Origin of the sequence: Stygiolobus sp. CP850M (genome assembly GCF_037389425.1) — an archaeon.
GTDB lineage: Archaea > Thermoproteota > Thermoprotei_A > Sulfolobales > Sulfolobaceae > Stygiolobus.
The window spans coordinates 1-81,639 of record NZ_JBBHKR010000052.1 but is presented as its reverse complement, the minus strand read 5'-3'; the positions used below and the strand labels follow the sequence as shown (position 1 = coordinate 81,639).

Genomic DNA, 81,639 nt, shown 5'->3' with positions numbered 1-81,639 from the left:
TATAAAGAGGGCTATAAACTCCATATGAAATATGAAGGGCGAAAGGATAATGAAATTAAGCCCTACATCTTTTAGGTTTATCACTCCTAGCTAAAAATATCGTGAAATTATTCATAGGTCAGGCGTTTATTGTTGCTGGGATTACAATGCTCTCCCTTCTTTACCCTATCTCTCTATATAACGAGACACATTCAACAGCTTTACTCGGTCTTAGTATTACACTGAATAACTTAGCTGTTGCAACAGGTTCCTATGTATGGGGACTTCTTTTAGACAAGAGTAAGGAGAGATACTTTTACACTATATTACTTCCACTAAGTGGTTTGTTGATTTCATTTATAATATTTAGGACACCATTCGGCCTCCTAGGCTACTCTTTAGTAGGGTTTATCTCGGCACTTGATTCTCCTTTATACTCAATTATTCTCTTAGAGCAACTAACGCCTGAAATGATTGTTGTAGGCAATTCTAGACTTTCCCAACTATCATTAGCTGGAAATATAGCAGGTAGTATTCTTGGTGCGGTTTTACCTCATTTCGAAATTCCCTTAGTCTTATTTGCACTTGGTACCGCGATAAATGCGGTAGTCATCCCGCGTTATAAGGGTGAAATAAGGGAGGATAAAAACGAGAGAATAAGAGAGTTTAAGATACTGCTAAAGCCCTTAATATCATTCTCCATGTTCAATCTTTCTGCTGAGATTTTCTACGTTATGTTCATTCCTCTCCTTACGATCTATAAAGTACCTTCTTGGACTTACTTTCTCTCATATACTGCATTGTACATTGTGGACGAGTACGTTTATTACAGATCACCTCAGATGGTAAAGGATAACGAGTTGTATTATGCTTTCTCAGTGATATCATTAAGGTCATCGATAGTTCTAGTGCTGGGATTCTTAGTGTTTTTCTCTATAAACTTATCCTACGGGATAATGCCAGTGTTTCTAGTATTTGGTTCTAGCTACCCTCTTTACAGTACAGCTTTCTTCTCACTTATGTTCAAGAACTTAAGTAAAAACAGAGGTGCTATAATAGGATTGTTTAACGCAGGGGAAAACTTAGCTAGTGCTGCTGGTAGTATACTTTCAGCCATCGTAAACCCTCATTCTATTTCACAAGCATATTTCATATCTTTCTTCGGTTTTGTAATATCTTTCTTTATGTTTTATGATTACGTCAGTAGTGTGAAAGTAGCTTCTTCCGCCTGAGTAAAGCCTCTTCGAAGATCCTTTTTTCCTTATCGTTTTGTGGCGTATGGGGTTTCAGCTTTACCGGTTTTCCAGAGTTGTCTATCCTGACGTAGTTAAAGTAGGCGGTAGTTACGTGTTCTTTACTCATGTTTTCGGGGTCCACCCTAATCACGTTTATAGTAGTCTCGAGGGAGGTGTTTCCCACGTAACTAATCCCAGCCCTCATTTCCAGAATGTCTCCCAATCTGACTGGAGTGTAAAAACTCATACTATTAGCAGAAACAGTGACTACTGTATCACCCTTTCCATACCCCTCATAACCTATGTAGTTTAGACCTAAGGCTCCGCCCAAGTCGTCCATTACTTTAAGCATCTTTCCGGCGGATATTATCTTACCGTTATAAGTCATATCCGGGGTCACGTAGATTGTTGATACAAGTCTATAAGTCAGTCCCTCTGTTGGGTCGCTCACGTTATACCTTGAAGACGTGTCAACTTTTCTGTTTTTCCTTCTCTCCAATGCAATTTCGTACTTTTTCTTCTCTTCCTCATTATCAGGTTGTATTTTCTTATCAACAACTGTTGGTCTGAGTAGGTCGTCCACTTTAACGTAAACTCCAGTAGCTTCCACTAACGTTTCGTCCCCCTTTACCGCTCTCATACTTACTTCCATTGATGTATTCCCTACATAATCCGTTTCAGCTTCAACTGTTATTATGTCGCCTAAGAGGATAGGTTTCTTAAAGATGACATCGTCGAGAGAAGCCAGTACGGCTAATCCTTTAGCTACTTTCATCGCCGATAACATCCCTATGTCGACGAGAAAGTTCAGCATATCACCCCCGTGTAATCTGCCCATGTAATTTGTGTTTTCGTAATGAATGACTTTAATAGCCGTTACTTTGGTGTCAGAGATTTTTAAAAACTGCATCTGTTATCTCATCTACTACTTTCAAATACTTCTTATCAATTTTACTGTAATCTAACACATAGTCTCTTAGCTGATCTAGTATGTTCCTCCAATTATTCTTTATATTTTTAGCAACATCATCAGGTAAGCTCTCCAGTTCAACTCTCTTTTCAGATGCTGAGAAGAAGGGTAGATACTCGTCTTCGGATAAGCTTATTATAGCAAGCCCTTTTCTATCTAAGATATACTCGTGAGTCCCTTTTCTGGCCAAAGAAATCCCGATATCGTCCGTTGGTGGTATTAATTTCATCAGAGTTTTAAGGAATTCTATAACAGATTCTTTGTCTCCTTTAGTTTTCATTTTCTTTATGACTAATTCCAGCTCTCCCATCTCACGTCGCCTTTGACAAGTCGTAATGCCCAAGTGGTGGTGGAACTGGGACTTTTATCTTCACCTTTCCCTCCCTAAGCCAAGGGGAGATTAAATAGGCTACCCCGTTTTTCTCCCAGCTAAGAGTCTTAGCTTCACTTCTTGATAATCCCATTGCCTCAGCTACTTCAGCTTTTATCCTGAATATAACTTTTGTGTTTGCCAATTGGACAATAATATCAGATAAATCCGCAGGATTATGTGTTGAAAATATAAACCCTATCTTTCTCCTCCTCCCTAGTCTCATCATCATTGCTATTTTTCCTGCTACCCTCCTGACGTAGTTTGAGTCTTCTTCTCCTCCCTTTACGGAAGGGAAGAACTTATGAGCCTCATCAATGATGAGTATTATTCTATCCTTCAAGAGTCCGCTCTTCATTTGTTTTTCTCTAACATCAAATATCTTGTCGAGCATGTAGTAAGTAAGAATTTTCTGTGAGAAATCGTCTATTTCGCTATTATACAAATCAAATACTAGAATTTTCTTACTATTGTTTAGGAGGATGTTCGATAAGGGCACCCTCTCAGCACCTACATCGAAAAGGCCAGTCTCCTTAAGTAAGTAAAGCCCCCTCAAGATGTTTTCCTTCGTGCTCTTATGAATGCTTATATGTTCAAGATCCTCTTTTTCGAAACCTTCAATGAGGTCTGAGAGCGATTCGTACTTTCTTCCTTCCCTCTTCATCAAGATCTTAAGGAACTGCGTTGCTTGCTCTGAGAAGTATGGATTAAGCCTAGGTAGTATACGCCTAGCTTCCTTAAACCTGAAGTAAAAAGGATAGATCTCGGTCTCAGCTTTCCACTCGCTATTTGATATTACTATTCTCCCCTTATCTACAGAAACGTAGAACGTATATCCTTTTCTCTCTAAGTATCTCACTATGGGTTCCACATATAACTTATAGTAGGCCGTGGTGATAGATAAGAGGTCTTTTTTACCGTTAGTGTATTTTTTCAACCACCTTTTTGTTATAGGGTAAATTATCCCGAGGTCTATACCAGTCATTCGTGAGTAGAGTGACTCGAACATGCTCACGCTCTGTTTCACAGTCTTATTTGTTCTATCTGGAGGAAGAAAAATGTGGTAATAATCACCGGTAGCATCGAATATTAACGCTCTAGTATCATCGGCAGCCTTGTAAATCCCGGCTATTAAGTCCTTAACAAATGAGGTTTTCCCAGCTCCGGTAGTTCCCAAAAGTAGCATGTGATAATTTAGATCGTCTAAGCTTATTGCTACTTTGACTTGACTAGACGGGTTATCTAAGTAGCCGAGTTTCAATAGACCTCTGTTAGTGTCCAGAGATCTTTCTATTATTTCTGGTTGAGGGATTATGACGGGGGATTGAGGTTCTATTACTATGTCTGCAGCCTCAGGTTCTGTAGATTCTAATACGTTTACCTTGGTTAACATTTCGCACTTTACAACTACGTTTGAGATCAGTGAGCCAGGCTCTTCTTCACCAGTATCATTCGACGAGATTATTGGAGATTCTGAAAAAAGCAGGGACGAAACATCGCTCCTCTCATAACCAACGACCCTAAGTAATACGAAATACAAGGACTTAATGTCAACAGCACCTAATAACACCCCCATTTTGCCGAGGAATGGGTATTTATAATAAGTCGGGGCGTCTATTATTACATTAGTAATGTAATTCTCTTCATCAACTTTATTCGGGATACTTCTCGCTACTCTTCCGACTATGACTCCTAGGGTTATAGCTAGGGCTTTAGCCTTTTCTATCTTGTCTTTGATAGTGTTGGAAATGTCCTCAGACAACGTTTAGCACCTCGAACTTTCCTCTGAAGCTCTCTTGTAGTCCTATGCGTTCAAGTGAGAATGCTATGTAACGTAATATTCCCGAAGAAAGTTCTTTTGCTGTTTTGTCGGCTAATGCTAAGACGATGGGTATACCGTCTAGTGTAAATTTTAGTGACGAGATTCCCTCTACCGCATCTCTAGTGAATGACTCAATTCTCAAAAAAGAGAACTTAGGAACGTATTTGTGTATCGGGTAAATTAAATAATTTACGTATATTTTAACTCCTTCAGTTACCTCCTTAATTAGAGGACCTACACTTAATGTAGGATAGGGAGGAGTGTAGTTAAACCTTACAAGTTGAAATAAGAAAGCCTCATCTGAGATGAACCCTCTAGGATCAACCTTATATTTCACTGATATTTCCTTGGATTTGGAGGACAAGGATTTAACCAACAAGTCGGATTTATCGAGCCTCTTCACTACTCCTATGTAGTTTTGATCTAAGACTTTAACACGTTCTTTTATAATATTATTTCTAACTTTTTCCGGTAGGAACGTATAAGAGGGAAAAAGAGGTCCATCTACGATAATTAATCCTTCGTTTTTCAACTTCTTCAAAGCTTCGGTTTCAAGGATCGCTCTCAACTCTGTTTCTACTCTCTCTGGCTCAGTTGTTGACTGAAAGGGTGTTCCGTCAAGGGAGACGGTAGTTACGTATTTTGATGAATATAAATATGCGTTTATACCCTTGGAGAAAGAAGAAGACGCAAGGGCTATAAAAGGCTTGTTTAAATCGAGGTTACTTATTCCGAAGAGTCCAGGGTAAGCGCCGTATAAGGGTTTGGATAATGAAGAAACCCCGAGTGTTACTATGCTGATTATTCCTCCGGCGGAAGTTAAACTCCTGCTACTGCTGTCAACAGCAAAGACTTCTCCGTTTAATTTCCTAGGTGTTATCTCTGTCAGGATATCATTAGAAGCTAAAGTAGCTGGGCCCTCAACTAAGGAGGGGTTTACGCTATATACATTAAAGTACTCCCTAATGTATTTTTGTATTACCTCGTCAAGTATTACAGTAAGTTCATAAGTATTACTCATGCTTTGATTAACTTAATTGACGAAATATTTAAATATGGCGTATTACCCATGGGTATTACCTCTTCTCAATCTTTCATTATCTTCCTTATTGCTACGATGACTGGATCCCATACTCTTGATATTGCCGGTAGGTAACCCATTTCTATGAAGAACGTATCTTCGATGGTAAACCCTTTCATGATTGCAGCTGCCATCATGTCGATCCTCCCTAGTACTTCTTCTTCACCCACGATTTGAGCCCCTAGAATCCTCTTAGTTTCCTCGTCGGCTATGACTTTCACATGAATGTCTTTTGCACCGGGATAATACCTAGCTCTTGTCTTTCCGGTTATTGTAGCAGAAACTGGGTGAAACCCGTACTTTTTAGCTTCTTCTTCCTGAAGTCCTACCCTACCTATGTAATACTCCTTGTACTTCGTAATTTGTGTGTTAACGACACCGGGAAATTTCATCGGCTCCCCCCCAATATTACTACCAGCTACGTAACCCATCTTGTTCGCAACCGGAGCAAAAGGAACCCAGTGAGGCTTTCCCGTTACTATGTTAACGCTTTCTGTGTTATCACCTGCTGAGTAAACTTCTCTATAATTCGTTCTCATGTACTCGTCTACTTTTATTGCCCCTGTTGTTCCAAGTTGGATTTTGTCTTTTACCAGATCTACGTTAGGTTCTACTCCTATTGCTATGATAGTACCGTCCACCTCGTATTTTCCCTTATCTGTAATAATCAATCTTCCGCCTTGTTTGATCTCAGTAACTCCCTCTCCAAGTCTCAACTCAACGTCCCTTGAAATTCTTTCCGTGATAAGTTTTCCTAACTCTTGGTCTAGACTCTTATTTAACAAATACTCGCCACGATGTATGAGGAGTATTTTTTTACCCCTCTGTGTTAAAGCCTCTGCAGCTTCGACACCCAATATTCCTCCCCCTATTATTGCGATAGTGTTAAGAGACCACAGCTTTTGCCTTAAGCTCACAGCTTCGGCCGGGTGGTGAATATAGAACACTCTGTCGTTCCCTTCACTCGGCAGCCTTTTCGGTTTAGACCCAGTGCTTATAACTAAATAATCGTATTCACTTTTCATTTTACCGTCTTTCCCTTCGGCATACACGACTCTGGAACTCAGGTCTATCTCTGTCACTCTTGTATTGATTCTCACGTTGATTTTCCTGTTTTCAATAAAGAACTGGGGGGTGTACGTCATAAACAAGTTTTCGTCATCAAATAATCCTTCAACGAAATAAGGAATTCCGCAAGGGGCATGGCTTACCATTTTCGTAGCTTCGAAGACCTCTATCTCTATTTGTGGCTTTAATCTTCTAGCCCTACTTGAAGCACTCATCCCAGCTGCTCCGCCACCTATTACGACTAATTTCTCCATATTATCTATTAGATGAAGAAAGACCTTTTTATACTGTATCTTGTAATATCATTTATGGAGAAAGCTCTACTCTTCGATAATTTGATTAAGAAGTTAGATGAATTAAGTGCAACATCCTTGTCGTTTAACGAGAACGAGGTAGTTAAATTCCTAAAGGCTGAAACGAAGAAACAAAGGGACTTGCTAAAGAAGTTTGAGGATTCTATATCTTCGCAGAAATGGGACGAAGCCCTTGCTAGTTTTATACTTTTAACCCAAAGGATCAACATAATATTTATTTACATATTTCAGCCGGCTAACATCTCGTTATTAACAACGGAGAGTAAAGTATCCCCCTACATAGAAGAGTATATTTCATTAGCTTCCTTAGTAATATCCTCAGGAGTTTTAGAACTGAGACCAAATCTTAAGAAGATAGGAGTCGAAAGTATAAATGCCTCTATAACAGCAAACCCACCATCAATAAGTCTTAGTATGGTGGTAAAAAGTGAATAACTTTTATGAAAGATGGGCTGACTTTTTCTCCGATGCACTAAACAGTCAAGTTCCTGAATTAGGAAACTCCGAAAAGTTAGCCTATTTCGGTATAGGAGGAAGCGGAATACCTGGAGAAGTACTGAAACTTCTTCCCTTACCTGTCCCTTACGAGGTATTTAGGGGATATAAGGTAAAAGTAGATGAGAAGACTACAGTCTTTGTTGTGAGTTATTCCGGAAATACTACGGAGACGCTCGTTGCATTGAAGGAGGCAGAAAGACAAGGAGTAAGAAAGTTAGTGATTATAACTAGCGGAGGAAAAATGTTAGAATATGCGAAAGCAAAAGGATATCCTTTTTTAATCCTTCCTGGAGGTCTTCAGACCAGGTACGTATTCCCTTACATTTTCACTTATCTTATTAAACTAATAAACAACACTTTAGGTGTGGGGTATAAAGAAAGGGAGCTTTTAGAGGGAGTTACGGAGAGTCAAGCCAAGGTAAAAGAGATTGCAACTGGCCTTGCTTCAAAAATTAAGGGTAAGATCCCAGTGTTTTACGCTTCTGATTTACTACCGATAGCTGAAAGGTTTAAGCAAGAGGTAAATGAGAACGCGAAATATCCAGCTTTCTTCTCTCAACTACCCGAAGCGAACCATAATGAAATAGAACTTTATTCTGAGAACTATCCATTTCAGTTTCAGCCAGTAGTTTTCCCTTCAGATATAATTGACGAGAAGACGGCTGAGCTAATCAATGCAATTATTATAAGACCACTTTATTCTTCACCTTTAAAAATTATCTCAAGTATGTTTCTATTAGCTGGTTTTACATCAGTGAAATTGGCAGAACTTATGGGATTAAAGCCAGAGGAGTTAAGGTTAATTCCTAAAATAAGGGAGATAACATATAAGGCATTTGAAAGGGAGTTATCATGATTAAGATTTTCAACACTATGGGAAAAAAACTAGAGGAACTTCAAACAGTAGAACCGAATACAGTTAAGATGTACGTATGTGGTCCCACAGTTTATGACTACGTTCATATAGGTCACGGTAGGACTTTTGTAGCTTTCGATGCGATGGTAAGATACTTAAAGCTAAGGGGGTATAACGTAATAAGAGTCCAAAACATAACTGACATTGACGATAAGATAATTAAGAGAGCTCAAGACACGGGTAAAGATTGGACTGAAATAGTAGACTTTTACCTAAAGGACTATATTGACGCTATGAGTCAGCTTAAAGTAGAAATAGATCAACATCCTAGGGTTTCAACTCATATTAAGGAGATAATCGAGTTCATCCAAGGGCTTATTGATAAGGGTCATGCATACGTAGCTCCCAGTGGTAGCGTGTATTTCGATGTTGATACTTTTCCCAGTTACGGTCTTTTATCGGGGACGAAAAAGGAGGAGTGGAATCAGGGAGAAGAATTCGTGAAAGAGAAGAGACACCCGTACGACTTCGCTTTGTGGAAAGCTTGGAAACCCGGTGAGCCTTATTGGGAGTCTCCATGGGGGAAGGGTAGACCGGGATGGCACATAGAGTGCTCTACAATGTCTACGAGGTATTTGGGAGAGCAGTTTGATATTCACGGTGGTGGGGTAGATCTAGTTTTCCCCCACCATGAAAACGAGAGGGCACAATCTGAAGCATTATTGGGCAAAACATGGGTAAAGTATTGGGTTCATGTATCCTACCTCACCATCAATAAGGAGAAGATGAGTAAGTCTTTAAAGAACATTATTCCCTTGAACGAGGCAATCAAGAAATGGGGAACTAATACTCTCAGGTATTGGTTTTTGACAGCCAAGTATAGGAATACAATAGATTTTAGTGAGGACTCACTTTCCCAAGCATCCACATCCCTGAGGAGGTTAAAAGACGCAATGAGTGTATTAAGGGGGATCATAAAGGATGGACCAAAGTATTACTCCAATGACGAGCAAGTTAAAACCCAGAGAAAAATCATCAGCCTTATACAAAAGTTCCACGAAGCTCTTAGCGAAGACTTTGATACTGCAACAGCACTATCTTATATCCATGAAATAGCTACCATAGTGTTTAACGAGTTACAAACCTCAGAAGATTTCATGGGGGCTATGTTGGCCTTAGACGCGTTTAGGCAGTTTAACTATGTTTATGGTGTTATGGATGAAGAGTTTAATCTAGCTTACGACAATTTGAACAAGGTTATTGACGCTGTGGTCGAGGTCAGGAATATACTCAGGGCAAAGAAGATGTATGATCTTAGCGACCAGATCAGAGATGTATTAGGTAAAGCTGGGATAAAATTATTGGATTCGAAAGATAAGACCACGTGGAGGTTCGAATAAAAAGAATTTAAAGTTGCTACGTCATTACCTTATTATCTAAATCATTCCTCTTACCTTCATAGCATTTACTACTCTTTCAACAGCTAAGGCCATTGCAGCCATTCTGAGGTCTTGGTCTCCGAGTTTGTCATACATGCCATAAACACTGTTAAACGCCTTTTCCATTCTAGATACTATGAGTCTTTTAGCCTCTTCTTCTTCCATAATTTCTCCCATCTTGTTGTTTGCCCATTCCACGTAACTACCTACTACTCCTCCTGCGTTAGCTAAAATATCGGGGACTACTGGTATTCCTCTGTTTTTCATAACTAGATCCGCATCAGCTGTCAGAGGTCCGTTAGCACCTTCAACTATCATTTTAGCCTTTATTTTATCAGCATTGAATTTATGAATTACGTTTTCCAGTGCAGCAGGTATTAGGATGTCACACTCTGAAGTAAGAAGCTCATCGTTTGTTACCTTTTTCCCAGTAGGATAGTTGATTACAGAGCCAGTCTTCTCCTTGGTTTCTATGATTTTATTAATATCAATTCCGTTAGGGTCTATTACCCCTCCCTTAGAGTCACTTACTCCTATAATTTTAGCTCCCATGTCTTGCAGGAATTTAGCAGTAAAACTACCGACATTTCCGAATCCTTGTATTATTACTCTTGCACCTTCTATACCACCTATAAACTTTGATGCAGCTTCTTTAGCCACGGTTGCTACACCTAATCCAGTACTGTAGTTTCTGGTCGCCAGTCCTCCTAACTCCACGGGCTTACCAGTAAAGGTAGCATAGTCAGCTTTTCCGGTTATTTTTATGTATTCATCTATGAACCACGCCATTGTTTGAGGATTTGTATTAACATCCGGGGCTGGAATATCTATGTCACTACCGATATATTTATATAATGTATCAATATATCTTCTAGATAACATTTCCAATTCTTCTAATGAAAGTTTACCTGGATCGACCCTTATTCCTCCTTTTCCTCCACCATAAGGTAATAAGAGAAGGGAGTTCTTCCATGTCATCATCATCGATAATGCGATAACTTCATCCTGAGTCACGTTAGGATGGTATCTGATTCCTCCTTTATATGGACCTAACGCACTATTGTGCTGGGATCTCCAACCTATAAAAGTCTTAACTTTGCCGTCCTTTCCCTTGATCTCTATCTTGACTTGAATAACCCTCTCTGGTTGAGATAATGTTTCTAAAACATCTTGTGGAAGTCCTAAAATTTCGCCTACTCTATATAGCTTTTTTACTTGTTGGTCATAAAGGTTAGAAGTAAGAGTGGTTTGAACAGCTTCTGTCATAACACTTCATGATTCTTTCTCTATTAGAAAATTTATTTTTTTGCAATAGAGGCATATAAGCTTATGATTATTAATGTAAAACATAAATGATAAATCATTTGGTTTTAAAAAAGATTAATACTTTATCTTTGTCTTAACACAACTATTAACGCTGAAATAACTACCGATATAATCACGGTGATTAGTATAGCGGTTGGCAGGTTTACAGGCTCATACGGTAATGTAGTATATAAGGGCTTGGTTAGAGTGGGATATTGAGAATCTAAACTTACGTATTGATTCGATACTAAACTGAACATTACTGTAATGTTCTTGAGACCTACGGAGTATACGCTTTGTTGTAATAACGTTCCGTCGCTAGAGAAGTAGACGTAAAGTATTACTGATCCTTGCGGAACTGAAGAATTTTGATAATATTTATACAGATAGGCTTTTACGTCTGTACCATTAACGGTTTTGATATAAGTAGTGTTTATAAGCGTTAAGTTCACTCCCTTCCATATTATTGTACTATTACCTACATTATTTACGAAAGTCAGTTGCTCCTTATAGTATGGTGCAAAAACGGCGACGAAGTTAATTGGCTGAGGTATGTTTCCTAAGTTGGCCGGAACTACCAAACTTCCTTGCTGAGGATATAGTAAGTAGTTTATCTGGACTAAGTAGTCACCAACTTGATAGGGATAATATACCTCTAAATAGTATTCAGGCGTTAAGCTGTCAGTTTCAAAGTTGTTAATGTATTGAATATAAAGGTAAGGTTTCCCGATTCCTTCTAGAGAAGGAGCATTAAACGTTATATTAACGGGATTAGAGTAGGACACTAGCCACATTGTGATTTGCGAACCGTTTTCACTTGAATAACTTGTATTCGCAATAAGACCGTTTTTCAAAATTACGTAATATTGTGAATAAGTCTGGTTGAAATATACTATATACGCTGACGCTGTCACATTCTTATTCATTATAGTAACGTTTTTGGGCCCCACATACTGGAGATCCCATCTCCCTTCAGTGGTGTTGAGTCCGTATGTGTTGTTAAATTCTAAGAAAGGTGGAATGAAAGGGTAATGAAGGGAGAACAATTCGCTAAATATATTAACGCTAAAGCTACCTGAACCACCAATCACATAGCTCATATTTTTAGTGAAATTGCCGCTCACACTTACAGATAAAGTAGTATTCTCTATTGACGTGACTTCGTAATTAACACTAAAAATTGTAGTAACATTGGTTTTGTTCAGAGTCTTTTGAGCTACTACATGATAAGTCAAGTCTTTATATATTGTTAATGAAGGAATTTGGACTGTTTGGTAAGGTTCAGCTGTAGTAGCATTGCTTATGATAGCTATGGGGGCAAGAAGAATTAACGCGAGTAGAAGTACTAAATAACCTTTCATCACATTACACGAGTATACAGTATATATTAACTTTTATCCAAGGTAGAATTTTTAATCTCTATGAATTTGCCTAAGATAGCTGTCGGATGCGTGATATTTGACTCAGATAGGAAAGTATTACTAGTAAAGAGGAAACACCCTCCTAATCAAGGCTCTTGGGCTGTTCCAGGAGGTAAGGTAAATTTTGGCGAGTTAATTGAGGGAGCGTTGAAAAGAGAGATGAGGGAAGAAATATCTGTAGAAGTGAGACCCAAAGAATTGATGGCTATCGTGGAAATTATTAAGGAGGGGTTCCATTATGTGATATTGGACTTCGTTTGCGAAATCACTAACGGTGAGGTAAAGGCTGGTTCTGATGCTGAGGATGCAAGGTTTTTCTCTATAAATGAAATGAAAAAAATTTCTATAAGTCCAACTACATTAGAAATGATAGAGAAGTATTTAAAGGGGGAGAAGACCCCGTTGTGGATTGTAGAGCGAGAAAAATGAGGATTTTTTATCTTCTACAATTCTCCGTTTATTGTTGTATAGATTACATAGGCGATAGTAACAAGGGCAATTCCTATATTAATGACCCTTTCGAGCTTTTCTGGAACGTAGTGTAATGAGACACCCACAACAAACATTGCGATCGTTGATACTAGTATAAACAATGCTACATAAACAATTCCTATCAGAAGTGTAGTCTCTGAAGCTAATACAGCCACAACTACCTTTGAAGGAGTTATTGCAAATGCTCCCTGCAGGACTCCCGAACCTTTGGGTGATATTTCAAATTCCTTTCCTATGAGCTCTCCGTATATTAGGACAATTGCAAAGATAATAGCTATTATATCACCGGCTAGTATTCCGTAAAACTGGAAATGATTAAAAAGTAAGATTAACGGTATGGCAATTATTGCGAAACCAACACCGTGAGAAGCACCAAAAGCTAGATAATCCTTAGTACTGTTCATCATCCTCATGGTAACTATGTGGTCAGGCTCTAATGAGTGAGTTACAGCGAGAGTTATGACCAAACCCATAATGAGAAAGCTTAGAGGCATTTTTCTTAGCCTAAGAACCCCATATAGTTCAAATTATTTAAGAATTGGTGAGACAAATTCCCCTTTCTAGTAAGAAACGAGATGTTATAAGTACGTTTCCTAAATGTTTATTATCTATATTAGATATAATAATTACAATGAGCTATCCTCCTCCTTCAGGCTATCCCCCTTACGGTTCGGGCGGTTATCCGCCTACTGGGTACCCATCTAGTTATCCTCAACCTTCTGGCTATCCATACGGTGGAAATCCTCAATCCAATGCTATGTTCAATATGATGATGTGCATGCAGCCCATAGGGTTAGGCGGTAAGCAACAGATGATACCTATACAGAGACCTATTGATTTACAACCGGTTGTTCAACAAGTTATAATGTACTTAATGGGGCAGGGTTTTCAAGTTTTTCCAATGGTAGGGCAGTATATGGCTGTCATTCAAGCACAACACTCTAGCTTCTTAGGGATGATCACTGACTCGAATAAAGCATATACAATTAGAATTTGCGAAGGTCCTAACATGATTATGGTAGAAACGGGTATGACTAACCTATTGCAAGATTTAATACCTTTAATAGGAAGTGCGGGAGTCGCAACAGTTTCGGACACGGATTTGCATAACTCTCTACTGACTTTAGTTGGTGGTGGGCTTACAGCTGTAGACGCCTACAATTTAATAAAGGACTTCATGCAAGAAGACCAGATTATGAATACTATTATGATGGCTATAATGATGGCTCAGTCTTCAGCACCCCCTCAGCCCCCTTATCAACAACCTCCTTATCAACAAAATCCTCAGCCTTATCCTCAGCAACCACCACAACCTCCTTATCAACAAAATCCTCCCAAACCAACTCAATCTCCTATATCTCAGCAATCCGTAAGCACGTCCGCGATGAACCAACCATCAAGCACCTCATCATCAGTGACTCAACCTTCTACGTCAGCCTCACAAGTCCAGCTACAAAAAGTAGTTACAAAGTGTTGGAAATGTGGTGCTGAAGTAGATTCTAACGCGAAGTTCTGTCCTAACTGTGGTGCATCGTTGACTCCAATAAAATGTCCTAAATGTGGTTACGTAAATTCACCTGGAGCTAAATTCTGTAGTAACTGTGGCTCTCCCTTACAGTAGTAACGACAGAATTTTCACATCTCCTTTTTAAGAGTAAGTAAATCCATCAGTGATACTGTCTCACCGATAACTATGACAGCAGGTGACTTTACTCCTTCCCTTTTTATAATTTCTGGTAGCTCATTTAATGTACCAGTAAAAACTCTTTGCTGTTTAGTTGTGCCCTTTTCAATTACAGCTACTTTCTCTTTACCGCTTCTGACCTTCATTAACACTTTAGTTAACTCGTCTATTACGTGAATACCCATAAGTATAATTATGGTCCCTTTTCTTGGTATATATTCCTCTGAAATTAATCCGCCGTCTTTTGTCGTCCCCGTAATTACCGTGAAACCTGAAGAACTTTCCACTAGTCTGCTGGTGACTGGGATCCTTGCATATGTAGGAACAGCTATCGCGCTTGTTACTCCAGGTACTATCTCACACTTTATTCCGTGCCTTAAGACATAGATACATTCCTCCTCTCCTCGTCCAAAGACAAATGGATCTCCGCCTTTCAACCTCACGACTTTTTTTCCCTCTTTAGCTTTTCGAACCAACAGCTCGTTTATATAATCTTGAAGTTTTGCGTCTCCTAACTCTTTCCCGACGTATATTAATTCCGCGTTCAGACCTTCTAATAACTCTTGTGGAACTAATCTATCGTATATTATTACATCAGCAATCTTTAAGATTTTCAATGCTTTGACCGTAATTAATTCAGGGTCTCCAGGTCCTGCACCGACTATGTAAACTATGCCGTTCATATTGCGTTTACTCTTTTAATGATATAAAAGCCGAATATTGCACCTTCAGGGAACTTTACGCCGTAAACCATTAGTAGGACGTAATTCACTACTTCCAGTTGAGGGATTCCGAATAATTGCGATGCTACATAAATTACAAAGAAATATAAAATGTCTCCTACAAAACCTAAGGAATAAAGTATAACCTTTTCTATAAATTTAAAAGACGAGATTACATATCCGATAAGGAAACCTCCTATTGCCATGCTCGTAAAAGAGAGAATGTAAAGAAGTTGAATCGTTTCCTCCAATACGAACAGCGTGGGTGTTAACCAAGGGATAATCATTAATATACCTATAATTATCCCCAATAGAGCGTATTTCCTCAAGAGAATAGCTGTAACCGGGGCTCTATCACCGTTCTCCTCTTCAATTATTTTATCTCTACTAACTGAGTTCAGGACATACCATCCTAATATACCTCCACCTATCACCGGACCTTGATAAGCTAATAATTTCTCAATAGGGTCTCCGATAATGTATATTAACAGCGAGACTATCAGTATCGATATTGAAAGATATTTTGAGAATCTCAAATAATCCATTTCATATCAAAATATATTTTGTCCTCCAACCTAAAATTCATTATTAGGATTTATGGTAGATATACTTTATATATCACTTTATCTCCTTCGTCTTGTTTTGAAAGGATTTTAACTCCCTTATCTTTCATGGCTTCAGCCCACATTTCCACCTGGTCTGCTTGAACGCCTTTAACAGCAATTATCTCTACTTCTTGATTACCACCCTCCGAAAGCCAAAACCTCATTATGGTAAGAGCAGGAGAACTAGAACCACACTTAGTATCGCTTTGCCTTAGGTCTAAAGTCTTTGCCATCTAGTATATCATCTCTGAACTAATATTTAGGATCTTTTTATCATCAATAAAACAAATTCTATTCCAGTTTTCCCTTTTCATCCTTTCAATTATTGCAAGAATGGCAGTAAGTGCGTTACAAAAAGCATCAGTACACTCAGTTAAGTAGACGTAGGTAAAGTCTATGAGTTTTTTGAGTCTTCTTTCTCTTTCACTTCCGCTATTCAAGAGTACTATTTGCCTACCTCTTGTAGAGAATATAGGAGAGTGAAGAAATAGTTCGAATCTCTCGTAGTTTGCATTTTCGCAGAAAATTTCATTTAATTTTAAAGCTGAGAAGTAAGCTATACCGTAGTTTTCTCCTTGACCGACAAAGAATGGTTTTTCCCGTAGTTCAAAACTCTTAGCCTTGATGTAATCTTTAGGTATTTCAATACCGAAAAGTGAGTAAACAGCTGATAAGGCAAGAAGGAAGGATAAGGTACCGGGTAATGTAATATTACTATTATAGGGTATAAGAATGGTCTCAGTAGAGTTTTCTGCGAGGGGCGAAGTAGGGTTAGCTGTGACGGCTATAACTTTTCTACCTTCTTTTCTCTTGATCTTAGCTAACTCAATGTTAGTCTTAGTCCTTCCAGATATCGAGACTATAACGTAAGGTCTATCCGAGTTTATGTGTAGGGCTTCGTATGGGTCCACGGCAATAACTTTCTTACTTGTCTTTCCCTCCAAAGCGAGAGCTACCGCATAGGAGTCTCCGGCTCCTACTATAATTCCAGAGGTAATTTTTTGTTCAACTTCTATAGGGTGGAATTTCTTTACCTCGTCTTCTATTAGCTCAATGTAATTCATCAGTCTTATATTTTACCCTCCAGTATTTAATACCATGAAAACCATAGTAAGGGCTGGGATCGCCTTAGGTGCTGGTAAACCACTCAGAAAAGTTTACGTTGGTTTGCAAGACTCTAAAATAGATGTAGTATCTCATGATGAACTCACTGGTTATGAGGATGCAGAACTCGACATAGGGGGATGGGATAGAATTGTATCACCGGGTTTTATAACAATTCACACTTACTTGTCTCTTTATCCATTCAGATTTAGGATCTTCACCGGCAGGGAAAACGCTAATCTGCTTCTCTCTACTTTCTCATCTAACGATTCTTATTATTTCGCCTTGTTAGGGGCTTATCATCTCCTAAAACAAGGTGTCACTACAGTAGGATTTAGCGGTAATCATCTAGATATAGTAGCTAGAGCAGTATCGGAGGTAGGTCTAAGACCGATTATAATAGTTTCCGTTGGTTGTAGTAATTCGCCTAGCGACTGGGAAAAAGAGTTCAGGACATTGTTCAATAGATGGTCTCATAAAGGAGCCAATAATGTAATTCTGAAAGTTTGTGATCAGTCCTTACTGAGGGACGCAGTTGAACTGGCTAAGGAAAACGAAATTGCCGTGCTTGTTGATAACAAGGTGTATCTCACAGAGGACATAGATTACGACCAAATAATAGGGTTGGGCGGCGGATCAAGGTTAGATCTAGACGTAATAAGAAAGAAGCGCTTTAAGTTGTCATTTACACCCTCTTATGAGGTATCTAAGTTTCCCTTAAGCGAGTATAAACCATCTGTATCACTAGACCTTGTACCCTCATTTGACATTCGCCACGAGTTGGCTTATACGTCTACCAGGCTTTTACTTACAGCTGAAGAGGCTTTCCATTCTATGACTGATTGGGGTTATTCTCAACTCAAAATGAACTCGGGAGTCCTGAACTCAGGTTATACTGCCGATTTAGTTATATTCCAATACTCTGAGCCTCCGGCATTTCCTTTGGACATAGTATCTCCTTATGAGACCCTGATGTACTCGAGTTATTCATTAGAGACCGTGATAGTGAACGGTGAACCCGTGTTAGACGGGGGTTTACCATTAAACGTGGGATTAAAGGACGTCGAAGAGGGCGTCAGGAGGTTAGAGGAAATTGATAGAAAAACTGGCGAAAGAACTAGGTCTCTGGAAAAAGGTTGAGATAGTAGGAGACATCGCCATAATCGGAATCCCTTTCGACAAAGACGTAGAAGAAGTAAGAAAGTTAGCGGAAGTAATTCTCGAAAAAATCCCTTACGTTAAGTCGGTGTGGGGGAAGTATAGGGATATAAGCGGGGACTTCAGGCTTTCAACGACAGTTCACTTAGCCGGTGAAAAAAAGAGTGAGACGATTTACAAAGAGTACGGGTGTAAGTTCTTCCTAGACATAAGCAAGGTTTTTTACTCATCTAAACTTTCCTACGAGCACATAAGGGTCGCTAGACTTGTAAGGAGAGGGGAAGTCATCATCAATATGTTCTCAGGGTATGGACCGTTTTCAATACTTTCTTACGTTATGGGTGGTGCCTCAACTGTCTATTCTATTGACATTAATCCTTTTGCTTATTATTATATGATGGCTAACGTGGATCTGAACAAGGCTTTCGGGGTTATTCCTATTTACGGAGACGCTTTTAAGAAAATGGACTATCTCCCGTATAATGTCGATAGAATATTGGCTCCTCTCCCAGAGAAGGCTGAAGAAGCTTACGAGGTAGCTATGCCTCATTTGAAGGCAGGTGGGATATTGCACTTATACACTGAAATAGAGGGCAACGACCCAGTTAGTCTGGCAAAGAGTGAATACCCAAACGTAGTCTTTGCTAGGATTGTAAGGAGTGTGAAACCAAAAGTTTATCATGTAGTTGTTGACATTAAAAAGTAATTAAGGACTCTATGGTAGACATCTATACAATAATGTTATTAGGATATGAAGTGTCCCAAAAGAAGCGCGTTAATCTGGGAGTCTACACGCTAAAATTTCATCGTAAGAAGGGAAAGACACCCGAAGATTATCTATATATAGTAACCTTGTTGAAAGAGGGAAAAGTGGTCGAGTCGGGTATTTTCGGTGATTACCAAAATGCCGTTATTTACGCCGGTCAGATCTTCATGCGTTTTCGTTGAATGCTTTTATATAAAGTAATAGTTAGGATAGTTTGAGCAAATTGATCAGGGATGAAGTACTGGAAATACTAAAATCCGGAAAAGTAGATTATGTAAGGGTAGTCTTCGTTGATATTTTAGGAAATGTAAGAGGAAGATCTTTAAGGAGGGCAGAGTTCGAAAAGGTATTAGAAGGAAAGGGGGTCGAGTATTCTGAGTCATTACTGTTTCTCGACTATAGGGATACACCGATAAAACACATATATGGTGATATGTTCGCGCAGCCCGACATCTCAACCTTTGCTATTATTCCCTACTTAGAAAGGACGGCTAGAGTAATGAGCTATTTGACTGAAAGTGACGGCTCTCCTCATAACCTTTGCACAAGGTCTCTCCTTAATCGTTCCATGGAGAAGTTGATGGACAGTGGAATAAAGCTGGAAGTAGCCTTTGAACCTACCTTTTACCTTATAAACTTCAAGGACGGAAAGCCTTTACCGGCAGATGAAGCAAGAGCGTTCTCTCTTGAAGGGCTTATGGAACAACAGAGTTTCTTAAGGGATTTAATTAAAAATCTTGAGAGTGTCAATACTCAGGTTCAATACATCAATAAACACTATGGACCGGGTCAATACGAAATTACCTTTTCGATGTCAAATACATTAACAGCTTCTGACTCTTTAGTTACCGCTAGAGAAATAATACGCGACACCGCAAGGTACTATAAGTTGTACTCCACCTTCATGCCAAAACCCTTTAGGAATTACCCGAGTAGCAGTATGGACGTTTACATTAAGCTCTTGGATTTAACTGGGAGGCCCATTGGTATCGACGTTAACGACCCGAAAGGATTGGGATTGAGCAAGACTTTCTACAACTTTTTGGCAGGTATACTTGATCATATAGGCTCAATAATGGCTATTGCAGCCCCCACTGTCAACTCGTATAAGAGATTTAAAGAGATAGTTACACCGACAATCGCAGGCATAGGAAACGAGAGGCATTACATAATAAGGATCCCGTCAACGTATAAGGATTATGGGGTAATCGAGTTCAGATTGGCAGATCCCCTAGCAAATCCATATTTACTTCTATCCGCGATCATTCACGCGGGCCTAGATGGGATAGAAAGAGGTTTGGATGTAGATGTTAATTACAGCGTAGCAACCTTACCGACGAGTTTAAGGGGGGCTATTAACAGCCTAGATCGTGACAACAAGTTAAAATATGCACTGGGTCAAGACCTCATTAACACGTTTATAGAGATTAAAAGGAAGGAGTTAGATGATTACGAGAACGAGATAACAGATTGGGAGATAGCAGCATATCTTAAGTCGGGATGGTAAATGAAGGCGGCTGTTTTTTTAGAAAAAGGTAGGCCCCTTCAAATAATGGACGTGCCTGAGCCGAAATTGAACCCTGGTGAAGTCCTTTTAAGAGTTAAGGCTTCTGGGCTCTGCCACGGCGATATTCACTTAATTTTCGGTGAATGGGAGAACGACATAGCCGTGAGGACTCCCCTTATTTTGGGGCATGAAATAGTAGGTGAGGTTGTGGAAGGAGGTAACAAGTTCAAGAAAGGGGATCAAGTTCTCGTATACAGCTCGATAGGCTGCGGTAGGTGTAAATACTGTAGAAGGGGGGATAGGCAGTTTTGTGAGTCCGTGAGAGTCATAGGTGTTCATACGGACGGAGGGTTTGCAGAATATGTAAAAGTTCCCTCTGAGGAGTACCTATTCAAAGTAAGCGGGAATTACATATCCGCAGCACCTTTAGCCGATGCTGGAATAACTGCCTATAATGCCACGAAAGGGATAGGGGAAGGAGATAGAGTATTGGTGATAGGGGTAGGATCCGTAGCTTTACTGGCTATCCAACTACTTAAGATGAAAAACGCTGAGGTCACCGTAATAGGGAGGAATTTGATAAGGTTGAGTAAGGCGGAGAGTTTAGGAGCCGACGAGGTACTAGCGATGAAAAAGAAAGACCCTCCATTCTCTCCAGTAGCCGGAAAGAAATTCGACTATGTACTGGATTTCGTAGGAAACGATCAAACGCTCGAAGATGCCCCTTGGTTATTAAGTAGAGAAGGGGAATTAAGAATAATCGGTGAATACGGTGGTCATTTACAAATCCCTGAACAACTAATAGTCTTAAGGGGGTTAAGGATAAGGGGAATATTATATGGTAATATGGATGATATGGTTGAGGTAATTAAGCTATTTGAAGCTGGAAAGCTCAAAACTTTATCGGTTCCCTATAAGCTTGAGGAAATTAATGAGGCAATAAACGATCTTTTAGAGGAGAGAGTAGTTGGAAGGGCTGTTATTTTGCCTTAAATAAGTATGGTGATTCACCTATTATTTCAACGCTTACGTTTAGAAACTTCTTTATTATTTCGGCATTAGTCCTTGCATGTTGAGTTAAGTATGATGATGTATACTCTCCACCGTATAGTGAAGCGTAAAGCATTAACATATCTCCCATATGACTGTCGGTTGCAGCACCAGTCTTCAACTCTTTAACTAGGAGCTCTGCAGCCTCCTCTCCTACAACCTCTGCTCTCTTTCCTCTTTCCCCTAAAGAGTCTGCACCAATAATACTATTCTCTCCTATCGCACTGAGGGTTATCCCACTCCCCTTACTAGTTTCATTCTCTCTTATGTCTAAGTCGATCGAGACCTCTACTCCCAGTTTGGCAAGAATTGATATTGCTGAAGTTTTCTGCCTTTCAGCTATATGAGATGGGAGTGAGGACACATGTGAAATTCCTATTATCCTTATCAGTTTTCCGAAGGTATTTATAGAAAAGGATGTAGGATCAGCCTTAAAGTTCTTTATTATAACCTCACCACCCCCCTCTGGGTAATGACCTCTTTTGACAACGTCAATGTCTCCTCTTATTCCTATTTTGGTAAGTAATGGCAGGAACACAAGCCTTATATAGTCGATGGTAGGAGACTTAGGTACATCTGTCCCTCCGATTAGCCTTATCTCTATTTTTCTATTAAGGATGATTGGCAAGACTGTTTGAAGCACTAGGGTAACGCTTCCAGCAGTGCCTATATTGAATGTGAAGTGTCCTGATTCAACAATATCCCTAGGCTCAAAAATGAGTTCAGTTGAACCCACGAAGTCTCCCTTGGTCTTAGCGCTGGTCAAAGCCTTAACAGCTTCTACAGCTGTCAAGTGTTGTCTCTGTAACCCAGGTTTCTGTCTTTTAGCTCTAATGTTGTAGATCCTAAAAGGTTTTTTTGTTAGAGCCGAAAGTGTCAATGATGTTCTGAGTATTTGACCCCCACCTTCACCGTAAGAGCCGTCTATCTCGATCATTGCTATGGTGATAAATATGAAAGTGAGAATAAAATCTGTCGTTAAAATCGTAAGCATAGAGGAGTTAATAGTTATACCTATGTCCCGTAACGGTGACTTCGTAGAGGCTTTGAACTTTTACGAAGACGTTCCTGGAGGTAGGGCAGGAAGGTTGGTAGTTATTCACGATAAGTACGGTGAAATAAGTAACGAGCCCGTAGTCATAGCGATAAGAGGCGAGAAAGCTTACTTAGAGGCTAAGAACATAGAAGAAGATTTTGATAAGATCAGGAGGGTAATCCCTCTAGAAAAGGTCGTAAAGGGTAATGTGGTGCCTTTTTACGTAAACATTCAAGTACTTAAAGAAGTAGATACTAACAGTAGGGGGGTTAGAGGGTTTGTGAACTACCTATCGAAGTATGGTAACGTAAATTTCAGTGTATTAAAGGGTATTGTTTCCTTAGAAGAACTGGTCTAACCCTCTGGTCTTAATCACGTCATCTAACCTAACTCCTATTCTACGTATTTTTCTATCGTCCTCCTCGAGGATTTGTTTGAGTAGTTCGAACGCTTTTTCATATGCGTTTTCCTTATTGATCCCATGTTTGAACTTCTTTCCTTTACTTACGATTTCTAAGTCCTCCATTATTGCCACAACTGTTATCTTCATAGGTACGCCTTGAACTTTGCTATAAGCCTCGTCTACAGCTCTTTTAAGGTGAGGTAGTATTACTTCGGGCTTTCTCGTATTATACGGTAATGTTAAAATCCTACCGTGAGGCTTTCTGGTCTTGTCCTCCACCGGTTCGTTGTATCTGTTCTGAGCCAATTTGACCAAATATGTTGCCTTAGACCTACCTATTTCCCTTTCTAACTTCATGAAGTCAAAGTTCAAGACATCCACTACCTTATTAACCCCCATTTCTTTCAGTTTTTCAGCCAACATCTTTCCTATCCCTGGTATTTCGTCAATGTCCAAGCTTTGGAGGAAAGACTGAACGTCCTTTGGCTTTAGCACGGCTAACCCGTTCGGTTTATTCTTATCAGCTATTATTTTAGCCAATACCTTATTAGGGGCAATTCCTATCGTCACTGTCAGTTTTTCCTTCTCAAATATCTCCTCTTTTATTTTCTTACCTAGGGCGTAAGCTTCATCAAAGTCCTTTACTTTATCTGTTATATCTAAGTATGCTTCGTCAATACTCGCTATTTCGAGCTTTGAGGTGTATTTCCTGAGTATTCCGTTCATAATCCTATTAGAAACTTCTTGGTAGACCTCCTTCCTCATGGGTAAAAATATAGCGGAAGGAGCTAACTCCATCGCCTTAATTATTGGTATCCCAGCCTTTACTCCCAGTTTTCTAGCTTCGTAATTAGCTGTGGCCACAGCACCACTGGTCTTAGTCCTCCCAGAGTAAACACAGACAATTACCGGCTTGCCCTTATACTGGGGGTTCAGTACCTCTTCTACTTGGGCGAAAAAGTAGTCAAAGTCCACGAAGAGCACAATCATTTACAATATACACTTGGAGTGTAAGATTTTAATGCATTTAGGATCTCGCTTAGAGTGGGAGAGGATGTTCCTCCTAATTTGGTTATTTTTAACGCTGAAGAAGTTACTGCGAGCCTTAACGACTCCTCTAGACTATAACCCTCCATATACGCATAATTAAATGTTGCATCAAATACGTCTCCTGCACCAGTAGTATCAATTACATGATCTACTTTATAAGCCTCTACCTCACACTCCTTATCTTGGGATATTACCCTAGCACCTTTTTCACCCATTTTTATTACGATTAAGTTCACTTTCCGCAAATTGTTTATGTTTACGGAGTTGCTCTCCTTCTCGTTTAGGTAGAGTATATCTACGTTCAGTTCAGAATTGAGTTTTCCACTGTTTGGCCCTGGGTCATAGCTGATTAACTTCGAGCTAGGGTCTCTGATCACGATTTCAGGAGGTACGGAGGCGAAGTGAATCACATCAAACATCCCGAAGTACTTTCTCACGTCTTCATTTGATAGAAGTAACGAAGAGCCTAACTTCCTAACAATTGAGACTTTTCCATCACTCCTCAGAAGAATTAAAGCCATACTTTGGGGTGCATTTACCTCTTCTACATAGTCCAAGCCCACACCGGTTTCCGCAAGTTTTTCGAGTATAGGTCTTATGACAAGTGAGTCCTTCCCCACTTTGGCTAAAATCTTAACGCTATGACCTAGTTTATTAACCGCTGTAGCGTAATTTACAGCCGCACCGCCGGGCTGTATTTCAAGAATGTCGGTGCTAAGAGGTTCGTCAGGCTGAGGAAATCGATCTAACTTTACTATTACATCTATGTTAATTCTACCAACTGAAAGATGTATGGGTTTCAACATATAACACCTCAGTTAGCCGCCACGTCTTCACTACTCTGACCCAAAAGTCTTCATCACCAGTAGTAAAGAGTATTCCTTAAATAAATCTACTAGCTATCTCGCTTAAAAGATAAACCGTTTGAGGACATACAAATTAGTATAGTTTGGCATATTAACTATAGCAAGATTTTAAATAGATATGGTATTTCATTATTTGTGTATCCTCCCAAGATAGGTTATGTAATCCCCGATAGTATAGAGGAAGCGATAGAGTTCTTAGAACAACATGAAGATGCAAGACCTTTAGCTGGCGGACATAGTTTAATACCCGCTTTAAAGCTCAGGATTATAAGACCTTCTTATATAGTGGAAATAAGGAGATTTCAACAACTTAACTACGTGAAAAGAGAAGGAAATATCTATAAAATAGGTGCATTAACGACCCATTACGACATGATAAAATCCAATGTACCGCTACTAAGTGATGCGGCAAAAACGATCGGAGACCCCCAAGTTAGGAATATGGGAACAATAGGTGGTGTTATATCACACCTAGACCCAGCGGCAGATTACCCTGCTTCTTTGATAGCAATGGACGCTAAGGTCTTGATAAGAAGCAAGAAAGGTCAGAGATTAGTTGATTTTAAGGACTTCGCAAAAGACATGTTTACACCAGATTTAAACCCTGGAGAACTTGTGACAGAAATACAAGTTCCAGCTTTTGATGGTTACAAGTTTTCATATCAAAAGCTAGAAAGAAGGGCTGGTGATTACGCAATAGTAGGTGTTGCGGTCCTTCTGAAGGTAAACGGAAGTAGAGTCGAAGATGCAAGAATAGGCTTAACTGCTGTAAACAATGTAGCAGTTAGAGCAAAGGGTGCAGAAGAAGAGTTAATAGGGAAGGAACTCACTGAAGAAGTAGTCGAGAAAGCATCGACAAGGGCTATGGAGAGCGCAAACCCAACTTCGGACATAAGGGGATCAGCTGAGTATAAGAAAAAGATGGTTAAGGTATTAGTTAAGAGGGGTATAAATCAAGCTTTAGGAGGTGTTCGTAAATGAAGATAATTGATAAAGACCAAAAGGCTAAGATAACTTTGAAGGTAAACGGAGAAGTTCACGAGGTGGAGGTAGAGCCCAGAAGACTATTGGTACACGTTTTAAGAGACTTAGGATATACAAGCGTTCATGTCGGATGTGATACTTCTAATTGCGGGGCATGTACTGTAATAATGAACGGAAGATCCGTTAAGTCATGCACAGTTCTGGCAGTAGAGGCTGAAGGTGCTGATATACTAACTGTCGAAGGTCTTAGCAAAGACGGGAAGCTACATCCGATACAAGAGGCTTTCTGGGACAATCACGGTTTACAGTGCGGTTACTGTACTCCGGGTATGATAATGGAGGCTTACTGGTTACTCAAAGAGAATCCCAACCCGTCAGAGGAGGATATTAGAGAAGGTATATCGGGTAACTTATGCAGGTGTACAGGTTACCAAAACATAGTAAAAGCTATTAAGGATGCTTCTTTGAGGTTAAATCAGAAGGAGTATCCACGTCAATGAGGACTTCTTCACCACTCTCAACGTAACAGATTTTTTTGACCTTATCCATTATAGCCCTAGCTCCTATATCTCCCTCCAGATTCATGATCAGGGGAAAAGTCCTTTTGTGTAATAGTACTGGGTTCCCTCTAACTCCTTTGTGTGTAGGTACTACCATATCACAGTCCATAGTGAATGACTGGATTATCTTATTTACGGTATCCCTAGTAATAAACGGCATATCCCCAAGGAGTATAATAACTCCATCATAGTCTTGAAAGAACCTTATCCCGAGTTTTAATGAAGTAGACATTCCCTTATTCCAATAAGGGTTGTACAATACTACTTGGTCTTCCAATATTCTCATCAACTCTTGGTAGTATTTCCCCACTACAATTACTTTCTCTATGCCTTCAACAGCACTTACTACCCTTCTAATAATAGGCACTCCGTAAACTTCCTTAATTAGTTTATTAGAACCGAACCTATTAGCCTCACCTGCAGCTAGAATTACAGCCCCGATTCTCATAAATACTTCTACTCAAAATACCTATTTATGAAGTATGAAGGAGAAGTTCCGGTTCAGGTAAGTGCTGAAGAGCTTTGGAATTTCGTGACAAAACCAGAAAGCATGGCTTCTTGCTTCCCTGGGATAAAGAGTTTAACCAAGGAAGGTGATGAGTATAGAGTAGTAGGAACAGCTGGAATAGGTTTCATAAAAGGAGAGTATAAGGCGTTAGTTCGTTTTGTTAACATAGACAATGCTAAGAAAACCCTTAGCTTAATCGCAAAAGGAAATGGGTTAAATAGTAATGTAGATATTAATGCAATCTTACAAGTTTTAGATAATCCAGTTAGGCTAAAGTATTCTGCTGACGTAAAAGTCGGAGGTGTTCTTGCCTCGATAGGAGCGAGATTAATGGATTCAGCTGTAGGTAAGATAGTTAACGACTTGTTTGAGTGCGTGAAAACTAAGGTGAAGTAATTGGAGATAAGCGGAGAGGTAGAAATAAAGAATGTGGATAAAGCAAAAGAGTTCCTCAGTTCTTATCAGAACTTAATTAATTGTATTCCAGGCGTGACTGAAATAAAAGGAAAAGAATTTACCGTCAGAGCAAAGATTGGTTTTTTGACAGTAGAAGCTAAGGCTCAGGTGAAGTCCTTTGAGTTTAGGGATAATGAGTCTGTGTCTGTTATCGAAGTTAAAGGAGTTGGAGTAACCTCTACGATTACCAGTCGAGTCAAGGTTGACAATGACAAACTAATATATAAAATAGAATATGAGGTGCAAGTTACTATTAAAGGCTTGGAGAAACTTGTAGAGAAGCAAGCACATAAAATTGCAGAGGACATAATAACATGTACTAAACAAAGAATAGACGAATAATCACTCTAGTAACTCGGTTATTATCCCGAGACCTCTAGTCCTACCTTCTCTAAAAACGAATATCTGCCCCTTCTCTATGTATTCCGGCCTATATAGGAACTCCATCACCACTTCTGTTGTGTCACCAGTCCTAAGATATCTCGAGGAAATTTCACGGAATTTCACTGCTTGTCTAATTGTGTATAGATGCAAGGTAGCTACATATCCCTCCTTAATTGTAGTCGGGTGATGGAGTACTACTATTCTAGCCCTAAACCTCTTATAGCTTTTGGGTTTTTCCACTGTTAGTACCATTCCTTTTCTCAGGTTCTCCTTATCCACTCCTTGAACTGCAAAAGTCGCTATACTTCCTGCGTTTACAGAGTCAACAAATACTCTGTTCAACTGAATCGACTTGATTTTAACTAGCTTAAACTCTCCCAGTTTAGTAGGACCTATATAACAACTATCATTTGTCTTTACGTTCCCCCTTATTACTGAACCCAGTACTACAGTTCCTACTCCGCTCACGTTATATATTTCGTCTATATAAACTAGAGGAGGCTGGTTATCATCACTTGTGACCTTGGGCTTTGGTGGTAGCATGTTCAGGAACCTACTCAGTATGTCGAGTCCCTTCCCGGTTACGTTTGACACTTTAAAGATCGGCACTACTCTCTTACTCCTCATGGCTAGGATAGCGTTTAATAAGTCCTCGTCGGATTCTACCTCCATAATGAGCCTGTTAATCCCTGGAATCTTAAGCACGTTCCTTATGTCATTTACTATATCTTGTACTCTCTTTTCGTCGTATTTGTCGATTTTTGTTATGACTATGAACACTGGGAACTTAAGTATTGATGCAATAGCTAAATGTTCTTTTCCCATGGCGGATAATCCGTCGTCAGTCCCCACTACGAGCATTACATAATCTACTTCGTATCCTAATAATCCCTTTAGAGTCGTTCTGAGGTACCTCTCGTGACCGCCTAGATCTATAAGTCTCACTATCTTCGTACTTTTTAACGTTATTTCCGCTTCGTCCAGAGGATCTCTCAAGTTCCAGTTAACAATTGTTCCCTTATCGTTAAATCCGAGAAGCCTTAAAGTAATTGAGGAAGTCCTCCCAGTCAAAACCTCGTGTACATGTCGGGCTACCATAGCCCTCAGTGTACCGTTACCATCATCAAGTTTTCCTAATACTAGTGCACCGGTCAAAGTACTCTTCCCGGCATTAACATGCCCCATTACTGCTACATTAACTTGGACGGGGATCTTATCCTTGAATAACCTTATGAGCACTTCTCCTATATATCGTCCTTTTTTTACTTCAACAATTCTCTTGTGTACTACTTTAGCATTAACTGCCGAAGCAATTTTGTCTAGAATTTCAATGCTACTTTCTAAGTCCTCTATACTTAACCCCAAAACGTCTCCATCATCGCTTACTCCGATTACGTAAAACGCTTCTCCTCCTCCTTCTTCAAGTCTGTATTTCATTTGTGTAGCGAGAGATTGTAATCTATTCTCGTCTTTACTATTTATTAAAAGTTTATACTCTATCTTACCGATCTCGTTCTCTTTAGGATACTTCATCCCACCACTTTTTACAAATAATAATTTGTATCCGAATAGATAAACTTTAATAAGATTAAAATGGAACCCCAATTACTCTATGAAGGAAAACATAAATGTCCTATATGCCATGCAGATCAAATGATCATTAGAGAGTATCTATATGAAGCACCCAATGTAGGTAAACTAGAACTGTCGTTTTGGGAATGTCAAAGTTGCGGTTACAGATTGAGAGATGTAAAACCACTAGAATTCTTGACACCAATTAAATTAGAGCTTAAAGTTGAAAAGGAAGAGGACTTAGGAACAATAGTTTACAGATCAGCTTTTGCGGACATTATAATCCCCGAGCTAGAAATTGAAGTTACCGCGGGTGAAGCATATCAAGGAGTCTTGACGACTATCGAGGGAATTTTAGAAATAATCCTTGATCAGTTGGGGGATAATTGTAAAGAAGAGAAATGTAAGAAGCTTGAGGATGCAAAAAATGGGAAAATACCGTTTACCTTAATAATTAATGATGAAAGTGGTCTGAGCTTCATTCAATCGGAAAAAGTAAAAATTACTCAACTTTAATTTCTTTGCCTTCCTCTTCCTTGCTTTTCGCTTTTTTCAGTATTATCTGCAATACTCCGTTGTTATAAGTAGCCTTGGCACTGTTCTCATCTACTTGAGTCGGTAGTTCTATCTCTTTGTAATATTTCCTATCCCCACCTTCAGCCCTTACTATTAATGTCTTCCCTCCGTCCGTTATCTTCACTTTTATGCTATTCTTATCCACACCAGGTACCTCTGCTATAACCCTAATCTCATCGCCTTTTTCTATTACGTCTACTAGAGGTTCTCTCTCTTCAGTTATCATTGGCTTTCCTTTATAGTTCTTAATGTTTCCGAACTCCTCTACAATTGGCTTCCCGTCAGGTCCTATTGTTACTCTGAATCCGTAAACATAAGGACCGAATGTTTTTACCTCACCCTCTCCTCCAAGTCTCATGAATTCCCTCTCGAACCTCTCGAATTCTTCTTCTATCTCTCTTATCATTTCATCAAATAGTTCAAATGGATCCTTATACCTTCTTGACATCTTTTTATCCCAAAAGAGAATTACGAATTAGAGCTAAAAAAATCAACGCGTGAAATTACCTTGATCATTCACGAGGCTGAACAAGCTCCAACAACACACCCATAACGCTCTTTGGGTGTATAAATGCTACTAGATGTCCTCTAGCGCCAGGTCTAGGGATCTTGTCGACAAGTTGTAAACCATTTGATTCTAGCTCTTTCAGACTCTTTTCTATGTTTTCCACCTTAACCGCTAAATGATGAAGCCCGGGCCCCTTTGTTTTCAGGAACTTGGCAACGGTGTTATTCATGTCCTCGTGGTTAATGGGCTCTAAAAGTTCTACAGCAGTTTCACCATTAGTTCCGGTGAGAAAAGCCACTTTTATACCTCTATCTAGTAAGTCCTCTCTATGAACAAGTTTCATCCCTAGCGTAGTGGTGTAGAATTTAATCGCTTTATCTATATCTTCCACTACGACACCGATATGGTCGATATTTTGTGTCTCCATAGCTAGAATTAATTCATTTTTGACTTATAAGTTTGTTTAAAAAGCAAAGATTATATAGTGTTTAAACAAGTATAATCATGATACCATATGGATACAGAGGAAAAAATCAAGGAAAGTTTACAGAAGTGGGAAGAAAGGGTACTGAATCCGTGGCTAGCCAAGAGACCTGAGAGGAAAAAGGCTTTTACAACACCTTCAGGCATAGAGGTAAGGAGGCTTTATACTCCCCTTGACCTCAAAGGTACGTATGACGAGAAGATAGGTTTTCCCGGAGAGTACCCGTTCACCAGAGGAATTTACCCCACAATGTATAGGGGGAGGCTGTGGACAATTAGGCAGTACGCAGGTTTCGGCTCGGCTGAAGACACAAACGCTAGGTTCAGAAAACTACTTCAAGCCGGCCAGACCGGTTTGAGTATGGCTTTTGATTTACCTACCCAGTTGGGTCTAGACCCAGACCACGTTTTAGCGTTTACTGAAGTAGGTGTAGTAGGAGTATCAATGTTCCACTGGAAGGAAATGGACTTAGTAATGTCAGGGATTCCAATGGACAAGGTAACGACATCAATGACGATTAATGCTACGGCAATTGAGGTGTTGTCTATGTACGTAGCAACTGCTGAGTCCAGAGGAATAAGCATGAATGTGTTAGACGGTACTGTACAAAACGATATTCTAAAAGAGTACATAGCTAGGAAGAACTTCATATATCCCCCCGAGCCTTCCTTACGCTATGCGATAGACCTAATCGAATACTCAGCAAAGAACATACCTAAGTGGTACCCTATAAGCATTAGTGGTTATCACATAAGAGAAGCAGGAGCTGACGCTGTTCTTGAGGTAGCATTTACGTTAGCTGATGGTATTGAATACGTGAGAAAGACAGCCGAAAGGGGTATTCCGGTAGATGATTTCGCTCCCAAGTTGTCATTTTTCTTTGCAGGTTATACAAACATATTCGAGGAAGTAGCAAAGTTTAGGGCTGCTAGGAGGATGTGGGCTAAGATAATGAAAGAGTGGTTCAATGCTAAGAAACCAGACTCTATGATGTTAAGGTTCCATACACAAACCGGAGGAGCCGAACTTACAGCACAACAACCAGAGATCAACATAATAAGGACTACCTTACAAGCCCTAGCAGCTGTTCTCGGGGGTACACAGAGCCTCCACGTTAACTCTTATGACGAGGCTTTAGCTTTGCCAAGCGAGAAGTCTGCTAAAATCGCAATTAGAGTTCAGCAGATAGTTGCGTATGAAAGCGGTGCAACTGATACTATTGATCCTTTAGCTGGGTCTTATTATATTGAATGGTTAACTGATGAGATTGAGGAAAGGGCGTGGAAGATAATTGATCAAATAGAGAAGATGGGGGGCATGATGAAGGCTATAGAGAGAGGATATCCACAAGCCGAGATCGCTAACAGTGCTTATAGAATACAGAAGATGATCGAGACTGGTGACATGGTGAAAGTAGGAGTAAACATGTTCTACGAGCCCGACTGGATAGGTACTACTGAAGTGTTTAGGGTAAACTCTCAAGTTAGGGACAGAATAATGGAGAGGCTGAAGAAGTATAGAAGTGAGAGAGACGAAATCAAGTGGAGGGACTCATTAAACGCTGTTAGGAAAGCAGCTGAGAAGGAAAGGGAGAACTTATTCCCACATATACTGAACGCAATAAAGGTTGGAGCTACAGTAGGAGAGATAAGCTCTACCTTGAGAGAAGTTTGGGGAGAGTACAGAGAACCCGCTATATTCTAACTGTTTTTCCTCAATTTTTTGAGTATTTCTAAGAACCTCTCTTTCTTATCAACCGGTGCTTCAATGTTTTCTCTAACTACCTCCCACTTGTCCCAAGGGAAGATGATCCATTTATCAACTACTTTGTAGTAATAGTCCGGATACTTTCTAGACCACGGCTTAACGAATATTGTTGCTGTCCTTACTAAAGAAGGGTTAAACATTGCTATGACGTTCCCGATAAAGTCTAATGTTTCCCCAGTATCCGACACGTCGTCTATGACGAGAACTTTTTTGTTCTCAAGACTATCTACGTATACCGCTCTCACTATAGGCTTATTTTCCTTAGTATTTACTCCCTTATAGAACTTGACGTCAATATATCTCATGCTCTTTATTCCCAGCACATCCGACATTAGTTTGGCTGGGATTACTCCGCCAGTAAGAATAGCCACAATTACGTCAGGGACAAAATCATCACTCAGCATTCTTTCTGTTATTGTTAAAATCCCTTCTTCTATTTCCTCCCACTTAGGGATATAATACTCAACCATTCATGATCACCAAAGGTATTTTCATCTCGTCCTCACTCAGTCCCCCGTGATGACCTATTAACTTTGTATAGTCATCTTGTTGTTGCTTAAATAAATAAACGTAAGCCTTATCATCATCAGGGACTGCTATGAAATCGGCGTAAGAGCCTTCCTTACCTAACAACTTTTCAAACTCATTCCTAGGGAATACCTTTAATGAAGGATACCTTGAGTAAAGGTAGGTCTTCAGATCGTACTTACTGTGGAGGAAAATAGCCCTTGAGTCGCCATAAGGGGGTAAATCTAAAATGTTAAGGAATTCAGTGTCGTTATTGAAAATTACATGATCTCTTGTTTGTACATGACCATGATCTGCGATAATAACGAATTCGTATTCTCTTCTCAACGCAGCTAGTTTACTCAACCTTCCGTAGATATCTTTGATCGCCTCCTTGACCACTTCAGTGTTAGGGCCGTGCTTATGAGCTAATGTGTCGACGTCCGGTATATAAAAGTACACAAAATCATAGTTCTCATTCAAAGCGTTATTCAGTTCGTAGAATGCGTCAAAATAAGTGCTATATGTCTTTGTCACTTTCACCTTACCGTGAGTCATGTTAGTAAATTCAGTATCGTCTAAACCCTTGGGTATTACCCCTGCTGTGTTCTTATCCGTCACCTCGGCTAAATAGCTCTTTGCCTCTGGGAATAGTGTAGAATACTTAACTTGTGAAGAAATCGAGTCCCTTGAGTCTATTAAGGGGTAAGTATACTTCAACGTGTTAATTACAGAACCGAGTTTCTTGGAATATGTTGTATAGCCTAAAATCCCGTGCTCTCCAGGTAGTTGGGCCGTAAATAGTGTCGTAATGACTGTTGCTGTGGTTGAAGGGAAAACAGTAGTTATGTAAGTGTCTACATTTATTCCCGCCTTCTCCATCATTTTATAACCCATACCATCAATCAACGCTAAGACTAATCTTTTACCGGTTATACCAATCTTATTGCCTTTGCATTGCCTATTTACCCCGAGAAATTCAGCTATCCCACAGGCTAGATTATAAATACTTCTCGAAGAGTAATCAGGGTATACGAACTCCATACCAGTAAAGTTTTATCCGAGTTAATGAAGTTATATGATCATGGCTACTACGATACCTCCTGATGAGTTAGCTGTTCAGAACATGATAACAATCTTTGCTTACCTCGCTATAGGTTTATCAGTTGCAGGTGCAGCCATTGCGGCTTTTTTTAGAATAAGGCGGGGTACTGCGTAAGATGTACGACGCAATAATAATAGGAGGAGGCCATAATGGGCTTGTGACTGCCGCGTATCTTGCAAAGGAAGGCCTGAGAGTTGCGGTATTCGAAAGAAGAGGGATAATCGGCGGGGCCGCTGCAACTGAAGAGTTATGGCCTGGAATTAGAGTATCAACAGGCTCCTATGTCTTAAGTTTGTTAAGGAGAAAAATAATTGAAGATCTACATCTAGAGAAATACGGTCTTAAGGTTTATCTTAAAGACCCAGGACTTTACGTACCTTTTGGAAACGGTAAGGGGATTTCTATATGGACGGACACAAGAAAGACAATAAAGGAAATTGAGAAGTATTCCAAGAACGATGCAAGGAGCTACGAGAAATTTGCCCAACTTCTGGATACTTTCTCCTCTGTTGCTGACTTTTTCATGCTAAACCGTCCTCCTAAATTTTCTGAGGTAGAAGAGCTCTTTTCGTTCTTTAAGGGTCTGAGCATAGACGAGGATAAAGCCTTAAGTCTGGCTAGGATGTTCTTCCAAGACGGGAAGTCGTTTTTGGACGAGTTCTTTGAGTCTGAAGAGGTAAAAGCGGCTTTAATTGAGGACGCAGTTGTTGGCACTTATGCCTCTCCCTCGACTCCCGGTACTGCTTATGTTTTTCTGCACCACAACATAGGTGAGGTGAACGGGATAAAAGGTGCATGGGGGTATGTAGAGGGAGGAATGGGGGCTGTAAGTAAGGCGATAGCTAGTGCGGCGAAGGATATGGGAGTAGAGGTCTTCACTTCATCAGAAGTAGACGAAATACTCACCAAAAAGGACTCTGACGGAAAGGAGAGGGTAGTTGGCGTAAAACTGAAAAACGGAAAAGTCGTGGAGAGTAGGATAGTAGTGTCAAATGTGGATCCTAAAACGACGTTTCTTAAGCTGGCAAGAAACTCGGAACTGGACGACTATTTTTTGAGAAGAGTAGATGCACTGAAAACCACGGGTGTGTCTTTCAAAATTAACGGTTACTTGGAAGAGTTGCCGGATTTCGGTAAAGGTAAGTCACTAACAGACGAACATAAGGCTTCAATCCTTATAATGCCCTCAATAGACTATATAGAGAATGCTTACTTAGACTCCAAGCTTTTCGGTTATTCTAAGAAGCCATGGCTTTCTATTAACATCCCATCTACGATAGACCCTACGTTAGCTCCGCAAGGGAAATTCGTGTTTAATATATTCGGTCAATACTTGCCCTACTCCCCTAAGCTTGATGACCTAAGAGATAAAATGACAGAGATCGTTCTCGAGACAGTAAGGGAGTATGCTCCTAATTTCAAGCCCGTGAAAATGGAGTTCCTAACCCCTTTGGATATCGAAAGGAGGTTCGGGATGTGGGGAGGTAATATATTTCACCTAGACATGACCCCTGATCAACTGTATGTTTTCAGGCCGTTGTTAGGTTATTCGGATTACAGAACTCCTATAAGGAACTTATACTTATGTGGTTCTGGAACTCATCCGGGTGGTGGTGTAACCGGTGCACCCGGGTACAACGCTGCTATGGAAATTCTTCGAGACTTGAAAAACCTAACTATGACTTAAATATTTGTAATTCCATAATGATGTTTGATTATGGTCTTTTCGCAAGATGTAGAAACTGTTATATCATTGGTAGGGGTACTTGCAGTCATGATGACTTTACTTTATATGTTATTTAAAAAGAATACTCAAAAGTTTATGCTTTCAGATAAGGCAGTACAATTACAGCAGAAAAGTACTAAGAAAAAGGATGACGCAGGAGAGAAAATAACGTGGGACATGATAGGCGGTTATGAAGATGTAAAAAAGGAGATCAAGGAATATATTGAACTTCCCCTAAAACACAAAGACTTGGCTAAAAAATACGGTTTGAGACCCCCTAAGGGTATTCTCTTGTTCGGTCCACCTGGGTGTGGTAAATCTTTAATGATGAGGGCTTTAGCTAATGAAGCTAAGATCAACTTCATTTACGTTAATATTAGCGATATAATGAGCAAGTGGTACGGTGAAAGTGAGGCGAGATTAAGGGAACTTTTCGCAAATGCGAGGAAAAATGCACCTTGTATTCTCTTCTTCGATGAGATCGATACTATTGGAGTAAAAAGGGAAAGCCACACTGGTGATTCTGTAACACCAAGACTACTTTCCTTAATGTTGTCTGAGATAGACGGGATTCATAGCGAGGATGGTGTAATAATTGTAGGTTCTACTAATGTACCTCAACTTCTTGATAAGGCTCTACTTAGGGCTGGGAGATTTGACAAACTTATCTATGTAGGAGTTCCGGATAAAAAATCTAGAAAAGAGATTTTGAAGATTCACTGTGTGGGTAAACCGCTAGCCGAAAATGTAGACTTAGACAAGATTGCTGAGATGACCGAGAGGTTTACCGGAGCTGATCTGGCAAACGTATGTCAAGAGGTAGCCAGAAAAGTTGCCATTGAGAGCCTTGAGACCGGACGGGAAAGGCAGATAACAATGGAGGATTTTGTTGAAGTAATAAAGAGGTATAAGCCTAGCGTAACGTTACAAATGCTCGATGACTATGAGAAATTCCGCATGGATTATGAAAGGAAGTTTAAAGGACCTGAAATAGTAGAAGACGAAAATTCCGAAAGGATCACTTTAGATGATATAGGCGGATATTTTAACGTAAAAAAGGAGCTCTACGACTTACTTGAAGTTCAGTTAAAGTATTCTAACTTGATGGAACAGATGAAAATCCCCCCTATAAGGGGAATATTACTATACGGACCGCCCGGAGTAGGTAAAACTATGATGGCTAAAGCCCTTGCTAGAACGTTAAAGGTGAAACTGATAATGTTGAGCGGTGCAGAAATATTATATAAAGGTTATGAAGGAGCAGTTAGTACTGTAAAAGAGGTCTTCAACAGAGCTAGGGAGAACAAACCGTCAATCATACTACTCGACGAGTTAGATGCTATAGCTCCTAGAAGGGAAGGACAGAAGGCTGAGTTGGCTAAGATAGTAAACCAGTTATTAACAGAAATGGATGGAATAAGAAGTCTTAAAGAGGTAGTAGTTATAGGAACGACAAATAGGATTGAGGATATTGATCCAGCCTTAAAGAGACCAGGTAGGTTTGATAGAATAATTTACATGCCTTTACCAAATAGAGAAGAAAGGGAGGACATCCTTAGGAAGTATATAGGAAAAGAGGAGTGCGAACAAGTTAACTGTGCTAAGATAGCTGAAATTACAGACGGATTCAGTGGTGCTGATCTCGCTGCTGTAGCTAGAGAAGCTAAACTTAAAGTTTTGAGGGAGATAATTAAAGGGAACGTCCAGAGAAAACTGACTTATGAAGACTTAGTAGAGGCAGTAGAAATGGTTAAACCTTCTTTAAAGCAGAGGAAAGATAAGAACTCAAATTCTGATCAAGAGATACAATGACTTCACTTAGCGTACTTACTTTATCCAAACTTGAATTTATACTTTCTAACTTTTTATCATAAGGATTTATTCCTAGTCTATTACAGAAGTTACTTGAAGCTGCAATATCTACGTTTCTTAGTTTTCCCCTAATATCGAAGAACATAGTAGCTTTTCCCATACAAACAAGAACCATGTCGAGGGATGCACTGCCTAAACTTCTGAGCTTATAGTCCCTGACTTGGCTTAAAAACTCTTTTACCGTTTCGAATTTATTCCTCGAAAAGTAAGCTAAGATAAGTATCTTTTCCGGTTTTCTAATATTTTGTACTACCTTGTCATTAATGTAAGAGTACTTTTCGTCGTAAGAAAAAGTGTCCATTGTGAATATATTCGTTATGACTCCAGTAACTGATTGTAACAAGTTATTTTCATCACTTCTGTAAACAGCTATTGACACTGAAGACCACGGAATACCAGAAACAAAATTAGTACTCCCGTCAATGGGATCAATTATGGCTTTGTATTCGTAACCTGAGTCTTCTACAGTTCCCGCTTCCTCTGAAATAAATTTGAATTTATAACCTGTTTTTCTCATAAGCTCAAATATGTATTCTTCGCTCTCTTTGTCAATCTTCCTAGTCACGTCATCTTCGTGTGTAGCTATAATTTTCGCAATATCTGATGAATCTTTTTTCTCTCTTAAGAACTTAGCTACCTCTATCCCTATTTTAGTTATTTCATCTCTCTTCATTTATTTTTTCCTCTTCAATTCATTAAGATACCTAAAAGCCGAGTGAGCAGATACAGCACCTTGAGCGGCTGAAGTTATGACTTGTCTGAAACCTAACCACATTCCCGTACAATCCCCAGCGGCAAATACTCCTTGTATATTAGTCCTCATCCACTCGTCCACTTTTATATATCCCATGGCGTCAGTTTCAAGTCCGTTAGCTCTTGCGAAATCCGTCGGTGGTTCAAACCCTATCTCCACAAATACTCCATTAACGTTTAGTTCCTTAGTTTCTCCAGTTTTCACGTTCTTAGTCACTATAGACTTCACTAATTTGTCTCCCTTAATTTCAGTGACAACGGTATTGAGGATTATCTCGACATTAGGCTTTGCTTTTATGTTCTCTAGATAGATCGGTTGTCCCTTGAACTCGTCCCTTCTATGAATAAGGTATACTTTAGTCGCATACCTTGATAGAATTTCAGCACCTTCTAAGGCCGAATCACCACCACCTATAACAGCTACAACCTTATTCTTAAATAAGGGCGCGTCACAGATCGAGCAGTAAGACACACCCCTTCCTGTAAACTCAGCTTCACCCGGTACATTAAGTTTTCTCCTCTTTACTCCTATAGCTAGTATAACGCTCTTTGCTTTAAATTCCCCTTTCCTCTTAGCCTTTACTACGAATTCATCCCCGTCCTTCCTAATACTTTCTACATGGTCTAAGACTACTGGGACGTTGTATTTCTCTATGTGCTTATTAAACACTTTTATCATGTCTTGGGCATTGATTCCGATTAGTCCGAGATAATCGTCTACTTCTCCTGCCTCAGTGAGTTGTCCACCAGGTGTCTCCCCGATAACGAGTGTCTTGAGCATGTATCTTGCGGCGTAAAGTGCAGCACTGTACGCAGCCGGACCGAGACCTACAATGATTAAATCAAAAGTTTCACCGGGTTTAACATCAGCCGATTTTGGTATAAGACTCATATTTACATTTCACTTCTCTTCGAATTTAAGGCTTTCTGAACTTTCATTTATAAGGTGCTTTTGGGACTTAAACTTTGTGAAAATACTTTTAGTAACTGGAAAATTAGCGTTTAAAGCCGTCGAGGAAGTGGCTAAAAAGATCAACGCTGATGTTTTAGTTTTGGATTATCCAGTTGCAGCTCTGATGACGACGGAGTATATAGCGGAGAGTCTAAAGAAGTTTTGGGACAAAGTGAACAGCTTTGATCTTATTATAATTCCGGGGTTGTCAAGTGGGGATGCAAAAACCATTGAAGAAAAAGTGGGGATAAGAGCCTACAAAGGTACTGAGGACATTCACGATCTCCCATTTGCGTTAGATCTATTAAAGAAGGGGTATGAATTGTCTACAGTATATCCTGCCGATAAATTTATCCAAATTGAGAGGGGTAAGAACCTGGAAGACACTTTGAGAAGTGTCGAGGAGTCTGGCTATTACAAATTCGAGGTGGATAACGTAAAGATTCCTGTTGTACCTCCCCCTTTTAGGATCTTTCTCGAGGTCGATGCGACCAAACCGCGGAGGGAACTCGAAGATGAGGTATTAGAGAAAATAGACTTTATAGATGTTTTAGTCCTAGGTTTTCCCAACGGTCATAATGATTTAGATGATGTTAGGAGTAAGGTAGCATCTCTAAGAGAGTTAATACCGGTCGCTATAGATTCTGCATCTCCAGAGGAGCTGATTGAAGGTGTCAAAGCCGGAGCAGGTTTCGTGTTCAACCTAAACGAGGAGAACATCGAAAAACTTGAGGTAATTAAAAAGGACGCCTCATTTGTGATCGCACCTTATTCAACGGAGAATAGGGCTGAAATCACGCTTAAGTTGTACGAGAGGGCTAAACAAAAAGGTTTTGAAAAAGTAGTACTAGACCCCGTATTATCTCCACCACTTTACGGAGTAGTTGAAAGTATAATTGAATTCAAGAAAGTGAGGGAAGCCATAAAGGATGAGCCAATGCTCATGGGAATACTAAACGTTACAGAGCTAATAGACGCGGACAGTGTTGGAGTAAATGCGTTAATGACTACAATAGCTGGAGAGTTAGGTGTGGGGAACTTACTAATTATGGATAAGGGTAAGACTAGGGGGTCTGCACTTGAAGTCAAGAAAGCATCACAAATGGTTAGCATAGCTATGAAAGAACATAAAGTTCCTAAGGACCTAGGAATCGATTTACTTATCCTTAAAGACAAAAAAAGAGGAAAAGTGGATACTAGTAGTACTGACCTTTACTCGCCCGAGATAGTTGAAGGTCACATAGAGCCTAAGGATATGGACGAAGGTTTCGTAAAGATTGTTAAGGATAACAAATATATCTACCTCAACTGGTACGGAAAGCAGAAGTTCACGTTAATAGGAGCTGACGGTTTGAGTATCGGTAGAAGACTTCTTGAGAAGACTAGGGTAAATGCGGAGCACGCACTATACATAGGCTATGAGTTAGCTAAAGCCGAGATAGCTCTTAACTTGGGTAAAGAATATATTCAAGATAAACCACTCTTCAAACCGTATGGATATAACAGCGTCAGTACCGAACGTAATAGAAAAAACGGCTAAAAATAAAAAATTAAGAGTTTACATCGCATTAATTCCTCCTATAGTTACTCATGACGATTTTTTGGACGAGTTAAAACGTAACGGATTCAATATCTCGGATGCTTGCAGATATGATAAAGCGCTTTGTTACGCAAAAGTGTTCGGCGGTGTAGTGATAAGTAATGACAAATCGTTCATCCATGTGCATCTGGAGGGTTTCGTTTATGAAGGAAATAAGGGAGAACAATTTTCCCCTTGTTCCTTCACTGAAAACCCTTATGCGTGTTATGCTTTTGACGACGGTAGTGTTTTATGCTTCACTAAGGAAAAAAGGGGAAAGTTCATAGATAATATAGGCTTAAGGCTAATAGTTAGATAGTCAGTCAAGGATATTCAATTATTGCGTAACTACCTTCTCCTTCATATATCTTTAATTTCACGTTATACTTGCCACCTAGCTTTCCGAAAATTTCCTTAGCTATTTCAAATCCTATATACTCAACCGTCGGATAATTAGCTTCTATAACTTTTATTTCAAGCTTAAAGGGGCCTGTTATTGAGACCTTTTCTAAGTCCTTTTTAGGGATCAACAGCTTATGATCCCACTCCTTAATAATTTCAAGTAACGTAGTCTTTAACAGACCGAAATCTATTACGAAACCTGTCTTAGGGTCTATTCCATCTCCCTCTACTTCTGCTGATATTTTGTACGTGTGACCATGTAACTGGTCGTTACCCTCTGAAGAAAGCGTGTAGTGGGCTGAATCGAATGATAAGCCTTCAACTCCTACCCTTACTTTCATTTAGAGCCCTCCTGATGTTTTTGTTGAGATGTTCCCATAAAGACTCGCTTAAATACCTTATTTCATGGCATAAGTTGACCAACTGCTCTTCTTTCTTAATCTCCTCGATAGTCTTGTATACACTCATTAGCTCCTCGAACCTACCCTTAAACACTACTCTGTCTTCGTAACTAAGAGTGTCGGAGCCAATAGTGTAATCCCCTCCAACCTCAACTATTCTGTAAAAAGAATAGGCAAGCTCGTAGGTGTTAACTCTAATTGGCATTCGAGACTCTAACTCCCTTATCAAAACGTCTACCCTGTCTTCAATTAGAGATTTAAGGGAGTCTATGACCTCTAACTGTTGTCTGAAAGCCTCCACGTTTAACAAATCCTTAAAACGGGAGGACTTTATACACTCTGTACCACATGGTATTTCTATCTCTAGGACTTTCAATTTCTCTATGGGCGGAGCTGTTAAATAATCGTCAACTATATTACTCATAATTAACAGTTTGAGAGGTAAGTAATAAAGTATGAAAGAGCTTTTTGACGTCGTAGAAGATTTCCTAGGCAGAGTAATACAACACTATGGTACCAAAGTCGACACTATAATACTCGGTGGTCCCGCTATAGAAGAAGAGGACGTGAATAAACCAGTCTTTGTTCTCATTGTCATTAAAGGCGTAAAGAAGATTTCTTTCTTAGCCAGACAAGAGATCGTGGAATATTTCATGAAGAAAGTTGAAGCCGAGAAGGTTTACTCCAATTACGTAATTTATACGGGGCACAGACCTTTGATTTACACATTGTTAGTAGACCCCTCAGAACTGGAGTATCATATTCCCTTAGTAGTCTACTTATCGACTAAAGGCGTGTTAGTCTACGGCAATATGGAAGTTCCTAAACTACCTTCATTCGGTAATGTTATAAGAATGGGCGAAATTAACAAGGGAGATGTGGTCGATCTATGAACAACAGCGCCCTTGCTTCGGAATATTTAACTAAGGCTATGAGGAATTTGAGCAACGCTAAGTCGGCCTACGAAGAAGGTGACCTGATTGACAGCTTATGTTATATTTATAACGTAGTCGAAGAAATAAGTGCAAGCATACTAGGACTTTACGGCTTTTATTATCCTTACGATCACAAGGCACAAATGTTAAACGTGATTGTAAACAAGGTTAGAGAGAAAGAAATCACGCTAATAAGAAAATTACAACTCCTAGAACAAAGACTCTATCCGATTATCCTTGTTGACGAGTCTTCGCTCAAAGAGGGTTCAGTAGTGGCTAGGAATGTTGAAGTGAAGAACTTGCTTCAGGAAGTTGAAGATTTATTCGAGCTAGCAAATACTGTATTTGATGAGTTCCATCATTGACTTAGACAAGGATACTTGTAGCTCGGACGTTATTGAAGCCTTAAATAATTATTTTCGTAACGTAATATACAAAATAAATAAGAATAGTGCTTATTTTGAAGAGATTATAAACAAATACAAAATTGAAATAATCAGAGACGAAGGTGATGTGATTTATTTTCGCGTGATATCTTCTTCTGGTTGAACTTTTATTCACAGATCAGAAAACAACTTGGGTTTAGAGAAGAAGAAGACTATTATTCGGCAGTGCTTCTTGATCAGCTATTAGCAAATAACTATGAGGACTATACTGAGGAATTACGTAACCTAATCCGCGGAAAGACTGTCGCAGTAGTGGGTGCTGGTCCGAATTTAGAACAAGTAGAATATTTGGACGAAGATGTAATAATATCGTCTGACGGTGCGACAAATTATTTAGTATCTAAGGGCATTAAGCCCGATGTAATAGTGACGGATCTCGACGGAATTTCAGTCTATCCAAAAAACTCAATATATGTGGTTTTAGCTCATGGTAATAACTCGGAATATCTGGTAAGCAAATTTCCATTTATTTCTGGCAGAAAACTCATCGGTACTTGTCAAGTGTTTCCTTTTGGTAGGCTAAAGTTATTCGGAGGATTTACTGATGGTGATAGGGCTGTAGTCTTAGCTTCTCTGTTTCAAGCTAAGGCTATAAGACTGTACGGAATGGACTTCGATTCAGGGGTTGTAGGTAAATATTCTAAGCCTTATTATGAAAATAATTTACCTGCATCGTGGATTAAGAAAAATAAGTTAAAAATTGCTAAGCACGTAATTGAAGAGGTTTTTAATAAAACTTTATAATTGTATAAGCAAAGAAAAATTTGGGATGTCTTTTCTTTGTTAACTCAAAAAAAGTCAGGATATTTGACACGACCCTGAGAGATGGAGAGCAAGCACCCGGAATAGACTTAACTATAGAGCAAAAGGTAAGAATAGCAAAACAACTAGCAGACCTAGGAGTAGACGTAATAGAGGCAGGATTTCCAGCGGCATCTGAAGGAGAGTTCGAGGCGACTAAGAAGATATTAGACGAAGTAGGGGATATGGTAGAGGTAATAGGGTTATCAAGGGCTGTAAAGCAAGATATAGATAGAACTATAGATACTGGTATAGCAAGTATTCACGTATTCATTGCAACATCAGATATACACTTAAAGTACAAGCTGAAAATGACGAGGGAGCAAGTTCTAGATAGGATATATGAGTCAGTAAGGTATGCGAAAGACCACGGTTTGATTGTGGAGTATTCACCTGAGGATGCGACAAGAACTGATGAAGAGTTCCTACTTAAGGCTGTTAAAACTGCTGTAGAAGCGGGAGCTGATAGAGTTAATATTCCAGATACCGTGGGTGTAATGCACCCCTTCAAGTTTTACGATTTGATAAGTAAGGTAGTAAAGGTCGCTGACGGGAAGATAATAAGCGTACATTGTCACAACGATTTCGGTTTAGCTACGGCTAATTCGATAGCAGGTGTTATGGCAGGAGCCAGGCAAGTACATGTGACTGTTAACGGTATAGGTGAGAGGGCTGGAAACGCTTCACTGGAAGAGGTGGTTATGGCGTTAAAGAAATTACTCGGTTATGAGGTCGGAGTAAAAACTTATAAATTGTATGAGACTTCGAAGTTGGTTTCGGAATTAACGGGGGTACCCGTACCTTACTTTAAGGCAATCGTAGGAGAGAATGCGTTCGGTCACGAGTCAGGTATTCACGTTCATGGTGTTATCGAAAACCCCTTAACTTACGAGCCAATATCACCTGAAGAAGTTGGAAACTTCAGGAGGATAGCATTAGGAAAGCACAGCGGAATTCACGGGTTAAAGAAATTGTTATCTGATCAAGGTATTGAGCTTACAGACGATGAGTTAAGAGAGGTTTTGAAGGAGATAAAAGCACTTGCTGAAACCGGACACAAGGTAACAGTAGACGATGCAAAAGCGATAGCTATTAAAGTTTCTACTAAAAAAATAAATGCATGATAAGATTTTTATTACACTCGGCATTTTTTCTAGATAATTTAATATTAATTGACCCCCATGACGGTGGAAGTATTGGATTACCGAGACCTGAGGTTAAAGCCTCACTAATTCTAATCACCCATAATCATTACGACCATAATGCATATGAAATAATACCTCATGAAACCGTGAAACTTAAGTATTACGGAGAATTTACGTACAAAAACTATACAATAAAGGGGATAAAGGCTTACCACGATAAAGAGAAAGGTAAAAGAAGGGGAGAGACTGCTATATATAAAATAACGTCACCCAACGGAAAAACCTACGTGCATTTAGGTGATCTAGGGCACTTATTAGATGAAAAGTCAGTTGATGAATTGAAAAATCCAGATTACTTAATGATTCCCGTTGGAGGTGTGATAACTATAAACCCGTCAGAGGCTATTCAACTTATCAAGGCGTTAAACCCTAAAGTAGTTTTTCCTATGCATTATTGGGTTAAAGGACACTACATGCCATTAGATCCTATAGAGCCTTTCTTGCAACTAGCGAACACTGAGGGGATAAAGATAATTCAAATAAATAAGCCTGAAGTAAACGAGGAAACTATAGAAAAGGGAAGCGTCGTGTACTTCAATATATACTAAATAGCAGTTCAACAACATTCATCCTTCATTTGAACACATTATGACAGAGTTTAGGACATACATAAGCAACGTGTAAACCCTGATCTACTCCTCTAGATATAGATTTCCATTACGACGTGGTATATTTAATTTATTAACAATAACTGGTGCGATTTTCTACTCAGTTTTCTGAAAAAATGATGTAACTTACGTTAATGGATAAAAGTGTAGAAATCATAAGATTAAAATCAGAAACAAAAAAGAAGCTTACAGAGATCTTCATTATACTAGAAAAATACCGATAAAAGGGTTTCATACGATGAAGCTATAAGTTATTTGATCGAAAGTTAGTTAAAAACAAAGAAATTACCGAAAAGTTATTTGGAATTACGAAAGGATATAATCTGGATAAGGAACTCTTGGAGGGTCACAAGAAGACAAACGATAACAAAGTAGTATTAGACCCTGAAGTTATTCTCTCATTACTTTTGGGAAAAATCATAGAATTTTATAATAAAAATAAAATTAGGAAACTTGAACATAAAAAGGCAAATTAATATTAAAGGATTGGTTAAAATCTGGTTATTTTAAGGTAGTAGAGAGTTTAAATCTGAAATTCTACACCACACAAATGTGAGCACTTTACTTTCTTTAGCTGATTGTTTTACTTAACAACTGTTAAGTTTCCTTAGACTAAAGCAGTACTCAGAAGAGAAGAGGAATTATCAAGGTGTAATATAAATAAAAAATGTAATATAAAGGAAGTTAAATTTATTGACCAAAAACATCCAAACAGATTCATTAATCCCTTTCCATCAATCTTAGCCTACTGCTAGTAAAATCTAACTTATAGTTGTCTCCTATGCATATAGTCTATTTAACAAAAATACAAAGAGATGGGCGTAAAAGGTTGGATTATAAAAAGACAATGCCTTAAGGGCTTCAAACCATTAAACCTATGGCTTGCCGTCCTTTTACAAGGATAAAAGAAACGATTATAGCTTTACTTTCTCTACTTTAGCAACCGGAACAGTCTCCTTTTCTAATTCTCCTTTTACTAACGTTTCGATTGCTTTTCTGATTGCCTCTGATCTATTTAAATTATATCTTATTGCATATCTGTCTAATAGTTCTAATAAGTCTTCTTCTACCTTAAATGTTACAACTCTCATCTTACTACCCAAATTAATACTCCTCTTGCTTCGGTTTAAATATTATCTGGAGCGGTATTTCCATATTCCACTTACGAGAGGAAGATTACTTGATGAAGATTAATATATTTGTTTTCATATACTTTTATTCAGAGGAGAATACACATTGCCCACTATACACTTATCTTTGCCAGAATCACTTTACGAGGAATTGAAGAGAAAGGCCGATGAGATGGGAGTGCAGATTACAGACTTAGTGAAATTTTACATAAGGAGTGGGCTAAAGAACTCCTTTGATGAGGAGGATAACGATGAAAAAGAAGACGATAAATACTCTAGACTAGAAGAAAATATGGTGTTCCTAGAAGCAAGAATAGCACAGCTGGAGAGTATGGTCAATGAGCTTATCAAGAAACTATATGAGAAGGAAGCTGAGGATGAGGAAGTGGAAATTATAAATAAGGATAGTAAATAATTATAATTGGGCCTACGCGAAATGCCCTTGTGTCCCAAGGGCTTATGAACGTAGGTGGGTCCCCCCAATCCTTAGAATAGGATCATTCTAACTCATTCTAAAAATGATGTTACAGGGACGTCCTGATAAAGATACTTAAAAAAGATGATGAATTGATTCCTCGAACTGATTACATTACAATTAGGGTTACGGTTCTCAGTATAGCCGAGTTCTTCCTTATCTGTGCAATTACCTTATTTAACTCGTCCAAGTTTTCTGCATTTATCTCAATTACTACATCGTATTCTCCATATACGGGGTTTGCTTCCTTAACCCCGTTGATCTTTTTAACTTCATTAGCTACGTCTGTTTCTTTCCCAACAGTTGTTACGATTAAAACGTAGGCTTTTACTCCCATGATCTAATCATTAGTGTATAAAAATAAAATATTTTTCATTTTAAGAGAAGTCTCTCAGAGTCAAATGCCCTGGATGATAAATATATTAAAAATACAGAGACTAGAAACGTTACTAATAAAGAGAATATGGATTCTTGTATTGATCCGAATACATATAGGAGTAACCCAAGACTAATTTGCACGTATGGTATAATGTATATAGTAGACAAGGGAAAACTTAGTTGGGCAGGATTTATAAACAGTGCAGTAAACGAGGCTATCATTCCAAAGCTTATTACTATAAAGTTAATCACTTGAATATTTCTAACTGATCCACCTAATATTACTAGAAATATTAAACTTAGCGCTCCGGTTAACAGCACTGATAAAAGGTACACGATAACTATCATTCCTAAGAAGGGTAATGTCAGGCTAATATTAAGACTGAGGGATACACTGGATAGTAATACGAATAAGAGGGTACCAATTATATCCCCGAGAGAAGAGAATAGCCCTAAGACTGAAGCCACTATTAACTTAGAGAAGAGAAACGACCTTACTGAAAGTGGTGTAGCCAGTAATGATTCGAGAGTTCTCCTTTCCCTTTCTCCGGTTATTCCCTCAAGCAAATAGAATACTATCGGAGTTGCACTGGGGAATATTATTAACGCTATTATTCTCGTAAGCTCTGCTAATTGTCCAGCGCTACTTGAAGTAGGGTGTCCAGTTACGGTTCTGTAACCAAGGAGTAGGTATATAGGTTCTCTTATATCTACAACCGACACGTTTATTTTTGCCTCATGTTCCAAGTAATAAATTCTAGAGTTGGATATATTAAGTAACAACTGATATAACGCACCCTGAGCTAGATCTGATGCTTGCTGATTAGATGAGATAACCACTTGATAAATTATGTAAGCCTGCCTACTTATGTTGCTAGCGTTCTGATAAAAGTCGTTAGGAAACTCTATGATTACGTCCGGATACATTGAGGAGGATATATTGGTCTCAACTATTCCTCCTCTGCTCTGAATATAATTGGTAACAATACTAACGTAGAAGTCATTTAACGGGTTATGGTTTATCACGGCTATAACCGGAGGTTGGGCAGAAACCGAGGCATAAAGGACTATCCCTACTATGGGGAGCAGAATAAATGGTAAAATTATTGTGGAAAGTAACAGCTTCTTATCCCTCTTTATTTCAGTGAACTCTTTAGCTAGGAACACTCTGATCACGGCTAACCACCTTTAGGAAAGCTTCCTCCAAGTTTCTGACTCCCAGTTTTTCTGTTATCTCAGTAGGGGTACCTATCTGTATTATCTTTCCGTCGTTTATCATTGCTACTTTGTTACACATGTACTCCACTTCGAGCATGTTGTGTGAAGAAAGGATTATAGTGCTTCCCAATTTTTTAGCCATATTGCTTATGACATTCCTTATCCTCACAGAAGATTCGACGTCTAATGCAGAGGTAGGCTCGTCGAGGATAGCTAGTTTAGGCTTAGTCATTAATGTTCTGGCTACAATTAACCTCCTTTTCATGCCTCTGCTGTATGTGGAAGTCTTCTCGTATATTTTTTTCCCTAAGTCTGCAATTTTTACGCCTATCTCTACATACTCTTCAACGAGTTTTTTGTCACCTCTAGCATAAATTTCCGCGAATAAGTTCAGGTTCTCTAAGCCAGTGAGCCTTTCATACGGAAAAGCGTCTTCGGGCATGTATGAGATGAGTCCTAACTCCTTAGCCTTTTCTGGTTTGTAAGAGAAGACACTTACTTCTCCCTCATATCTTTTGATAATCCCAGCTATTATCCTCAGGGTAGTAGTCTTTCCCGCGCCATTAGGTCCAATGAGGCCAAAAACGTCTTCCTTAAATACATCGAAGGTAATGCCCTTGAGAATTAGGGAATTGTTAAACTTTTTAAAAACGTTGGTAACACTTACGGCTATCTCGGAATTCATTATACCATAATATATACTTTGTTAAAATTTAAAATCGTTAGAAAAAAACTAGTTGTGATTACTGGGAGTATCAGAGACAGAACTGCCGAGTTCCTATTAAAGTTCGGAGAGAGAGGAGAATTTGTATTGAGGGCTGCATTGGAGTACAGCGAAGAGAACGAGAATAAAGAGTTAGGTGATTTCAGTTACAAAGGGGTCGTTGACAAACTCATAGACATGGGTTATAACTTTGACCCTAAAATGCTCTTACGAAGCTTAGAAAAGGATTTCGGTATAACGGAAACTACATACAAAAGTTCCAATCAGCACTGGTGGAAGTTCTTAGACAAGGAACAAGTCTCTTTTGCGCTTTCTGATTCCGGTCAACAAGACCCAAGGGTTAGACTTATCTTCCTAAAATTTTACTCTCTTGATCCGAAGGAGCTTCAACGTAAGCTAGAATTCTACTCTAGGAAAACTGTTCTTTCGGAGATGGACAAGAAAAACTTCAGGAAGTTAGTCTTTGATGAAATAGAACAACTAACGCAATTATATGATGATGCTATTCAGTATGAGGAGACTCAAGGAATTGCAAAGCAGATTAACAAGTTATTAACCTTAGCTTATAAAGTAGGGAAGAGGATTTATGGCAAAGGTTTCGATCAGGGATTTTCTGAAGAAGAAGGAGAGGAAAGAAAGGATAACCATGCTCACAGCTTACGACTACCCGACAGCGAAAGTGATATCTAATACAGATTTGGATGGAATCCTTGTAGGAGACTCATTAGGGATGGTAGTTCTTGGTCTAGAGAATACTTTGAATGTTACAATGTCGGATATGGTAAGACATGTATCAGCTGTTGCCAGAGCTAAGCCGAAACAGTTAATTGTTGCAGACATGCCTTTTCTCTCCTACGAGGTCTCGGTTAATGAAGGGGTAAGAAATGCGGGAAAATTAACTAGAAATGGTGCTGACGCAGTTAAGTTAGAAGGAGGAGAAGAAGTTGTTGACGTAATAAGGGCGATAATTAAGGCAGGAATCCCGGTCATGGGGCATATAGGTTTGACTCCCCAGCGTTTTCTGAGAATAGGAGGTTTCAGGACTATAGGAAAGAGAGAGAAGGAAGCCGAGCAACTCATAAGGGATGCTAAAGCATTAGAAGATGCAGGTGTGTTTTCAATTGTCGTTGAAAACACTTACGCCGAAGTTGCAAAAAAGATCACAGAAAGTGTGAGTGTTCCTACAATATGTATTGGTGCAGGTCCTTATTGCGATGGACAAATACTTGTTATTCACGATCTGTTGGGCTTTACTGACTTCTCACCCTATTTCGCAAAGGCATACGTAAATCTAAAAGAGATAATTGATAAGGCAGTTAACGAATACATAAACGATGTAAAGAGCGGTAAATTCCCAGCTAGAGAAAACTACAAGGAAATTTCAGATAACCGTTGAGCTATAAACCTCAAGGAGGTAGTGAGTACTGTTTTATTATCGTATTTTTTAACTATCTCCTCTAGTGTATCTCTGCTATAGCTCTTCATTGCCCTCGCGTATTTTATCAAGATTGGGAAAGCCCTTATCACGTTGTCTACAATAGTTATTGACGCCATTCTTGCAGTCCTAGACAGAGGATTTAGGTCGATCGCTATTACCTTTTTCCCCATCCTCGTTAAAGCCTCAGTTCTGTCACCGTCCTCCAGAGCTAGTAAGACTACGTCGGCAATTAATATCCCTCTCGGACTTACCCTTCTCCTTTCACTGAATAACTCAGGTATTGTGGCTGAGGCGTCTTCACCCACTCCCAGAACTTCTTCAGCCCCCGCTTCTCTTAGAACTTTTTCAATAGCCTTTTCTCTTTCAACAGTTCTGTAGAACAAGTTTACCTCAATCTTTGCGTTTACTTCTTTTGCTAGCTCCACGATCTCTTTAGGCACAAGAGCCGCCATATTTCCGTTAACTGATATCACGGGATGTTTAGCTAGTAAAAGTGTTGCTACAGAGGCTTTGATCGCGTCTATTGCAAATTGTTGAGTCTTTTCCCCTATTAGATAATCGAAGCATTCCCCCCTTCCGTGAGCTATCAGCCCTTGTGGGACCACATACCCTTCCTCTAATCCTTCTACGATTTTTTCCCTTATTATGAGGGATTCTTTTCTGGGGTGGTTTTCTGGGATCAGTGAACGGACACTCCACTCCTTGCTACCTTGTGCTTTATCCATCCTTCTTCACACTCTCCTAGTTTAAGTATTAAGCCTTTCTTTTTAAATGAGTCTTTATACGGAGAGATAAAACCTAATTCCTCTGTGAACTTCTTCGCCACTTCGAAGAATTTGTGGATAGTAGGATTAAGGAGGAACTGGTTTATGTAGTTTAATGCATGTTCGTTGGTCTTGAGGAGAAGGCTCGTTGAAAGTCGTGACTCTGGTAAACTACAGATTTGTACGTCATCCGTAACTGTAAATACTTCCACTTCCCCTATAGTAGGTGCGCCAGGTTTTTTTCTGTAAACTATCCCGCCTCCGTAATACTCCGAAATAACGTCGCCTAGACCGTTTTTTGACAGGACCTCGCTTTCGTGAGCTGTAAGTAATGCCTTCCTTAAATCCGTTAATCCCAATTCATAAGCTATTATTGCGTATCCTAAGCTTATTGCACCGCTCATTCCGTAACCATAACCCAAAGGTACTTCGCTGTATACATCTATAGATAACGTACCCAACTTCTTCAATGTAAGTAAGTTCTTGAAGTTATCTAGTTCCAATCTATCACCGTTACTTCTGATGACGGTTATCTTTTCACGGTCGCTCAATTTTCCGGTTACAACTAGTTTTGGTTCTAATGTTAAAGAAAGACCTATTGAACCACTTTTTGAGATGTCGTTATCATAAACTGGGTACCAGACTCCAGAAACATTTAGTGGTACTGATACCTCTAAGTGCAATTTGTACAAAAGTTTATAGGCCCAAGTATATATATTAATCTCTTAATCAATCTTACAGTGAGTAATAAATGACGATAATTACAGACGCGTCACTCTTTAGTAGAGCTTTGACTACAATAGACATTAAGAAAATAGAGAAGTATCTCGATAAAACTGAGCAAGTAGTTTACGTGGGCAAGGCTACATCCGTCTCAGGTGACTTAATAAGATATGCTAGAGCCAAATATGTCGCATCTCCTAACCTTTTAGGTAATGGAAATAAGATAGAGGAGAGCAAAGAACAGGGCGGTTCTTCAGTTTATAAATACTATAATGTGGCCCCTGGTTTAACATTCGAGGACTTATTAACTGAGTTAAAGCCTTTGGGCTTTGTACCCGTTCTTTTACCCTTCTACCTGAAGGGAACAGTAGGAGGGTTTATATCGAGTAATGGTTCAGGATTTGGTAGTTATAAGTTCGGTTTTGTGAGGGGTAAAAAGGAAGTACACAAGCTTGTTGGATCTAATGTAGCAACTGTAATGACAGCTAAGTATCCAGAGGTCATAGAAGTAGACACGGAGACAGAATATGCGTGGAGTGCCGTAATTGTAGACGGTAAGGAAAGGTATTATTTGCCCTCATTTTACGCTAAATTTTTGGGTATAAGCAGTAGTGGTAACGTGGATTCCTATACTTTGCTTAGTGACTTTAGCTCTCAGATAATAAGAAGTTTTAAGAGGGATTATTTCCCTCTAATCCTTTTATATCCTCCGACTTCCAGAAATAAGATCTTTTCGATCCCGAACTATGAGGAAGTTTTGACTTACATTATAAATTATAACTCGCCTGAGAAGTATTACGTAACTATAGGTAACGCAAAATTTAATGATCTGGAGAAGATCTCTGAATTCCTGCTTAAAAACAAAGATGTAAAACCTTTTCCCAGCCCAAGGGAATATACAACATTAGAATTAACAATTCTTAAAGAGATTGGAAAGAAAGTAAAGACACCTAAACAATACAGTAAAATATCCAAATTATACGTAGACTCGTTAAAGTGCATAAATTGTGGGTTATGTTTAGATGTTTGTTTAGCATATAAAATAACGGGTAACCCAGTCTTTTCTCCCATGGGTAGAATAGGTCGTCTTATATTTGAAGAGACTAGCTTCGAAACATGTTTCGGTTGTGCTAAAGACGAGGAGATATGTCCAGTAAATATCCCTATTAGTGAATTAATGACTGAAGGTTTAAACAAAGTATCACCAACTACTAAGCCTCCGATTGAGATATCTGACGTGACGGCTGACATAAGAGCACTTGAGAAGAAGTTAAATGAGAAGTATAGGAATAGACCTCTATTCTTCCTATTTGTGGGGTGTGCTGCTAAATATGATCCTATCGGTCTGAGAGGGTTCTTACAGTTCTTATTAGATAATGGAGATAACCTCCCTGCACAATTCTCTCCTAGAGTTAGACTAATCTCTGGGAGGTGCTGTGGCTTCGATGATTATTTAGCAGGAGATGACGAAGGAGCAAGGAAGAAAGTTATATCAATTATTGAAGAAAAGAACAACAGTGGGGCTATAAACGTATACTTTATGTGTCCGGAGGGTTTGTACGTTTACAACAAGTTTTCAGACCAAAAGGGGATTTTAGCTTATGAGGTAATTAAGGATAAAGTCCAAGGAAAAATACATACCGGTTGTTGGGCTAAGAAATTAGGAATTGAAGGTGATGATGATGAGTGTGCGGGTTTGACTTTTACTACTTATCAGGGTTTTCCATTCCCTTATAGCAAAAAGCAAGTAGCGACAATATGCCCTTTCTCGACGTGGAAGTTCGGAACTTTATCGGTATACGGTCAACTTTATAAAGAGAACGTAATTCAGCAGACCGAAGTCGCCGAGAATGCTGCTGATGCTGAGAAAGATATCTTAGATTTAGCACTTGTTTCGATGAAAGATGCGTTAATCCAGTCAGTAGATGAAATTGCAGAAAAAGTCGGGCTATGGAGCCTAGGAGGAGAGCAGTACTTCATAACAATTACCTTCCCTATATTGTCAAAACACTTCAGTGACACTTATAAGAGCAACCTAAAGGCATCTGACAAAAAGGATTTAATCGTCAAGTATCTAAATTCCATAATAAACGACCCCATAATGTTAGAGAGTAAGCTGACTTTAGTTGTTGATTACCTTAAGAGCCAGAACTATGAAGATGTAGTTTCAGATGCCCAGTCCAAGATAGTTACCTCACCAAGGCTAGAGTTCTCTATGGCAGATATAGCTAAGTCAGAGGAGATGAAAAAGGCTTTAAGGGAGATAATTAGAAGAGCAATATCTACTAAAACGATAGAAAGGATATTTAAGGACGTATTATATTCTTGAAATAAGCTATTTGGTAAAAGTTTTTAATCTTTACGGATTACATTATAAATCATGAAGGCGTTATTTAAAGGAGTTTTAATAACAATTGTAATTTTAATCTCAGTATTAGGTTTCCTTATGTTTGAAACACATAGCCTAGCGTCTAGCTCACAACAAACTACTTTAGAAGATCCACACTACATAGGTACAATCTATATATACAATCTTTCCGCATTAAGTAGCTTTGTTTCGGCTTATGGTTACAATGTGAGTAATCTCACTAAAATATTCGGAGAAGGAGTAATTCACGTACTTGAGTACAACAACACAAGAGGAGTACTAGGTTATATTCAAGTGGAAGGACCGGAAGCTTCCTTAATATTTTATTATATAAACTCGACTTTAACACAGCACGGGTTCAAACAAGGCTCTTATAAGAACCTCATATACTATTACGCCAACAAAACTGCAATAGGTTTCGACGGTCATTACGTGTATTTTGCTCACGATAACATATCCGCGTCTGAAGCCGTAAATATGATAATTTCTCTGTATAACTCTCCTAAGGTTCTACCTTCCCCAATAAGCGGCTTAATATTTCAAGGATATGTAAAGAACACGAGTTTTGAAGGGTTTGCCAATGACCAGATGATAATACTAAAGGCTAACTCAACCTCTGCAAACTTCACAAAGCTTGAAAATCTATTCCATTTCTTCCTATTCGAAACCCATAAGTATAGTTTTGAAGGAAATGTTATAGTAAAGAACTCTACGGCAGTAGTTTATGAATTGACTGCACAGAAAGACAACGGACAGTCTTTATACGTCATAATAGGTATTGAAAAGGGAACCAATGGAGTGGATTATGGCGCTATGATAATTTCTCCTAAACAAATAAATTACACTGAAATCTTTAACTATCTGTGAAATACGATAATTTAACCTATCTTTTTTATATTCTTAAGTTCTTCATTTTATCAAGATTTACTAAAAGCTTTGTCATATTAACTATTGTATTTTCTGGTTTAATGGTGTTGTTTTACCTCAGTATAGGAAAAATAATATTTGTTACCTATCTATCTCCCCAACTAAAAATAAGTGCCCTAGAATTTGTTACGTTCTTCTTAGTCTTTAATTTATTTTCCTCAATAGTCCAAAAGGCAGATTTTGACTTTTTACTGACCTCCCCAGTAAAGACTACAACATTAGCCCTTTTATATGTAGTAGGAAGCATGTTTACCGGGGGAGCTTACTTTATAGTTCTCAGTACTTACATGATTTTGCTCTATCCCCCTCCGTACTCATATATCGCTTTCACCTCTTTTTCAATTTTCGGAATAGCAGTAAGTTCTTTGGCCTTAGCAAAAAACAAGTTCTATATAATCTTTGCATTAGTTTTTCTAAGTTGGTTACCTTATTTTCACTTCTACTTTACACCAACAGCGTTAATATTTGGACACTTATTAAGCGGAATTCTAAGCTCCCTAATCCTTTCTGCACTCGTACTTTATTACTCCGTTAGGTATGCTGATTTACAACTATCTGGGTCTAAAGTTAGAACCAAAAGAAGCAGTCTCATTGACGGTAAACAATCTGTTCTTCGTATAATCTTGAATAATTATGAGTTCGTTTGGGGTTATGGTTCTACTTTTTCTGGGAGAAGGATATTCTTCTACATTATCCCTTACTATAAGGCTATAGGGATTTCAGCTCTTATCTCCTTAGTATATTTGTGTGTAGAAATAACTTTTCGCCCATCGTTTTATACGGGGATTATAGCACCTAATGTACTGATCGTGTCCTTTCTGTCTACTACCGGTCTTTATGCACTTTCACAAGAGAGACCTTGGCTTACCTTTATGTCTTTAGACCAGGGGAGAATAATAGCAGAAAAAATAATTATTAAGACTCTACAAACTGCCGTCATCAGCAGTTTCCGATAAGCCGTGAAATTTATATCATTTGGCATCATTCAACATTCCTAATCCTTTTAAGGCTATTAAGTAAGCTGAGGCTGTATGCCTATCAAAACCCTTTTCCCTCATCACCCTTTCGTGATCCTCTGAGTTAGTAGTACCCTTAGGATTAACTAGAATAACGTTAAAACCTAACCTTAACGCTTTAATAACAACGTGAATTAACAACTGCTTCTTAGCAAATCGCGAAACCTTCCTATTACCGCTCTTACTCCTCGTAAATTTCTTCTTCTTAACTAAGAATAAGTCCTCAAAAACAACGTAATCAACACCAATCCTCGATAGGGAATTAAGAGACTCTGAAAGAGCATTCAAACGTAAAGCCCTTGCTTTCTCCTTAGGAAAACCGTGAGAAACAACTTCAGAATACCACCACGTCTTTTTAGCAACGACTTTACCATCCTTGTTAATCACAACAACGTTTAGTCTATCACTGTTCAAATCAAAACCAGCAATTAAACCGTAACCATTGGGTTTTGGTGAAGAGAAGTACTTCAAATATAACCAGAGTGGGATTTGAAGGTGAATCATTGGATAATGCTTGAAACTTACTACAGCACCATAACCCTCTTCTCTCCTTCGAGATAATTCTTCTAATTCTTTAAGCAATGGCAAGTACTCCTTGCCGAAGTAAGCTTTTGCATAAATCCACTTACCCCAAGGGTCTTTAACTCTAACTTCCACGTGGTCTTCCAAAACGTGGAACTTGATATTTCTGTTCCCTTTATCGCTTTTATTTCCCCTACTACCGAACCAAAACTTCCTTATCCTTGCATGAATTATCTCACCCCTCTCTTCCTCCCTTTCTAACAAACCGTCAGTAATTGTCTTAGCTTGTTTTAAAGCGGTTTCAAGGTAAACATAATTTGGTAAGATGTTGTAAAACTCCTTAGTCAGTTCGTCAACACTCTTCCCGTCAAAGAGTGGATTAAGAGCACTCTTAACAACTTGTGAGTAAGCCCTAGCAATCCTAACAACTTTATCCTTATTTTCAAAAATTACCTTACCGTTTATTGTAACGAATTGGAAGTTTTCGAGGGCTTCCCTAGAACAGATAATCCTATTCCTCATCGTCTGGTAGGATGACAATTACTATCACCTCCTTTCCAGCGATTTTACTAACCTTATCCCTAACATTTTTCGGCACGTTTATTGTATACCTCTGATCCCCGTACTTATCCCTACCAGCTGAGGATATGACACCATGGAAAACAATCTGTTCCATATGCTTATAAGTAACCGCAAAGTTTATAAACATTTCCGTTAACATTATCATGTAGAAGAGAACCCTACAATGAACTCGATGAGCAATGTGAGGGGGAGGATGGGTTCGATGAGGCTCCCCATGTCGTGGCTGGGAGTCCATACTCCCTAACCTAGGCGTGGGGAGCCGGACAAGGGGAATGAGGACGAGAGGTTGAATACAAATTCATGAAACCTCAATGAAAGTCCGACCCCTTCCTCTCACTTCCCTTTGTAATTGTAGACTCTATACTAGGAAGATTTACAGTAGGCATATCGCTTTTTAGTGGCGTAATGGCAGGGTACTTAGTCACAGCAATCCTTATGAGTAAACTGAACCCGATACAGTTCAGAGGTGAGGTTTACAACTACAAGGCTGGAAGCGGTATGATAGTGGTTATAATGGTTGATTATATAATTATAGCGCTGACAATTACAGCTGGTCTATTCTTGTTAACTAGCGTCTTGTTCTTGTTAACTTCAGTTTCTGTCCTCATTGTAGCTTTAATAAGAAAAAGTATGTGGGAAAAAATCAGCTTTAACCTTGTTGAGAAAGGTTTTCAGTAGTGATCTCCTCTAGTGGAACAAGATTTGTATCATAGCCTCTGAAAAACCACCATAATGAAGCTACGGCACCCATTCCCCAAAGTGTAAGGTTAAGTAAGACGTAATCAACTAACGGAATACTGCTCGTTAAGTAAACTGATATTGCATAAGAAACTATTGGTATAGTCCTCACAAGACCTATCAGGAAAGCCCTATTTTCCGTAGGGAATAAAAGAGGTTCCAATATTGTCCTTGCTCCCCATGCAAACTCACTGAATAACATGTTTAGTGCTAATAGGATGTAAAACATTACTAGGTAAGCCCCAGTAATACTACTCGCTATCATAACTAGTGCGAGTATCGGTAACATAGTAACAGTACCACCCATATAAGATAACATCACATAAAATCTAGTTCTTATCTTATCCACGATATATGATGCTAAGAAACCAGCTAATACAGTAGCTAGAGAAGCGACAAATACTATCGTGGATAGATAATATTGGTTGTTGGAGAAGTAATAATCTGCGATTGTATATGCCATCAGACCGAAAGTAAGGTACTGGGATACTCCTAAAATAACAAGGAACAAATATCTTGTTCTTAAAGGTATTTTATAGACTCTGATATTGGTCATAGGAGTTACTGCGTCCTCACCTTTGGTTAGTAGCAATTCGGCATTTTTCTCGGCTTCATTCACTTTACCTTTAGTTACGAGCCATCTTACGGACTCCGGTAACGAAAATCTCACGAAAGTCAAGACAACGCTAACCAGTATCGCCGAAAATCCTAATACTTCCATTACAAACGTAGGAGAAGATATCTGTGAGAAGGCTATCAATGATAACGATGCAGCAACAGTTATTCCGATATTATCAAAATTAGGTATTAGAATCAACAGCTTTTCCCTCCACTTTAAGGGGAAGTTCTCAGCTGCGTAAGAAAGTCCAGTAGGTACTTCTCCCTCAACGCCTATATTTGCTAACAGAAGTCCCACAAGCACTAAAGGTAAAAACGCAACACTGGAGGAGGATATATAATAAGCGGCACCAGAGACAATAAGCGCACCAACCAAATAGAGTATTAAAGTAATGTAAAACGTCCTCTTTCTCCCAAGTACTTTGTCTGAGAGATAAGGTAGCAATAACGTTCCTATTAACGGATATAGAGCTGGTAATGCTATGTATATCGGGTTTCCCTTAGCTAGGCTATATGTTAAAGGTGCGATTGAAGTAACAAGTCCCCACATTAAATAGCCTAAGCTGAGGGAGATGAACAGCTTCCAATGATTAATACCCCACTTTGCTTCGTCCACTTTTTCTGTTACTGTTGTCATTATGTAAAAATTTGAATTAAGTAAGTTATAAACTTACTTATAATATGATTATAAAAGGCTGATTAAATACCTCAAAACTTTACGTATCACGAAATAGGGAAACATTCCTTAACTTTCTGTATTAAATACTCTATTTCTTCTTTTTGTGGTTTGGGTACAAAATATCTCCAGCTCTCGTCATTAAGCGAGGGAAAAGCCATCACAATTTTTTTGACAGTCTCACACTCTTCATTATTTCTCATGAGTTTCGAGTTGTCTTTCACGAACTGTTTAAGAAAACGCAATGCAGTTAGAGGCTTACCCATCCTAAGTAAGTTTTCAATTATGTCGATCGTTTGAACCACCAGTGTATAGATCCAATTACAACACCTATGATTAATGAAATTAACCCGTATAAAGAGGTCGAAGTTAGTGGTATCAGATTACTGAAAATACCGTAACCCATAAGGAGGGTAGAAAATATTGAAAGGAGCAAATCAGTCACTGTGACCTTGTTAACTACCTTCCTTTTGAAAAACGGGTAGACAGAGGAGATTATAACATGAGACGAGTATAATGTTATCAAACTGACTTCAGTAGTGTTAGTATACACCGAAACATAAGACTGTGAAACAGCCGCATACGTGTTTATTAACGTGAACATGAAGGCTAGTATTGCTATTGACACTACCATATCCCTTTTGACTAAAGTATACGTTAGCCTTGAAAGGGCTACATACGCGGCTGTAACCGAGCCTATTAAGCTATTAATCGTGAGGATGAAGAATATTAATGCGAATTTACTTCCCATAAACTCTTGAGCTATGTAAAAACCTGGGTATTGAGTCACTTGGAGTAAATTAGAGACACCAACGTTACTATATCCTACGGCGGCTATTTCAAAATAAGACGCGAAGACTACCGTTACAGCTGCAACCCAGTAGGCTATAATATAGGACTTCCCTACGGTTTTTCCCTTACCTTTAGCTTCATATCCCAAGAAGAACGAGGCGCCTCCTCCAGCTAATGTAAATCCAACTGCTAGAGCCCCTGAGAAAAAGTCAGCAGGAGGAACGGTTAGTGATAGAGGAAGGGTTGATACCCCAGTGAGTGATAGGACTTTTATACCCAATATGAAAATTAACGCTACTTCAATGCTTGAAGTTATTAATGCGTAGATCAGTGGTGGTCTTATACCCGTTAGTAGAAGAAGCGTTAAAAGCAGGGGAATCGCGATCTCAAAAATCGCTGGACTTACGTTAAATTCTGAGGGTATAACTATCCCAGCTAGATAGGTTGATGCTGAAGAGAGATATACGCCGTAACTCAACCAATAAAGCCATCCGGCAATTCTCCCTAAGAGTTCACCTCCTCCACTCCTAGCGAAATCGTAAGTACCACCAGTAGTCGCTATGACCTTTGAATAATTATAACCAATCAGAACCCAAAGGAAGTAGATTAATGCCCCCATTATACCTGCTAGGAATGTTGAGGCTAAGGAACTCTGTAATGCGTACGTCAGGTAAGCCGAAACGGATCCAAGTGGGGCGATTGAACTGAGGGACTGAGCGTATATAAGTGAAGATCTAACTGATTCCTCCCTAGGCTCCAACTTCTTGGATAGATTAACCATACGTTTGCTTTAAATAAGGGACGTATTAATTTTTAATTATGGTTAATAAAGAAGAGGTCGAGACTCTGGAGAAAGCTAAAGAAGAACTTCAGGATATACTCTCTGATATAGATGACTTATTAGAGAGAGCTTATAACGGAGAGGATCTGGACAAACGTGACCTAGACAATATATTGAAGAGGCTGGAAGATGTAAGAGATGATTTAAGAGAATTAAGTTGAAAATTCCAATTAAGCTTTAAAGCATAAAATGTAAAATTAAATATATGATAATCGATCCGATATTCCTCTTAAGAATAGTGTTTACAACGATTGGTACGGTGTTAATCGTGTTTGGGGGTATTCACTTGGTTTTCCACAAACTTAATTTACCGGGATTTGAAGGAAAATGGGCTATAAACTTATCCATGACCTTGATATCCTTAAGTATAGCGTTATATCTTCTGTCCTTTCTCGTTCTATAACACTTTTATTTTTACTACAGTTCAAATACCAATCTGGCGATTTTTTCCTCATACTTTTTAACCTCGTTATCAATCCTTTCTTCATAATCTTTAACATCAGCAAGGTTATTGTTCTTCACAAACCAGACGGGCAAAGTTACTTTACCGTCTAGATATTTACCAACGCTCTTGGGAACCCACACTTCCTTCCCTTTAATTACGAGAAGGTAAGCTTTATCGGTCTCCCCTTTGAGCTTTGTATCTAGTGAGATTACCTCGCCTCCTAATCTCTCTTCTACCCTCCTTCTGATCCGTAGGGTCAAGAACTTCACAAGAGAGTTCTTATCTTCAAAATAACTCCCTGCGTATCTGTAAATTGTCATGTCATTAGTTTTGCAGATTTCGATCGTTTCTCCCTCGAACTCAGTACCCTTTATGCAATTAAGGTCTTCTAACGAATCTCCCTTCTTGACGAAATAATCTATAGATATGACTTTCCCGCTTCTCTTGTAAACTCTTTTTATTACCGCGTCATCTTTCTCGTCTAAAATACCCTCAACGTACTTCAGTGATTTCAGCGAGTGCCATGCTTTTTCCTTGAGCTTAACTTGTCTCCATTTTCCACCGTCATAAGTAAAATAATACTCTTCCTCGTTTTTAGATATCTTTCCTATTCTTACGTTTATCGGCATAATTGCGATATACATCTTGGTTAGGAAGACTTAAATTTGTAGATGCTCGCTTAAAAATTTGAATTCTCTTTTTTCTCACAGTAATTTTAAAATTCCCAGTAGATCTCACTATCGTGGACAAATACTTACTTGCACTCCTCGGAGAAGCGGGTGCTACGGGACTCGCGAAAGGCATATATAATGTCAGGAAGGAGGAGAGATTTAAACGTGCTTATGAGAATGAGATGTACCACTGGGAGTATTTCAAGAAGTATAGAAGAAGTATGTTGGAAAAGCCGGTTTTCTACCTCTTATACGTGGTAGGGGTCATTGCTGCTTTGCTTGGCTACAAGGCGATCCGTTACGTTGTGAATAAGGCAGAATCAGGTGCACTAGATTTTTATCTAAAGAACTTTGAACCCACGGGTGAGATAGGAAAGATAATTGAGGACGAGAAACACCATTTCTTACCCTAACCCTCTTTCTATAACTGCTGACATGCAATGTATCCCACCGAACCCTCCAGTTAGGTTTTCAACGTTAATTACAACGGAGTCGACACCCGAAATTTTCAAGTCATAAGGAGAAAGTATTTTCCCAGCATTCAGGGTCAGGAAATTAGTAGCGAACTTTTTAGCCTCATCCAAATTTACGTAGTGTATATTAAACTCCTTCTCCTTAAGGTATGTTAGCATATCTAATCCCCTCCTCACTAATTTCCCTTCAGAATAAACTTCAACAGTACTATGTTGCAGTAGTTCTTTTACACCGACCACCAACTCACGCGATATTACGTTGAAATATGTGTCTAAATGGAAGAACTCTGTTGATATAGGTTCTTTCACTATTACTACTTCTTCACCGCTATTTATTAGTTCTTTAACCCCGTTCATATCGCTTCTGTTCCCCACGCCCACTAAATAAAAGTCCCCCATGGGGTAGAAGTCTCCTCCCTCTAAATATCCCTCCTTTACTTCGCCGTATTTAACAGAGATCGACTCCCAGAAAAGTTTCACCAGTTCCGTCTCAGCACTCCTCTGAGGTTTAGCCATCCTACCTATGACAACCCCGTTCTTTGTTGTTATTTGTTGATCCCTCATAAAGTATAGATTAGATAAGGGGTTTACCAACTCTACTCTTACCTCACCATTAGTCGAAATGAACTTGGGCCTAAGCACCAACAATTTCGCTAAAAACCAAGGATCTGCGTTGACCCCTACTACTCTCTTCAACTTTTCATAAAATTTCTCGTCTTTTAACGCTCTCCTAATAATGCTTCTCAATACTCTGAAAGTAGCCACGCCCTCAGATTTCAACGCGTCTATTAACTCTTCGTACTCTTTTCTAGCCTTAACGAAGTCAAATCTCCTCTTGAAGAGTGACTTTTCAGGCTCTAAAAGCCCGAAAAAGACTTCCAGCCCCGGCTTATGTAATGCCACTTTTTTTAAAGGATCCCATTCGGCTCTCGCATAAGCTCTCATACTATTTATTTTGCGTAAATAGGTTAATTACTTTGTACTGCGCGAAAAATTTTAGAGAAGTAACGTTACTAAGCTTACTACAATCGCAATAGCTCCTAGCATGAAGTTGATCAGATATACTTTCCTAGTCTTGGCTACTTTCATTAATATCCCTATCACCAATATACCCGTTATTAGAGCCGTCACAACTGCTAATATCAGACCCTCTATACCGATATAATGAATTGCGTAACTGACGTTATGCCTCGTGAATACGAGTGTGGTGAAGACAGCACCTAAAGCAGCTGGTATATAGGCTAAATACGAGTACTTGAACGCTTCCTCAGGTTTTATCCCTAATAAAAGCATTGTCGATACCGTCATTCCTGATCGGCTTACCCCCGGTAAGGCGGCTAACCCTTGAGCAAAGCCTATAATGACAATGTGTTTTAGAGACATCTCTCTGAGCTCTCTGGGCTTTATATTCTCTCTCGTAAACTTGATGTAGATGCCATCCAGTATTAGTATAACCCCTAGTACAAGCATTGGTATAGACGGGTTATAAGCGTTCTGTAATAACTTATCGGAGATGACATAAAGCGGTACGCCTACAATACCTGTTACTAGGGTTACTATTACGAGGAATTTAAGTAAGAACTTGTCCCTAAAAACAGCCATGACGTCTTTTCTGAAGTAGATCGATGCAGAGCCTATAGATCCCATTTCCATGAAGAGACCGAAGGTGTAAGCTACGGTTATTGCAAGTCCAATGAGGAAGTGAGAAGCTAGGAGTTCTTGCGTTTTACTACTTATGGGTAACCATTCGGAAATGCCTTGAACTATACCTAAAATTACGGATTTGATCGCGTCGATCATTTTAATCGCCAGTTAGAACAACGAGTTCTAACGATAGTGTCGTTATGTTGATATCGTAAAAAAGGTAAAGATAATAATAGTAATAAGGGTCCTATTACCTTAGGTAACCTTAGGTTAGTCTCAGAGATCAATAGTGGTATTAAAAATAACACAAAATAGGGGTGGTTAAAGTTCAGAGTTAGTAGTAAAACTGAGGTTACTACAATGTAACAATTTCTCATACGTTGTAGAAATATCACTTATCTAATAAAGTTCATGTACATAGTTTATATATAAAAAAGTAGGATACGGATAACTTTATAGGGAAATATAGTTTCAATAGTCGTATGAAAAAATATTGGGCTCTATTTATTTTATTTATAGCCCTTACATTGTACGTAAAAGCAGTCGGGGAACAAAATATCCCCCTAAACGTCGAGGTATTTAAACTGATAAATTATCACCAAATTTCATTTCTTAACCCTATAATGGTCTTATTATCTAAATACGGAAGGGAATACGTTTGGATCCCTGTAACAGCAATACTATTCGTTTTCAAGAAGACTAGAAAAATTGCAATAACTTTAGCTGGATCCTTTATACTCGCCATAATTCTCGGTGAGGCGAGCAAATATTTAGTATCACAACTGAGGCCATTTTATTATGTTTCCCCCGATTATCTATTAGTCAGTAAGTCTCACGATTTCAGCTACCCCTCAGGCCATGCGTTAATTGTAGGAGATGGGGCGATAGTCATAGCTTTTACAGCTCCTAAATGGGTATGGGTTCCTCTATTAATTGAAGCTTTACTCGTATCCTATTCGAGGGTTTACGTAGGTGTCCATTGGCCCTTGGATGTGTTAGGAGGATGGCTATTAGGAGGATGGATAGCCCTATTCACGATTGATATGGAGAAGAGAGGAGTATTAAGGCCCTTTGAAAGGGCGCTAAAGGTTGAATGATAAGGGGTTTGAGCTTCATTGAATTTTCATGAATTGTATCCAATTCTCAGCTTAACAACGTGACGAGTACTCTGAATAAAACGGATAAAATAATTCTTTTAGAAATTATTTTGATAATCCTACCTTAAGTGATATAGGTTTCTTCAACAATATTATTTGCTAATTCTTTAAATAAGCGACCCTACTTTATATTAATATTCTTGAAATTAACAAGATAAATCTATCAGTCTTTATACAACACAGTCGTTCTTTAACTCTTCCATTCACCTCTCTCTAAATATTAACCTTAAAGCATTGTCTCTCATTATTTTTTCGCTTTTTGTCACTCTATAAGCTTCTTCGGCATATTCCGCCAGGTCTTGTTCCGCATAAGATGGGAAATCGCTACCGTAGATTACCTTATCTTCTATCTCCATTAACCTAGGCAACACGTTCAAAAGGTTTTTAGGAGTTATTGAAGATATCTCTAGATAAGCATTGCTAAACATTCTAGCTAGGTAAAAAGCCGTTTGATACCATATAGGTCTACCCGCGTGTGCTATTATAAAGATAATTCTGGAAAAGTCTTTCAGCACTTTTACGTAACTATTCGTTATTTTTAATTACTTCTAATCCTTTTAAGGCTATTAAGTAAGCTGAGGCTGTATGCCTATCGAAACCCTTCTTCCTCATCACCTTGTCGTGACCCTCAGAATTTGTAGTTCCCTTAGGATTAACTAACACAACGTTGAAACCCAACCTAAGTGCTTTAATAACACCGTGAATTAACAATTGCCTCTTAGCAAAACGTGAAACCTTCCTATTACCGCTCTTACTCCTAGTGAACTTCCTCCTCTTCACTAGGAACAAGTCTTCAAAAGCAACGTAATCAACACCAACCCTTGATAGGGAATTAAGAGACTCTGAAAGAGCATTCAAACGCAAAGCCATAGCTTTCCCTTTAGGAAAACCCGGTCTAGTAACATCTGAATACCACCACGTCTTCTTAGTAACAACTTTACCATCCTTGCTAACAACGACAACATTTAGTCTGTCACTATTTAAATTAAAACCGGCAATCAAACCGTAACCATTAGGTTTCAGTGAAGAGAAGTGCTTCAGATAAAGCCAGAGTGGGATTTGTAGGTGGATCATAGGGTAATCCTTGAAACTAATTACAGCACCGTAACCCTCCTCCTTCCTTCGAGATAACTCCTCCAACTCATGGAGCAATGGTAAATACTCCTTGCCAAAATAAGCCTTCCCGTGAACCCACTTATCCCATGGGTCTTTAACTTTAACTTCCACGTGGTCTTCAAAAACGTGAAACTTAATCCCCCTATTACCATTATCGCTTTTGTTACCCCTACAAGCAATCCACTCCTTATTAATCTCAACCTTATTACCGTTATTCTCAACCGATGCTAAAGCCTGCTTATAAGCCGTTTCGGCATAAAACGCGTAAGGAATGATCTTGTACAACTCCTTAACAGCATCGTTTAATGAAACTCCTCTTAAAGCCAAGTCAATCCCAGCCTTTACAGCCTTTGAGTGAGAGTAAGCAATTCTAGCTACCTTACCCTCAAACTCAACCCTACCATTTATAGTCACGAATTGGAAGTTACCAATCGCTTCCTTAGAACCAATTAATTTACTCCTCATCATCTGGTAGGATAACAATTACAACTACCTCCTTACCGTATAATTCCTTCCCCTTCTCCTTGAGCTTTGAGGGGATAGTTATACCATATCTCTTATTCCCATACTTATCAGTGCCATAACTTGAGACGGTTGATTTGAAAACTATTTGCTTCATAAGAGTGTTAGAAGCATTAAAATTTATAAACTTTTATGCTAACATTAAATTGGAGGGTGCCACTGTGAAGTCTATGAGCAGTTGTGAGGTGGAGGAAGGCACCCAATGAAACTCCCCATGTCCTCGAAGGGAGTGGTTCAACTACCGCTCCCGTAGACGGCATGGAGAGGGAGAAGGAGTGATGAGGCTAAGTGATCAATAGTCACGAAAAGTGACTATTGGTCACGATGAAGGCTGAACTCTTTCAGCACGTCATCCAATAGTATCGGGTCGCCATATTTGTTCCTCGCCCCTTCTCCTACACTAGTCCCGGTGTGGACGAGTATCGGTAAATCATGATCCTCAGCAAATTCGTAGATCCTTAATAACTTTATATTGCCTCCCTCTTCTTCTCTATAAGCATTAAGCTTAAACCATTTATGCACAGGGTGAAGTTTTACCCCTACTATACCTAAATCATACTGTCTCCCTAACTCCTTTATGGGGTCTTCGCAGTAGTTAGGGTCTACTTCTCCCCACGTCGCGAAAAGGTCTGGGTTTTCCTTAATAATCCTAATATCGTCGTAGAAAGCGTCCCCGCATATTTCCGTGTGGCAAGGATAAGAAGGAACTAGTATTATTTTCTCTATCTCTACACGCTCATTTCTTATATTAAACCTCGCACCTTTTGCCATTTCCTTCAGTCTTCTACAGTAATGTGGTGTCCCGAACTTCAACATCGCATAGTGAACGTGGACGTCAATGACTTTGATCAATACATATCCCCCTTATCCTCTTGATTACAGCATCTTTTTGAACTTCATTTGTGTTTTTGGCTACTATGAACTCCAAAGTCTCGTCAACAAGTCTCTTTAAGTCTTCTTCAGATATGGAACAAAGATTTTCTATCATTTCAGTACTTATCTCAATTCGTTCTGGGTTTTCTTCAATTAAATATCTGATGAAGTTCCTCACTAGGGCGTCTCTATAAAAAGGTTGATCAACCAACCTTTACACCCTTAAATCTGTAAAACAATTGCCTAGCAGCACTAATTCTTTGTATATCGTTAGTCCCTTCATACGTCTTCAGAATTTGTAAATCACGAAGGAGTCTTTCGAGACCCGTAGATACCGTTACGCCGTAACCTCCAAAAGCGGTCATCGCCCTTAAAACTACCCTCTCTGCAGCTTCTGTAGAGTGGAACTTAGCTAAAGACGCAGCAACTATGTATTCATCCATCATCTCCTTTTGGTATAAGGTACCAGCCCAATATGTTAGAAGTCTTGAAGTCATTAGGTCTGAAAGCGATTCACTAACCTTTTGCTGAACCATCTGAAAATCTGCTATAGGTCTTTCAAAGGCTTTTCTTTGTAAGGAATACTCGACGAGTTTTTCAAACGCTGACTGGGCTATCCCTACAGCCTGAGCTGAGACTATAGTCCTAGCGTAATCAAAGGACTCTACTGCATATTTAAACCCCATTCCTTCTTCTCCTAACAGGTTCTCCGAAGGTACACTGACGTCCTCAAGAACGATTTCGGCGGTATGGGATGCTCTAAGACCCGTTGTTTCGATTCTACTCATAGTTTTTATTCCCCAATCTCTTTCCACCAGGAACATGCTAATCCCCTTCCACCTAGCTTTAGGATCTGGTGGTGACGTCCTTGCAGTGATAATTAGATAATCTGCTATATCTCCGTTAGTTATGAAGATTTTCCTACCGTTTAAGACGTAATGGTCGTTCACTTTTTTTGCTACCGATTTTATACCGGCTACGTCAGAACCGGCCTCAGGCTCAGTGTTAGCGAAGCCTCCAAGTTTCTTCCCGCTAGCTATCTCAGGCAGATACTTCCTTTTGACTTCCTCACTACCGTATTTTAGTACTGCTCTACCGAGCATCCAGTGGACTAGTAATAACGTGCTGAAAGAAGTCCAAATCCTTGAAATCTCCTCAGATGTGACAAGTAATGAGAGATAATCAGCTCCTTGTCCGCCATATTCTGATGGTATGTCAAGTCCGAAAAGTCCCATATCAGCCGCTTGTTTTTTAGCTTCTTCTGGGAAATCTTTCTCTTTTTCTCCTTTATCTACGTTAGGTAGCAAGAACTTCTCCGAAAACTCCCTTACACTCTGTCTGAGTAATTCATGGTCTTCTGTTATTCCTATTTGAATTTGGTCTAAAGACTTTAGAGGAAACACAATACTATTTTTCTCAAGGTTAAATTAATCTCTTTTGATTTGAGATGATGTAAATTTTTATATTGTGATGTATACCGAGAACTGAATTAAAAGTAGTATTTAGGTTACACCATCTTCTGCCCGAATCTCTCTGCAGTCATCACTGACCTTGTCTTCAGGTTCTTAGCGGTTCCGCAAGCTAACGCGTGAGCCTTTGTTTCCTTAATCTCAACGTTCTTCTTTCTCAAGTTAGTAGCATCTCCGGGAACACTAACGCTCCTTTCTTATTCTCTTATTAGAGAATTAGAATAAACTCCCCAGTTTAATAAGAAAAATTCTAACTTATCATTCTCTCAATCACTTTTCTAACTCTGTCCTTAACTGCTGATATTTCAATTACTATTTCATCGCCTCCTAACTCTTCCATTGCAAAACTGAGAATCTCATCAAGTTGAAAGTAAACCCTCAACAACTTAATTAAGTATTCTAAGTTTCTCTGATACTGTAAAGTTTCACTCTCCATTTTGTCTCACCTGACTGACCAAGCAGTCGATTAGAGACTCCTTTGTTTCGGAGAGCATTTCAAACGCCTTAGGGTCGTAACTCTTAGCTATCTTCATAACCTCGTTGATGTGGTATAAAGCCTCCAAAAGCTCCAATAACTTATCACCTTAGAGCTGGACTTGCATAATTCTCAACCCCACGAGGCAATGTCTTCCTCTATTTGCATCATTTCATGCCTTGCCTTCTTTATCCTTTCCCTTAGCTCCTTCTTAATCATCTGCTCTAAAGTCTTCAAATGCCAGCATTTCTCTCCGAAGCTCCCAGCTTCACAACTGCATGTAGCTTTGACCGCTTTCAGGCTTAACGGGTCTAAAACAATTCTGCTATAATGGGTTACGTCTCTTCTAGTTCTAGACTCAACATCTGCGGAAATTATTACACCTTCTCCCAAGGTGTAAAAAAACATCTAACCTTTTAATCGGATTTTTGGGGATTTGTGTGGAAATCATGTTTGTTCTGTGTAAGGTTATACATTACATGATATATAGACTTTTCTGTGTAATGTTAAACGAAACATAGTATACATTTCTTGTATCTTTTTTAACTCCTAGTGCTAATTATTACCTATGGAAAAGAAGCAAATCAAAATAATAGAACCAGAGACTGAGGAGGTTACTGTAATTAATAATAGTGAAGAATTGCATAACTTGTTTGAAGAGCTTAAGAAAGAGAGTGATATTATTCATCGTAAACGGATTCCCTCCTAGCGATTCTCCATATGTGAATTTGTTTTTTATCGTCATCGAAAGAAACAAGTATTCGTATATCCCTCCCAACTCTTATCCTATAAACGTCCCTATTTTCGTTGTCTCTCCATCCTTCTAATTTCTTCATATTAAGCTCATTTAGTTTCCTCTTACTAAGCTTATCCAGGACTTCCTCTATTCTTTCCAATTCGTCACGCTGAAAGTCTCTTGCTAATTTCTTCATTTTAATATGGAATACTAATTTCCACTCTTCAGTCATTAGTCCGCACTTTCTTAATTAATTCTTCAATTTCTATAACCCGTTTAGCTACCTCCTTTCCCAATTCCGTTAAACTGATCAGTCTTCTGTAAGGGAAGACGTTTTCCCTTTCCTCTTTTATCAACTTAAGTTCTGTTAATTCCTCTAACGCTCTCTTTATACTTCCGCTATTAGTATCGGTCTTCTCTACTAACTCCCTTATAGTTAAGCCGCGATTTTCCCTCCCTAACACTATTAAGACTCTCTGAGCGACTTCACTCAACGCAAACGGCTTTTCACTTGTCATGCTAAACACTACATGATACTTTCAGTCTACTCTTCATATAATGTTATGTAATTTGTAATGTGAAACGAGACATAGAAAGATTTAAATAGTGTGTAATGTATAACATTACACGATAAACATGGTCGGAGAAAGAGACCCAAAAGGAATCCCCATGTATAGAATCATCGCTTTTCTAAAGAAAAAGAAAGAAGCAAAAACAATAACTGAAATTAGCGAAGAAGCTGATATACCATACAATGCAGTAAGGGACAATATATACAAATTACTGGCACTAGGAGCGATAGAGGGAATAAAAGAAATGGTATAACTATCCCCTCAAAGCTCAAGGAGAAGGGGAAGGAATTATACGGCAAGGAGGTGATTGTAATTGTTATCCTACCAGATGATGAGGAGTAAATTAATTGGTTCTAAGGAAGCAATTGATAACTTCCAATTCGTGACTATAAATGGTAGGGTTGAGTTTGAGGACGTGGGTAAGGTAGCTAGAATTGCTTACTCTCACTCAAAGGCTGTAAAGGCTATGATCAACTTGGCTTTAAGAGGAGTGTTTACCCGTGGTGTAACTCTTCCTTACTTTTAATTACTTCTAATTCCGTCACACACCTCTCCTAAGGGATCATGCACAGTCACCCTTAAATCATTGGGGCTGGTCGAGTGAAACACCACTACCCTCCCATCCACACTTTTATCACTCCCATCCTCGTGAGCAGTGCTCGTCATCAGTTAGGGGGATCTCAGTAAAAGCACATTGTAATACTATATAAACACAACTTGTCAAAACGATATTTAGGAGTAATTAAAATTAACGAGTAGTTACGATGAAGCGTTACAATCTCTCATCTCAGCGTTTTTGCTGAATCATAAAACCCTATAACAGTTCGACCTCTCACACAACAAAAGCTTTAAAGTTTAACTTATAACAAAAGTCTCAATAATGAGAGTTATATTTGGAGACTCTAGAAATATGAAAGAAGTTGAGGATAATAGTGTTGGTTTAGTTCTTACTTCTCCTCCATACTATAATGCACCTTTTGACTTTCCAGATCTTTTTCCTTCTTATGCCGATTACTTGAGCTTGTTGAATGGAGTGGGTAAGGAGATTTTTAGGGTCTTAGAGGAAGGTAGGGTCGCAGTTTTCGTTACAGCAGATGTTAGAATAGACGGTGAACTTTATCCTATAGTTGCAGATTTAATAAAAATAATGCAAAGCTTGGGTTTTAAATATCAAGAGAGGATTATCTGGAAAAAACCAGAAGGTTATATCAGGATTAGTAGGAGGAGTGGGGTTCTCATTCAACATCCTTACCCTCTTTATTATTATCCAGATAATGTTTATGAAGATATAGTAGTGTTTAAGAAGCCAGGAAAATTTATCCCTAGGAATAAGGAAGAAAGTAAAATAGATGTAAATAAATTTCAAAGGGAGAAATGGTATTTGAGTGTGTGGGAAATAACTAACGTACTGCCTAATAATAAGTATTCGAAGTATACAGCACCGTTTCCAGAAGAGTTAGCCAGGAGAATTATTACGCTTTATTCTTACGTAGGGGATACAGTTCTAGACCCATTTGCTGGGACTGGAACCACGTTGAAAGTCGCCAATGAATTGAAAAGAAATGCGATAGGCTATGAAATAGACTTAGAATTAAAGGATATAATCTTAGAAAGGATTGGTGTTAATACACTTTTCGGAAAACCGCAGATAGAGGTAATTGAGAGAGAAGACGCTAAGAGATTAAGGACTAAGTTAAGGGAAAAAATTGAGGAAAAATTGCAAAATAGATGATCTAAATTGATTCACCTTTGCGGTACAATAGAAGGTATTAAATATAAGCCGAAATTCTTGTTACCAGTTTTGCAAACTTATTACGATTTATCTGAAGGTATTAAGCATTCTTCTTCTTTTGTATATAAGAGATCTGGTAATGAGTTTGCTGTAAGCTGGTGGGTTTCTCCCAAGAGAACTAGATCTTATCCTTACGCAAGAGTTTATAATACTTTGCAGTTTTCTAAGGGCAAAATAGTTACAATAATACCTATTATGAAAGACGAAGGAGTTGACGGAGACAGGGATTTTATACAATGGGATACAGTTGCTCTTATGAGTTTATTAGGAGTTTATGTTATCGTTGGTTATTATGTAAAAGCTAGTAAGAATCCTAAGTATAAAAATAAGGTAACTAGTCAGGAATTCGATTATGAATACCTAGAGAAAAAGTTCGACGAACTCTCCAATTATAGGTCAGATGCGTTACATTGGAACATGAATGAGTTATCAAACTTGAAACAGATAGGAGAGAAGGCTTTAGAATCATATAAGAGAATTTCAAGTGAAACAAAAGTAACATTTCATGATTTAGCCTCTGCACGTAAAAGGATAGAAAAGGTCATGTCTGATGTAGAGGCTTTCAAGAATTTCTCTAGAACCTTATCTCTAAAAGCGCAGTATAGAGAAAGCATAACTCGCCAACCTAAAGAAAGAACCTATGGTAATAAAGGAACTATAGATATAAAGAATTATTTAGGCGGATTTTATCACTTTACTGTTGACGAGGTGTTCTTTAATTCTAAGAAAAATAAAGTATGTTTAATCGAAGCCAAGAATACAAAGAATTCTGCTTTACCTTCTGAGGATGACATAAAAGATGGATTATTAAAGATGATATTGTATACGAATCTAAAGGATTTATATTATATTTCTGAGAAACAAGAAAAAATAAAAGTAAACGATTTTACGCCCATGCTCAGGCTTACTACTGAGAAGGAAGTAAATATGAGAAATAAGGATTACACTGTATTAAAATCACTGTTTGAAGAGGCTAAAGAAAATCATTTCGAAATATTATTTAACAATAAAAAAGTAAATAATTTTACAAATAATAACCTAGAGCTTATCGATTTCACATGCTAATTTTTACATTTTCGATTGACTCTCCTTGCATTATTAGCTTCATATCAAGCTTGATAGGGAAAATCTACTCTTGTGATGATGGCTTTCCACATTTAATAGCTGATTCACAAGCTCTTAATTTCCTATCACGGATTGGCGTTGATTACGTTGCTTTTGAGGATTTGTTCCTAGTGAAGAGGAGGAAGTTCACTAGGAGTAGAAGTGGTAATAGGAAGGTTTCGCGTTTCGCTAAGAAGCAAATATTAATTCACGGTGTTATTAAAGCACTTAGGTTGGGTTTCGACGTTGTGCTAGTTAATCCAAAGGGTACTACAAATTCTGAGGGTCACGATAGGATAAAGAGGGAGAAGGGTTTTGATAGGCATACAGCCTCAGCTTACTTAATGGCATTAAAGAGGTTAGAAGTAATTAAAAATAACTAATAGTTAAGTAAATGTGTTACAGACAGTAGGTTAACGTATATGTTTAGTTTTCGGCATCTTGATTTGGAAAAAACGCTTTAACTATAGTTCACATTTGTCTTATTATGCACAAAGTAGAATGTAAGGACGTATTCGAAAAATGCGAAAAGAAACTTTCCGAAGCAATAACAAATCTAGGTATGACAATATTTTCCGTTATCGACCACGGTAAGAACGCGGATAATGTTGGTCTAAAGCTGGGGAGGACGAAGCTAATTGTGTTTGGTAATCCCAATGCTGGGACACTATTAATGCAGGTGAATAGAGAAGTTGGCTATGATTTACCTTTAAGGATTTTAATATGGGAGGAAGGAGGCAGGGTTTTCCTTTCCTTTAAACTGCCGAGTGAGATAGCCAAGGAACACGGGATAGAAAACCTGGAAGTTGTGAAGAAGATGGATGCAGTGTTTAATAAGGTATTAGAAAGTGCGATTGGGTAATACCCCACCGTCACTAAGATCGATATTTATGCTAGGATTTCGCTTTTTTCTCTATGAGGTTCTGCCCTAAATGCGGTTCAGCGATGTTCCCGAAAGGGAGATACTCAATATGTAAGAAGTGTGGATACAGAGAGAAAGGAGTTGAGAAAGTAGTCTTTACAGATAAGTTAGACCATTCTCATGAACGAACGTTGGTTGCTGAAGGACAAAAGATCATGGGAAACGTATCGCTAGTGCTTTGCCCCAAGTGTGGAAATGCTGTGGGCTTCAGGATAGGTAGGAATCTATATAGATGTAGAGCGTGTGGTTATGTATTCAATATGAAATAATTGAAAATGCAAAAGTGGATAGAATAAGGAAAATGCCTATATAGGCGGTAATTATCTTCAAGAAATAATAAAAAAAAAAAAAAAATAAGAATACTACAGTGTTAGACTATTTGTCCCAATTCGGCTACGTAGAAAGTCAGCCCTCAGAAAAGCAACAAATAACTACGATATCGACATATTCTACTACTTTCACCTCGTTTACTTCTACACAGACTACAGAAACCGTTACCACGAACACTACGCAAACAGCTTTCCCGAGCTCATCTACAACTAATGTTAGTTCTTCAACAACAATTATTACGTCGAGTTAGAGTATAACTAAGACACTAGTTACGTCTCCTCAATTACAATCAACATCTACAAAATCAAACAATACTCCGTTAGAAATAGCTACCTTTATAGTAATTCTATCAGTAGCTGGTTTAATTATAATCAGACTCGTGAAAAAAACAATAGGCAAAAAAGATAACAGGTAGAAGGTATTGTTCTATTTTTACTTCTTTTTCCTCAAAAAGTCAGATATTACATGTCTCACATCGTAGAAAAATATATTCTTATGAGGACATGAATTTACGCACTCTCCTATTCCTATACACTTTATTGATTTCATCTCTCCTTTCTTTATGAACTCTCCTCTCATGTCAGTAATCCCCACAGGACAAGCGTTTGCACAGTCTACTGTCTTGCAGTTGACACAAACTTGTGGGTCTCTAACTTTCAGCCTGAATAAACCTATTCTACTGATAGCCTGATTGAACACTCCCCAGTAACACCAACCTTGGGTTACACAAGCAAAAGTACCCATGAACGGTATCGATATAAATACTATGTACCACACAATATCGAAGGCTATGAAGTAGATCAAAACAGTTATATCCACTCCCTCCACTGTGAACGATAAAATCCCTTGGTTACTTAGGTAGGAAATAATAGCTGCGATTAAGACTAGTAGGGATATCGATAAACCTATGATCCTATACCATTTGGGGGACTTACTCGTAAGTGTTTTTCTCCCTAACTTGGAACTCCTGTTGTAGACCTTGAGGGAATCATAAAAATTACCTTGGTACATTAAAGGTGCAGTACATGTTACAGCGCATAAGTTTCTAGAACCGAAAAGGAAACTCAATACTCCGTATATTACATACGTACCGATAATTGCCATCAGGAAGGCGTTAGTGACACCTCCAAGAGTTCCTACACCCATACTCCACATGTAAGGTATAAATTGCATTTGAGAAGATATAGGTGAGAAATTAGGTAGGTAAATTGAGTATATAGCGTAAGCCAACATCATCAATATCATTCTAATCCTTACTTCTCTCACCTTCATCTCTAACATTTTCTTAAATGCTAAGAATCCCATTTCTATTCCCATCATTATTAAGAACCATACGCTTCCTAACACAGAACCGACTATGTCTATCCCGTCCCATAAAACGTTCCAAGGTGTGTTCGGACTAAGCCATGGTAAAGTCAATGAGGAAATGAAACCTTGAACCCCGGGGGAAAATACACCTTCAAGAAAGTCTAAAACAGCACCCATGAAATACTCCATCGCGAAGGTGGCGAATATTATTGCAAATGCAACCTTTGCGTTTCTCAGGTAGTTTGCCTTAATGGGGTTTGGTCCCGAGAGAGTCCTATAAATAAACCAGAACATCGCGATGCCCATTGATATGTCGAAAAGGGTCAGTGAGTTTATCAGGAAGTAAACAAACTCGCCAATCATCATTAAGGCGAATATACTCATAAGCTCTATAACGGTGAACGTATCTTGAGTTGCTCTCAGGCGTTGAGAGTATAACGTTTCGTAAATGACTATTGTAGCAGCGATCATTATAAATGCTGAAGCGTAGAATGAGTACAATCCTGCTACTGCAGGGAACCACGGCATCAATAGTAGGGTCGCAATCAAATATTTTCTCAGGGTAGGATCTGAGTCTTTCCTTATTGCTAAAGTAAATACCATCTCGGCGACCATCACCCCCACAAACCAGACGTTATCTATGGCTTGATCAATTGTTGCGGGGCTACCGCTTTGAAGCGTGTAAATTAGAGCCCCCATTACCGCTTCTGACACTACCATAAGGATTGAAAACGGTATGTAGATTACTTCTTTCCTCTTTATGTCTCCTTTGAAGGTCAAAATAGGGTATAAGGCAAAGAACATGTAAGCCCCGTTTATCATTAGAAATAGGAATGCTGACTTGTAGACCAAGTAGAGGTAGCCGCCTAAGTTCATAGTTAACATCATACCTTGTAAATACAGAGAGATCAAGACTCTATTTCTACTCTTCCATCTCTCAACTTCATATACGGTATAAAAAACTACAACGATCATCGATAATGCAATCAGGAGGGAAAGTAGGAAGGCGTCATTCATATGTAATCACAAATTATTTACCGTGAATACATTTAAAAATATGCTTTAATTGTTAAACTTATTTGAGTTATTATGAAATTATTATTCTTTCTCCAGAATTACCCATGCACTGAATTTACCCTTCCCTTTCTTTTTCACGTTTGTAAAGAGGGAAAAGAACTCCTCAGGAGAAAGAGACCTAGGATCCTTTCCTACTTTACCTAGTCTGACTGTGACGTAAGCTTTACCGCCTCTCTTCAAAACTCTTTCAATGTCCATAGCCAGTTCCCTATGCAAAACCGTACAACACAACACGTCTTTTGATAGCACGAAATCGACTGATCCCGAAGGGATAGTACTCAAGTCCCTGCTAACATAAGTCACAACGTTGTTTATGCCTAGAGACTTCAGTTTTCTTTGTAGTTTCTCAATAGACCTTTTGTCAGAGTCCACAGCGTAGACCGTCCCCTTTTCTCCAACTAGTTTCGCCATAGGAATAGTGTAGAAACCTGGACCTGAACCGTGGTCAAGGACTGTCATACCCTCTTTAATAAACTCTCTTAAAATTGAGTAAGGATTTTCAAACAATCGGCGTAAGGGGGAGGATAGGATAAATGATGGAATATGTCTGTCAGGTGTTTCAGTCTGAACCATAATTATATTACACTCTTTTTCTCAAAATACTTTTTCTCAAGATTTTATGACACGCTTAATGTAGGAAGTAAAGATACTCATTATGGGATTGTCTGCGTGCCCCGTTAATTCGCAAAATTGTGGAAGTTAGTATGAGATATGTTTCTTAATTTTCTCGTATAATTCTGTGTTTTTGGTTTTGACCACCTCCTCGTTAATCTTTTTGAGGTTTTCGAGGATTTGTGATGGATCTTTAAGTTCAGAAGTCCCTAAAGGAGTCTCGGCATAAACTTTGCCGTTCTTCACCAATAATCTTATCTTTGAGAACTGACTTCCGATCGCGACCTCGTAGGACACTTCTTCAGCTATAATTAACGAATCGTCTGTCGCGGCAATGCTTATCCACGATCCTTGATAACAGAAGCCTAATCCGTCTTTTCTAATTTCTATTCTCTTATACATAAAAAGTATTAATGATTTGAAAATTAAAAAATTTTAATAATTAGCAGTGATTTTAAGGACCGTTAGACGTAGTTAATTTTGTAATCTTGTATAACAGGTAGGACGTGAGTTTAAAGGAAAAAGAAGTGTAGGTTAGACTGCACTCGTCCTTAATAGACAGTGAATTTTTAAGCATTAAGATAATTACAAGGCGATGAAATTTACAAAGAGGTTTAAGGAGGAAGATGAAGTCCACGGAACATATGAGCTTTTCAGCGAACTCTTTGTATCCAGACTGGGTAATGTATTGGGGTTCCCAGTACTGGAGGTAAGTCTGACTCACGAGGGTTTAGTAATGGAGTATTTGCCTAGAAAGGTCATAAGTCCTTCTGATATTAGAAACCTTGCTCAGCTTAAGAAAGCTCTACCTTTTGAGGAATGGGTTCTGAACATAGACCTCAAACAAGACCACCTAATGGCTGACGAGGAGGACAACGGATATATTATAGACCACGGGCACTCGTTACTTTCTTGGAAACCCCTCTACTACGTCTACGAAATAATAAATAAGCCTGTCACGAGGTTCAACCTCTGGAGTGATGAATATCACTTTAAGGAAGGTGTGGAAATAATACGTTCATTAGACAAGAAGTCTAGGGACGTGTTATTGAAGGAGAGCGTAAACGAGGTATTAAGCTATCGAAAGCTTGATTCATCACTTGTTAACGACTTTTTGGAAGTGAGTTCAAAGATCCTTGACTATAGAGAGAAGCTTTTGTGCTCTTTCAAAAATTAGGAAAAATTATAATAATTGACAGTTAAAAAAGGGATTGTGGACGTTATTTTTGCAAGAGGGTTAATCAAGAGTTTTAGAGGAAAATTAGTCTTAAAAGGTCTCACTTTTTCCGTTAAGAAGGGTTCAATTACGGGCTTTGTGGGACCTAATGGAGCTGGAAAGACTACGACTATAAAGATCCTTTCCGGACTACTCAGGAAGGACAAAGGAGAGGTATATATCTTAGGGGAAGACCCGTGGGATAATCCACGTCTTAGGAAAAAGGTGTCCGTTATCTTTACTAAGCTACCTTACCCTTCTAATGATACAGTTAGGGAATATCTGGAGGACTTGAACAGCGTATTTCACGGAGACTTAGCTAGGCTGATTAAGGAATTCAACCTTCAGGACCACATGAGAAAGAGAGTCTCTCAACTCTCATCAGGACAAGCACAGAAAATACAGCTGATAGCTTCACTATTGAAAAACCCAGAGTTAGTAATAGCTGACGAGCCTACAGCCAACCTAGATCCTCAAGCAAGGATAGAGTTTTACGACATGGTTAAAGCTCTTGCACGGGATTACGGGGTCACCTTTTTCATATCATCCCATATACTCTCAGAATTAGAGAAAGTAATTGATCATGTTGTCTTTATAGATGACGGGATGATAAAGGCTCTTGGAGAACTCTCTTATGTGGAGTCCATGGTCAAAGGTGAGGAAATTCTAGTCCTCGTGAGAGACAAAGAAAGGGCTTTACAAGTACTCAAAGACTTTAACCCGGTAGTCGACGGTCCCTACATTAAAGTCAGGAACGAGATGAGGAAGGTAATTGACATTCTTGACGACAACCATGTGGAAGTGTTGAGTGTCAGGAAGGTGAGTCTGGATGACGTCTTCAGAAAGCTTTCAGGTGTTTAAAATACTTTTTAAGGAGAGGTACAAAGACCCGACGTTACAGATGATCCTGCCGACTATGTTAGTGGGGTACGTCTTTATCCCCTCATTCCTGATAAGAGGAAACTTCCTTAATTACGCTCTGGTTTTAGCGAATATACCAGTCATAAGCATTCCAGAGACGGTAGCCGTAGCTTTGGCGTTAAGGAACATAGTGTTCGTCTTCGGAGACCACATGAACTCAGGCAGTATAATATCTTTCCTAATGATGCCCGTAAAGAGAAGGGCTTTCTTTTTCATGAGCTACTTCAATGACGTAATTGTACCTTACCTCATGTGGTTAGGGACTTATTTCTGGTACTTATACGAATTATCTCTTATCAACAACCTCACATTGTTTATGGGATTAATTTATACAGCCGGTTATTTCTTCTCTACATCAGTGATACTGTTCTACACCGTCCTC

Annotated in this window: 102 protein-coding genes and 5 pseudogenes; 52 read left to right on the top strand and 55 right to left on the bottom strand. The window is 38.9% G+C overall.

What is annotated here, in order from left to right:
- Positions 1 to 101: 101 nt before the first annotated feature.
- A complete protein-coding gene (locus tag WIW89_RS05445) occupies positions 102 to 1,211 on the top strand; it encodes an MFS transporter (RefSeq protein WP_337720026.1) in 1,110 nt (369 codons plus the stop codon).
- On the opposite strand, the gene WIW89_RS05440 is transcribed toward WIW89_RS05445, so the two are convergent.
- The 5 genes from WIW89_RS05440 to WIW89_RS05420 all read right to left on the bottom strand — a co-directional run bounded on the left by WIW89_RS05440 (position 1,180) and on the right by WIW89_RS05420 (position 6,779).
- A complete protein-coding gene (locus WIW89_RS05440) occupies positions 1,180 to 2,124 on the bottom strand; it encodes an acyl-CoA thioesterase (protein WP_337709967.1) in 945 nt (314 codons plus the stop codon). The two genes, WIW89_RS05445 and WIW89_RS05440, sit on opposite strands and share 32 nt — an antisense overlap.
- A complete protein-coding gene (locus WIW89_RS05435) occupies positions 2,102 to 2,494 on the bottom strand; it encodes a hypothetical protein (RefSeq protein ID WP_337700321.1) in 393 nt (130 codons plus the stop codon). The genes WIW89_RS05440 and WIW89_RS05435 overlap by 23 nt, the downstream gene beginning before the upstream one ends.
- Position 2,495: 1 nt before the next feature.
- Positions 2,496 to 4,316, bottom strand: a complete 1,821-nt coding sequence (locus WIW89_RS05430; RefSeq protein ID WP_337720025.1) for an ATP-binding protein — start codon at positions 4,314 to 4,316, stop codon at positions 2,496 to 2,498.
- A complete protein-coding gene (locus WIW89_RS05425; protein WP_337720024.1) occupies positions 4,309 to 5,397 on the bottom strand; it encodes a DNA double-strand break repair nuclease NurA in 1,089 nt (362 codons plus the stop codon). The genes WIW89_RS05430 and WIW89_RS05425 overlap by 8 nt, the downstream gene beginning before the upstream one ends.
- 65 nt (positions 5,398 to 5,462) lie before the next feature.
- Entirely contained in the window at positions 5,463 to 6,779 is a 1,317-nt protein-coding gene (locus tag WIW89_RS05420; protein ID WP_337720023.1) for an FAD-dependent oxidoreductase, read from the bottom strand.
- Positions 6,780 to 6,833: 54 nt separating this feature from the next.
- On the opposite strand from WIW89_RS05420, the gene WIW89_RS05415 reads away from it, so the two are divergent.
- From WIW89_RS05415 to cysS, 3 genes are read left to right on the top strand one after another with little or no spacing between them, the layout of a single operon-like run.
- Complete coding sequence (locus WIW89_RS05415; protein WP_337720022.1) at positions 6,834 to 7,274, top strand: hypothetical protein; 441 nt, start codon at positions 6,834 to 6,836, stop codon at positions 7,272 to 7,274.
- Complete coding sequence (locus WIW89_RS05410) at positions 7,267 to 8,193, top strand: bifunctional phosphoglucose/phosphomannose isomerase (RefSeq protein WP_337720021.1); 927 nt, start codon at positions 7,267 to 7,269, stop codon at positions 8,191 to 8,193. Before WIW89_RS05415 ends, WIW89_RS05410 begins: the two co-directional genes overlap by 8 nt.
- Positions 8,190 to 9,593, top strand: a complete 1,404-nt coding sequence (cysS, locus tag WIW89_RS05405; protein WP_337720020.1) for a cysteine--tRNA ligase — start codon at positions 8,190 to 8,192, stop codon at positions 9,591 to 9,593. The genes WIW89_RS05410 and cysS overlap by 4 nt, the downstream gene beginning before the upstream one ends.
- A gap of 36 nt (positions 9,594 to 9,629) precedes the next feature.
- Here the strand turns inward: cysS and WIW89_RS05400 are convergent, their stop codons facing one another.
- Positions 9,630 to 10,898 carry a Glu/Leu/Phe/Val family dehydrogenase gene (locus WIW89_RS05400; protein WP_337720019.1) on the bottom strand — a complete coding sequence of 423 codons (1,269 nt, stop codon included), beginning with the start codon at positions 10,896 to 10,898 and terminating at the stop codon, positions 9,630 to 9,632.
- Between the two features lie 122 nt (positions 10,899 to 11,020).
- On the bottom strand, positions 11,021 to 12,298 hold the full coding sequence (locus tag WIW89_RS05395; protein ID WP_337720018.1) for a hypothetical protein: 1,278 nt from the start codon (positions 12,296 to 12,298) through the stop codon (positions 11,021 to 11,023).
- Positions 12,299 to 12,358: 60 nt separating this feature from the next.
- Here WIW89_RS05395 and WIW89_RS05390 point away from each other — a divergent pair, with 60 nt between their 5' ends.
- Positions 12,359 to 12,787 carry an NUDIX hydrolase gene (locus WIW89_RS05390; protein WP_337720017.1) on the top strand — a complete coding sequence of 143 codons (429 nt, stop codon included), beginning with the start codon at positions 12,359 to 12,361 and terminating at the stop codon, positions 12,785 to 12,787.
- Positions 12,788 to 12,801: 14 nt separating this feature from the next.
- On the opposite strand, the gene WIW89_RS05385 is transcribed toward WIW89_RS05390, so the two are convergent.
- A complete protein-coding gene (locus tag WIW89_RS05385; protein ID WP_337720016.1) occupies positions 12,802 to 13,323 on the bottom strand; it encodes a hypothetical protein in 522 nt (173 codons plus the stop codon).
- 158 nt (positions 13,324 to 13,481) lie between these two features.
- Between WIW89_RS05385 and WIW89_RS05380 the strand changes: the two genes are divergently transcribed.
- Positions 13,482 to 14,471: a zinc ribbon domain-containing protein gene (locus WIW89_RS05380; protein WP_337720015.1), complete on the top strand. Its 990-nt coding sequence runs from the start codon at positions 13,482 to 13,484 to the stop codon at positions 14,469 to 14,471.
- 14 nt (positions 14,472 to 14,485) lie between these two features.
- Here WIW89_RS05380 and cobA read toward each other — a convergent pair whose 3' ends face one another.
- The 4 genes from cobA to WIW89_RS05360 are packed head-to-tail and all read right to left on the bottom strand — an operon-like array spanning position 14,486 to position 16,925.
- Positions 14,486 to 15,217 (bottom strand): uroporphyrinogen-III C-methyltransferase, encoded by a 732-nt coding sequence (cobA, locus tag WIW89_RS05375; RefSeq protein WP_337720014.1) that lies wholly within the window; start codon positions 15,215 to 15,217, stop codon positions 14,486 to 14,488.
- Positions 15,214 to 15,801 (bottom strand): hypothetical protein, encoded by a 588-nt coding sequence (locus WIW89_RS05370; RefSeq protein ID WP_337720013.1) that lies wholly within the window; start codon positions 15,799 to 15,801, stop codon positions 15,214 to 15,216. Before WIW89_RS05370 ends, cobA begins: the two co-directional genes overlap by 4 nt.
- Positions 15,802 to 15,851: 50 nt before the next feature.
- On the bottom strand, positions 15,852 to 16,094 hold the full coding sequence (locus WIW89_RS05365) for a hypothetical protein (protein ID WP_337700348.1): 243 nt from the start codon (positions 16,092 to 16,094) through the stop codon (positions 15,852 to 15,854).
- A complete protein-coding gene (locus tag WIW89_RS05360; RefSeq protein ID WP_337700350.1) occupies positions 16,095 to 16,925 on the bottom strand; it encodes an SIS domain-containing protein in 831 nt (276 codons plus the stop codon).
- Positions 16,926 to 16,959: 34 nt separating this feature from the next.
- Between WIW89_RS05360 and WIW89_RS05355 the strand changes: the two genes are divergently transcribed.
- Genes WIW89_RS05355 through WIW89_RS05335 form a run of 5 tightly spaced genes read left to right on the top strand, consistent with a single transcriptional unit; the run spans position 16,960 to position 21,389 of the window.
- Positions 16,960 to 18,105, top strand: coding sequence for an amidohydrolase family protein (locus WIW89_RS05355; RefSeq protein ID WP_337709991.1), 1,146 nt, complete (start codon positions 16,960 to 16,962; stop codon positions 18,103 to 18,105).
- Positions 18,059 to 18,829 (top strand): tRNA 4-demethylwyosine(37)-methyltransferase Taw21, encoded by a 771-nt coding sequence (taw21, locus tag WIW89_RS05350; RefSeq protein WP_337709993.1) that lies wholly within the window; start codon positions 18,059 to 18,061, stop codon positions 18,827 to 18,829. The genes WIW89_RS05355 and taw21 overlap by 47 nt, the downstream gene beginning before the upstream one ends.
- 11 nt (positions 18,830 to 18,840) lie before the next feature.
- Positions 18,841 to 19,071: a hypothetical protein gene (locus WIW89_RS05345; RefSeq protein ID WP_337709994.1), complete on the top strand. Its 231-nt coding sequence runs from the start codon at positions 18,841 to 18,843 to the stop codon at positions 19,069 to 19,071.
- Positions 19,072 to 19,112: 41 nt separating this feature from the next.
- Positions 19,113 to 20,396, top strand: coding sequence for a glutamine synthetase family protein (locus WIW89_RS05340; RefSeq protein ID WP_337720031.1), 1,284 nt, complete (start codon positions 19,113 to 19,115; stop codon positions 20,394 to 20,396).
- A complete protein-coding gene (locus WIW89_RS05335) occupies positions 20,397 to 21,389 on the top strand; it encodes an alcohol dehydrogenase catalytic domain-containing protein (RefSeq protein ID WP_337720012.1) in 993 nt (330 codons plus the stop codon).
- Here WIW89_RS05335 and rtcA read toward each other — a convergent pair.
- A complete protein-coding gene (gene rtcA, locus WIW89_RS05330; protein ID WP_337720011.1) occupies positions 21,376 to 22,383 on the bottom strand; it encodes an RNA 3'-terminal phosphate cyclase in 1,008 nt (335 codons plus the stop codon). The genes WIW89_RS05335 and rtcA overlap by 14 nt on opposite strands.
- Before the next feature lie 16 nt (positions 22,384 to 22,399).
- Between rtcA and WIW89_RS05325 the strand changes: the two genes are divergently transcribed.
- On the top strand, positions 22,400 to 22,840 hold the full coding sequence (locus tag WIW89_RS05325; RefSeq protein WP_337720010.1) for a hypothetical protein: 441 nt from the start codon (positions 22,400 to 22,402) through the stop codon (positions 22,838 to 22,840).
- Here the strand turns inward: WIW89_RS05325 and WIW89_RS05320 are convergent.
- Together WIW89_RS05320 and WIW89_RS05315 are read right to left on the bottom strand one after the other, a co-directional pair.
- On the bottom strand, positions 22,823 to 23,875 hold the full coding sequence (locus WIW89_RS05320) for a DNA polymerase IV (RefSeq protein WP_337720009.1): 1,053 nt from the start codon (positions 23,873 to 23,875) through the stop codon (positions 22,823 to 22,825). The two genes, WIW89_RS05325 and WIW89_RS05320, sit on opposite strands and share 18 nt — an antisense overlap.
- Entirely contained in the window at positions 23,872 to 24,741 is an 870-nt protein-coding gene (locus WIW89_RS05315; protein WP_337720008.1) for a carbohydrate kinase family protein, read from the bottom strand. Before WIW89_RS05315 ends, WIW89_RS05320 begins: the two co-directional genes overlap by 4 nt.
- Before the next feature lie 195 nt (positions 24,742 to 24,936).
- Here WIW89_RS05315 and cutB point away from each other — a divergent pair, with 195 nt between their 5' ends.
- A complete protein-coding gene (gene cutB / locus WIW89_RS05310) occupies positions 24,937 to 25,782 on the top strand; it encodes a glyceraldehyde dehydrogenase subunit beta (RefSeq protein WP_337710000.1) in 846 nt (281 codons plus the stop codon).
- A complete protein-coding gene (gene cutC / locus WIW89_RS05305) occupies positions 25,779 to 26,285 on the top strand; it encodes a glyceraldehyde dehydrogenase subunit gamma (RefSeq protein WP_337720007.1) in 507 nt (168 codons plus the stop codon). The genes cutB and cutC overlap by 4 nt, the downstream gene beginning before the upstream one ends.
- On the opposite strand, the gene WIW89_RS05300 is transcribed toward cutC, so the two are convergent.
- Positions 26,236 to 26,793: a nucleotidyltransferase family protein gene (locus tag WIW89_RS05300; RefSeq protein WP_337720006.1), complete on the bottom strand. Its 558-nt coding sequence runs from the start codon at positions 26,791 to 26,793 to the stop codon at positions 26,236 to 26,238. The two genes, cutC and WIW89_RS05300, sit on opposite strands and share 50 nt — an antisense overlap.
- A gap of 27 nt (positions 26,794 to 26,820) precedes the next feature.
- Here WIW89_RS05300 and WIW89_RS05295 point away from each other — a divergent pair, with 27 nt between their 5' ends.
- Positions 26,821 to 27,249, top strand: coding sequence for a CoxG family protein (locus tag WIW89_RS05295; protein ID WP_156007205.1), 429 nt, complete (start codon positions 26,821 to 26,823; stop codon positions 27,247 to 27,249).
- Positions 27,250 to 27,651 carry an SRPBCC domain-containing protein gene (locus WIW89_RS05290; RefSeq protein WP_337720005.1) on the top strand — a complete coding sequence of 134 codons (402 nt, stop codon included), beginning with the start codon at positions 27,250 to 27,252 and terminating at the stop codon, positions 27,649 to 27,651.
- On the opposite strand, the gene WIW89_RS05285 is transcribed toward WIW89_RS05290, so the two are convergent.
- On the bottom strand, positions 27,652 to 29,226 hold the full coding sequence (locus tag WIW89_RS05285; RefSeq protein ID WP_337720004.1) for a GTPBP1 family GTP-binding protein: 1,575 nt from the start codon (positions 29,224 to 29,226) through the stop codon (positions 27,652 to 27,654).
- Between the two features lie 60 nt (positions 29,227 to 29,286).
- Here WIW89_RS05285 and WIW89_RS05280 point away from each other — a divergent pair, with 60 nt between their 5' ends.
- Positions 29,287 to 29,781, top strand: coding sequence for a ZPR1 zinc finger domain-containing protein (locus WIW89_RS05280; protein ID WP_337720003.1), 495 nt, complete (start codon positions 29,287 to 29,289; stop codon positions 29,779 to 29,781).
- Here the strand turns inward: WIW89_RS05280 and hsp20 are convergent.
- Together hsp20 and mce are read right to left on the bottom strand one after the other, a co-directional pair.
- Entirely contained in the window at positions 29,768 to 30,289 is a 522-nt protein-coding gene (hsp20, locus tag WIW89_RS05275) for an archaeal heat shock protein Hsp20 (protein ID WP_337720002.1), read from the bottom strand. The two genes, WIW89_RS05280 and hsp20, sit on opposite strands and share 14 nt — an antisense overlap.
- A 64-nt stretch (positions 30,290 to 30,353) precedes the next feature.
- Entirely contained in the window at positions 30,354 to 30,776 is a 423-nt protein-coding gene (gene mce, locus WIW89_RS05270; protein WP_337720001.1) for a methylmalonyl-CoA epimerase, read from the bottom strand.
- An 87-nt stretch (positions 30,777 to 30,863) separates the two neighbouring features.
- Between mce and WIW89_RS05265 the strand changes: the two genes are divergently transcribed.
- Positions 30,864 to 32,537 carry an acyl-CoA mutase large subunit family protein gene (locus tag WIW89_RS05265; protein ID WP_337720000.1) on the top strand — a complete coding sequence of 558 codons (1,674 nt, stop codon included), beginning with the start codon at positions 30,864 to 30,866 and terminating at the stop codon, positions 32,535 to 32,537.
- On the opposite strand, the gene WIW89_RS05260 is transcribed toward WIW89_RS05265, so the two are convergent.
- On the bottom strand, positions 32,534 to 33,070 hold the full coding sequence (locus WIW89_RS05260; RefSeq protein WP_337710013.1) for a phosphoribosyltransferase: 537 nt from the start codon (positions 33,068 to 33,070) through the stop codon (positions 32,534 to 32,536). The two genes, WIW89_RS05265 and WIW89_RS05260, sit on opposite strands and share 4 nt — an antisense overlap.
- On the bottom strand, positions 33,063 to 34,151 hold the full coding sequence (locus WIW89_RS05255) for an alkaline phosphatase family protein (RefSeq protein WP_337719999.1): 1,089 nt from the start codon (positions 34,149 to 34,151) through the stop codon (positions 33,063 to 33,065). The genes WIW89_RS05260 and WIW89_RS05255 overlap by 8 nt, the downstream gene beginning before the upstream one ends.
- Before the next feature lie 40 nt (positions 34,152 to 34,191).
- Here WIW89_RS05255 and WIW89_RS05250 point away from each other — a divergent pair, with 40 nt between their 5' ends.
- Genes WIW89_RS05250 through WIW89_RS05240 form a run of 3 tightly spaced genes read left to right on the top strand, consistent with a single transcriptional unit; the run spans position 34,192 to position 37,750 of the window.
- Positions 34,192 to 34,326, top strand: a complete 135-nt coding sequence (locus WIW89_RS05250; protein WP_337700390.1) for a hypothetical protein — start codon at positions 34,192 to 34,194, stop codon at positions 34,324 to 34,326.
- A gap of 1 nt (position 34,327) precedes the next feature.
- On the top strand, positions 34,328 to 35,899 hold the full coding sequence (locus WIW89_RS05245; RefSeq protein WP_337719998.1) for a phytoene desaturase family protein: 1,572 nt from the start codon (positions 34,328 to 34,330) through the stop codon (positions 35,897 to 35,899).
- Between the two features lie 30 nt (positions 35,900 to 35,929).
- Positions 35,930 to 37,750, top strand: coding sequence for an AAA family ATPase (locus WIW89_RS05240; protein ID WP_337719997.1), 1,821 nt, complete (start codon positions 35,930 to 35,932; stop codon positions 37,748 to 37,750).
- Here WIW89_RS05240 and WIW89_RS05235 read toward each other — a convergent pair.
- Both WIW89_RS05235 and trxB read right to left on the bottom strand, forming a co-directional pair.
- Positions 37,689 to 38,483, bottom strand: a complete 795-nt coding sequence (locus WIW89_RS05235) for an inositol monophosphatase family protein (RefSeq protein WP_337719996.1) — start codon at positions 38,481 to 38,483, stop codon at positions 37,689 to 37,691. The genes WIW89_RS05240 and WIW89_RS05235 overlap by 62 nt on opposite strands.
- Positions 38,484 to 39,455: a thioredoxin-disulfide reductase gene (gene trxB / locus WIW89_RS05230; RefSeq protein ID WP_337719995.1), complete on the bottom strand. Its 972-nt coding sequence runs from the start codon at positions 39,453 to 39,455 to the stop codon at positions 38,484 to 38,486.
- A gap of 76 nt (positions 39,456 to 39,531) precedes the next feature.
- Here trxB and WIW89_RS05225 point away from each other — a divergent pair, with 76 nt between their 5' ends.
- Entirely contained in the window at positions 39,532 to 41,055 is a 1,524-nt protein-coding gene (locus tag WIW89_RS05225; protein WP_337719994.1) for a dihydropteroate synthase-like protein, read from the top strand.
- Positions 41,009 to 41,413: a hypothetical protein gene (locus tag WIW89_RS05220; RefSeq protein ID WP_337719993.1), complete on the top strand. Its 405-nt coding sequence runs from the start codon at positions 41,009 to 41,011 to the stop codon at positions 41,411 to 41,413. The genes WIW89_RS05225 and WIW89_RS05220 overlap by 47 nt, the downstream gene beginning before the upstream one ends.
- A gap of 4 nt (positions 41,414 to 41,417) precedes the next feature.
- Here the strand turns inward: WIW89_RS05220 and WIW89_RS05215 are convergent, their stop codons facing one another.
- A complete protein-coding gene (locus tag WIW89_RS05215) occupies positions 41,418 to 41,837 on the bottom strand; it encodes a 6-pyruvoyl trahydropterin synthase family protein (protein ID WP_337700403.1) in 420 nt (139 codons plus the stop codon).
- Positions 41,815 to 42,321, bottom strand: a complete 507-nt coding sequence (locus WIW89_RS05210) for a hypothetical protein (RefSeq protein ID WP_337719992.1) — start codon at positions 42,319 to 42,321, stop codon at positions 41,815 to 41,817. Before WIW89_RS05210 ends, WIW89_RS05215 begins: the two co-directional genes overlap by 23 nt.
- Positions 42,322 to 42,352: 31 nt before the next feature.
- On the opposite strand from WIW89_RS05210, the gene WIW89_RS05205 reads away from it, so the two are divergent.
- Genes WIW89_RS05205 through WIW89_RS05180 form a run of 6 tightly spaced genes read left to right on the top strand, consistent with a single transcriptional unit; the run spans position 42,353 to position 45,832 of the window.
- Positions 42,353 to 42,790 carry a hypothetical protein gene (locus tag WIW89_RS05205; protein WP_337719991.1) on the top strand — a complete coding sequence of 146 codons (438 nt, stop codon included), beginning with the start codon at positions 42,353 to 42,355 and terminating at the stop codon, positions 42,788 to 42,790.
- Positions 42,787 to 43,197 carry a hypothetical protein gene (locus WIW89_RS05200; protein WP_337719990.1) on the top strand — a complete coding sequence of 137 codons (411 nt, stop codon included), beginning with the start codon at positions 42,787 to 42,789 and terminating at the stop codon, positions 43,195 to 43,197. The genes WIW89_RS05205 and WIW89_RS05200 overlap by 4 nt, the downstream gene beginning before the upstream one ends.
- Positions 43,181 to 43,381 carry a hypothetical protein gene (locus WIW89_RS05195; RefSeq protein WP_337700412.1) on the top strand — a complete coding sequence of 67 codons (201 nt, stop codon included), beginning with the start codon at positions 43,181 to 43,183 and terminating at the stop codon, positions 43,379 to 43,381. Before WIW89_RS05200 ends, WIW89_RS05195 begins: the two co-directional genes overlap by 17 nt.
- On the top strand, positions 43,378 to 44,022 hold the full coding sequence (locus WIW89_RS05190) for a 6-hydroxymethylpterin diphosphokinase MptE-like protein (protein WP_337719989.1): 645 nt from the start codon (positions 43,378 to 43,380) through the stop codon (positions 44,020 to 44,022). The genes WIW89_RS05195 and WIW89_RS05190 overlap by 4 nt, the downstream gene beginning before the upstream one ends.
- Before the next feature lie 20 nt (positions 44,023 to 44,042).
- Positions 44,043 to 45,203: an isopropylmalate synthase gene (locus tag WIW89_RS05185; protein WP_337719988.1), complete on the top strand. Its 1,161-nt coding sequence runs from the start codon at positions 44,043 to 44,045 to the stop codon at positions 45,201 to 45,203.
- Complete coding sequence (locus WIW89_RS05180) at positions 45,200 to 45,832, top strand: MBL fold metallo-hydrolase (RefSeq protein WP_337719987.1); 633 nt, start codon at positions 45,200 to 45,202, stop codon at positions 45,830 to 45,832. Before WIW89_RS05185 ends, WIW89_RS05180 begins: the two co-directional genes overlap by 4 nt.
- A 974-nt stretch (positions 45,833 to 46,806) precedes the next feature.
- Here WIW89_RS05180 and WIW89_RS05175 read toward each other — a convergent pair.
- On the bottom strand, positions 46,807 to 46,983 hold the full coding sequence (locus WIW89_RS05175) for a ribbon-helix-helix protein, CopG family (protein ID WP_337700538.1): 177 nt from the start codon (positions 46,981 to 46,983) through the stop codon (positions 46,807 to 46,809).
- A 145-nt stretch (positions 46,984 to 47,128) separates the two neighbouring features.
- Between WIW89_RS05175 and WIW89_RS05170 the strand changes: the two genes are divergently transcribed.
- Positions 47,129 to 47,437, top strand: a complete 309-nt coding sequence (locus WIW89_RS05170) for a hypothetical protein (RefSeq protein ID WP_337700420.1) — start codon at positions 47,129 to 47,131, stop codon at positions 47,435 to 47,437.
- Positions 47,438 to 47,606: 169 nt separating this feature from the next.
- On the opposite strand, the gene WIW89_RS05165 is transcribed toward WIW89_RS05170, so the two are convergent.
- The 3 genes from WIW89_RS05165 to WIW89_RS05155 are packed head-to-tail and all read right to left on the bottom strand — an operon-like array spanning position 47,607 to position 49,778.
- Positions 47,607 to 47,834: an Lrp/AsnC ligand binding domain-containing protein gene (locus tag WIW89_RS05165; protein WP_156007152.1), complete on the bottom strand. Its 228-nt coding sequence runs from the start codon at positions 47,832 to 47,834 to the stop codon at positions 47,607 to 47,609.
- Between the two features lie 35 nt (positions 47,835 to 47,869).
- Positions 47,870 to 49,051, bottom strand: coding sequence for an ABC transporter permease (locus WIW89_RS05160; RefSeq protein ID WP_337710038.1), 1,182 nt, complete (start codon positions 49,049 to 49,051; stop codon positions 47,870 to 47,872).
- Entirely contained in the window at positions 49,029 to 49,778 is a 750-nt protein-coding gene (locus WIW89_RS05155; protein WP_337710040.1) for an ABC transporter ATP-binding protein, read from the bottom strand. Before WIW89_RS05155 ends, WIW89_RS05160 begins: the two co-directional genes overlap by 23 nt.
- Before the next feature lie 54 nt (positions 49,779 to 49,832).
- On the opposite strand from WIW89_RS05155, the gene WIW89_RS05150 reads away from it, so the two are divergent.
- Entirely contained in the window at positions 49,833 to 50,507 is a 675-nt protein-coding gene (locus WIW89_RS05150; protein ID WP_337710041.1) for a hypothetical protein, read from the top strand.
- The gene (gene panB / locus WIW89_RS05145) at positions 50,404 to 51,213 is read left to right on the top strand and encodes a 3-methyl-2-oxobutanoate hydroxymethyltransferase (RefSeq protein WP_337719986.1); all 810 of its coding nucleotides are present in this window, start codon (positions 50,404 to 50,406) and stop codon (positions 51,211 to 51,213) included. Before WIW89_RS05150 ends, panB begins: the two co-directional genes overlap by 104 nt.
- On the opposite strand, the gene WIW89_RS05140 is transcribed toward panB, so the two are convergent.
- The gene (locus WIW89_RS05140; protein ID WP_337719985.1) at positions 51,186 to 51,980 is read right to left on the bottom strand and encodes a 4-phosphopantoate--beta-alanine ligase; all 795 of its coding nucleotides are present in this window, start codon (positions 51,978 to 51,980) and stop codon (positions 51,186 to 51,188) included. The genes panB and WIW89_RS05140 overlap by 28 nt on opposite strands.
- Positions 51,935 to 52,711, bottom strand: coding sequence for a GHMP family kinase ATP-binding protein (locus WIW89_RS05135; protein ID WP_337719984.1), 777 nt, complete (start codon positions 52,709 to 52,711; stop codon positions 51,935 to 51,937). The genes WIW89_RS05140 and WIW89_RS05135 overlap by 46 nt, the downstream gene beginning before the upstream one ends.
- A 59-nt stretch (positions 52,712 to 52,770) precedes the next feature.
- Here WIW89_RS05135 and WIW89_RS05130 point away from each other — a divergent pair, with 59 nt between their 5' ends.
- The 3 genes from WIW89_RS05130 (at position 52,771) to WIW89_RS05120 (ending at position 56,993) form a co-directional block, all read left to right on the top strand.
- Positions 52,771 to 55,071, top strand: a complete 2,301-nt coding sequence (locus WIW89_RS05130; RefSeq protein WP_337719983.1) for a 4Fe-4S dicluster domain-containing protein — start codon at positions 52,771 to 52,773, stop codon at positions 55,069 to 55,071.
- A gap of 51 nt (positions 55,072 to 55,122) precedes the next feature.
- Positions 55,123 to 55,977, top strand: a complete 855-nt coding sequence (locus WIW89_RS05125) for a hypothetical protein (protein ID WP_337719982.1) — start codon at positions 55,123 to 55,125, stop codon at positions 55,975 to 55,977.
- 101 nt (positions 55,978 to 56,078) lie between these two features.
- On the top strand, positions 56,079 to 56,993 hold the full coding sequence (locus WIW89_RS05120; RefSeq protein WP_337719981.1) for a hypothetical protein: 915 nt from the start codon (positions 56,079 to 56,081) through the stop codon (positions 56,991 to 56,993).
- Positions 56,994 to 57,008: 15 nt separating this feature from the next.
- Here the strand turns inward: WIW89_RS05120 and WIW89_RS05115 are convergent, their stop codons facing one another.
- Positions 57,009 to 58,097: a hypothetical protein gene (locus tag WIW89_RS05115; RefSeq protein ID WP_337720030.1), complete on the bottom strand. Its 1,089-nt coding sequence runs from the start codon at positions 58,095 to 58,097 to the stop codon at positions 57,009 to 57,011.
- Positions 58,087 to 58,251 (bottom strand): hypothetical protein, encoded by a 165-nt coding sequence (locus WIW89_RS05110; protein WP_337719980.1) that lies wholly within the window; start codon positions 58,249 to 58,251, stop codon positions 58,087 to 58,089. The genes WIW89_RS05115 and WIW89_RS05110 overlap by 11 nt, the downstream gene beginning before the upstream one ends.
- 311 nt (positions 58,252 to 58,562) lie before the next feature.
- On the opposite strand from WIW89_RS05110, the gene WIW89_RS05105 reads away from it, so the two are divergent.
- Entirely contained in the window at positions 58,563 to 58,835 is a 273-nt protein-coding gene (locus WIW89_RS05105; protein ID WP_337719979.1) for a hypothetical protein, read from the top strand.
- Here the strand turns inward: WIW89_RS05105 and WIW89_RS05100 are convergent.
- The 3 genes from WIW89_RS05100 to WIW89_RS05090 form a co-directional block, all read right to left on the bottom strand.
- Positions 58,807 to 60,150 carry an MFS transporter gene (locus WIW89_RS05100; protein WP_337719978.1) on the bottom strand — a complete coding sequence of 448 codons (1,344 nt, stop codon included), beginning with the start codon at positions 60,148 to 60,150 and terminating at the stop codon, positions 58,807 to 58,809. The two genes, WIW89_RS05105 and WIW89_RS05100, sit on opposite strands and share 29 nt — an antisense overlap.
- Before the next feature lie 86 nt (positions 60,151 to 60,236).
- On the bottom strand, positions 60,237 to 60,494 hold the full coding sequence (locus WIW89_RS05095; RefSeq protein ID WP_337700443.1) for a hypothetical protein: 258 nt from the start codon (positions 60,492 to 60,494) through the stop codon (positions 60,237 to 60,239).
- The gene (locus tag WIW89_RS05090; protein WP_337719977.1) at positions 60,473 to 61,762 is read right to left on the bottom strand and encodes an APC family permease; all 1,290 of its coding nucleotides are present in this window, start codon (positions 61,760 to 61,762) and stop codon (positions 60,473 to 60,475) included. Before WIW89_RS05090 ends, WIW89_RS05095 begins: the two co-directional genes overlap by 22 nt.
- A gap of 38 nt (positions 61,763 to 61,800) precedes the next feature.
- Here WIW89_RS05090 and WIW89_RS05085 point away from each other — a divergent pair, with 38 nt between their 5' ends.
- Positions 61,801 to 61,983, top strand: coding sequence for a hypothetical protein (locus tag WIW89_RS05085; RefSeq protein ID WP_337709581.1), 183 nt, complete (start codon positions 61,801 to 61,803; stop codon positions 61,981 to 61,983).
- Between the two features lie 44 nt (positions 61,984 to 62,027).
- The gene (locus tag WIW89_RS05080) at positions 62,028 to 62,225 is read left to right on the top strand and encodes a hypothetical protein (protein ID WP_337700449.1); all 198 of its coding nucleotides are present in this window, start codon (positions 62,028 to 62,030) and stop codon (positions 62,223 to 62,225) included.
- 14 nt (positions 62,226 to 62,239) lie between these two features.
- Here the strand turns inward: WIW89_RS05080 and WIW89_RS05075 are convergent, their stop codons facing one another.
- A complete protein-coding gene (locus WIW89_RS05075) occupies positions 62,240 to 62,911 on the bottom strand; it encodes a hypothetical protein (protein ID WP_337719976.1) in 672 nt (223 codons plus the stop codon).
- Between the two features lie 98 nt (positions 62,912 to 63,009).
- Between WIW89_RS05075 and WIW89_RS05070 the strand changes: the two genes are divergently transcribed.
- A complete protein-coding gene (locus WIW89_RS05070) occupies positions 63,010 to 63,351 on the top strand; it encodes a hypothetical protein (protein ID WP_337700454.1) in 342 nt (113 codons plus the stop codon).
- On the opposite strand, the gene WIW89_RS05065 is transcribed toward WIW89_RS05070, so the two are convergent.
- Positions 63,343 to 64,356 (bottom strand): arginine deiminase family protein, encoded by a 1,014-nt coding sequence (locus tag WIW89_RS05065; protein ID WP_337719975.1) that lies wholly within the window; start codon positions 64,354 to 64,356, stop codon positions 63,343 to 63,345. The two genes, WIW89_RS05070 and WIW89_RS05065, sit on opposite strands and share 9 nt — an antisense overlap.
- Positions 64,357 to 64,407: 51 nt before the next feature.
- A complete protein-coding gene (locus WIW89_RS05060) occupies positions 64,408 to 65,211 on the bottom strand; it encodes an undecaprenyl-diphosphate phosphatase (protein ID WP_337719974.1) in 804 nt (267 codons plus the stop codon).
- Positions 65,212 to 65,537: 326 nt separating this feature from the next.
- On the opposite strand from WIW89_RS05060, the gene sepP reads away from it, so the two are divergent.
- Complete coding sequence (gene sepP / locus WIW89_RS05055; RefSeq protein WP_337719973.1) at positions 65,538 to 66,152, top strand: undecaprenyl-diphosphatase SepP; 615 nt, start codon at positions 65,538 to 65,540, stop codon at positions 66,150 to 66,152.
- A 263-nt stretch (positions 66,153 to 66,415) separates the two neighbouring features.
- Here sepP and WIW89_RS05050 read toward each other — a convergent pair.
- From WIW89_RS05050 to WIW89_RS05005, 10 genes and pseudogenes are all read right to left on the bottom strand, one after another.
- Positions 66,416 to 66,727, bottom strand: a pseudogene (locus WIW89_RS05050) (amidohydrolase family protein); the annotation flags it as partial.
- A 10-nt stretch (positions 66,728 to 66,737) separates the two neighbouring features.
- The gene (locus WIW89_RS05045) at positions 66,738 to 67,793 is read right to left on the bottom strand and encodes a hypothetical protein (RefSeq protein ID WP_337720029.1); all 1,056 of its coding nucleotides are present in this window, start codon (positions 67,791 to 67,793) and stop codon (positions 66,738 to 66,740) included.
- Positions 67,783 to 67,947: a hypothetical protein gene (locus WIW89_RS05040; protein WP_337719972.1), complete on the bottom strand. Its 165-nt coding sequence runs from the start codon at positions 67,945 to 67,947 to the stop codon at positions 67,783 to 67,785. Before WIW89_RS05040 ends, WIW89_RS05045 begins: the two co-directional genes overlap by 11 nt.
- A gap of 215 nt (positions 67,948 to 68,162) precedes the next feature.
- Positions 68,163 to 68,702: an amidohydrolase family protein gene (locus WIW89_RS05035; RefSeq protein ID WP_337719971.1), complete on the bottom strand. Its 540-nt coding sequence runs from the start codon at positions 68,700 to 68,702 to the stop codon at positions 68,163 to 68,165.
- The gene (locus tag WIW89_RS05030) at positions 68,686 to 68,934 is read right to left on the bottom strand and encodes a hypothetical protein (protein WP_337719970.1); all 249 of its coding nucleotides are present in this window, start codon (positions 68,932 to 68,934) and stop codon (positions 68,686 to 68,688) included. The genes WIW89_RS05035 and WIW89_RS05030 overlap by 17 nt, the downstream gene beginning before the upstream one ends.
- On the bottom strand, positions 68,927 to 70,129 hold the full coding sequence (locus tag WIW89_RS05025) for an acyl-CoA dehydrogenase family protein (protein ID WP_337720028.1): 1,203 nt from the start codon (positions 70,127 to 70,129) through the stop codon (positions 68,927 to 68,929). Before WIW89_RS05025 ends, WIW89_RS05030 begins: the two co-directional genes overlap by 8 nt.
- 101 nt (positions 70,130 to 70,230) lie before the next feature.
- Entirely contained in the window at positions 70,231 to 70,353 is a 123-nt protein-coding gene (locus WIW89_RS05020; protein WP_337719969.1) for a hypothetical protein, read from the bottom strand.
- A gap of 89 nt (positions 70,354 to 70,442) precedes the next feature.
- Entirely contained in the window at positions 70,443 to 70,628 is a 186-nt protein-coding gene (locus WIW89_RS05015) for a hypothetical protein (RefSeq protein WP_337700462.1), read from the bottom strand.
- Positions 70,618 to 70,764, bottom strand: a complete 147-nt coding sequence (locus tag WIW89_RS05010) for a hypothetical protein (RefSeq protein ID WP_337719968.1) — start codon at positions 70,762 to 70,764, stop codon at positions 70,618 to 70,620. Before WIW89_RS05010 ends, WIW89_RS05015 begins: the two co-directional genes overlap by 11 nt.
- Before the next feature lie 35 nt (positions 70,765 to 70,799).
- Positions 70,800 to 71,118, bottom strand: a pseudogene (locus WIW89_RS05005) (SWIM zinc finger family protein).
- 117 nt (positions 71,119 to 71,235) lie between these two features.
- Here WIW89_RS05005 and WIW89_RS05000 point away from each other — a divergent pair.
- Positions 71,236 to 71,376: a hypothetical protein gene (locus tag WIW89_RS05000; protein WP_009071214.1), complete on the top strand. Its 141-nt coding sequence runs from the start codon at positions 71,236 to 71,238 to the stop codon at positions 71,374 to 71,376.
- On the opposite strand, the gene WIW89_RS04995 is transcribed toward WIW89_RS05000, so the two are convergent.
- The gene (locus WIW89_RS04995) at positions 71,348 to 71,635 is read right to left on the bottom strand and encodes a type II toxin-antitoxin system RelE family toxin (protein ID WP_337708656.1); all 288 of its coding nucleotides are present in this window, start codon (positions 71,633 to 71,635) and stop codon (positions 71,348 to 71,350) included. The genes WIW89_RS05000 and WIW89_RS04995 overlap by 29 nt on opposite strands.
- On the bottom strand, positions 71,628 to 71,921 hold the full coding sequence (locus WIW89_RS04990; protein ID WP_337708657.1) for a helix-turn-helix domain-containing protein: 294 nt from the start codon (positions 71,919 to 71,921) through the stop codon (positions 71,628 to 71,630). Before WIW89_RS04990 ends, WIW89_RS04995 begins: the two co-directional genes overlap by 8 nt.
- A 118-nt stretch (positions 71,922 to 72,039) precedes the next feature.
- On the opposite strand from WIW89_RS04990, the gene WIW89_RS04985 reads away from it, so the two are divergent.
- Positions 72,040 to 72,228, top strand: a complete 189-nt coding sequence (locus WIW89_RS04985) for a hypothetical protein (RefSeq protein WP_337708659.1) — start codon at positions 72,040 to 72,042, stop codon at positions 72,226 to 72,228.
- 60 nt (positions 72,229 to 72,288) lie between these two features.
- Positions 72,289 to 72,501: a hypothetical protein gene (locus WIW89_RS04980; protein WP_337720032.1), complete on the top strand. Its 213-nt coding sequence runs from the start codon at positions 72,289 to 72,291 to the stop codon at positions 72,499 to 72,501.
- Here WIW89_RS04980 and WIW89_RS04975 read toward each other — a convergent pair.
- Positions 72,470 to 72,654: pseudogene (locus tag WIW89_RS04975) on the bottom strand (hypothetical protein). The gene WIW89_RS04980 and the pseudogene WIW89_RS04975 sit on opposite strands and share 32 nt — an antisense overlap.
- A 201-nt stretch (positions 72,655 to 72,855) precedes the next feature.
- Here WIW89_RS04975 and WIW89_RS04970 point away from each other — a divergent pair.
- The 6 genes and pseudogenes from WIW89_RS04970 (at position 72,856) to WIW89_RS04945 (ending at position 76,373) form a co-directional block, all read left to right on the top strand.
- A complete protein-coding gene (locus WIW89_RS04970; protein ID WP_337719967.1) occupies positions 72,856 to 73,707 on the top strand; it encodes a DNA-methyltransferase in 852 nt (283 codons plus the stop codon).
- Positions 73,708 to 73,713: 6 nt separating this feature from the next.
- A complete protein-coding gene (locus tag WIW89_RS04965) occupies positions 73,714 to 74,832 on the top strand; it encodes a hypothetical protein (RefSeq protein ID WP_337719966.1) in 1,119 nt (372 codons plus the stop codon).
- 92 nt (positions 74,833 to 74,924) lie between these two features.
- Positions 74,925 to 75,254: pseudogene (locus WIW89_RS04960) on the top strand (hypothetical protein); the annotation flags it as partial.
- A 104-nt stretch (positions 75,255 to 75,358) separates the two neighbouring features.
- Entirely contained in the window at positions 75,359 to 75,733 is a 375-nt protein-coding gene (locus WIW89_RS04955) for a DUF302 domain-containing protein (RefSeq protein ID WP_337719965.1), read from the top strand.
- A 53-nt stretch (positions 75,734 to 75,786) separates the two neighbouring features.
- On the top strand, positions 75,787 to 76,062 hold the full coding sequence (gene tfs4 / locus WIW89_RS04950) for a transcription factor S4 (protein ID WP_337700477.1): 276 nt from the start codon (positions 75,787 to 75,789) through the stop codon (positions 76,060 to 76,062).
- A gap of 98 nt (positions 76,063 to 76,160) precedes the next feature.
- Positions 76,161 to 76,373, top strand: a complete 213-nt coding sequence (locus tag WIW89_RS04945) for a hypothetical protein (RefSeq protein ID WP_337719964.1) — start codon at positions 76,161 to 76,163, stop codon at positions 76,371 to 76,373.
- Positions 76,374 to 76,555: 182 nt separating this feature from the next.
- Here the strand turns inward: WIW89_RS04945 and WIW89_RS04940 are convergent, their stop codons facing one another.
- From WIW89_RS04940 to WIW89_RS04930, 3 genes are all read right to left on the bottom strand, one after another.
- A complete protein-coding gene (locus tag WIW89_RS04940; RefSeq protein ID WP_337719963.1) occupies positions 76,556 to 78,448 on the bottom strand; it encodes a 4Fe-4S binding protein in 1,893 nt (630 codons plus the stop codon).
- Between the two features lie 81 nt (positions 78,449 to 78,529).
- Positions 78,530 to 79,081 (bottom strand): class I SAM-dependent methyltransferase, encoded by a 552-nt coding sequence (locus tag WIW89_RS04935; protein WP_337719962.1) that lies wholly within the window; start codon positions 79,079 to 79,081, stop codon positions 78,530 to 78,532.
- Between the two features lie 126 nt (positions 79,082 to 79,207).
- The gene (locus WIW89_RS04930; protein WP_337719961.1) at positions 79,208 to 79,522 is read right to left on the bottom strand and encodes a hypothetical protein; all 315 of its coding nucleotides are present in this window, start codon (positions 79,520 to 79,522) and stop codon (positions 79,208 to 79,210) included.
- 193 nt (positions 79,523 to 79,715) lie between these two features.
- On the opposite strand from WIW89_RS04930, the gene WIW89_RS04925 reads away from it, so the two are divergent.
- The 3 genes and pseudogenes from WIW89_RS04925 to WIW89_RS04915 all read left to right on the top strand — a co-directional run.
- Positions 79,716 to 80,297 carry a hypothetical protein gene (locus tag WIW89_RS04925; RefSeq protein WP_337719960.1) on the top strand — a complete coding sequence of 194 codons (582 nt, stop codon included), beginning with the start codon at positions 79,716 to 79,718 and terminating at the stop codon, positions 80,295 to 80,297.
- 15 nt (positions 80,298 to 80,312) lie between these two features.
- A complete protein-coding gene (locus WIW89_RS04920; RefSeq protein ID WP_443296294.1) occupies positions 80,313 to 81,197 on the top strand; it encodes an ABC transporter ATP-binding protein in 885 nt (294 codons plus the stop codon).
- Positions 81,166 to 81,639: pseudogene (locus WIW89_RS04915) on the top strand (hypothetical protein); the annotation flags it as partial. The gene WIW89_RS04920 and the pseudogene WIW89_RS04915, both read left to right, overlap by 32 nt.

Coding starts and splice junctions, on each gene's coding strand:
- WIW89_RS05105 (WP_337719979.1), top strand. CDS start 58,563: ATGGCAGGGTACTTAGTCACAGCAATCCTTATGAGTAAACTGAACCCG.
- WIW89_RS05195 (WP_337700412.1), top strand. CDS start 43,181: ATGAGTTCCATCATTGACTTAGACAAGGATACTTGTAGCTCGGACGTT.
- WIW89_RS05440 (WP_337709967.1), bottom strand. CDS start 2,124: ATGCAGTTTTTAAAAATCTCTGACACCAAAGTAACGGCTATTAAAGTC.
- WIW89_RS04990 (WP_337708657.1), bottom strand. CDS start 71,921: ATGACAAGTGAAAAGCCGTTTGCGTTGAGTGAAGTCGCTCAGAGAGTC.
- WIW89_RS05360 (WP_337700350.1), bottom strand. CDS start 16,925: ATGAATTACATTGAGCTAATAGAAGACGAGGTAAAGAAATTCCACCCT.
- WIW89_RS05355 (WP_337709991.1), top strand. CDS start 16,960: ATGAAAACCATAGTAAGGGCTGGGATCGCCTTAGGTGCTGGTAAACCA.
- WIW89_RS05345 (WP_337709994.1), top strand. CDS start 18,841: ATGGTAGACATCTATACAATAATGTTATTAGGATATGAAGTGTCCCAA.
- WIW89_RS05100 (WP_337719978.1), bottom strand. CDS start 60,150: ATGACAACAGTAACAGAAAAAGTGGACGAAGCAAAGTGGGGTATTAAT.
- WIW89_RS05390 (WP_337720017.1), top strand. CDS start 12,359: ATGAATTTGCCTAAGATAGCTGTCGGATGCGTGATATTTGACTCAGAT.
- WIW89_RS05000 (WP_009071214.1), top strand. CDS start 71,236: ATGGAAAAGAAGCAAATCAAAATAATAGAACCAGAGACTGAGGAGGTT.
- WIW89_RS04970 (WP_337719967.1), top strand. CDS start 72,856: ATGAGAGTTATATTTGGAGACTCTAGAAATATGAAAGAAGTTGAGGAT.
- WIW89_RS05110 (WP_337719980.1), bottom strand. CDS start 58,251: ATGGAACAGATTGTTTTCCATGGTGTCATATCCTCAGCTGGTAGGGAT.
- WIW89_RS05300 (WP_337720006.1), bottom strand. CDS start 26,793: ATGAGAATCGGGGCTGTAATTCTAGCTGCAGGTGAGGCTAATAGGTTC.
- WIW89_RS04985 (WP_337708659.1), top strand. CDS start 72,040: ATGGTCGGAGAAAGAGACCCAAAAGGAATCCCCATGTATAGAATCATC.
- WIW89_RS05065 (WP_337719975.1), bottom strand. CDS start 64,356: ATGAGAGCTTATGCGAGAGCCGAATGGGATCCTTTAAAAAAAGTGGCA.
- WIW89_RS05165 (WP_156007152.1), bottom strand. CDS start 47,834: ATGGGAGTAAAAGCCTACGTTTTAATCGTAACAACTGTTGGGAAAGAA.
- WIW89_RS05220 (WP_337719993.1), top strand. CDS start 41,009: ATGGATATAACAGCGTCAGTACCGAACGTAATAGAAAAAACGGCTAAA.
- WIW89_RS05175 (WP_337700538.1), bottom strand. CDS start 46,983: ATGAGAGTTGTAACATTTAAGGTAGAAGAAGACTTATTAGAACTATTA.
- WIW89_RS05200 (WP_337719990.1), top strand. CDS start 42,787: ATGAACAACAGCGCCCTTGCTTCGGAATATTTAACTAAGGCTATGAGG.
- WIW89_RS04995 (WP_337708656.1), bottom strand. CDS start 71,635: ATGACTGAAGAGTGGAAATTAGTATTCCATATTAAAATGAAGAAATTA.
- WIW89_RS05045 (WP_337720029.1), bottom strand. CDS start 67,793: ATGAGGAGTAAATTAATTGGTTCTAAGGAAGCGATTGGTAACTTCCAA.
- WIW89_RS05395 (WP_337720018.1), bottom strand. CDS start 12,298: ATGAAAGGTTATTTAGTACTTCTACTCGCGTTAATTCTTCTTGCCCCC.
- cobA (WP_337720014.1), bottom strand. CDS start 15,217: ATGAACGGCATAGTTTACATAGTCGGTGCAGGACCTGGAGACCCTGAA.
- WIW89_RS05060 (WP_337719974.1), bottom strand. CDS start 65,211: ATGATCGACGCGATCAAATCCGTAATTTTAGGTATAGTTCAAGGCATT.
- WIW89_RS05325 (WP_337720010.1), top strand. CDS start 22,400: ATGAAAGTGAGAATAAAATCTGTCGTTAAAATCGTAAGCATAGAGGAG.
- WIW89_RS05420 (WP_337720023.1), bottom strand. CDS start 6,779: ATGGAGAAATTAGTCGTAATAGGTGGCGGAGCAGCTGGGATGAGTGCT.
- WIW89_RS05090 (WP_337719977.1), bottom strand. CDS start 61,762: ATGGTTAATCTATCCAAGAAGTTGGAGCCTAGGGAGGAATCAGTTAGA.
- WIW89_RS05180 (WP_337719987.1), top strand. CDS start 45,200: ATGATAAGATTTTTATTACACTCGGCATTTTTTCTAGATAATTTAATA.
- WIW89_RS05130 (WP_337719983.1), top strand. CDS start 52,771: ATGACGATAATTACAGACGCGTCACTCTTTAGTAGAGCTTTGACTACA.
- rtcA (WP_337720011.1), bottom strand. CDS start 22,383: ATGATCGAGATAGACGGCTCTTACGGTGAAGGTGGGGGTCAAATACTC.
- WIW89_RS05320 (WP_337720009.1), bottom strand. CDS start 23,875: ATGATTGTGCTCTTCGTGGACTTTGACTACTTTTTCGCCCAAGTAGAA.
- WIW89_RS05315 (WP_337720008.1), bottom strand. CDS start 24,741: ATGTTGAAACCCATACATCTTTCAGTTGGTAGAATTAACATAGATGTA.
- WIW89_RS05040 (WP_337719972.1), bottom strand. CDS start 67,947: ATGAAGCAAATAGTTTTCAAATCAACCGTCTCAAGTTATGGCACTGAT.
- WIW89_RS05235 (WP_337719996.1), bottom strand. CDS start 38,483: ATGAAGAGAGATGAAATAACTAAAATAGGGATAGAGGTAGCTAAGTTC.
- WIW89_RS05415 (WP_337720022.1), top strand. CDS start 6,834: ATGGAGAAAGCTCTACTCTTCGATAATTTGATTAAGAAGTTAGATGAA.
- WIW89_RS05380 (WP_337720015.1), top strand. CDS start 13,482: ATGAGCTATCCTCCTCCTTCAGGCTATCCCCCTTACGGTTCGGGCGGT.
- WIW89_RS05425 (WP_337720024.1), bottom strand. CDS start 5,397: ATGAGTAATACTTATGAACTTACTGTAATACTTGACGAGGTAATACAA.
- cysS (WP_337720020.1), top strand. CDS start 8,190: ATGATTAAGATTTTCAACACTATGGGAAAAAAACTAGAGGAACTTCAA.
- WIW89_RS05205 (WP_337719991.1), top strand. CDS start 42,353: ATGAAAGAGCTTTTTGACGTCGTAGAAGATTTCCTAGGCAGAGTAATA.
- WIW89_RS05400 (WP_337720019.1), bottom strand. CDS start 10,898: ATGACAGAAGCTGTTCAAACCACTCTTACTTCTAACCTTTATGACCAA.
- tfs4 (WP_337700477.1), top strand. CDS start 75,787: ATGAGGTTCTGCCCTAAATGCGGTTCAGCGATGTTCCCGAAAGGGAGA.
- sepP (WP_337719973.1), top strand. CDS start 65,538: ATGAAAAAATATTGGGCTCTATTTATTTTATTTATAGCCCTTACATTG.
- WIW89_RS05080 (WP_337700449.1), top strand. CDS start 62,028: ATGATAATCGATCCGATATTCCTCTTAAGAATAGTGTTTACAACGATT.
- WIW89_RS05240 (WP_337719997.1), top strand. CDS start 35,930: ATGGTCTTTTCGCAAGATGTAGAAACTGTTATATCATTGGTAGGGGTA.
- WIW89_RS05295 (WP_156007205.1), top strand. CDS start 26,821: ATGAAGTATGAAGGAGAAGTTCCGGTTCAGGTAAGTGCTGAAGAGCTT.
- WIW89_RS05370 (WP_337720013.1), bottom strand. CDS start 15,801: ATGGATTATTTGAGATTCTCAAAATATCTTTCAATATCGATACTGATA.
- hsp20 (WP_337720002.1), bottom strand. CDS start 30,289: ATGTCAAGAAGGTATAAGGATCCATTTGAACTATTTGATGAAATGATA.
- panB (WP_337719986.1), top strand. CDS start 50,404: ATGGCAAAGGTTTCGATCAGGGATTTTCTGAAGAAGAAGGAGAGGAAA.
- WIW89_RS04955 (WP_337719965.1), top strand. CDS start 75,359: ATGCACAAAGTAGAATGTAAGGACGTATTCGAAAAATGCGAAAAGAAA.
- trxB (WP_337719995.1), bottom strand. CDS start 39,455: ATGAGTCTTATACCAAAATCGGCTGATGTTAAACCCGGTGAAACTTTT.
- WIW89_RS05435 (WP_337700321.1), bottom strand. CDS start 2,494: ATGGGAGAGCTGGAATTAGTCATAAAGAAAATGAAAACTAAAGGAGAC.
- WIW89_RS04935 (WP_337719962.1), bottom strand. CDS start 79,081: ATGGTTCAGACTGAAACACCTGACAGACATATTCCATCATTTATCCTA.
- WIW89_RS05285 (WP_337720004.1), bottom strand. CDS start 29,226: ATGAAGTATCCTAAAGAGAACGAGATCGGTAAGATAGAGTATAAACTT.
- WIW89_RS05155 (WP_337710040.1), bottom strand. CDS start 49,778: ATGAATTCCGAGATAGCCGTAAGTGTTACCAACGTTTTTAAAAAGTTT.
- WIW89_RS05015 (WP_337700462.1), bottom strand. CDS start 70,628: ATGGAGAGTGAAACTTTACAGTATCAGAGAAACTTAGAATACTTAATT.
- WIW89_RS05215 (WP_337700403.1), bottom strand. CDS start 41,837: ATGAAAGTAAGGGTAGGAGTTGAAGGCTTATCATTCGATTCAGCCCAC.
- WIW89_RS05260 (WP_337710013.1), bottom strand. CDS start 33,070: ATGGTTGAGTATTATATCCCTAAGTGGGAGGAAATAGAAGAAGGGATT.
- WIW89_RS05245 (WP_337719998.1), top strand. CDS start 34,328: ATGTACGACGCAATAATAATAGGAGGAGGCCATAATGGGCTTGTGACT.
- WIW89_RS04925 (WP_337719960.1), top strand. CDS start 79,716: ATGAAATTTACAAAGAGGTTTAAGGAGGAAGATGAAGTCCACGGAACA.
- WIW89_RS04930 (WP_337719961.1), bottom strand. CDS start 79,522: ATGTATAAGAGAATAGAAATTAGAAAAGACGGATTAGGCTTCTGTTAT.
- WIW89_RS04940 (WP_337719963.1), bottom strand. CDS start 78,448: ATGAATGACGCCTTCCTACTTTCCCTCCTGATTGCATTATCGATGATC.
- WIW89_RS05075 (WP_337719976.1), bottom strand. CDS start 62,911: ATGTATATCGCAATTATGCCGATAAACGTAAGAATAGGAAAGATATCT.
- WIW89_RS05120 (WP_337719981.1), top strand. CDS start 56,079: ATGGTGTTGTTTTACCTCAGTATAGGAAAAATAATATTTGTTACCTAT.
- WIW89_RS05115 (WP_337720030.1), bottom strand. CDS start 58,097: ATGAGGAATAGGATTATCTGTTCTAGGGAAGCCCTCGAAAACTTCCAA.
- WIW89_RS05250 (WP_337700390.1), top strand. CDS start 34,192: ATGGCTACTACGATACCTCCTGATGAGTTAGCTGTTCAGAACATGATA.
- WIW89_RS05140 (WP_337719985.1), bottom strand. CDS start 51,980: ATGGATAAAGCACAAGGTAGCAAGGAGTGGAGTGTCCGTTCACTGATC.
- mce (WP_337720001.1), bottom strand. CDS start 30,776: ATGGAGACACAAAATATCGACCATATCGGTGTCGTAGTGGAAGATATA.
- WIW89_RS05255 (WP_337719999.1), bottom strand. CDS start 34,151: ATGGAGTTCGTATACCCTGATTACTCTTCGAGAAGTATTTATAATCTA.
- WIW89_RS05280 (WP_337720003.1), top strand. CDS start 29,287: ATGGAACCCCAATTACTCTATGAAGGAAAACATAAATGTCCTATATGC.
- WIW89_RS05265 (WP_337720000.1), top strand. CDS start 30,864: ATGGATACAGAGGAAAAAATCAAGGAAAGTTTACAGAAGTGGGAAGAA.
- WIW89_RS05365 (WP_337700348.1), bottom strand. CDS start 16,094: ATGGCAAAGACTTTAGACCTAAGGCAAAGCGATACTAAGTGTGGTTCT.
- WIW89_RS05210 (WP_337719992.1), bottom strand. CDS start 42,321: ATGAGTAATATAGTTGACGATTATTTAACAGCTCCGCCCATAGAGAAA.
- WIW89_RS05385 (WP_337720016.1), bottom strand. CDS start 13,323: ATGGGTTTGGTCATAACTCTCGCTGTAACTCACTCATTAGAGCCTGAC.
- WIW89_RS05125 (WP_337719982.1), top strand. CDS start 55,123: ATGAAGGCGTTATTTAAAGGAGTTTTAATAACAATTGTAATTTTAATC.
- WIW89_RS05085 (WP_337709581.1), top strand. CDS start 61,801: ATGGTTAATAAAGAAGAGGTCGAGACTCTGGAGAAAGCTAAAGAAGAA.
- cutC (WP_337720007.1), top strand. CDS start 25,779: ATGAAGATAATTGATAAAGACCAAAAGGCTAAGATAACTTTGAAGGTA.
- WIW89_RS05335 (WP_337720012.1), top strand. CDS start 20,397: ATGAAGGCGGCTGTTTTTTTAGAAAAAGGTAGGCCCCTTCAAATAATG.